Below are 115343 nucleotides of genomic sequence, written 5' to 3'. Positions count from 1 at the left end.
ATATGGGAAAACATGATTCTCTAATGAGCGCCAAGCTTTTCTTAAGGTTTGTTCTTCTAATCCTTGTTCAGTTTTGAATTTAAACCATTTTTGCGCCATAGCATAAAAAGTATTATTGCTAGCTTCTTGTTGTAGTTGCTCTTGTTCTGCCTTATGTTCTTGAGGGTCTATACCTTGTTTAATTAATTCGCGCGCTTCGTCCCGTTGTTTTCGCGCTTGCTGTAGTGAAACTTCGGGATAACTGCCAAAACTTATTAATGCCCCTTTTTTGGTATACGGGCGCGTATACTTAAAACGCCAAATCTTAGAGTTATTCGCTTTGATTAAAAGATACATACCGCCACCATCAAATAAAGAATAATCCTTATCTTTTGGTTTGGCTGCTTTTATTTGTGTGTCGGTTAATGGTAGAGTCTTTCTTGCCATAATGATTTTAGGTATACGGGTTTTAGGTATATTGTGTTCGTATACCTAAGCATATACCTAAAAATTCTGGCTGTAAATGTATCATACTGGTGCTTAATAAATAACAAAATAGGCTTTAAGCCTTATGTTTGTAGGTTTTGATGTGTTTTAAAGGATTTAAAAGAATGTTAATGAATATTGAATTGGTGCCGTGGGCGGGACTTGAACCCGCATGCTCTTAGAGCACTACCCCCTCAAGATAGCGTGTCTACCAATTTCACCACCACGGCGCCGTTTTTTATTCTGGAATATCTGATGTAGGATTAATATTCTGTGGTTGAATAACTGGGTCAGCAGTTGGAATTACTTCTCCATTATTACCGCTAGTACTTTCAGTATTTTGTTGCGTAGTCGCTGGAGCACTATCTCCAATATTTTTAAACTCATCACTTGAAGTTGTGTTTTTTGAGCTGCCGAGATTTGATAAAATAATGCTTAACACAAAAAATAACACACCAAGTATTGTTGTTGTGCGAGTTAGAAAATTGCCACTTCCTGATGAACCAAATAAAGTTGCAGAAGCGCCTGCACCAAAAGATGAGCCCATGTCGGCACCTTTACCGCGCTGAATTAGCACTAAAACGATTATCGCAAGTGCGATAAATAAATAACCTATAATTAAAAGTTCGTACATTTCAACCTGTCAATTTTTATGTTATAGAACAGAATTTATTGATGCGAAATATTAGCGAAAGAGTGAGCAACAAGCAAGTATATTTTATTATTTTCTGTATTTATCATAATCAATTGTACGTTTTTAAGGGAAAAATCAGTATAATGTCGCCATTTTTATTCTTGGCAAATGCAGTTGTATGAAATTTATAGTTAAACTTTTCCCCGAAATTACCATCAAAAGTGAGTCCGTTCGTTTACGTTTTATTAAAATTCTTACTAGTAATATTCGTAATATTTTAAAGAATGCTATTAATGATGTGGCAGTTATTCGTCATTGGGATTTTATTGAGGTTCGCCCTAAAGTTGAAAATAGTGAAAATCAAATATTAGAACTATTAACAAGAATTCCAGGTATCCATCATATTTTAGTGGTTGAAGAACTTACTTTTACTGATTTACATGATATTTATGAAAAAGCGTTTAATCACTATGCGCCTTTAATTGAGAATAAAACATTTTGTGTAAGAGTTAAACGACGAGGTAAGCACGAATTTACTTCAATTGAGGTAGAGCGTTATGTCGGTGGTGGTCTTAATCAACATGTTGCTACTGCTAAAGTCAAATTAACACGTCCAGATATTACGGTTAATCTTGAAATTGATAAAGATAAACTTCTACTAGTTAAAGAACGGCATGCCGGGATAGGTGGTTTTCCAACCGGAACACAAGAAGATGTCATCTCTCTTATTTCTGGTGGATTTGATTCTGGTGTTTCTAGCTATATGCTGATCAGGCGAGGCTGTCGAGTTCATTATTGCTTTTTTAATTTAGGTGGCAAAACCCATGAAATTGGCGTGAAACAGATGGCTCATTATTTGTGGGATAGATTTGGAAGCTCTCATAAGGTTCGTTTTATTGCCATTGACTTTTCAGATGTTGTTGGCGAGATTTTAGAAAAAATTGATGATGGCCAGATGGGGGTTATCTTAAAACGAATGATGATTCGTGCAGCCTCTAAAGTTGCACAGCGTTATAATGTTGAAGCTCTGGTTACAGGCGAAGCGTTAGGTCAAGTATCAAGTCAAACCTTAACTAATTTGCGTTTAATCGATAATGTCAGTGATACATTAATTTTACGCCCACTTATCACCCATGACAAAGAAACGATAATTAATCTAGCTCGTCAGATAGGCACTGAAGATATTGCTAAGACTATGCCTGAATTTTGTGGTGTCATATCGAAAAGTCCAACGGTAAAAGCAGTTAAAGAAAAAATAGAAGCTGAAGAGGAAAACTTTGATTTTGCTATTTTAGATAAGGCTGTTGCCGAAGCTGAAAATATTGATATTCGTGAAATAGCTAAACAAACTAATAATACTATTACTCAGGTTGATACCGTTACAACATTAGAAGATAATCACGTTATCATTGATATTCGGGCGCCAGAAGAGCAAGAGGAGCATCCACTGGAAATCGAAAATGTTGAAGTTAAGCTTATACCATTTTATAAATTGGCAACTCAATTTGGTGATTTAGATCAATCAAAGCAATATTTACTTTATTGTGCTAAAGGAGTAATGAGTAAACTACAAGCGCTTTATTTAATCGAGCAAGGTTTTAACAATGTTAAAGTATTTAAACTGTGAATCTTAACAATTATTTACGATATTTTTCTCATATATCTATATAATATTTCCTAAAATATAAAATCTAGTTATCGTCTATTTAATAGATATAAAAACTAAGGATTTTATTACTTATTGAGGATTATAATGAGCAAATTACTTGTAGTTGATGATGATCTAGAAATTGCTTCGTTGTTATGTGAATTATTAGAATTGGAAGGATTTACCGTTGAAGTTGCAAATAATGGTATTGAAGCGTTAGAAAAGTTTGATGATTCCATCGATCTGGTTTTACTTGATATTATGATGCCAGAAATGAATGGATTAAGTGTTTTGTCTTCATTAAGAAGTAAATTCACCGTTCCTGTTATCTTCTTAACAGCTAAGGATAGCGAACTCGATAAAATCAATGGACTTGAACTTGGCGCTGATGACTATATTCTTAAACCTTTCAATGATAGAGAATTGATTGCTCGAATTAACGCTTTATTGCGTAGAGCTAGATGGGATACTGTTGGTAATGAAAGTAATGAAAAACCATTACAATACACTATTGATAAACTTGTGGTGAATACCAAACAGCAATCTGTTTATTTTGATGACAAATACATCGAATTAACTGGCACAGAATTTCAAGTATTACTTAAATTGCTTGAAAATAAAGGAATGACTATTTCAAGAGATACTCTTAGTGAAACGGTGTTGGGGAAAGAATTTATTCCATTAGCACGTTCAATTGACGTTCATGTCTCTAATTTACGTAAAAAACTTCCACCTCGAAGTGATGGCTTACCATGGATTAAAACATTGCGTTCAAAAGGATATCTATTTGTTGTAGATCAAAATGATAATTTGTTGCAAAATTAGCTTTATTCAATATGGTAAGAATCTATGTGGATTTTTGATCGTCTAACAATTAGAATTTTCACAATATTCTTACTTACTATCGCTTTTTTCCTTGCGCTTGTAATGGTATTGCCCGAACTCGACTCACGTAATTTAACTTATTTGGCGAATAAAGATAAAGAGAGTGGTAAAGTTCTTGCAAGTCAGATAGAAAAAGATCTTGCTAAGATACCGAAAGATAGCTTTCGTTGGTGGATGAGATTTATCGTAGTAATGGATAATTATCAAAAAACTGGTCAAGTCCTATTTATTGTTACACCTAATCAGCAAATTATTACTGCAGATACTAAAAATATTGATTTAGTAAAAAGTTTTAGTGAAAAATCGCATGACGTTGATGATCCAGCGAAAAAAGTTTATGATAATCAAGAAATTATTGGTCCATTCCTTATTCATTATGCTAATGATGAATATCAACTGTTTTTGTTACAACCTGCATCAGATATTCAATCTCAATTTGTTAATTTGATTTTTGATCATCCTTTCTTACTTTTGACATTAACCATGTTAGCTAGTTCACCATTTTTGTTGTGGTTATCTTGGAGTATTGCTAAACCTGCTAGAGGGTTAAGATTAGCTGCAGAACAGGTTGCAAATGGTAATTTACAACAGTGGCCTGAGCTTGAAAAAGTTGGTTCTTATGAATATAAAGCCACAGGTGCAAGTTTTAACCATATGCTCAGAGAATTGAAACGGCTGCAAGATCTACAGCAACGGCTGTTTTCTGATATTTCCCATGAATTACGTACGCCATTGACCCGATTGCAATTGGCAACTTCGTTATTGCGCCGTAAGCAAGGTGAAAGCAATGAGGTTTTGCGGATAAATAATGAAGCTTTAAAGCTTGATTCGATGATAGGTGACTTATTGTCCTTAGCAAGGAATCAACATGATAATAATGAAGTTCGTGAATTTAAACCATTAGATGTATTATTTAAAAATGTATTGGATAATGCGACTTTTGAAGCAAATCAAATAACAAAACAATTTTCTATACAAAATTTTCCTTCTAATCATACAATTTTGTGTTATCCAGAAGCGTTATGTAGTGCGCTTGAAAATGTGATAAGAAATGCATTTCGTTATTCAAATCAAAAGATTGTGGTAAATTTCACTACTCAACAACAAAAAGTTGTTATTACCATTGATGATGATGGTCCAGGTGTTGCAGATAATGAGCTTGAGCAAATTTTTAGACCATTTTATCGTACTAATGAAGCTCGAGATCGAGAGTCGGGTGGTACAGGGTTAGGCTTAGCAATTGTGGCGAATGCTATTACTAGAGATAACGGCACAGTTAAAGCTGAGAAAAGTCAGTTAGGTGGGTTGAAAATTGTGATAGTATTACCACTTCAAAAAAATTAATTTTTAAGAGAAAATATTGTGTTGAATGCGCCTTTAAATATTGTGTTGTTTGAACCTGAAATTCCGGCTAATACGGGTAATATTATTCGTTTATGTGCTAATACTGGTTTTAATTTACATATTATCGAACCAATGGGATTTTTTTGGGACGATAAAAAACTAAGGCGAGCAGGACTTGATTATCAGGAATTTGTCGATGTAAAACGTTATAAAAATCTTGATCATTTTTTAGAGGCAAATCAGCTTGATTTGGTTTCACAAGTTTATGCTTTAACTACAAAAGGCCAGAAACCTCATAGTGAAGTCAATTATAAACAAGCAGATTTTTTAATGTTTGGCCCTGAAACTCGAGGTTTACCAAATCGCATTCTTGATGTGCTACCACAAGATAGAAAAATTAGAATTCCAATGGTTGCCAATAGTCGAAGTATGAATTTATCTAATTCTGTAGCTGTAGTTGTTTATGAATCATGGCGACAACTAAATTATATTGGAGCTAAATAAACTAAAATTCTTAATTTAGATATTGTTAGTTTATTGCTGTTCGCTGGTTTGATTGAGTGCTGGATAGGTAATTGCCGAAAAGCTGAGCCTAATTATTGAAATAAAAACCCCTTTCCTCAAAATAAATATTAACTTTTTTATTTAATAAATAAAAAAGAGGTCATATTGACCTCTTTTTTTTAAATAGCATTTATATCTCGTTGATATTATTTAACACGTGAAACATATTCACCAGAACGAGTATCAACTTTAAGTACTTCACCAATTTGTACAAATAATGGAACACGTACTACAGCACCCGTTGATAGTGTCGCTGGTTTACCACCAGTCCCTGCTGTATCACCTTTTAGACCTGGGTCGGTTTCAATAACCTCTAATTCAACAAAGTTTGGTGGCGTTACCGCAATTGGTTGACCATTCCATAAAGTTAAAATACATTCAGCTTGATCAACTAACCATTTAGCATTGTCACCTACAGCTTTAGCATCAGCAGAAAGTTGCTCAAATGTATCGTTATTCATGAAATGCCAAAATTCACCATCAGTATATAAATAGGTTAAATTCATATCAACAACATCAGCGGCTTCAACAGATTCACCTGATTTGAATGTTTTATCAACAGTCTTACCGGAAAGTAATTTTTTTATTTTTACGCGGTTAATTGCTTGTCCTTTTCCTGGTTTATAAAATTCATTTTCAACAATTACACACGGTTCGCCATCTTGCATTATTTTAAGACCGGCTTTAAACTCATTAGTACTAAAAGATGCCATAAAAGCTCCAACTATCATTCTGAATTACAAAAATGAGCCACATTATACAGCAAAATATTGAACAACCAAATAAAGATGAGTGGATTTTTGAACTTGCTAATGTCGTTACCGATATCAAAAAGCTTTATCGTTGTTTGAATTTAGATCCTGAGGCGATTTCTCTGCCTATGTTGCAAGCGAGAAAGCAATTCCCGCTTAGGGTTCCTATGGCTTTCATCAATCGGATGAAAAAAGGTGATAGTCAAGATCCATTGTTGTTACAAGTTCTTTGTGATGAAAGAGAGTTAATTAATGTAGCGGGTTTTAGTGAAGATCCTTTAGAAGAGCAGAATAATACCATTCCGGGATTACTACATAAATATCATAATCGTGCATTATTAATGACTAAAACTGCATGTGCGATTAATTGTCGGTATTGTTTTAGACGACATTTTCCTTATCACAATAATCAAGGCACTAAAAAAAATCTTGGTGCTGCATTGGAATATATTGCAAGCCATCCAGAACTGGATGAAATTATCCTTTCAGGAGGTGATCCGTTAATGGCAAAAGATCACGAAATGGCTTTTTTAATAACCGAATTAGAGAAAATAGCTCATATCAAGCGGTTACGTATTCATAGCCGTTTAGCTGTGGTGATACCTAATCGTATTACTAGCGAACTGTGTCGGTTATTTGCTAAAACTCGGTTACAAATTGTATTAGTTACTCATATTAATCATCCAAATGAAATTGATGATAATGTTACTAATGCTATCAAGTGTTTAAAGGAACATCGGGTAACGGTTTTGAATCAAAGTGTGTTATTGAAAAAAGTTAATGATGATGCTGATGTATTAGCCTGTTTAAGTAATAAATTATTTTCAATAGGCATTTTACCTTATTACATCCATTTATTGGATAAAGTGCAAGGAGCTGCTCATTTTTTAGTGGATGATGATAATGCTAAGCAAATTATGAGACAACTTGCGAAAAATGTATCAGGTTATCTTGTGCCAAAATTAGCTCGTGAAATCGGTGGTGAAAAAAGTAAGCGAGTCATAGCGATTAATGATTAATAAAGGCGATATATTCATTTAATACAGTCCTTACAATTTATGTATTAAAATCTCATTGACGAAAAATAAAATAGCCTCTATAATTCGGACCTCTTTAATTAATGCTGTGGAGTTTATGCTCTACAACTTGTTGATAAATTAGATTTGGATATAAATCGTCATGAAACGCACATTTCAACCATCAGTATTAAAACGTAATAGAACTCACGGTTTCCGTGCACGTATGGCTACTAAAAACGGTCGTCAAGTTCTTGCTCGTCGTCGCGCTAAAGGCCGTGTTCGTTTAACCGTTGCTAGCTAATTTAAAGTTGAGTGACTAAACTCACTTTTCCTCGGGAGTTACGTTTGTTAACTCCCTTCGATTTTAATCGCGTCTTTCAAGAATCTATTCGAGCAGGTTCGCCTTTTCTTACTTTAGTTACACGGAAAAATGATCTGGCTCATGCTAGATTAGGTTTTGCTATAGCTAAAAAACAGGTTAAACGAGCACACGAGCGTAATCGAATTAAACGATTAGCTAAAGAATATTTTCGTCACCATCAACATCAGTTTCCTAATATCGATTTTATTTTGATGGCTAAACAGCCTGTTATACAATTGAATAATCAACAATTAGTTGAGACATTAGACAAACTATGTCAACAAATCATCAAAAAACAAAGAAACTGAATAAATTAATATTGATATTTAAACAGCATATTTATGCATTTAAATATTTGATTATTAATATTTTTGTTTTTGTCATTAAAATATACCAGCGTATTATTAGTCCTTTATTAGGGCCTAAATGTCGCTTTACTCCATCTTGTTCTCAATATGCTGTAATTGCATTAAGACGCTTTGGATTAATAAAAGGTAGTTGGCTAACTGTCAAACGTGTATTAAAATGTCACCCTTTACATGAAGGAGGTGAAGATTTTGTACCTCCTAAAACTAAAACCGATAGAGAAAAACACTAATGGGATCTCAACGTAATATTTTAGTCATTGCTTTACTTTTCGTCTCTTTCCTGCTTTGGAAAGCATGGGAAGAAGATCATGCACCAAAACCGCCAGTTGCTAATCAATTGACGCAACAAATAGGTGAAGATTCACCAGCGGATTTCGCACAAGGTAAAACAATCACGATAAAATCTGATGTATTGTCATTAACGGTTAATACCTATGGTGGCGATGTACAAGCTGCACAATTGTTAAAATATGAGCAGTCTCTTCATTCTGGTACGCCTTTCCAATTATTAACATCTAAACCTGACTTTATTTATATTGCTGAAAGTGGCTTAACAGGTAAAGATGGTCCAGATAATGCAATTCAAGGAAGTAAACGTCCAGTATATCAAACTGCTCAATCTGAATATGTTTTAGCTGATGGTGTAGATGAGTTGAAAGTTCCATTAACGTATCAAGTTAATGGAGTAACTTATACTAAATATTATATTTTACATCGTGGCAAATATGCTATTGATGTTCAGTATGATATTGATAACCAAAGCCAAAATCCTATAGAAGTATCGATGTATGGTCAGTTAAAACAAACTATTGATTTACCAGATGATGCTGTTACCGAAGGTGGTGGCGGATTAGGATTAAGTGCGTTCCGTGGTACTGCTTATTCCAGTGCTGATACTAATTATAGTAAATATAGCTTTGGTGATATCAAAGATAAGGCTTTATCTGTTGAAACTAATGTTGGTTGGGTTGCTATGTTGCAACACTATTTCGCTTCTGCTTGGATCCCGGTGCAGGATCAAAACAACCTATTTTATTCACGTGCTACGGCTAAAAATTCCCAAGCTACGATTGGTTTTAAAGGTGAAACAGCCGTTATTCAACCAGGTAAAACTCAATCAGTTAGTGCGAAACTATGGTTAGGTCCTGAAATCCAAAGTCAGTTAAAAGAAACCGCTAATCATCTTGATTTAATAGTTGATTATGGTTGGTTATGGTTCTTATCGCAGCCACTGTTCTATTTATTGAAATTTATTCAAAGCTTTATAGGTAATTGGGGCTTTTCAATTATTGTTATCACCTTTATTGTGCGTGGTATTTTATTCCCACTAACACGAGCACAATATCGTTCAATGGCTAAAATGAAGTTATTACAACCTCGTTTACAAGCATTAAAAGAACGTTATGGTGATGATAGACAAAAAATGAGTATGGAAACAATGGCTCTTTATCGACAAGAAAAAGTTAATCCTCTTGGCGGTTGTTTACCATTGTTGATTCAAATGCCGATCTTCTTATCACTGTTTTATATGTTAGGTAATACAGTAGAGTTACGTCATGCTCCATTTGCTCTTTGGATTTATGACTTATCAGCGCAAGACCCATATTATATTTTACCGTTATTAATGGGTGGTACCATGTTCTTAATTCAGAAGATGTCACCAACACCGGTTACCGATCCATTACAGCAAAAATTAATGACATATATGCCATTAATCTTTACGGTGTTCTTCTTATGGTTCCCATCAGGTTTAGTTTTATACTATATTGTAAGTAACTTATTTACGATTGCTCAGCAACGTATAATTTACTGGGAACTTGAGAAAAAAGGTCTTCATGAGAAGAAAAAGAAATAGCTTGATGGAAAGGAGGAGTAATATCCTCCTTTTTAATATTTAATTTTTGGTGTTGATGTTATGGATATACAAAAACAATATAATTTAATCGGTAACGAAAAAGGCTACTGGTTTGTGAGTAAAAATGGTCGTTTATGGTTACCTAATGGCGAAGTTCCCAACGGTAGCGCCAGTGAATTAGGATTTACCAATAAACTCTCTCAACCTATTGGTGAATGGAATGGACAAACTGCGTGGTTAATTTGTCAAGAAATGAGTAGTTCCATGGGCTCGATTAGACCTTTACTTAGTGGAGCTGATCAGTCTTTGTTTAATATGGCTGGTAGAGCGGTACAATTGTCTGAGTTTTATCGGTCTCATAAATATTGTGGCTACTGCGGTCATGAGATGTATATTAGTCAAACAGAATGGTGTTGTCTATGTGATCATTGTCATCAACGTTATTATCCACAAATTTCACCATCCATTATTGTCGCTATTCGGAATAAAAATAAAATTTTATTGGCAAAACATGTAAGGCATAATCAAGATAATTTATATACTGTATTAGCGGGTTTTACTGAAATTGGTGAAACAATGGAAACGACAGTGGCCAGAGAGGTCTATGAAGAGTCAAAAATAAAAATTAAAAATATTCGTTATGTCGGTTCGCAATCTTGGCCATTTCCTAATTCTATGATGATGGCTTATTTAGCAGATTATGATAGTGGTGAGATTACTATCGATAAAAATGAGTTAGTAGAAGCTGATTGGTACCATTATTCTCAATTACCAAAAATACCTGAATATGGCACGATAGCAAGGCGTTTAATTGAGGATACAATTATACTTTGTCGTGAATATGATGAGTTTGGTGAAAACTGATCATATTCACTTTATTTAATAAGTTATAGATACTCAATGGTTCTGGTTAAATTAATTTTACTTGAACCATTCCCCGTTGTTTCACAAACAGCTTTGGTCCAGTCATTATTTTGGTTATATTCAGAATAACTACAAGTTTCAGTAGATTCTAATTCTTGTTCATTTTTATCATTAATGATGACTTCACCTTTAGCAGACAATTTGAAGGTACGAGTAATCGTTTTTTCTAATTGTTTGTCTGCATTATAAATAACATCTTTTTCTCTTACTAAAACGGGTAATTGTTTTTTATCATCCATTTTTACATAAGCGTTGTATAAGACTTGTTCGACCAGATCATTTTCATAAATAATCTTACTGGTAAAATTAATATTATTATCAGCGAAGTTAGATAAAGTGGTTTCAACTAAACGGCCTTGCTCGTCAAATTCATTAATAGCAACAATTTCATCATTACTATTTTTCATACCAATGATATTTTTCGATTCATCGAAAGTAATGTCATAACTGTTTCTGGTATCTTTCATACCATAAATGTATTTAGCTGTATCATAATTTATTTCGCCATATAATCCTTCCAAGTCATAATCTTTAACATAACCTTGATCGTTATAATTAATAGACTTTTTGTCCGAACTTTGAATTGTTTGCTGTTTAATGAGTTTCTTATTAGGTAATAACTCTGGTTCGGTATGAAATAGATAGCTATTGGTTACTTGAGTTGGTAACTGTGATTTATTTTCACTACTAGAATTTATTGTATTGTCTTCATTTTTGTTTGTTGTACTGGTCGTTTTATCAGTTTGCGTATTAGTATTAACTTCGTTATTTTGATTAGTCGATGGAGTTGCATCAGATGATGATTGGCTGTCTTTTTTATCATCACACCCAGTTAATAAAAGGAGACTTAATAAGAAAAGATAGATATAATTTTTCATAATATTGGCTTCTTAATGTTATTGGTTAAAATTTTATTTATATCTAATAGCGATATTAATATTTCGATTCATCAGTTTATTCTAGCTATGGCAATAATATTTATATTATTGAATAGTTACTTGATCATCATATCAGACAAATCTTCACTCTCATCACCTAATTTGTAATTTTTAGTGCCAGAATAAGTAACTTAATATATTTTATCCATAAATTAAGATTTTGTAATTGATTTAGTTTAATATTTATTAAAAAAATTAAAATATTAATGATGTTATTAATTATGGAAAAGCTAGATTGAGCTAATTTGGGGTATTTTTTAATCTAAAGAGATTCGATTTTGCTTTAAAAAGTTGTGCTTGTTTTTCCGTGGTTAATCATATCAATTCACTATAATTAGTAAATTGATATGATATATATAATGCAGCTATTACTGGTTATTAAGCCATTGAGCTACTTGCTTAGCAAAATAAGTTAACACGCCATCGGCACCTGCTCGTTTGAAACAGAGTAGAGATTCCATGATAGTAGACTTTTCATCTAACCAACCGTTTTCGATTGCAGCCATCAACATTGCATATTCTCCTGATACTTGATAGGCAAATGTAGGTACTGCAAAGGTTTCTTTTACTCGGCGAACGATATCTAGATAGGGCATACCAGGTTTAACCATGACCATATCTGCGCCTTCACTTAAATCTTGATAAATTTCTTGTAAGGCTTCATTGCTATTTGCTGGATCAAGTTGATAAGTTTTTTTATTGCCACCTTTGATATTATTGGTTGAACCAACTGCATCACGGAAAGGTCCATAAAAGCTAGATGCATATTTTGCCGAGTAAGCCATAATTTGGCTATTAACAAAATTATGTGATTCTAGCTCTTTACGTATTGCACCAATTCGGCCATCCATCATATCACTTGGTGCAATAATATCTGCTCCAGCATCTGCTTGTATTAATGCTTGTTTTTTTAAAGCTTCGACAGATATATCATTGAGAACATAACCGTTGTCATCAATAATGCCATCTTGGCCGTGTGTCGTATAAGGATCGAGAGCCACATCGGTTAAAATTCCGAGTTCTGGTATTTCTTTTTTTAATGCTCGAATTGCTTTAGGTACTAAACCTCTTTCATTATAAGCTTCTTCGGCTAATAGTGATTTTAGGGAGGGCTCAATAGCAGGAAACAATGAAAGTACCGGTATACCTAATTTAGCAACTTGTTCAGCTTCTTTCACCAATATATCAATACTCATCCGTTTTACATTCGGCATTGATGACACGGGTTGGCTGATATTGTTACCCTCAACGATAAATACTGGATAAATAAGATCATTAACCGTCAAATGGTTTTCAGCTACCAGACGACGACTAAAATCTTGTGCACGGTTTCGACGTAAACGTTTTTGTGGATATTGACCAGTAAAGAAAGACGACATAAAACACCTATATATCTTTAATTAAACTATTTTATTATCTGACTCAAAAAGTAGATTAGCAAATTAATTTATCATATAGTAATTATACGATATTTTACTTTACAACCCATATCAATTAGGGGTAAAATTGCGCACTAATTTTAGTCCTTTGTGATATTAAACAAATTTGAGGTGAGAGGCACATGCCAGTAATTAAAGTACGTGAAAATGAACCTTTCGATGTAGCATTACGTCGTTTTAAACGTTCTTGCGAAAAAGCAGGAGTATTAGCTGAAGTTCGTAATCGTGAATTTTACGAAAAACCAACAACTATTCGTAAACGCGCAAAAGCAGCTGCTGTTAAACGCCATGCTAAGAAATTAGAAAGAGAAAACGCTCGTCGCACTCGTCTATATTAATTTTTATACTGAAAATTTAAATTGTTTTAAAAAAACAATTCATTTATATTCTAGATATAAACAATTTTAACAAGCCGTATTATTATTACGGCTTGTTGTCTTTTCATAATGCCATAATTGGTTGAATTTTATCATGAAAGGTCTTATTCCTCGCGATTTTATTTTAGATTTGCTTGCCCGCACAAGTATTCTTGATGTGATAGGTAAGCGCGTTAAAATGAAAAAAAAGGGAAATAATTATTTCGGTTGTTGTCCTTTTCATGATGAAAAAACTGCTTCTTTTTCATTAAATGAAAAAAAACAAATTTACTACTGCTTTGGATGTGGTGCATCAGGCTCTGCTGTAAATTTTTTAATGCAGTATGAACGATTAACCTTTCCTGAAGCCATTGAAGAAATTGCTAGTATGCAAGGCATTCGTGTTCCTTACACGGAAGATGATAGTAATCAAGCTGACCAATCAAAGCAAATTGAATCACGTAATTTGCGTCGTGATCTCTACTCCTTGATGGCAAAAATCACCGATTTCTACCAACAACAACTAGCATTATCAACTTCAAAAGATGCTCATATGTATCTTGAGCAACGTGGTTTAAATCAAGAAATTATAACTAGGTATAAAATAGGTTATGCTCCTAATGAGTGGCGTTTAACTTCACAAAATGTAGTAAAAACTAAAGCTGAAACGAAATTATATAATCAAGCTGGCATGTTAGTTACCAATGATAGTGGTAATCAATATGATCGTTTCCGTGGTCGTATAATGTTTCCAATTCGCGATAGACAAGGTAATGTCATTGCTTTTGGTGGTAGAACGATTATCAATGATTCAGCTAAATATATTAATTCACCCGAAACACCTATTTTTCATAAAGGTTTCCAATTGTATGGTCTTTATGAAGCGCAAGAGGTTAATCGAAATCCTGAACAGCTGATTGTGGTTGAAGGGTATATGGATGTCGTTTCACTGGCCCAATACGGTATTGATTATGCAGTTGCTGCATTGGGTACATCAACCTCTGAAGAACATATTAAATTATTATTTAGAGCAACTGATTCTGTCATATTTTGTTATGATGGTGATAATGCAGGGCGAAGTGCTGCTTGGCGAGCACTGAACGTATTACTACCTTGTTTGATTGATGGTAAACAAATTACTTTCGCTTTTTTACCACAAGATGAAGATCCTGACAGTTACGTACGTAAAGTCGGTAAAGATGGTTTTGAAGATTATGTAAAAAATGCACCTAATCTCTCCGAATTTTTGTTTGATGAATTATTAAAACAAGTTGATCTAAAAACCGCTGAAGGTAAAGCTAAATTGAGTTCACTGGCCATACCTTTGCTTGAGCAGGTCAAAGCAAAAGCATTTAGACTTAATTTGCTTCAGGAATTAGGTCGTTATTTAGGCCTACTTGATATATCACAAATAGAACAACTGATTGCCACAGATCAAAACAAAGGTGAAAATAAACCTATTGAACCAGTATCTGCACCGCAGATGAAATTAACTACCATGCGAATTTTGATTGGTTTATTACTGCAATATCCTGATATGGCTAAAATGGTTTCAGATATTAATGTTATGCGACAAGTTAATTTAGCTGGCATAGATATATTTATTGAGCTACTTGAATTATGCCAACAATACCCAAATATAACTACAGCACAGATATTAACAGAGTGTATCAGTCGACCATTTTATAAACAGCTAAGTCGTTTAGCTACATGGGAGTACCATTACCAAGATGATGAAATAGAGTCAATTTTTTCTCATACTTTAAAAGAGTTATATGATAATATACTCGCCCAAAGGCAAGATGAACTGATCGCAAAAGAGAGAGTCTCCGGATTAAGTACCGCAGAGAAAAAAGAATTAGCGACATTAATACTTGTTTTATCAAAAAAAGACTAAATATACAGGGTATATGTAGAAAATTATTTTCTATTCTACATATATAATATACATGACCGAATAACTAAATGTGGATACCTTTATGGAGCAAAATTCTCAATCACAGTTAAAACTCCTGATCATCCGAGGAAAGGAGCTAGGATACCTGACCTATGCTGATGTCAATGATCACTTGCCTGAAGAAATCATTGATTCAGATCAGATTGAAGATATTATCCAAATGATCAATGATATGGGCATTCAAGTACTTGAAGAAGCCCCAGATTCAGATGAATTATTACTTTCCGATAATGTTCCGGATGAAGAGGCCGTCGAAGCAGCTACAGCATTAGTTTTATCTAATGTAGAATCAGAAATAGGTAGAACGACAGATCCTGTCCGTATGTATATGCGGGAAATGGGTGCAGTTGAATTACTAACCCGTGAAGGTGAAATTGATATCGCCAAACGTATTGAAGATGGTATTAATCAAGTTCAAACCTCTGTATCTGAATATCCAGAAGCGATTACATATCTTTTAGAACAATACAATTTAGTGGAAAGTGGTGAAGTTCGCTTATCTGATCTTATCACCGGTTTTGTTGATCCTAATGCTGAAGAATCAACCGAAGAGCTTCCAGAAGAGTTGGAAGAGAGTGAAGCTGAAATCGATATTGATGATAGCGATGATGAAAGTGAAGAAGATGGCGATTCTTCAGCTGATGATGATGTTTCAATTGATCCGGAAGTGGCAAGAGCGAAATTTTCTGAACTTAAAGAACAACATGATAAAACCTCAGCTGCAATAAAAAAATATGGTCGAGCCCATAAAAAAGCACAACAAGAAATTGAAAATTTATCTGAAGTTTTTAAACAATTCAGATTAGTTGGTAAACAATTTGATATTCTTGTTAATAACATGAGAAGCATGATGGATCGCGTAAGAGCACATGAACGTGTCATTATGAAGATCTGTGTTGAGCAGTGCAAAATGCCGAAAAAACAATTTATGACGCATTTTAGTGGCAACGAAAATAACATGAGTTGGTATAAAAAAGCCGTTACTGGTAAAGGCGCTTTTGCTGCTAATTTAATGGAATTTGAAGCACCAATTGAGGCTGAAATTAATTGTTTACAACAAATAGAAACGGAAACTAATCTTTCTATTGAGCAAATTAAAGATATTAATAGACGAATGTCTATTGGTGAGGCAAAAGCTCGACGAGCTAAGAAAGAGATGGTAGAAGCCAACTTACGTTTGGTAATTTCAATAGCGAAAAAATATACCAACCGTGGCTTGCAGTTCTTAGATCTTATTCAAGAAGGTAATATTGGCCTGATGAAGGCTGTTGACAAGTTCGAATATCGCCGAGGATATAAATTCTCTACATATGCGACTTGGTGGATTCGACAAGCAATTACACGTTCAATTGCTGACCAAGCAAGAACAATACGTATACCAGTGCATATGATTGAAACAATCAATAAGCTAAATCGAATTTCACGTCAGATGTTACAAGAAATTGGTCGTGAACCAACGCCAGAAGAACTATCTGAACGCATGCAAATGCCTGAAGAAAAAATTCGTAAGGTATTGAAAATTGCTAAAGAGCCTATTTCAATGGAAACACCAGTAGGTGATGATGAAGATTCACATTTAGGTGATTTTATTGAGGATACAGCTCTTGAGCAACCATTAGATGCCGCTACATCTGAAAGTTTGCGTAGTGCAACACGTGATATTTTATCTGGCTTAACACCGCGCGAAGCGAAAGTATTACGCATGCGATTCGGTATTGATATGAATACTGACCACACTCTTGAAGAAGTTGGTAAACAATTTGATGTAACGCGTGAACGTATTCGTCAGATTGAGGCTAAAGCATTACGTAAATTACGTCATCCAAGCCGATCTGATGTACTGCGAAGCTTCCTAGAATAACAGCATAACTTTAGATATATCGCCACTTTTGTGGCGATTTTTTTAACTAATCAAACTAATATCATGAATATACTTCAACGTTTTAAAATTGATTCATTCTTGCTGATTTTGATTTGTGTTGTGATGACGGCAAGTATTTTTCCATGTGAAGGACAAGCTAAGGTTGTTTTTGAGGATCTCACCACTTTTGCTATTGGTCTATTATTTTTTATGCATGGAGCAAAATTGTCATTTGATGCAATAGTTATTGGTATAAAAAATTGGCGATTGCATTTATTGATATTTGTTATTACTTTCGTGGTGTTCCCTATTCTAGGGATGATGATGCAACTACTTGTACCAATTTTTTTATCTGAAGATCTTTATCTAGGTTTTGTTTACCTTTGTGTTCTACCCGCTACGGTCCAGTCTGCAATTGCTTTTACATCAATAGCAAAAGGTAATGTAGCTGCAGCAATTTGTAGCGCATCGGCATCGACATTATTAGGTGTATTTATTACCCCTGTATTAGTCGGCCTATTAATGCATACTCAAGCGGCTGACTCGATGAATATTTTAGATGCTATAGAATCTATTATGCTTAAACTAATGTTACCTTTTGTGGTTGGTCATTTATCTAGACGTTTTATTGGCAAATGGGTGGATAAATATAAAAGTGTTATTTCAAAAACTGATCGTATATCAATATTATTAGTTGTTTATGTTGCTTTTAGTGATGCGGTAGTCAATGGTATTTGGGCAAAAGTTAGTTTGTTATCTCTTTTAGAAATTATTTTTTATTCAATAATTTTGTTAACCATCGTATTATTAATTACTACTTACAGCTCGCGATTATTCGGCTTTAGCAAAGAAGATGAAATCACAATTGTATTTTGTGGTTCTAAAAAAAGCCTCGCAAGTGGTATTCCTATGGCTAGTGTAATCTTCCCTATGTCTATAACTGGAATAATTATTTTGCCGTTAATGATTTTTCATCAAGTTCAATTAATGATCTGTGCTGTATTAGCTTCCCATTATGCGAAACGAAAAATGTAAAAATTGTTTTGCTCATTATGGTATTCTCAAGGATAATAGAGCCGCTATTAACAACAGAAAGATATATTATGTTTCATCTATTTGCTGATTTAGACTTTTCAACCATTATATTACTAGTTTTAGCACTATTTTTTGTTCTTTTTTACGAGGCAATTAATGGCTTTCATGATACCGCGAATGCAGTTGCGACAGTAATATATACTAGAGCATTAAAAGAACAGCTTGCTGTTTTTATGGCTGGCATGTTTAACTTTTTTGGGGTATTACTTGGTGGACTTAGTGTTGCTTATGCAATTGTGCATCTTTTACCAACTGATTTATTATTGAATGTAAGTTCTGCACATGGTCTGGCAATGGTATTTTCGATTTTATTTGCCGCTATTATATGGAACTTAGGTACATGGTATGTAGGTATACCAGCATCAAGCTCACATACTTTAATTGGTGCAATTATTGGTGTAGCATTGGCTAATGCATTTATTATGGATACTTCTATTATTGATGCACTTAATATTCCTAAAATGATCCAAATCTTTTTATCATTAATCATTTCGCCTGTTGTTGGTCTTGTGATAGCTGGATTAATGATTTTTTTACTACGGAAATATTGGACTCGTAAAGGTCAAAGTAAAAAACGTAGTAAAAAAAGAGAGCGTATTTTTATGACGCCAGAACAACGCGAAAAACTCTATGGTAAGAAAAAACCACCATTTTGGATTCGTATAATGTTGATCATTTCTGCTGCTGGGGTAAGTTTTTCTCATGGCGCTAATGATGGACAAAAAGGTATTGGTTTATTAATGCTAGTATTGATGGGAATTGCGCCTGCTGGCTTTATTGTAAATATGGGAGCATCAACCTATGAAATTACTAATACCAGAAATGCCATTCATAATATTGAAGAATATTTTATTACTCATAATGATGAACTTAATACTGTAATAGGAAAACAGTCTGCAGCAGATACTTCTATTCCTGTAAATGATTTAAATCAATATCATTGTGATTACTCTCGTTCGTTTACTACATTAGGGATTGCTAATAATTTGTTTAATAAAATGAATGATTATGGTTCTCTTAACGTAGATCAACGATCTCAGGCTAGACGTATTTTATTATGTTTATCCGATACGGTATCTCATGTTGCTAAACAACCAAATGTCCCTGCAGAAGATAAGCAATACTTAAAATCGTTAAATAATGATTTATTAAAAACTGTAGAGTACGCGCCAGTTTGGATTATTGTCGGCGTAGCTTCAGCCCTTGCTGTAGGTACTATGATAGGTTGGCGACGGGTTGCAGTAACCATTGGTGAAAAAATCGGTAAAAAAGGGATGACTTATGCTCAAGGTGTCTCTGCACAAATTACGACTGCGTTATCAATCGGTATAGCCAGTTATACTGGTATGCCTGTATCAACAACCCAAGTTCTTTCCTCATCTGTCGCTGGCACGATGATTGTTGATGGGGGTGGGGTACAAAGTAAAACAATTAAAAATATTGCTTTAACTTGGATTCTTACTTTGCCAATTTCAATTTTGTTATCTGGGTCACTATTTTGGCTTGCTCAAAAATTAATTTAGTAGTAAAAAGGAAGTATAAATTCTAATTTAATTAGAGCGTCAAAAATAGGAAGGAGTGAATATTATGGCTTATAAACATATTTTAGTCGCAGTGGATTTATCACCAGAAAGTGAAGTTCTTGTTGAAAAAGCAGTCTCTATGGCTAGACCATATAATGCTCAAATATCACTAATTCATGTTGGTATCAACTATTCAGACCTTTATACTGGTTTAGTTGATATTAATATGAATGATATGAAAGATCGTATCACTGAAGATGCCCATATTGCATTGAATAAACTTGCTGATGATGCCGGTTATCCAATTGCACATACTCTTTCTGGCAATGGTGAATTCGGCCAAGTATTAATTGAAGCTATCCATGAATATGGCGCAGATCTGGTTGTTTGTGGTCATCATCAAGATTTCTGGAGTAAATTAATGTCTTCTGCTCGACAATTGATTAATAATACCCATATTGACACGTTGATTGTTCCTTTGAAAGATGAAGAGCCTTCCGAAGAACCAGCTAAATGAAATATTCGATGTCAACCCGCTACGTAGCGGGTTTTTTTATATTTAATGCAGAATAATTTATCATTTATTTCAATATTATAAAGGTAAATTCAGACAATTATCATGAGTAAAGGGGATTGAATATGAATATCGCTTTAGTTACTGGGGCTTCTTCTGGTTTTGGTCAAGCTATTTGTCGAAAGCTTATTGCTGACGGTTATAAAGTAATAGGTGCAGCTAGACGGAGTGATAAATTACAGAAACTTGCTGATCAGTTGGGGGATAATTTTTTACCTTTAACGTTTGATGTCACCAAAAAAGATGCAGTCGAAACTATTTTGTTGCAACTACCAAAAGAATTTCAACCAATTGATATATTAATCAATAATGCTGGATTGGCATTGGGATTAGAACCTGCTTATGAGGCGAATTATAATGATTGGGAAACCATGATTCAAACAAATATTATTGGCTTAATTCACCTAACACATCAAATTTTACCGAGTATGGTTGAACGTAATTATGGTTACATAATAAATCTTGGATCGGTGGCGGGTACTTATGCTTATAAAGGTGGTAATGTTTATGGTGCCTCTAAGGCATTTGTTAAGCAATTTAGTGCTAATTTACGGACAGATTTACTGGGTAAAAGAATCAGAGTAACAAATATTGAACCAGGATTATGTGGTGGAACAGAATTTTCAAATATACGATTCCATGGTAATGATGAACAAGCTGCGACAGTTTATAAAGATGTTGATTATGTTACTCCTGAGGATATTGCTAATACGGTGTCATGGTTAGTAAATACACCTAATCATTTTAATGTGAATTCAATTGAAATTATGCCAGTTGCCCAAGCTTCGGCAGGGTTATCTGTTTGTAAGCAAGTTTAACATTTAACAAAAATTACATTGATATATATCAATGCGTTAAACAAAAAATAATAAAAAAATAGAATTGAAAATCAAAATAGACTTGCACTTATGTTAATGGATTGCTATTCTTTTCGCTTGTGATTTTGATTGAGGTTTTAGCAATGACATTTTCAGACGTAACAAAAACATTTGCGACAAGCTTACCTGGTACCGATTCGTATGTAAAATTACGTAAGGCTATGAGGACTTTAATCCAAGATGATCCAAAAAATGCATCAGTTTATTTTTTGATCTTTGGATTTGCGCGTACTTATGTCATGTTATATGAAGATCAGGAAGTTTCGCCACAATTTGCTGAAGATAATCAAAAACTAATGTTATCGTATCTCAATATACTTGATGAAGCATTAAAAAAACAGGATGCAGAAAGTATCTACCAAGCTTTAAATAAGGTAGTGAATGAATACGAAAACAGCAAAAAAGTTTTTTAATTTTTACAGCCTGACATGAAAATGTCGGGCTGTTTTGTTTAGGGATTTTTTAGGAAAAATAATGAAAACTGTGATGATGATGATTTCAGGTATTATTGGCACCACCGGCACTATTATTAATTATAGGGCGGGTTGATTTTTCCTTAAAAAATATCGAAAAACCCGCCCCAAAAGGCGGGTTTTTTGTTTTATAAAATAAAAAATATTTAAAAACATTAATAACAGAAAAAAAGAATTCAAAATATTGATTTAATAGGTAATTTAAAAAAATTGCATTTTGAATTGTCATTGGCATAAATTAGAAAAATAAGTAAGGTGTGATATGAAAGTTTTAAAATTTGGAGGAACATCTGTTGCCAACGCAGAACGCTTTTTGCGTGTAGCAGAGATTATTGAGAATAATGCTAAACAAGAACAAACTGCAACAGTTTTATCTGCACCAGCTAAAATTACCAATCATTTAGTCGCAATGGTTGAAAAAACTGTAGCACGGCAAGATATACAAACAAATATTTATGATGCAGAAAAAATCTTTGCGGATCTCTTAGCAGGAATATCACAAGTACTGCCTAATTTTGCCTATGAAGAGATGAAAAAATTTGCACTCAATGAGTTAAATAATGTCAAACAATTGTTAGAAGGTATTCGATTATTAGGTCAATGTCCTGATAGTATTAATGCTACTATCATTTGCCGAGGTGAAAAACTTTCAATTGCAATCATGCAAGAGGTGCTAAAAGCAAAAGGTCATGCAGTGACCGTAATTAACCCGGTAGCAATGTTAATTGCCGAAGGTGATTATTTAGAATCAACGGTTGATATTGTTGAATCATCTCATCGCATCAGCGAGATGCGTATTCCGCCAGAAAATATTATTTTGATGCCAGGTTTCACTGCTGGAAATGAAAAAGGTGAATTAGTTGTTCTTGGCCGTAATGGTTCTGATTATTCGGCATCAGTTTTAGCAGCATGTTTACGTGCAAGTAGCTGTGAAATTTGGACCGATGTTGATGGAGTTTATACTTGTGATCCTAGAATTGTACCTGATGCCAAATTACTAAAAACCATGTCTTATCAAGAAGCAATGGAGTTATCTTACTTTGGTGCTAAAGTACTTCATCCAAGAACAATTTTGCCAATTGCCCAATTCCAAATTCCATGCTTAATTAAAAATACCAATAATCCAGATGCTCCTGGGACTTTAATTGGTGCAAATGTTGTGGATAGTTCAACTCCAGTAAAAGGTATAACCAATTTAAATAATATGGCGATGATTAATGTATCAGGGCCAGGATTAAAAGGTATGGTTGGTATGTCTGCTCGAGTATTTTCTGCTATGACTTATGCAGGGATTTCGGTGGTACTGATTACCCAATCATCATCTGAATATAGTATTAGTTTTTGTGTTCCTCAAACTGAACTATATCGTGCTGAAGAAGCATTAAGTGATGAATTTTATTTAGAATTAAAAGATGGCTTACTTGAACCTATCGAAGTGATTGACAAATTGGCAATTATTTCTGTTGTTGGTGATGGTATGCGTACGTTACGTGGTTTATCTGCTAACTTCTTTACTGCATTAGCTCGAGCCAATATTAACATCGTGGCAATTGCACAAGGTTCATCAGAGCGTTCAATTTCGGTTGTGGTTGATAATGATGTTGCTGTAATGGGGGTACGTGTAACGCACCAAATGCTTTTTGGTACAGATAAAATGCTAGATGTGTTTATTATTGGTGTTGGTGGTGTTGGTGGTGCATTGGTTGATCAAATTGGTCGCCAACAAAAATGGCTCAAAAATAAACAGATAGATTTACGGGTTTGTGGTTTATTCAATTCCAAACATTCTATACTTAATCGTGATGGTATTGATTTAGCTAATTGGCGTGATCAAATAAAACAAAGTGATACAGATTATACTTTAAATAGTATTATTGAATTTGCAAAAAACAATCGATTACTTAATCCAATTCTAGTTGACTGTACTTCAAGTAGTGACGTATCAGATAAATATGTTGATTTCCTTGCCAATGGCTTCCATGTGGTCACACCAAATAAGAAAGCTAATACAAGTTCAATGGCTTATTACCTTCGCTTACGGCAAGAAGCAGCCAATAGTAAGCGTAAGTTTCAATATGATACCAATGTTGGTGCTGGTTTACCTGTAATAGAAAATTTACAAAATCTGCTTAATGCAGGTGATGAACTGATCAAGTTTTCCGGCATATTATCTGGCTCGTTATCTTTTATTTTTGGCAAATTAGATGAAGGAATGTCTTTATCAGAAGCGACTAAATTGGCGAAAGAAAAGGGCTTTACCGAACCAGACCCTCGTGATGACTTATCAGGGACAGATGTAGCCAGAAAATTGTTGATTTTAGCTAGAGAAGCTGGATTACAACTAGAATTAGATCAAATTAAAGTTGAATCTGTTCTTCCTGAGGAATATTCTCAAGGTAATATTGATGAGTTTATGTCAAAACTGCCACAACTAGATGCTGAATTTAAAGAAAAATCAGAAAAAGCAGCCAAAGATGGGAAAGTATTACGGTATGTAGGTAGTATTGATGATGGTAAATGTAGCGTCAAAATAGAAGCTGTTGATGCAGATGATCCACTTTATAAAGTTAAAAATGGTGAAAATGCGTTAGCATTTTATACTAGGTATTATCAACCAATTCCATTAGTATTACGTGGTTATGGCGCTGGTAATGATGTAACTGCAGCAGGTGTTTTTGCTGATATTTTACGAACCACATCGGGAAAAATTGGAGGCTAAATGAGTCATAAATCATTAACTGTTTATGCTCCTGCATCAATGGCAAACATTAGTGTTGGTTTTGATATTTTGGGGGCGGCAATCAATCCAATTAGTGGTGCAATGTTAGGTGACTGTATTACTATTGAGTCTGCAACTGAGTTTAACCTTACTTGCAAAGGGCAATTTGTCAAAAAACTGCCAAAAGATCCCAAGTTCAATATTGTTTATCAATGTTGGCAGCGTTTCTGTAAGGCTATGAATAAAACATTACCTGTGAGTATAACTCTTGAAAAAAATATGCCAATTGGTTCTGGTTTAGGCTCAAGCGCTTGCTCAGTAGTTGGTGCTTTTGTTGCATTAAATAAGTTTTTCAATGAACCATTTAATGAGTTTGAGATGCTTTCGATGATGGGAGAGCTAGAAGGGCGTATATCTGGTAGTGTGCATTATGATAATGTGGCACCTTGTTATTTAGGTGGTATGCAACTTATTTTAGATGAAATGGGTGTTATCAGTGAGTCGATTCCTCACTTTGAAAATTGGTATTGGGTAATGGCCTATCCTGGTATTAAAGTTTCTACAGCAGAAGCCAGAGCTATTTTGCCTGCTCAATACCAAAAAGCTGATTGTGTTGCTCATGGTCGCTATGTCGGTGGTTTTTTACATGCTTGCTATACTAAACAACCTAAACTTGCTGCGGCAATGTTAATTGATAATATTGCTGAACCTTATCGTAAACAATTGCTACCTAATTTTGACGAAACACAAAAGAAAGTAAAACAACTTGGCGCATTAGCTTCAGGGATATCAGGATCTGGACCGACGATGTTTGTTGTGGCGGATAATCTTGAAACGGCACAGCAGATAGAGTCATTATTAAAAAGCTCTTATCTACAAAATGAAGATGGTTTTACCCATATTTGTAAAATAGATCCACAAGGTGCAAGAGTGATTTAAGTTAATTGTTATTAAATTGGACAATAAGATTAAATCAAAAAGAAAACAATTAAAGTATAAAATAGTTGGAACAAATTATGAAACTGTATAACTTAAAAGATCATTCTGAACAAGTTAGTTTTGCTCAGGCCGTACAACAAGGATTAGGTAAAGGGCAAGGATTATTTTTCCCAGAGCAATTACCAAAATTTTCAGATGCAGAAATAGAGTCATTGCTAAACATGGATTTTGTTACTAGAAGTGCCAAAATATTATCGGCTTTTATTGGTAATGAAATTAGTGATAACGATATGCATCGATTAGTACAAAATGCCTTCCAATTTCCAGCTCCAGTCAAATCAGTAGAAGATGATATTGGTTCACTTGAACTCTATCATGGTCCAACATTAGCATTTAAAGATTTTGGTGGCCGCTTTATGGCACAAGCATTAGTTCAAGTCGCTGCGGATAAAAAAATCACAATCTTAACGGCAACCTCTGGAGACACAGGTGCAGCTGTTGCGCATGCTTTTTTTCACTTACCGAATATTCGCGTAGTGATTCTATATCCAGAAGGTAAAATTAGCCCTTTACAAGAAAAACTATTTTGTACTTTAGGTGATAATATCCACACCATTGCTATTCAAAGTGATTTTGATGCTTGCCAAGCATTAGTTAAAAAGGCGTTTGATGATGAAGAGTTAAAAAATATTATTGGTTTAAACTCAGCAAACTCCATTAATATAAGTCGGCTTTTAGCTCAAATTTGCTATTATTTTGAAGCTTATGCTCAATTGACAGCGGAACAACGAAAACAATTAGTTATTTCTGTGCCAAGTGGTAACTTTGGTGATTTAACTGCCGGATTGCTGGCTAAAACTATGGGGTTGCCAATTAAACGTTTTATTGCAGCAACTAATGCCAACGATACTGTTCCTCGTTATTTAGAAACCGGTAAATGGGAGCCACATAAAACTGTAGCTACACTATCTAACGCTATGGATGTAAGTCAACCTAATAACTGGCCAAGAATTGAGGAAATTTATCAACGAGAAGGTTGGGTATTAAAATCATTAGGTCATGCAGCTGTTTCTGATGAGGTTTCTGTACAAACTGTTCAAGAATTGGATAAAAAAGGTTATTTATCTGAGCCTCATGGTGCTATTGCTTATCGAGCTTTACGCGATCAATTGCAAGAAGGGGAGTATGGTTTATTTTTAGGAACTGCACATCCAGCCAAGTTTAAAGAAGTGGTAGAAGATATTCTTGGTAGGTCTATTCCATTACCACCAGCATTAGCTGAAAGGGCTGAGATGCCATTGCTTTCTCATTATATGCCTGATGATTTTGCAAAATTACGCGATTTTTTAATCTCATTAACATGGTAAATCAATTTTCCGTCACCGAATAGGTGGCGGAAATTTAACATTCATTTGAGTTTACTTCCATTAGAAATAGTATGCAGAATTTATATTACTTAGCTTAAATCTTGTTTAAAATAATAATTTCGGCTATTGTAATGTAAGTTAAACGTTTTCAGGATATATTTATGCACTGTCCGTTTTGTAATGCTGATGATACAAAGGTTATTGATTCTCGATTAGTTGGTGAAGGTTTTCAAGTTCGTCGTCGTCGACAATGTGTGGAATGCAATGAGCGTTTCACAACCTTTGAAGTGGCTGAATTAATTATGCCTAATGTTATTAAAAGTAATAAGGTTCGAGAACCTTTTAATGAAGAAAAACTTCGTAATGGTATAAAACGAGCTCTTGAAAAACGTCCGGTTAGTTTTGATGCAATTGAAGATGCTATTACACGTATTAAATCAAAACTTAGAGCTACAGGCGAACGTGAAGTGCAAGCAAAATTAATTGGTGATTTTGTAATTGAAGAGCTCAAAAATCTTGATAAAGTTGCTTATATTCGCTTCGCTTCTGTTTATTTCAGTTTTGATGATATTGAACAATTCAGTAATGAAATAGCGAAGTTGCAACAAAAATAATCTTAATTTAAAAGATAGCTATGGATAAAGATCTATATTATATGCAGCAAGCTATTGAGCTTGCTGAACTCGGTCGCTTTACCACTACCCCTAATCCTAATGTTGGTTGTGTTATTGTTAAAAATGATCAGATCATTGGCAAAGGTTATCATCAAAAAGCTGGCCAACCCCATGCCGAAGTTTATGCATTAAGAATGGCTGGTGACCAATCAAAAGGGGCAACGGCTTATGTAACATTAGAACCTTGCAGTCATTTTGGTCGAACTCCACCTTGTGCTGATGCTCTTATTCAAGCTGGCATAACGCGGGTAATTATTGCTATGCAAGATCCTAATCCTAACGTTGCTGGTAATGGCATTAAACGATTAAAAGATGCTGGAATTGAAGTTCAAGTTGGCATTTTAACTGAGCAAGCTGAGGCAATTAATAAAGGTTTTTTAAAACGCATGCGGACCGGCCTGCCATACGTCCAACTTAAAATGGCCGCTTCATTGGATGGTAAAATTGCTATGGCCTCCGGTGAAAGCAAATGGATCACATCAGCATTAGCAAGACAAGATGTACAACAATATAGAGCTCAAGCTAGTTGTATATTGAGCACCAGGAAAACAGTTCAAGCTGATAATGCCAGTTTAACTGTTAGATTTAATGAATTGCCTGATTCAATTAAAGAAATTTATCCTTTCGATGAAGTTCGTCAACCCGTACGAGTGATAATCGATAGTCAAAATCAAATGATTGGTAATGAAAATATTTTCAACAATTCTGGTGAAAATTGGATTGTTCGTAAGCAAAATCTGCCAATATTATCTTCAAATAGCAAACTTATCATTGAATCATCAACTAATCATCAAGTTGATTTATCAGAGTTGTTATCCATATTAGCTAAGCAACAAATGAATTCTGTATGGGTTGAAGCTGGATCTCATTTAGCCGGTGCGCTAATCGAACAAGATCTGGTTGATGAATTAATCATATATTATGCTCCTAAATTGCTAGGTCATAATGCCCAAGATATGTGCGTATTGCCTAACCTACAAAAACTTTCATTCGCGCCTCAATTCCAATTTGAGTCTGTTGACGTTGTCGGTGATGATTTACGAGTGGTATTAAAAAGAAAATAATAACCTATTTTCGCTGAAAATAAGGATTAAAAAATGAATCGTGATATTGGCAATATGTATGAAAAGCAACGGTTTACAACTCTTGATATTGAGCAATTTCTTAACACAAATGAATACCAGGTAATTGATGATTTTTCTTATGCCGAAATAGAAGGTATTGCCAAGGTCTGTGGTTATCAAATTGTATTTTTTTATCTTTCAGACAATATCGCGGTATTATCGATTGATGATGTTGTAGGGAATCCTTTTTTAGTTGATAAAGCCAATCAAATTTTAAGTTACCTTGACTTTGAGTTTAAAATTGGTCACCCATTTGAATTAACAGAACAATTTAATCATAATTACATATTTAAATATTCTATTTATGAAGATGAAATGAATTATTACTATGACTTTCAAGGAATGTTGTTAGTTTTAGGCATCAATTGGCAAGGTGATTTAGTTTCATTTGAATTAGTTAAGGATGAAAGTATTATCAATAATCGTCTAGAGATTTTTGCTACTTAAAGGGATTTTAATTTCTTTAAATCTAAGCACCATTTTGTTAACAGGTATCATTGATATCGAGTTTAATAGTATGTGGCAAAAAGATTTGCATATTCTTTTTATTAATAATTAATTTTCTTCAAATATTATTTACCTTATTTTGTATATTGCTATATTGCTATATTGATTAAATTATCTAATAAAAACATGGAACTAATCACTGAACTATAAAAATGGATTAACTAATTACCATGGTTTTAATTTTGCAACCTATTATTTTATCTGCACTACTTCAAGTTGATTGATATAGAGACTAATTTTATCTAGTAGCCTAAACCATCTGATTCGGCAACATTGGTACCAGTTGCTGATGCTTTTTTCATGGCTAGTTCATAGTTGCTTTGAGTAGGAAACCATTTGCTAAGAAATGCGGCCAGTGATGCATCTCCTGTACAAGCTGAACTTAATTGTTTTATGGATACTGAATTACAGAACCAAATATTCTTGCATTTGAAAAATAAAGTCCTTTTGAGCCCATCGTTAATAATATATTTTGTGCGCCTTTCGAATTTATATATTCTAAGGTTATAATAATTCGTTTAGTTGTTTCAATGGTTAAACCAAAAATCTCTGTCAATTCATCATTATTAGGTTTGATAAGTAGAGGTTTATATGTTAATAAATCTTGTAATATAGGATGACTAATATCTAGAATTATTTCGATATTTTTACTTTGGAAAATTTTTAAAATGGATTGAAAATATTCTGGTTTGATATTTTGCGGTAAACTTTTACTAATAACTAAATAGCTATCATTATTGAGAGACTCAATAATAGTTAGCATTTCGGTTTTTTTGTGGTCGGGAACGAAAGGTCCTTTTCCTACCAATTTGTATTCATCTTTCCCATTGCTAATGAAAACATTAATTTGAGTAATATCATCAATTAAGCAAGGGATAGTTTGTATTTGCATCTTGGCTAATTCATCGAGAATATACTTCCCCGAAAATTCCCCAAAAAAACCTAATGCACGACTCGTTTTATTAAATTTATGCAATACAATTGAAACATTGATTGCTTTACCATTTAGGACTATATTCAGTATATGATGTTCGGTTTACTGAATTAGGTTTTAGGTCGTTGCAATAAATATTCATATCAATTGCAGTATTCAGCGTTAAAGCATATATCATTTAACCCTCTATAATTTACCTGCACATCCACAAGTTGTAATGATCTTTTTAACAATTTCTTTCATTGCCGCTTTAGCAGGTTTCATATAGTGCCGAGGATCATTAGCATCTGGATTTTCAATAAAGTATTGTTTTAGGGCATCAGAAAAAGCAATTTTTAATTCTGTTGCAACATTAACTTTACAAATACCACGTTTTATACATTCACGAACATCTTTATCAGGAACGCCTGAAGCGCCATGTAAAACTAATGGAATATCTACTACTGAACGAATTTCTGATAAACGTTCAAAATCAAGTTTTGGTTCTGATTTATACATTCCATGTGCTGTACCTATCGCAATAGCTAACGAGTCTATGTTTGTTTTCTTAACAAATTCTATAGCTTGTTGTGGATTTGTATATAATGCATCTTTAGCATCGACAACAAGATCATCTTCGACACCACCAAGGCGACCGAGTTCAGCTTCAACACTTACATCATATCGGTGAGCATAATCAACAACCCGTTTTACAAGGGCAATATTTTCATCGAAAGGAAAGTGTGAACCATCAATCATTACCGATCTAACACCGGCATTTATTTTGTTAGTTATATCATTGAATTCTTCATGGTGATCTAAGTGTACAGCTAATGGAACATTATGTTTTCTTGATAATTCATTAGCAATAGCAATGATATTTTCAGTTCCTGCATAACTATATGTTCCTGGCGTACCAGCTAAAATGACCGGAGATTGACATTCAGCCACTGTTTCAACAATTACTTGCATTGTTTCTAAATTATGGATATTGAAGGCGGGAATAGCATACTGCTCTTTTTGGGCTTTTTTTAACATATTATGACTTGAGATAATACTCATTTTACTGCTCCTTAACTATAGTGAACCTCATAATCTTTAGTTTCTTTCAAATTGGAATTATTTTTTGTTAATTATGATTGCAAAATGAAAGTTATACTAGTGTAAATATTGTGAGATGGATCACAAATACTGACTTTTATCTCTGAATAAGAAATGTAATTGAGTATTTTTTTTGTCAAATATTTTCGATTAACCTAGAATAGAGAATAACTCTTCATATATATGAAAATTATATAGTTACAGTTTTAAACGGTTATGGTTTGTTGTAGATCATTTATATGATGAGGTTTATGAGTCTTGTACGAAGTATTTACCATTAACATAGGAAGTGAAAATTGGCTAAAGCATCTTCAGCTCTATTGAAACGTCGATTGGATATCGCAAAAATTGTACGCCAAAATGGTGAAGTAAAAGTTGATGAGTTGTCTGATCAGTTAAAGGTTTCTCATGTTACTATCCGACAAGATTTAACTTACCTTGAACAACAAGGATATTTAAAACGTTCATTTGGTGGCGCTATTTATATTTCTCCTGAGGGGCAAGTTCACAATTCTGTTGCATTAAATTCAAGTCAAACTAAGGGCAATTCTGATATTGATTTAGCAAAAGCGTGTTTAAGTTATATTAATGATGGTGATACTATTTTTTTAGGACATGGTTTTTTAACTCGGAAACTAATTCCTTTTTTACATAAAAAAAAATCATTACGTATCATTATGAATGATATAAGAAATGCACAATTAGTACGTGAATTTTCCGATGCAGAAGTCATTTTAATTGGTGGCGTTTTATGTGAAGGAAATATTATAAAAAGCTGTAATGAATTGATTAGCATTGGCAATAAGTATGCCATTTCTCATTTCATTATCGAATTAGCAGCCATAGATGGAGATAATTCTCTGATTATTGAAAATTGTGAACAAAAAGAAATATATCAACAAATCTTAAAATATTCTCAACATACTATTGGCCTTTTATTAGAAAGATCTTTACTTGCTGATAATCATAGTATTGGTAAATTAAAACATATAGATGTCACAATATTATCTAAAGCAGCGGTGACTGAGTATCATCACCAATTGTTAAATTCTAATTTTAAACAAATTGCGATTAATAAATATTGTATGACTTATCATAATCTATTGGGGACATAACTAATATGGAATTTAAAATTTGTACTGTAGGTGAATTGCTGGTTGAATTTTTGGCAAAGGAAAATAATCAACGCTTTGATCAAACAGGTGAATTTATTGGTCCTTATCCAAGTGGTGCTCCAGCAATATTTGCTGATCAAGTCGCTAAATTAGGTTTTCCTGTCATTTTATTTAGCTGTGTGGGAAAAGATAGCTTTGGAAAAATGTGCATTAATCGGCTTAAAAAAGATGGGGTGATTATTGACGGTATTACTTCACATAGTATGGCTAATACTGGTAGTGCATTTGTTAGTTATCAAGACCATAGTGACAGAGATTTTATTTTTAATATTCCTAATAGTGCATGTGGTTTACTATCATTTAATCATATTGATGAAAAATTGTTAAAAGATTGTAATCATTTGCATGTTATGGGGTCTTCGTTGTACTCTTTTCGAGCTATTGATGCGATGAGAAAAGCCTTGGATCTCATTAAAAATAAAGGTGGAACAATTTCGTTTGATCCTAATTTACGCAAAGAGATGTTTAACATTCAAGAAATGGAACAATCTTTTGGTTATATTATGGAGTATACCGATATTTTCTTACCTAGCGAAAATGAGGTTTGTTATTTTGCTCAGAATGATGAAAGTGAACAACAAACTATGTCAAATTTGCTAAACAATGGTATTAAGCATATTGTTGTAAAAGGTGGTGCTAAAGGAGCCAATTATTATGGTTTAGATGAACAAAAATGCTTAAAAATGATTCATGTAGATGGTTTTAATGTCGATTCTGTTGATCCAACCGGCGCTGGTGATTGTTTTGGTGCGACATTTGTGAGTTTATTATTAGCAGGGTACCCTGTTGAAACCGCACTACAATTTGCTAATGTGAGCGGTGCATTGGCTGTATCAAAACAAGGGCCGATGGAAGGAACGTCTTCACTTACCGAAATCCAACAGTTTTTATCAAAACATACAACTATTTAATTTGGTAACGAAAACTTAATTTTCCTTATTACAAAAAAATCCCAATAACATTGTTATTGGGAAAACATAAGGAATAGGAAAAACAATGAAATAAATGCATTGTAGAAGTTAGTATGCTCTTTTTTTGAAAAAATGTAAGTAAAGAAATTTATATGTTTGTTTAAATAGTTAGTATTTTTTTTGTTAATATATAGTAAAGAAAATTGTTGTCTTATTTTAATTAATTTTGTTATAAGAAAATTTCTAGCAATGAATTTAAGAATAACTTGCCGTGATCTGTTATTTGCCAAGTTTTGTCATCTTCAACTAAATAATTTTTTTCTATAGCAAGAGAAATCGGTTGATCAATAGATTGCATAGGTAAAAATGTTCTTTGCTCAAACTCGATTTTAGGTGTTGGTTCAAATAGTCTGAATCTATTCATAAAAAATTCAAAGGCTAATTCATCTTTAGCTACAGTATAAGAGCGCTCTAAATAACGTCCTTGCATATATCCTTGTGGATGTTTTGTTTTCACCGTACGAATAATGGTACCGTCATTTTGTGTTAGTTTGCCATGAGCACCACAACCAATACCGATATAATCGCCGAATCGCCAATAATTTAGATTATGTTGGCATTGATAATTTGGTTTTGCATAAGCCGATGTTTCATATTGCTGATATCCATGGTTAGTTAGCAATTGGTGTCCTTGTTGATAAATATCCCAGAGCATATCATCATCAGGTAAAACAGGAGGTTTAGAACCAAACAAGGTATTCGGTTCAATTGTTAGTTGATACCAAGATAGATGTGGTGGAGCGATTGCAATTGCCTGTTTAAGATCATGCAATGCATCCTGAATTGTTTGATTTGGCAAGCCATGCATTAAGTCTAAATTAAAGCTTTTTAAATTTAAATCATGGGCTAACTTTCCTGCATCTATCGCTTCTTGTGGATTATGAACTCGTCCTAATTTCTGAAGTTTATCTGATTGAAAGCTTTGTACTCCAATCGATATACGGTTGATACCTGCTTGCTGATATCCTTTGAATCTTTCAACATCAACGGAATTAGGATTTGCTTCAATAGTAATTTCTGCATCATGATTAATTGGTATTATTTTGTTTATATTTGCCAATAAGTTATTAATTAATTCTGCAGAAAACAGGCTTGGGGTTCCACCACCTATGAAAATTGAATGAATGGAACGATCATGAGTAAGCAATACATCTTGTTTTAAATCATTAATTAAATGATCAATATATGCAGAGTAATCCGGCGCACTCTTCATTTTGTGTGAATTAAAATCGCAATATGGACATTTTTGCACACACCATGGCATATGTATATATAAACTCAGTGGAATTTTATACTGAAACATATGCCTTTCCTCAAATTTTTTACAAAGCGTGAGTAACTGATAAGAAATAGCTGGCTATATTACTCCAATTTAGTAAAAAAAGCTTTTATTGTCTGTATTCCGTTTTTATAATTCGAGTAATATGCGTACAATTAGATATAGATTATAGGCAGTATTCGCCAAGCAAATTAAATAGTTAGGAGTAAATATGAGTATTATTAAGCAGATTTTAGATAGTTATGCTACCGGTTCGTCATTGAGTTTATCAGTCCATCAAAATATATTTGGTGAATTACCTGTCCTAGTGATTAAACATCCTACATGTTCAGCAGCAGTATCGTTACAAGGTGCTCATTTACTATTTTGGCAACCTTCAACAGAAACTACACCGGTTATTTGGTTGAGTCAAAAAGCGAATTTTAAAAAAGAAATGGCAATTAGAGGTGGAGTGCCAATTTGTTGGCCATGGTTTGGTAAATTGGGTGATCCAATGCATGGTTTTGCTCGTTTAGTTGAATGGCAATTAGATTCTTGTAAAGAAGACAATAATGGTGTGGATTTAACTTTATCATTAACTAATAACCAACAGACAGAACGTTTTTTCACAAAACCTTTTAAGGCATGGTTAACCATCCATGTGGGACAAACTTGTGAAGTGACATTATCTTGCCAAGGAGATTTTGAAGCAACAAGTGCATTACATACTTATTTTGGTATTAATAATATTGATAATGTTACTGTTAAAGGTTTAGGGGATTCTTATCAAGATCGCTTACCAGTTGAAAATAAACCGGCTATTCTAGGACAACTAACCTTTAATCAAGAAGTCGATCGTGTTTATACTGATGCTGATGAAGCAATCACCGTCTTTGATGGTAAGCGAACCATTAAATTAACTAATGTTAATGCAAGTGATGTCGTTACTTGGAATCCATGGATAGATAAAGCTAAAGCAATGGCTGATTTTGCTGATCAAGAATACCAATCTATGGTATGTGTTGAGACTTGTCGTATTAATAAACCATTAAAATTAGCGGCAACACAAAAATCAGTATATGGGTTTAAGATTGAAGTGATTTAACCATTATCTTTTGATTATTATAAATGCAATCAATATGTGATTTTATCTTTATAGGATTGATTATTTGATTGCGTTTACTAGCATAACACTTTATAATCCCTAGCGCTTTTTAAAGCACTAATTTTATAACCAACTACTGGGTCGCCTGTAATTGGTTTTTATTTTGAATAAATAAGAGAAATCAATATGTTTACATTTAAAGCTGAAGTAAGAAAAGAGCATGGTAAGGGTGCGAGCCGCCGCCTGCGTCACGCTGGTCAGTTCCCAGCTATTGTTTATGGTGGAACAGAACCTGCAGTTTCTATCGTGTTAGATCACAACCAAGTGTTCAATATGCAAGAAAAACCAGAATTTTATTCTGAAGTATTAACTATTGAAATTGATGGTAAAGCAGTTAAAGTTAAAGTACAAGCAGTACAACGTCATCCATTTAAGCCAAAATTAGTTCATATGGATTTTGTACGCGCATAATTACTTATTTGTTGAATTGTTATTCAACACATCTTTAGATAAAAGGTCACCAATTTGGTGGCCTTTTATTTTTTTATTTGAGTCTAAAAAAGACAAATATCTATTATTATGATTGATTCTATTAACTTGATGTATACTGGTAGTCAAACATAATAAAATAAATTGTAGATGACACCATTTTAGGAGAACTTCATGTCTGATATCCCAGCTTGCGATTTAGTTATTTTTGGCGCTAAAGGGGATTTAACGAGGCGTAAACTTTTACCGTCTCTATATCAATTAGAAAAATATGGAAAGTTACCAAAACAGACAAAAATTCTAGGTGTAGGCCGTGCTGATTGGGATCAAAAGGCTTATGCTGAAGTAGCTAAAGATGCGTTGACCTCATTTATGTCCGAGCCTTTAGATGAAACTGTTTGGCAACGACTTAGTCAGCGTCTAAACTTTCATAAATTAGATGTTAATGATATATCAGGCTTTGATTCTTTAAAAAATAAACTTGAAAAATCGCATCCTGCTATTTTTTATTTTGCTATGCATCCGAATGCATTTGGGACTATCTGCCAAGGCTTAGCAGCTGCAGGTTTGAACCAATCTCAAAGTCGAATTGTCATGGAAAAGCCATTAGGTTTTGATTTACAATCATCGAGAGAGATTAATGATTCAGTTGCAAAATTTTTTAGTGAATCACAAGTTTATCGTATTGACCACTATTTAGGTAAAGAGTCAGTTTTAAATTTACTTGCATTACGCTTTGCTAACCCTGTGTTTGCTGCATTTTGGGATAGAAATTCAATCGATCATGTTGAAATAACTGTTGCCGAACAAGTTGGAATTGAGGGCCGCTGGGGGTACTTTGATAAAGCTGGACAAATGCGCGATATGGTGCAGAATCATTTATTGCAAATTCTTACTATGATTGCCATGTCTCCTCCAGCAAATCTTGACGATAATAGTTTGCGTAGAGAAAAGATTGCTGTACTTAATGCATTACGTCCAATTAATAAAGCTAATATTCGTGAAAAAGTAGTTAGAGGACAATATACTGCCGGATTTGTTAACGGTATCAATGTCCCCGGTTATTTAGAAGAAGATGGCGCAAATAAGCAAAGTAATACTGAAACATTTGTTGCTATTCGTGTAGATATAGACAATTGGCGTTGGGCTGGGGTTCCTTTCTATTTAAGGACAGGTAAACGCTTACCGAGTAAATGTTCTGAAGTAGTCGTTTATTTTAAATCTTTGCCTCTTAATTTATTTAGCGAGTCTTATTCAGAATTACCACAAAATAAACTAACCATCCGTTTACAACCAGATGAAGGTATGGACATTGAAATTTTAAATAAAGTACCTGGATTAGATAGTACTCACAATTTACAAACCACTAAACTCGACTTAAGTTTTAGAGAAACATTTCATCAACATAGTGCTGATGCCTATGAGCGTTTACTATTAGAAGTGATGCGTGGCAGACAAGCTTTATTTGTTCACCGTGATGAGGTTGAAGCAGCATGGAAATGGGTTGATTCAATTATTAGTGCTTGGAATGTAGATAATGAATCACCAAAAAACTATCCTGCAGGTACTTGGGGACCTGTCGCTTCAGTGGCTTTGATCACCAAAGATGGTCATTCATGGCATGAATTTGAATAGAGGAATTACGAAAATGTTTACATTAAATAAATACTCAAACAATCAACTATTGATTGAAGATTTAGCCTCCCATATTGTTAAAGAACTAAAAAAGGCTATTGAGAAAAAAGGACATGCTTCTATTGCCGTGTCTGGTGGAAAAACACCTATACCACTATTTAAATTATTAAGCCAACAAGATTTAGATTGGCATAAGGTTTTTATTACATTAGTTGATGATCGATGGGTAGCTGATACTGATGATGCGAGTAATGAGAAGTTAGTATTAACTTATTTACTACAAAATAAGGCTAAATTAGCTAATTTTGTCGGCTTGAAAAATAGTTGTGATAATCCATTCGACGGCGCAGAAATTACCGATAAAATATTAAATAAAATTCCGATGCCATTTGATGTGTTAATTTTGGGAATGGGTGAAGATGGACATACTGCCTCGCTTTTTCCTGGTGCAGCTAATTTAATGGCGGGATTAGATATGAAATCCGGTCGTAAAGTTATCGGTATGACACCATTAACCGCTCCACTTGATCGTATTACCTTAACATTACCTACTATTTTAGATAGTGAAAATATCTATTTACATTTAGTCGGTGAAAGTAAGATGCAAGTGCTTGAGCAAGCAGAACAAGGTGATGATATTAATCAAATGCCTATTCGTGCAGTCTTGCAGCAGAATAGAGTCAATGTTATTGGTTTTTGGACCGCTTCTTAACTAAATCAACCTTGCTAGTTTTGACTGGTAAGGTTCTAATTGACAGTCAGGTACTAAAACCTCTTGTTACCTAAATCATTGGCTCTTTATATCTATAATATATTGATAAATAGAATTTTTTATTAGAAAGCATCAATTTTGTATTAAAAACTATATCCATAATTCCTTTTAATATTTTTTACTACTTTATTTCAGTTGTTAGGATTTACTAACAGTTATATACATTTTTTACATTGGTAGAAATAAATTAATTAAACATCTATTATTTTATTAACTTTTGTGGTAAAAAGTGGGGTAAAGTGGTAAAAAATAGGATTGCAATTAACATATTGATTTTTTTATAATTTAAAAATAATAAAAATTGTTAATTATGGTGCTTTCATGTTTAGTGGTGCAATTTTAGTCAGTTTAGATAGTAAAGGGCGAATAGCAATTCCTACTCGCTATCGTGATTTTTTGTCTGACGGCTTAGTTTGTACCATTGGTTTATATCATCCTTGTTTAACACTTTATTCAATGTCTGAATGGCAAAAAATTGAATTACAACTATCAACATTGTCAACTATTGTTGAAGTAGAAAGAAGAATTAAAAGGCTACTATTAGGTTATGCAACGGAATGTAATTTAGATAATGCTGGACGTATTTTACTACCACCAACTTTACGTACTTATGCAAAACTAGAAAAACATACTATGTTTGTCGGCCAATCCAATAAATTTGAGATTTGGGATGAAGGAATATGGTATCAACAAATTAGTGATGATATTGCTGCGTTACCAACAGATATTGAAAACTTATCAGATAATTTAAAAAATCTAACAATTTAATAAGAGTAAATAACAATGGATTATCAACATAAAACAGTTTTGTTAAATGAAGCTGTAACGGCATTGAATTTAAAAAAAAACGGTATTTATGTTGATGGGACTTTTGGTCGTGGCGGTCATTCTCGTTTGATCCTCGAACAATTAGGGGATAAAGGGAAACTAATTGCAATTGACCGTGATGAGCGAGCTGAACAAGCAGCAGCTAAGATAAATGATCCTAGATTTACTTTTATTCGTGGTGAGTTTTCTAATGTTTATCAATATATTAATGAATTAGGGTTGTTAGGCAGCGTTGATGGTTTTTTGTTAGATTTAGGTGTGTCATCACCTCAATTAGATGATCCAGAAAGAGGATTTTCGTTTATGAGAGATGGACCACTTGATATGCGAATGAATAATCATAAAGGTGTAACTGCAAGTGAGTGGTTACTAAATAGTGATGAAAATGATATTGCATGGGTATTAAAAACTTTTGGTGAAGAAAAATTTGCTAAACGTATCGCACGTGCAATTGTTGAGCAAAATAAGGTGGCACCAATCACTCGAACTTTAGAGTTAGCGAGTTTAATTGAAAAAGCGACTCCGAAGAAAGATAAAAATAAACATCCTGCAACACGATCATTTCAAGCTATTAGGATTTACATAAATAGTGAACTAGAGGAAGTTGAACAAGCATTAAATAGCAGTTTATCGATATTGGCTAATCAAGGCAGACTGGCTGTGATTAGTTTTCATTCCTTAGAAGACAGAATTGTAAAACAATTTATTAATAAACAGAGTAAAGGCCCAGATTTACCTGCAGGGTTACCATTAACAGAACAACAAATTAAACAATATGGTAATGCTAAACTAAAATCACTTGGCAAAATTAAGCCGAGTAATGATGAAATATATGGTAACCCGCGTTCACGTAGCGCAATATTAAGGGTAGCAGAAAGGAAAAATGAATAGTAATCAAAACAATGAAATTTACAATAGAACTGATGTAGAAATACACAATCAAAAAAGACCAAGCAAAAGTTTATTTGGATTAATCCTTAATGATTTGCTTGGCCATCAAAAAATTTCATTATTGTTATTGTTACTTATTATTATTTCTGCTGGTGCTGTATTAATAACTACTCAGCAGGTACGTAAACAATTATTTGAACGTGAACAATTATTGCTTGAACAAGATGTATTAGAAAGTGAATGGCGTAATTTAGTTATTGAAGAAAATGTTCTTGCAGATCCCAAACGGGTTGAAGAAAAAGCTAAAAATCAATTAGGAATGTCTTATGTGACACCACAAAATGAAACCGTTATTGTGATAAAGAGTAAATAATGAAGTTTGCCAATAAAAATAAAAAAGATAACGTAAGACTTAATACGAAATCGAATAAAGGGAATAAATTAAACAGTAAAAAACAAGTTTTTACGCTTAATAGATTCTACCTTGTATATGGCTTTATTATTTTAGCAATTATTGGTTTGTTGGTGAGATTGGCTGTTTTACAAATAATAGAACCCGATAAACTTATTGCTGAAGCCAATAAACGTTCAATTCGTCATCAAGAAATGAGTGCGCCGAGAGCTATGATTACTGATCGTAATGGAAGAGCTTTGGCCGTTAGCGTTCCAATGTATGATGTTTGGGCTGATCCGAAAATAGTTGTGCAAAAAGGTGGTGTTGATGCCAATGATATTCGTTGGCAAGGATTAGCGAAAACGTTAAATATTCCAATATCGACATTAGAACAAAAATTGAGTAATCCATCGATGCGTTTTGTTTATTTATCTAAACAAATTACACCAACCATATCGGATTATTTAAAAAAATTAAAATTACCTGGAATATCGTTTGCTAAGACTTCAAAACGTTATTACCCTGCAGCAGAAAATATTGCCCAATTAATTGGCTTAACTGATATCGATGAGAACGGTACTGAAAAAGGTTCTGAAGGTATCGAAAAAAGTTTTAATAAATGGCTTATTGGAGAATCGGGACAACGTATAGTTAGACGAGATAGAGTTGGTCGTGTTATTGAGGAGCTCGAAAGAACAGAAAGTGAAATTGCCTCTGATTTAACGTTAAGCATTGATGAGCGTTTACAGTCGCTAGTTTATAGCGAGCTTAGCCAAGCAGTAGCATTTAATAAAGCTGATAGTGGTACAGCTGTTTTGATCGATGTTCATTCTGGTGAGATTTTAGCGATGGCAACCAGTCCATCCTATAATCCAAATAATCGAACTTCAATTGATTATAATTTGTTACGAAATCGGGCCATAACAGATGCATTCGAACCGGGTTCAACAGTTAAACCTTTAGTTGTTATGGCTGCATTAGAAAAGAAAATAGCCGACTTGAACACTATCATAGATACTAGACCTTTTTTAGTTAACCGCTATGAAATAAAAGATGTCTCTTATCAAAAAGCACTAAATTTGGCTGGTATTTTGGAAAAATCAAGTAACGTAGGGGTAAGTAAATTAGCACTACAAATGCAATCAGGTGATCTGGTTGAGTTTTATAGTCGTTTTGGCTTAGGTCAACCAACAGAACTTGGTTTAGGTGGTGAAGTTAGTGGTTCTATTGCTGCCGATAGAACAAGAAAATGGGCTGATATAGAGCGTGCAACATTTTCTTTTGGTTATGGTTTAAGCGTAACTCCATTACAATTGGCGAGAGCTTATGCAACTATTGGTAGCTATGGTGTTTATCGACCAGTTTCAATATTGAAAGTGAACGAACCAGTAGAAGGTAAACGGGTTGTAAGCGAAAAAATAGCTAAAACTGTAGTGCAATTGATGGAAGCTGTAGCCGTAACCGGTGGCGGAACTAAAGCCTCAGTTCCTGGATATAGTGTCGGCGTTAAAACGGGTACAGCTAAAAAACTAGCTGGTGGTCGATATGTCAACCAGTATTTAGCTTATACCGCAGGTATTGCACCGGCAACAGGGCCAAAATATTCACTAGTTGTGGTAATTGATAATCCAAAAGCAGGGCAATATTATGGAGGCTCTGTTTCCGCACCTGTTTTTAGTCGAATTATGGGGGGCGTTCTTAGAACAATGAACGTTAAACCAGATCGCCAAGTAGATGGCCAAATGATCGTATATTAGTAGGTAACAAATAATGGCAACAAACACATTTAAAACGTTATATAAATTATTAGGTGGGAGTGATCTGGAAATAGATGATTTCTCACTTAATCATTTGATAATTGATAGTCGAAAAGTAAATAAAGATGATGTTTTTATTGCTATTAAAGGGTATACCGTTAATGGTCGGGATTTTATTCCGCAAGCTATCTCATCTGGGGCTGCTGTAGTTCTAATTGAAACAAATAGAAAATCAAATGATTTGAAAATTGATTATCTTAAACAAAAAAATAAGAAGGTTATTCCACAAATTAGTATATTTCAGCTTTCTCAAAAATTATCAAAAATTGCAAACGATTTTTATTTTTCACCATCTAAAAATTTATCGGTTATTGGTGTAACTGGAACTAATGGTAAAACAACGGTAACTCAGCTTATCGCACAATGTGTAACTTTATTAAATCAAAAAGCTGCGTTATTGGGTACGATAGGTAATGGTATTTATAATCAACTTGAACCTTCAGTAAATACGACTTTATCTGCTATTGAAGTTCAATCAGCTTTAGCCGAATTTGTTACGCAACAAGTTCAAGTTGTCGCCATGGAAATTTCGTCCCATGGTTTAGCGATGAATCGAGTAAAAGCACTAAATTGTGCGGCAACAGTGTTTACTAATTTAAGCCGTGATCATCTTGATTATCATAAAACCATGAATAAATATGCTAAAGCAAAATGGTCATTATTCAACGGTGATGAACACGAAAAGCAAGTTGCTAGTTCAGGTAAATCAATTATTAATTATGATGATGAATACGGACGGCGTTGGATAGATAAATTATCAAGTGTTACGGTTGTGTCATGTCAGCCTAAATCATTGCGCCGTTTAAAAACATTAGATAAAACCTATGTTGGTGTATCAATGATTGAATATCATGATAAAGGGGCCAAAATTCATATGGAATCGAGTTGGGGTAATGCTATTATTCACAGCCGATTATTAGGCGAATTTAATGTATCAAATGTACTGTTAGCAATCGCAACCTTGTTGACTCTTGATTATCCATTTTTTGCTGTTGTTAATATGGCATCATATCTTAAGCCGATCTGTGGTCGTATGGAAGTTATACATGTAAAAAATAGTCCAACAGTCATTATTGATTATGCACATACCCCAGATGCATTACAAAAAGCATTACAAGCAAGTCGTATTCATTGTAAAGGCCAATTATGGGTGATTTTTGGTTGTGGTGGCGATAGAGATACCGGTAAAAGACCTTTAATGGCCGAAGTCGCGGAACAATTTGCTGATAAAATTGTATTAACAAATGATAATCCACGTACTGAAGATGAGACTAAAATTATTCATGATATAGAGCAAGGTTTAAGCAATATTAAAAATATACAAGTTATTACTGATAGAGTTACAGCTATTCGAGAAACGCTTGCTCAGGCTAAACCTGATGATGTTATCTTAATCGCCGGAAAAGGACATGAAGATTACCAAATTATTGGTAAAACCAAGCATCATTATTCAGATCAAGAAACGGTAAAACAGATTTTAGGAGTAGAGAATCTATCATGATTCCTTTAGTTATTAAACAAATTGCAACAATCGTCAATGGTACATCTTATCATCTTCCAGATGAAGAATTGGCTATTAATGAAATTTGTACTGATTCACGAAAAATTACTGATCAATCACTATTTATTGCATTGGTAGGTGAAAAATTTGATGGTCATTTATTTGCTAAACAAGCTATTGACGATGGTGCTATTGCGGTAATTGTAAATCGTAAAATCGATGATGATATTCCTCAAATAGTGGTCAATGATACTTATATAGCATTAGGTCAACTAGCTGAATTTGTAAGAGATCAAAGTTCAGCAAAATTTGTTGCGTTAACTGGTTCATCGGGCAAAACCTCCGTCAAAGAAATGACTGCCAATATTTTACAACAATGTGGTGAGACTCTTTATACTCAAGGTAATTTTAATAATGATATAGGAGTGCCACTAACTTTACTACGATTAAAGAAGCAAGATCAATTTGCGGTTGTTGAGTTAGGTGCTAATCATATAGGTGAAATTGCTTATACTACACGCTTAGTTAAACCAAACAGTGCACTAATTAATAATATAGCTTTGGCGCATATTGAGGGATTTGGTTCTCTTGATGGTGTAGCAACAGCTAAAGGTGAAATTTTTGAAGGATTAGCTGATAACGGAATTGCAATTATTAATTTGGAAAGTTGTTCTGATAAATGGTTAGCTATGCTCAAAAATAAAACTGTCTGGACCTTTTCGATACATAATTCTGCTGCTGATTTTTATGCTAGTAATATTGAAATTATGGATCAGACTACTTTCACATTACATACACCAATTGGTAATAGTGAAATTACCTTACCATTAGTTGGTGAGCATAATATATCAAATGCCATAGCTTCGTCTGCTTTAGCAATATCTGTAGGAGCAACGTTAACACAGGTTAAAAAAGGTTTAGCTGCGTCAAAATCGGTAAAAGGACGATTGTATCCTGTTAGGTTAAATCAAACACAGTTAATTTGGGATGATTCTTATAATGCTAACGTAGGCTCAATGTCTGCTGCTATTCATGTTTTAGCAACACAGCCCGGATATAAAGTATTAGTCGTTGGTGATATGGCTGAATTGGGTAACGATGCAAACATTTATCATCAACAAATCGGCGAGTTAGCTAAACAACAAAATATTGATTGTGTTGTTAGTGTCGGCCAGTTAAGTGAATTAATCAGTCAATTTAGTGGTGTTGGTCATCATTTTATTGATAAACAAAGTGCTGTAGATTATTTATTAAACTTACTACGTCTATATCCAACTTTAACTATGTTAGTCAAAGGATCACGTAGTGCAAAAATGGAAGATCTTATCGTGGAAATTCAAACAAAAATAGGTCGGGATTAAAATTATGTTGGTGTGGATATCAGAATATTTAGTTAAATATTTTACTTTCTTTAATGTTATTTCTTATCTTACGGTAAGGGCTATTTTAGCGCTATTAACTTCATTGACTATTTCGCTAATTATGGGGCAAAAAGTCATTGATTGGTTGCAAAAATTGCAGATTGGTCAAGTTATCCGTAATGATGGTCCGGAATCTCATTTAAGTAAAAAAGGAACACCAACAATGGGGGGGACGCTTATATTGGCCTCCATTTCAATTTCAGTATTTTTATGGGCTGATCTGCGAAATCCTTATGTTTGGGTAACATTATTTGTATTACTTGGTTATGGAATTGTTGGTTTTGCAGATGATTACTTAAAAGTTATACGCAAAAATACTGCGGGCCTAATTGCTCGATGGAAATATTTTTGGCAGTCAGTTATTGCATTAATTGTTGCTTTTGGTCTTTATGCTTATGGAAAAGATAGTTCTGTTACAGTTCTAGTTGTCCCATTCTTTAAAGATGTGATGCCACAATTAGGGTTGTGGTTTATCTTACTGACTTATGTCGTCATAGTTGGCGCTGGTAATGCAGTGAATTTGACTGATGGTCTCGATGGATTGGCAATTATGCCAACAGTTTTTGTTGCTGCTGGTTTTGCACTTGTTTCTTGGGCAACTGGTAATGTTAATTTTGCTGCCTATTTACATATTCCATATATTAAATTTAGTGGTGAATTAATGATTGTTTGTACTGCAATTATTGGTGCTGGCCTTGGTTTTTTATGGTTTAACACTTATCCGGCAATGGTCTTTATGGGCGATGTCGGTTCATTAGCTTTAGGTGGTGTGTTTGGCATTATTTCTGTTTTACTTAGACAAGAGTTCTTATTGTTAGTTATGGGAGGTATTTTTGTTATTGAAACCTTATCTGTAATTTTACAAGTAGGATCCTTTAAATTAAGAGGGAAACGAATTTTTCGAATGGCACCAATTCATCATCACTATGAATTAAAAGGTTGGCCTGAACCAAGAGTTATTGTTCGGTTTTGGATTATTTCACTGATGTTAGTGGTAATTGGGTTATTAACTTTGAAATTACGCTAAAGAATATTAGAGCAGGATTAAATCATGGTTGATTATCAAGGTAAAAAAGTTGTTATTATCGGATTAGGTATTACAGGATTATCCTGCGTTGACTATTTTCTTGCTCAAAATGTTATACCAAAAGTAATTGATACTCGTACCTCTCCTTCTGGATTAGAACAACTAGATGAGCGTGTTAGGTATCATTTAGGTAATTTAAATACTGATTGGTTGTTTGAAGCTGACTTGATTATTGCCAGTCCTGGTATTGCTTTATCTACACCTGAATTACAAAAAGCAGCAGAACTCGGTATTGAGATTATTGGCGATGTTGAACTTTTTTGCCGTGAAGTCAATCAACAAAAAAATAAAAAAGTTATTGCTATTACTGGGGCAAATGGTAAAACGACTGTCACAACTTTGGTTGGTGATATTGTAAAAGCCGCGGATATAAAAGTTGGTGTGGGTGGCAATATTGGTGAACCCGCTTTATCATTATTGCAACAAAACTGTGATGTTTATGTTCTCGAACTATCAAGTTTTCAATTAGAAACAACATCAAGTTTACAAGCTTCTGTGGCAACGATTTTGAATATTTCTGAAGACCATATGGATCGTTATCCACTAGGATTGATGCAATATACTGAAGCGAAACAACGAATTTATCATAATGCAAAATGTTGTGTTATTAACTATGATGATAAATTGACTAAACCGTCTGGTAAACAACACCATTGTGTCTCATTTGGATTAAATAGTGGAGACTATCATTTAGATGAGAATTATGAACATTTAATTGTAAAAAATCAGCCTGTTTTATCAACTAAATCAATGAAACTAATCGGCTGTCATAATTATCTGAATGCATTAGCAGCCTTAGCTATTGCTGATACTTTACAGATCCCACGTGATTCAAGCTTACAAACAATTTCTAATTTTCAAGGTTTACCACATCGTTTTGAATTAGTCTTTGATAGCAATAATGTCAAATGGATTAATGATTCTAAAGCCACTAATGTAGGTAGTACCGAAGCGGCATTGAAAAGTGTTATATGTAATGGAAAACTATTTTTATTGTTAGGTGGCGATGGTAAATCAGCAGACTTTACCCCTTTGATTCCTTATTTAAAAAGTAGGAATATCGAAATTTTCTGTTTTGGCCGAGATCGAGATTTGCTAGCAAATTTAGCTCCTGAAATCACAACTGTTACGCTAACTATGTCCGAAGCCATGCAGTGTATAGCTAAAAAAATAGTCGCAAATGATGTTGTATTACTCTCACCGGCTTGTGCAAGTTTAGACCAATTTAAAAATTATATTGAGCGTGGAAATCTATTTGCACAACTTGCCAAACAGTACGGTTCAAGGAGTGATGAATGACATTATTTTGGATAAAAAAACAAGTGAATCCAAATATTCCATTTGATAACCAATTACTTTGGACTGTAATTGGTTTAATGGTATTTGGTTTAATTATGGTGACATCTTCATCAATGGCGTTTAATGAGAGTGATCCATTCTTCTATACGCAACGAGAGTTGATTCAAATTGGAATGTCGCTCTTTTTAATGTGTATAACGTTATATATTCCGATGCAACGTTGGCAACAATTTGGATCAGTTTTATTAATTCTTTCAATTGTTATGTTGATAGTTGTTTTAGGGATTGGCTCTTCAATTAACGGTGCGTCTCGTTGGATCCCATTAGGTGTTTTTAATTTTCAGCCAGCTGAACTTTCTAAATTATCGTTATTTTTATTTTTAGCTGGTTATTTAGCCCGTAAGTCAGAAGAAGTCCAAAGCGGCTTTTGGGGCTTTTTTAAACCTATGGTTGTTATGGCGGTTTTGTCAATTTTGTTACTCAAACAACCTGATTTAGGTACTGTAATTGTATTATTCATGGTAACAATAGGCATCTTGTTTATTGCTGGTGCTCAATTATGGCAATTTATTGCGATTTTACTAACTGGAGTTGGGGCTGTAGTTTGCCTTATTTTATATGAGTCTTATCGTTTAACACGTTTAATGACTTTTCTTGATCCGTGGCAAGATGCAACTGGTGCTGGTTATCAGCTAGTTGCATCGTTAATGGCAATTGGTAATGGTGGTATTACTGGACAAGGCATTGGTAATTCTATTTTTAAATTACGTTATTTACCTGAATGTCATACCGATTTTATTTTCTCAATTATTTCAGAAGAGTATGGATATATTGGTGTTGCTGCATTATTGTTATTACTCTTCTTTTTAACTTTTAAAGCATTAGCAATCGGTTATCGAGCTTTGAATGAAGGTTCCCAATTTTCAGGCTATTTGGCTTGTGAAATTGGTATTTGGTTTGGATTTCAATCTTTTGTTAATGTCGGTGTCACCTCCGGTATGTTACCGACAAAAGGTTTAACCTTGCCGTTTATTAGTTATGGAGGCTCAAGCCTTATTGTGATGAGTATTGCGGTTGCAATATTACTGAGAATAGATTTTGAGTTTAGACAACAACAAACTCAAGCAAGAATAAGGTCGATAAAATAATGAAAAAATTATTAGTCATGGCAGGTGGAACAGGTGGTCATGTATTTCCAGGTATTGCCGTTGCTCATTATTTAATGAAGCAAGGTTGGCAAGTGAGATGGCTAGGCACTGCTGATCGTATGGAAGCACATTTAGTGCCAGAAAATGGTATTGATATTGATTTTATTCAAATATCAGGCTTACGAGGAAAAGGTAAAATGGCCTTATTAAAGGCGCCTTACAAAATATTAAAAGCGGTTTTGCAAGCAAGAAAGATCTTAAAAAATTATCGTCCTGATGTCGTTTTAGGTATGGGAGGATATGTTTCCGGACCGGGAGGAATTGCGGCTAAATCTCTAGGTATTCCAGTTGTATTACATGAACAAAATGGTATAGCAGGTTTAACTAATAAATCCTTAGCTAAAATTGCGACCAGAGTTTTACAAGCTTTTCCAACAGCATTTCCTAATGCAGAAGTTGTTGGAAATCCTGTTCGTAGTGATTTATTAACAATTGAAGAACCACGCGAAAGATTTAAAGATCGACAAGGCCTAATTAGAGTTTTGATTATGGGCGGAAGTCAAGGAGCTAAGGTCATTAATGACGTTGTACCTCAAGTAATTACAAGATTATCTGATAAGTATGTTGTTTGGCATCAAACAGGAAAAGGTATGTTAGATGAAGTACTTAAATCATATCAGCATTATGATATGACAAATAATCGTGTGACAGAATTTATAACAGATGTAAAAGAAGCTTATGATTGGGCTGATATCGTAATTTGCCGTAGTGGAGCATTAACTGTAAGTGAGATTGAAGTTGTTGGTATTGGAGCTATTTTTGTACCATTTATGCATAAAGATCGCCAACAATTTTGGAATGCGAAATCTTTAGCAGATATTGGTGCGGCAAAGATAATTGAACAACCAGATTTCAATGTTGATTCTCTATTTACGTTACTTGAACATTTGAGTCGCGAAGATTTAGTTGAAATGGCTATTAAAGCAAAAAGTTTATCAATTATAAATTCGACGGAAAGAGTAGCCGAAACGCTTATTTCGGTGGTAAAATAGTGAATTTTATATATAATTTTAAGTAATTGTCTTGTTGATGTGTTTAATATTTAATCTTAATTTGTTTGATAAATGATTGTCCAATAAATTTTTAAATACCAAATACTAAACAAGAAGTAACTAACTAGTTAGGGGTTTAAGTGTGAATACTAAGGAATTAGCTGAATTAAGAGCAATCATTCCAGAAATGAAACGAGTCAAACATATCCATTTTGTTGGTATTGGTGGCGCGGGCATGGGCGGTATTGCTGAAGTTCTTGCTAATGAAGGATATCAAATTAGCGGTTCAGATATTGCTGAAAATCCTGTAACTCAGCATTTAGAAACATTAGGCGCTAAAATTGTCATTGGTCATGCTGCTGAAAACGTCCTGAGTGCTAGTGTTGTGGTTATCTCTTCGGCGATTTCTCAGGATAATATAGAAGTTATTGCAGCTAGAGAGGCTCGGATACCAGTGATTCAAAGAGCTGAAATGTTAGCTGAGTTAATGCGTTTTCGATATGGTATTGCTATCGCTGGTACCCATGGTAAAACAACCACTACAGCAATGGTTACTTCTATATATGCAGAAGCTAAACTTGATCCAACTTTTGTTAATGGTGGATTAGTAAAAGCGGCAGGAACACATGCTAGACTAGGTAGTAGCCGTTATTTTATTGCTGAAGCGGATGAAAGTGATGCTTCATTTCTACATTTACAGCCTATGGTCTCTATAGTTACTAATGTCGAACCTGACCATATGGATACCTATCAAGGAAGTGTAGAAAATCTTAAGCAAACCTTTATCTCTTTTTTACGCAATCTTCCTTTTTATGGTTTAGCCGTAATGTGTTATGACGATCCGATTAATCGCGAGTTATTACCAGTGGTTGGTCGTAAAATTATCACCTATGGATTTAGCGAAGAAGCCGATGTTGTAATTAAAAATTATCGCCAAGAAAGAGGTGTTAGCTATTATACCGTTTGCCGTCCAGATAGAGATGATTTACACATTGAATTGAATGCTCCAGGCAAACATAATGCTTTAAATTCTGCGGCAGCGATTATTGCGGCAACAGAGGATGGTATTGATGATGATTCAATTGTACGCGCGCTGGCTAAATTTGCCGGTACTAGTCGACGTTTTGATCTATTAGGTATTTTTCCTTACGGCAAAGATAAAGATATAATGATGGTTGATGATTATGGACATCACCCTAGTGAAGTTAATGCAACAATTCAAGCGGCTAGAAATGGCTGGCCAGATCGGCGTTTAGTTATGTTATTTCAACCACATAGATATACACGAACTAGGGATCTATTTGATGATTTTGCCCAAGTACTTTCTCAAGTTGATGCATTAGTGATGTTAGATGTTTATTCTGCCGGAGAACAACCTATTGCAGGTGCTGATAGTCGTTCACTTTGTCGTTCAATTCGTAATAGAGGAAAGGTAGATCCAATTTATGTTTCAGATTTAGATCTTGTACCGGAAATTATGAAAGAAATATTACAAGGTGGAGATTTGTTATTAACACAAGGCGCTGGTAGTGTTGGTCGGATTGCCCGTCAATTAGCTGGCAGCCAATTATTTTCAAAAGGGGTTTTATAATAATGGTTGATAAAGTTGCTGTATTGTATGGAGGAACCTCTGCTGAACGTGAAGTATCACTAAAATCAGGACAAGCTGTTCTAGCAGGATTAAAAGCAAATGGTATTGATGCTCATCTTGTTGATACAAAAGAGTATTGTATAACTAATTTAAAACAAGATGGTTTTTCAAAAGCATTTGTTATTTTGCATGGACGAGGTGGTGAAGATGGTATTACCCAAGCTATTTTAACTTATCAAAATATTCCTTATACCGGAAGTGATGTTTTATCCTCAGCATTAACTATGGATAAGTTAAAAACCAAACTAGTGTGGAAATCACTTGGTTTACCTGTTGCTGATTATGTAATGGTTGATAAATCACAATCAATTGATGTTGATAATATAATTAAACAACTTGGCTTACCATTGTTTGTTAAACCTAGCCATGAAGGTTCAAGTGTCGGTATGTCAAGAGTTAATCAAGCAGATGAATTAAAAGCAGCTGTTGATATTGCCTTTAAATATGATAATACTGTAATGATCGAATCATTTTTAGCTGGTCCAGAGTTTACTGTAGCCATTGTTGGTGAAGATGTTTTACCTGCAATTTACATTAAACCGGCTACTAATTTTTATGATTATGATGCAAAGTATTTGTCAGATAAAACCCAATATTTTTGTCCAAGTGGATTAAGTGATGCTAAAGAGCAAGAAATTCGTAAATTGGCATTAGACGCTTATAAAGCCGTAGGATGTAGAGGTTGGGGACGAGTCGATATTATGTTTGATGAAAATGAAAAGCCATATTTGCTTGAGGTAAATACTGCTCCAGGCATGACAGATCATAGCTTGGTTCCAATGGCGGCAAAAGAATATGGCTGGTCATTCAGTGATTTGGTTAACCGTATTTTACAATTAGCAACCATTTAATTGGCTTTATTTTTATGAAAAAAGTCCGACAAGCAGCGCATAAACATCAAAACCAGAGTAGAAGAAAGTTGCTTGTTTTTCGCAATACAGAACAAATGCTAGGCTTTTTGTTCTTACTTGTAATAGTTGTTATTTGTGGATGGGCTGTCAATTGTATTAAAGATTGGATGGAAGATCCTGATCAGATGGTATTATCACAATTGACCTTAAGTGGTGATTATACTTATACGACAGAAGATGATCTTAGACAAGCAATTCTGGGATTAGGTTTACCAAATACTTATATTGGCCAAGATGTTGATGATATTCAGCAAGAAATTATGCGATATCCTTGGGTAAAACAAGCAAGTGTTCGTAAACAGTGGCCCGACAGGTTGATTGTATACATTGAAGAATATAAACCTGCGTTTTACTGGAATGATTTATATTTACTTGATAAAAATGGTAGTACTTTTAGTGTGCCATTGGATCGTTTGAAAGATTTATCATTGCCGAGACTTTATAGTCCTGAAGGTAAAGCCAAGTCAATGTTAGAAACTTATTTTAGATTAGAGGATATCTCTAAAAAATGGGCTAATAATAAATCTACTTTGACAATTCAGGCGGCAATATCGGATGAACGTAATGCATGGCAATTAATGGTAAAGCAATGTAAAGTTGATTTATGTTCTGAAAATGAGGAAATAAAATTGATATTAGGTAGTGAAAAAATAGAACAACGTTATCAACAATTTATCAAATTATTTCCAGAAATTCAGTCAAGAATACCCGATGGTGAAAAAATAACGGCTGCTGATTTACGTTATGAAAATGGTATTTCAGTGCAACGAGAAAAAATCTCTCAATAAGGAATAAACAAAGGCTGAAGTATGAAAGCAACAGAGAAAAAATTGGTTGTTGGACTTGAAGTTGGCACCTCGAAAGTTCTTGCCCTCGTTGGTGAAGTTCTTCCTGATGGTATTGTCAACATTATTGGTGTTGGACATTGTCCATCAAAAGGCGTTGATAAAGGTGGTGTGAACGATCTTGAATCAGTGGTTAAATCAATCCAACGAGCCGTTGATCAAGCTGAATTAATGGCTGATTGCCAAATATCTTCTGTTTATTTAAGTCTGTCAGGTAAACATATCCGTTGTCAGAATGAAATTGGAATGGTGCCGATTGCAGATGAAGAAGTGACAGCAGAAGATGTTGAAAATGTTGTTCATACCGCTAAATCTGTGCGTATTTTAGATGAACACAGAATTTTACATGTTATTGCCCAAGAGTACTCTATTGATTTACAAGAAGGTATTAAAAACCCAATTGGATTATCTGGTGTAAGAATGAAAGCGAAAGTTCATTTGGTCACCTGCCATAATGATATGGCAAGAAATATAGTTAAAGCAGTAGAACGTTGTGGATTAAAAGTTGATCAGCTTATTTTCTCTGGTTTAGCATCGAGTTATGCCGTATTAACTGATGATGAAAAAGAGTTAGGTGTTTGCGTCATAGATATAGGTGGCGGAACAATGGATGTCTCAGTTTATACTGGTGGAGCATTACGTCATTCTGTAGTTATTCCTTATGCTGGTAATGTTGTTACCAGTGATATTGCTTACGCATTTGGTGCACCACCAATGGATGCAGAAAATATTAAAATTCGTTATGGATGTGCTGTTGGTTCACTAGTAGGTAAAGATGAAGTTATTGATGTTCCAAGTGTGGGTGGACGTCCGTCTCGTTCATTACAGCGACAAACATTAGCTGATGTCATTGAGCCTCGTTATTCAGAGCTTTTATCACTAGTCCAAAAAGAGCTATTAGTATTACAAGACGAGCTTAAAAGACAGAATGTTAAATATCAATTGGCAGCAGGGATTGTGTTAACAGGCGGTGCTGCTCAAATTAAAGGTATGGTTGAATGTGCTGAAAAAGTTTTTCAAAATCAAGTGCGTATTGGCCAACCTTTAAATATTTCAGGATTAACTGATTATGTACAAAAACCATATTGTTCAACAACTGTAGGGTTATTGCATTATGGTAAACAAAGTTTATTACATGATGATGCTAAAGACAGCAATAAATCATCATTAAAAGGGATAGCTAAACGTTTGACCGGTTGGTTCAAAAAAGAATTTTAGCTAATATATTTAATAACTTCGTAGACATTGTAGCTGGTTATCTGTACAATGTTCTTAGATCGTAAATTTGGAGATAAGTTATGTTTGAGCCTATGGTTGCGGATGATGAGCCAGCAGCTGTCATTAAAGTTATTGGTGTCGGTGGCGGCGGCGGTAATGCTGTTGAGCATATGATTGCTGAACATATTGAAGGCGTTGAGTTTTTTGCAGCAAATACTGATGCACAAGCATTAAAAAGAATAAAAGTTGGTCAAACTATCCAAATCGGAAATAATGTTACCAAAGGACTTGGTGCTGGCGCTAATCCAGAAGTTGGCAGAAACTCAGCAGAAGAGGATCGTGATGTTATTCGTAGTGCGATTGAAGGTGCCGATATGGTCTTCATTGCAGCCGGTATGGGTGGCGGAACGGGTACTGGTGCTGCACCAGTTGTTGCTGAAATTGCTAAAGAATTAGGTATTTTAACTGTTGCTGTAGTTACAAAACCTTTTGGATTTGAAGGTAAAAAACGCATGGCTTTTGCTGAGCAAGGTATTGCTGAGTTAGCTAAACATGTTGATTCTCTTATTACAATTCCAAATGATAAATTATTAAAAGTTTTAGGTCGTGGCGTTAAATTATTAGATGCATTTGCAGCAGCAAATGGCGTATTAAAAGGCGCAGTGCAAGGTATCGCCGAACTAATTACTAAACCTGGTCACATCAACGTTGACTTTGCTGACGTTAGAACTGTCATGTCAGAGATGGGCTATGCGATGATGGGTTCTGGTCGTGCAACTGGTGATAATCGAGCTGAAGAAGCAGCTGAAATGGCTATTTCAAGTCCTTTACTTGAAGATATTGATTTATCAGGTGCTCGTGGTGTATTAGTTAATGTTACCGCAGGCCTTGACCTTGGTCTTGAAGAGTTCGAAACAGTAGGTAGCACCGTAAGAGCATTTGCTTCTGATAATGCTACTGTTGTTGTGGGTACAACTTTTGACCCAGATATGTCAGATGAGATTAGAGTGACTGTGGTTGCTACAGGTATTGGAATGGATAAACGTCCAGAAGTTAAAATAACTAAACCAGCTGCTCATCACGGCTCATTGTTTGGTCAAACTAGTCATTTGCCTTTACAACAAGAAGAAGCATCAATATCTAAGGTTGTAAACGAACCTGATGTATCTCCTATTGAGGAGCGTAAAATTTTAGATATTCCTGCATTTATTCGTAAGCAGGCTAATTAGTATTGAACTTATTTGATTTATTATTGTCTAATGCAATAGTAACAAATAAAAAAAAGTAGGTGCGAAGTGAAACAAAGAACATTAAAAAAGACAATTCAAGCAACTGGTGTCGGTTTACATACTGGTAAAAAAGTTACTTTGACATTACGTCCTGCACCGGAAAATACAGGTGTTATTTATCGTCGTACAGATTTAAATCCGTATGTTGATTTCCCTGTGGATGCAAAATCAGTGCGAGATACAATGCTTTGTACCTGTTTGGTTAATGAAGATAATGTTCGTATTTCAACTGTCGAACATATTAATTCAGCATTAGCTGGACTTGGTATCGATAATATTATTATTGAAGTAAATGCTCCGGAAATTCCAATTATGGATGGTAGTGCAAGTCCGTTTATCTATTTATTACTAGATGCTGGAATTGCTGAACAAAATGCATTGAAAAAGTTCTTACGAGTAAAAGAAACTGTTCGTGTTGAAAATGGTGATAAATGGGCCGAAGTGCGACCATATAGTGGTTTCCGTTTAGATTTTACTATTGATTTTCGTCATCCGGCTATTGATAGTAGTTCGCAACGTTACCAACTGGACTTTTCTTCTGAATCTTTTATTCGCCAAATTAGTCGTGCAAGAACTTTTGGCTTTATGCGAGATATCGAAGCTTTACAATCTAAAGGCTTATGTTTAGGTGGTAGTTTAGATTGTGCGATTGTTGTTGACGATTATAAAGTTCTTAATGATGACGGTCTCCGTTTCGAAGACGAATTTGTACGTCATAAAATGCTAGATACCATTGGTGACTTATATATGAGTGGCCACAATATGATTGGTGAAGTTGTTTGCTATAAATCAGGTCATGCATTGAATAACCAACTATTGCAAGCTTTATTGGCGAAACAAGATGCATGGGAATATGTCACATTTACTGAAGAGCAAAGTGTTCCTGTTGCTTTAGGTACTAAACAACTTGTTCTAGCATAAATCATTAAACGAGAATAATCGCTTTATTAACGCTTCCGAATTGGAGGCGTTTTTTATTTTTATAATTATGAGATATTAACATGAATAATAGCCATTTCTTTGCTCATTTATCACGTTTGAAATTAATTAATCGCTGGCCTTTAATGCGTAATGTGAGAACAGAAAATGTATCTGAGCATAGCCTACAAGTTGCTTTTGTTGCACATGCATTAGCAATCATTAAGAATAAAAGATTTAATGGCAATGTTAATCCTGAGCGAATCGCATTATTAGCGATGTACCATGATGCATCAGAAGTATTGACGGGTGACTTACCGACACCAACTAAATATTATAATCCGCAAATCACATCTGAATATAAAAAAATTGAAAAAATAGCTCAAAATAAACTCATTAATATGTTGCCTAAAGAGTTGCAAGATGATTTTAGATCATTAATTGATGATGATTATTATAATGAGTCTGAAAAGAATATCGTAAAACAAGCAGATGCTTTGTGTGCATACCTTAAAACCATCGAAGAACTTAGCGCTGGCAATAATGAATTCAAGTTAGCTGAGCAACGTCTGAAAAAAACATTATCTGAACGCAATAGTCCTGAAATGGATTACTTTTTAGATATATTTGTACCAAGTTTTAGTTTATCTTTAGATGAAATCACTATGGATAAATAGCTTTATCTATTTTTTAATAACTAATTTATTAAATAGTAAGATAAAAAATTAAGGTATATCTTATTTATTTTTGATAAATATAACGCTTTACTGGACGACCAATTGGTAAGTAAGTCAAATGACTTTCTATCTCTCCCAGTTCTTCTAAGTAATCAAGATATTTCTTAACTGATATTCTAGATAGTGAAATTAATTCAACAATATCACTCATTGAAAAATCTTGTTGATAATTAGCGATCACCTCTCGTACTGATTGTAATGTTTGTGAATCGATACCTTTAGGTAACCTAGTTGAAGAATTAACGTGTTTGGTAAAAATCCGATCATCTAATTGATCTTGATTTAGTATTTCTGATGATGATAACAATCGAACTCGTTCTTGATAGGAGATTAAGGCTGTGCGAAATCTTTGAAAAGTAAAAGGTTTAACTATGTAATCAATGACTCCTAAACGTAATGCTGTCTGAATGTCGTTGGTATTACATGCTGCTGTTACCATTATGATATCTATTTTGGGATAACTAATGCGAATGTATTTTAATAATTCAAGACCATTTAATTTTGGCATAAATACATCAAGCAGTAACAGGTCAATGTGGTTATCATGAATAAAATGTAGTGCTTGTTCTCCATTACTAACAACAGATGCCAAATTGAAACCAGGTAACATTTGTAAATATTTTTTATTTAATTGAGCCACCATTGGATCATCTTCAACGATTAAAACTTCTACCATTTGCTTATTTATTCCTATATATCTCTTTTAGTGGTAATAGTACCTTAAAACAAGTCCCTTTTTTATTATTAAGATCACATAATTGTATATGCCCATCTAATTCATCAATACTAGCCAATACTAAATAGAGTCCAAAGCCACGGTTATCACCTTTAGTCGAATAGCCTTTTTGAAAAATATATTGAATATCTTTTTCTGAAATACCTTCTCCGTTGTCATTAATTTCTATTTCAAAATTAGAGTTATCTATGACCAAACTTACTTTTATTTGTTTATCATCTAAAAACTGTACAGCATCCAACCCATTATCAATTAAATTACCAAGTATTGTGACTAAACTATGAATAACAGAAGTGTCTGTTATGGGGGCTAAAACACCATCAATATTGAACTCTAACGTAACATTTAATTCCCGTGCTCGACTAAACTTACTATTTAAAAAACCGGCAATAATGGGATCTTTTATATATTGACTAACAAGTTGAGATTCAGCCTGTTGATTGCCAATAATTTGTTCAAGGTAATCCATTAATTCTTGTTTATTATCATTGAAAGCTAAACCATAAATAACATGTAATTTATTATTGAATTCATGTGATTGTGAACGTAAGGCGTCAGCATATCGATTTACCCCTGTTAAATTCTCCGCCAATTTACGAACCTCTGTCATATCTCTAAATGAGGCAATGGCTCCGACTAAAGCATCATTAACAAATAAAGGTGTTCGATTGGTGAGTATTACCACTCCATTGATATTTTGTTCACAATCATATTCAGCATTACCACTCATCATCACTTCATGTAGACGAGTATTAGGAATGAAATTGTTAATAGGTAAGCCAATAATATTTTCTTTATCATCATCTATACGCAAAATTCTAATCGCTTCATCATTAATTTGGGTTATTAAACCGTTGCGATTGATAACGACAATCCCTTCTTTTACTGTTCTAATAATTGCATTTCGTTCTGCAAATAACTGAGCCATTTGAATTGGTTCAAGACCATACAGGATCTTCTTGATATTATGGGATAACAAGTAGGCTAAAATAATGGCGATAGTTAACGAGGCAAATAAGGATAACCAAATCGGTTGGCTTGTTCTCGATGCTAAATGATTAATTTTCTGCAACGTCTGACCAACTAAAACGGCACCTATTTGTTGATGTTTTTCATTCATGATCGGTTTAAATGCTCGAACAGAATCCCCTAACGTACCCTTTGCGATTGAAGTATAAGACTCACCATTTAACGCTCGTTGTTCATCTCCTCCTACTATAGTTTGGCCTATTTTATTTTTATCTGGATGTGAGTATCTAACACCTTGCATATTGAATATAACAATAAAATCGGTTTGAGTGAGTGTCCTAGCTTGCTCTGTGGTTGCCTGAATGGCGGTGATATTTTGTAAAGTAGGATTTTGTATTTCATCAATGATAGTCTGAGAGGTTGAGATAATACTGGCAATATTTTCTACACGTTGTCGAGAATTAATAAGATATTCGTTATTGACTACATGAATAATATAAATGTTTTGTGCAATAACTGAGAGTATAAAAACCAAACAAATTAAGCTTATTAGCTTAACTTTCAATGGTAATTTGTTAAATAGGTATCTCATTATCATTTAATATATAAAAAATAAACGTCTAACTATATTAACTGATTAACAGGCAAAACCTACTAATAAATTTATTAGTAGGTTTTTTAGTTAATCTAATTTATTTTCAAGTTATCATTACAGTTTTGCTGCATTTTTGACGCTCTCAGCAACAACTTTCGCTACATTGGGTTCGAAAGCATTAGGTAATATGCAATCTACTGAAAGTTTTTCTGGTGTAATGATATTAGCTAATCCTTTGGCTGCGGCTAGTTGCATGGCTAATGTAATATTTTTTGCTCTAGCATCTAAGGCTCCTCTAAATATGCCAGGGAACGCTAACACATTATTGATTTGATTTGGGTAATCACTACGCCCAGTTCCAACAATATAAGCACCTGCAGCTTTGGCCTCATCAGGGAATATTTCTGGTGTAGGGTTTGCCATAGCAAAAATAATCGATTTTTCGGCCATTGTTTTAACCCATTCAGGTTTCAGTACTCCCGGCGCAGATACACCAATGAATACATCAGCACCTTTAACTGCATCTTCTAATGTACCTTTTTGTTTAGTTTTATTGGTTCTTTTCGCCATAGCTAAATGATGAGGCGGTAACGAAGTATCATCTTCAGATAATATGCCAATTTTATCAACAATTTTAAGATCGGAGACTCCAGCAGCTAATAACATATCGGCGATTGCTAAACCAGCTGCTCCTCCGCCATTAATCACAACTTTAGCTGATTCTATCGATTTGCCAGCAACTTTTAAGGCATTATATAGTGCTGCTAATACCACAATTGCTGTGCCATGTTGATCATCATGGAAAACAGGTATATCCAATATTTCTTGTAATCTTTTTTCAATTTCAAAACATCTTGGTGCACTAATATCTTCTAGATTTATTCCACCAAATGAAGGAGCCAATGCAGCAATATGTTTAACTAACTCATCTGGATCTTGTGTATTAATTGATAGTGGTATTGCATCAACATTAGCAAATTGTTTGAATAAAATTGCTTTTCCTTCCATTACTGGAATAGCTGCTTCTGGTCCAATATTTCCTAAACCTAATACAGCAGAACCATCTGTAATAACAGCTACTAAATTACGTTTACTCGTATATTCGTAAACTGATTCAGGATTTTTAGCTATTTCAGTACACACTGCGGCAACCCCAGGTGTATAAGCAACACTAAGATCTGCCATTGAGTTAACAGGCACTTTAGAATGAGTTTCAAATTTACCATGCATTTGCTTACTGATTGCTAATGCTTTTTCTTGTACTGTTGTCATAATATTTACCTTTTTAAATATATTAAATATATGTTAGATATTTTGTAAGATTAAATTAACGTAATAATTTGTCTAAAACTTTTTATAACTTAATTAACTCTATTTTATATAAATTTACATATGTAAATAACGCATTAGTGCTGTAGTACATATCACCATCAAAGCTCCTCCTAATCTGGTTGCGACCTGAGCAAAAGGCATTAAGTTCATTCTATTTGCTGTGGAAAGTATGGCGACATCACCAGTCCCGCCCATACCACTTTGGCAAGATGAAATAATAGATGCTTCAACAGGATACATTTTTAAGAAGAAGCTGCAGACAAATCCTGTCATTGAAACAGTAAAAACAATAGCGATAATGGTAATGAAATACGGGATAGTTAATACATTAACTACACTGGCTAAATCGATATAAAGTAGACCTAATCCAGCCATTAAAGGGAAAGTAAAATTGCCCGAAATAAATTTGTACCATTGTTGGCTACCACGTTCTACACTTTCTGGTAATAAACGGAAGTATTTAACTACTGCAGTAGCAATAATCATTAAAACAGGACCAGGGAAATGAATCATTTTTTCTAAAATCATTCCAAAAATGAATAAAGTGGCTAAAATCATTACTGCACCACTCATTGAACGAGCATCAAGTGGCGTTTTATCATCTTTTAATGCTTCAGCTAATCCATCAAACTCAATTTTTACCAATTGACCATGACCACTTAAATGAGGTTTAACTTCACCAATTCTGCTCATAATGGCTGTAAAGGTAATTGCAAAAAAGTTACCAACTACTGTAGCTGGAATTAATGCACTAACGAAACTATCATAATCTTGATTTAGGATATTGCTATAAGCATTAGAAAGTTGTAAAACACCTTCACCAATTCCTCCAGCCATTACTGGTGAAACAGTATAGAAAAAGGCGTGTTCCCAAGTATCACCAAAAGCTACAGCGACAGCTACACCAACTAGTGCTGCTAAACACATTCCTAATAACATCGGGATCATCATGCGAATAAAGCCTTGAACTAAAATGACTCTATGCATACCAAGAATACTACCACATACTAAACTGGCGATATAAAAGAGTAAAAAGTTAGATTCTTTCATTAACATTTTTGTCGCCGATAGGGTATTTTCGTCAAATACACCATAGTAAACTAATAATGAAGGAACGATTAATGACAGAATAGCAGGGGCTCCAAATTTTTTGAAAAATGGAATATTTTGTCCGACAGTTCCCAAAAACCAACCTAAAGGTAATATCACGGCAAAACCACCAATTAATGTTTTTGGTAGCATGTCCAGTTGGGCGGCAATAATAACTATAATGGAACAAACTAAAAATATAGGAAGGGGGAGAGAACCTATATACATCTTATTTTTTTTTATATCTTGAAGTATGCTCATAACTAAACCTCTTTATGTTTTTATAGTACATAAGCAGTATAGTTAGGTAGATATAAATCAGAAGAATAAGAAAGTTATCTAACTAATTTTGTAATTAATGTAAGTATGTTACTAATATAATTATTGATTTATAAAGACATTTATATTTAAACAATTTTTAAAATACTAAAATTAGTAATGACTAATTTATTAGGATGCTCTTATATTCATTAAGCTAATGAAATCAACCAATCCTTAATTTTTGCCCCTTTTAGGTATATCAAAACTTGTTCCTTAATTTTTTATAGATTAATTATTAAGCTATTTGGGCTTTATTTGCTTTGCAGCAAATGAATATCTAATTTAGAATTCATGGAAAAATAATGGGGAAGTGTAGTTGTAGTCCATTTGATGTAATTAAAAGAGAAATATAACTTTCTGCTAGGTCTAGTATTTAATAAATCGCTTTTTATCATTTTACAATTTAATGAATAAATATCTCGAATAAGTCTGCTTTATCATTTATAACTTGACTAATTTCCCAAAAGTAATTTTTCAAAAATTACTTCAATAATCATATCCATTTTTACATTAATAATTTATTGAACTTTTTTGATAATATTTAAAAAATCAACAAAATTTAGTATTAATTTTATATTTCCTAACCCCTTTCCTCAAAAATTTTTTAAGGAAGGAGTGAGGATTAGCGTAATAAGCAAGCTTGAATTTTATCGACTTCTTTATTAAGTGCATCAATAACTAAATCTGGATGTGATCTTTCTAGCGTTTTTACATTTTGAAATCCATCATTAGCGATCGATCCGGTATGTTGTTGAGCTTGTTTGATGTTACTAAATAAATAATGAATATTTTTAGCATTACGAGTAGTTGTTAAGGTATAACTGATAAAGTATTTAGATTGTGATTGATAATCGGTAACCGCATTGGCAACAATATTATTACCCTCAACTAATTTGATGGTATCACCACCATTGATGGTAATGGCTTGTTGCGTAGGCATATTATAGTATGGCCACCATGCAGACCCCAAATAGTTGTCGCTATTTAAAACCACAGGGCTGTTATCAAGTTCTTGGGCAATACAAACTGATAATGAAGAATGAAGAACAGTAATAGGACGAGAAATACTATATTTATTTATTATATCAACACCGTCAGCATTTTGGGCAATTTCTACTCCTTGAGCTTGATAGATTGATTGCATCTTTTGAGAAGCACAGCCAGTTAGTAACATTACTAAAACAGTAAAACCAATTAACTTTCTCATATCTCATCCTAGCTTGATTAACTTGTTTAATTCTAGCTGGTTATACAAGGATTTACTAGTATTTAAAAGATGAAAATATAAATATTTTTTAGTATTAAAAATTAGTCAGTAATTTGTTTTACATAAAATTAAAATAATAATATTGGCGAGAAATTGAGAGAAATTAGTTTTTCTCTCAATTTTATTATTAGTCTTTTTTACCACGAATTTTTCGTGATAATCGTTTAAAACCATGGGTGAATTTTTTTATTGTCATTGCTATAACTGGTACTTTAATTTTAATACCAAAACGTTCACGCAACTCAATAGCATCATTAGCTTTGGTAAGCCAAATAAAACCAGAGTTAGTTAAATCGATCGCTTTGATTGTTCCTTCTGGTGTTAAAATAAAATTTCCACCATGAATGTCATTGGAAACTAAATTATAACTATGTAATTTCTCAATGCAGTTTTTTATTTGTTCACCATAGGTTGCCATTTCTTCCCATTTTAATGATCGGCCTTCAATAAAATTAAAAATCATATAATGGCGTTTAGTCACTTTATCAAATGCGACTAGATAAAGTTCATAAGCTATATCACATTTGTCCAATGATATTTTTGCTAGCTTATGAATTAAATTGAAATAAAAGTCACCAGTGAGTTTGGCTATAATACGGCGTTCTAAACGATGTTCAACACCACCATCAATTTTAAAAATGAATTTAGTTTTCTCATGATTGATCAAATAAGTATATCGCTCAATTCTATCACTTGGATCAAGTAATTCATGATGTCCTTCTTCAGCCAGAAATTGGTCAAAAAGGTCTAAATAATTGATTTCATCATTTTGCACATAGGCAAACTTTATATTGCCGCGTTCAATTTCAATAATTTTTGCAAAGTTATTCAAATTTTGTAGTCCTAAGCGAGATAAAAAATTAAGCTATCTTAAACATTATCCCACTTAAAGTAAATCAATCACTGACAGTTATTAATACATACTTCGAAGTTAAATAAGCAGAATATTAAATAGTTTTAAAGCCTTTCAACTAAACTAATATAAGCAAATTTTAGTAAAGTGAGTAACCTAGTTAGTTTAATAGAAAAAATAGATTTAACTATTTATAAAAATTAACTTAATGATATGATCTGTTTATTATTAACAGCGACTATTTTTTATGCAAACCAAAGCTGCTGTGTGGTTTTTATATATCATAAGAACCGCAAAACAATCTTTATATACTGGTATCACTACTGATGTTACTCGAAGATTACATCAACATCAAATGGGGAAAGGGGCAAAACATCTAAAAGGGCACAAGGATCTTGCTATCGTCTATCAACTAAGTGTTGGCGATAGATCAACTGCGTTGAAAGTAGAATATCGTATTAAACAGTTAACCAAAATTCAAAAAGAAAAGCTAGTTTCTATCTCTCCAAGCCTCAATGAATTATTTATTTTTCTAAATATGAAAACTATTTAATATTATTGGTTGTTTACATAATTGATAATAACTGTAATGGCGGAGCTTTAATTGCTTCAATTTGTTGGTTAAATTGTTTTAATTGTTGTTGCCAAAAATCAATATCGGTTAACCAAGGGAAAGCACGAGGAAACGCTGGATCTTGCCAGCGTTCGATAATCCATGCCAAATGATGGACTATTCGCATCGCCCGTAACGGTTCAATTAATATTAATTGATCATGATTAAATGGGAAAAATTCTTCATAAAGTTCAATAAAACTTGATAATTGAATTCTCTGCTGTTGTTGATCACCATTGAGTAGCATCCAGATATCTTGTATTGCAGGGCCATTTCTAGCATCATCAAAATCAACAATAATAGCTTTATCATGCCATAAAATATTTCCCGGATGACAATCGGCATGTAATCGAATTGGTTGCCAATCGTTATGCCAATATTGTTCAACAGTTTTAATTAAATTGCGGAGGATGATTTTAAGATCTGTTTGGATTTTATTCGGGACGATTGCGTTAGATAACAAAATTTCTTGAGGTTGATAAAGATATTCTTGCAAACCTATGGTTGGACGGTGTTCAAAAGGTTGTTTTGCGCCAATTTGATGAATTCGACCGAGCATAGTTGCGACGGAATCAAATTGCTCTAAATTATCGATTTCATATTGTCGTGCGCCAACGCTTGGAAATAAAGTAAAAAGATAACCTTGATATTCATGCACGGTATTATTATTAATTGTTGTTGGTGCAATGGCTGGAATATCGGCTTGGACTAATTGCTGAGTAAATTGATGTTCTTCAATAATTTGTAATTTATCCCAGCGATGAGGACGATAATATTTAACGACATAACGAGTGCGATTTTCATCAGAAAATTGATATACACGATTTTCATAGCTATTTAAAGCCGTAAGGCCTGAATCAACGTAGATACCTATGACGGCTAAGCTATCAAGAATCAGCTCCGGCGTTAATGTTTGGAAAGAAAATGCACTGTTATTCATAATGTTCCATTATTGTTGGCTAAACCATTCATCTAGTTTTTGCTTTAAAGCTTCTAAACCAACACGTTTTGGCGATGAGAAAGGAGCAACAGTAATATCACCTTGAAAAGGTAAAATGGCTTCTTTGACCATATTAACTTGTTTTTTTTGTGCACCAGAAGCCAGTTTATCGGCTTTAGTTAATAATAACATTACAGGAATATTTACTGATACAGCCCATTCAATCATTTGTTGGTCCAAATCCTTTAATGGGTGTCTAATATCCATTAAGACAACTAAACCTTTTAAACTTTCTCGTTTTTGCAAATACTCACCAAGTGATTTTTGCCACTTGCGTTTAATCGCTTCAGGAACTTGCGCATAACCATAACCAGGTAAATCTACTAAGCGACAGTTTTCTTCAACTTCGAAAAGGTTGATTAGTTGTGTTCGTCCTGGTGTTTTACTGGTTCTTGCTAGGGCTTTTTGATTGGTTAATGTATTGAGTGCACTTGATTTACCCGCATTGGAACGTCCGGCAAATGCAATTTCAACGCCAGTATCAATTGGTAAATGTGTAATGTCAGGGGCACTTAAGATAAAATGCGTTTTAGCATAATTTAATGGTCGAATGTCGGTCATAAACAATATCCTTTAAGTGCATTAACGGCACTTAATCACTTAAAATGCCGTTACTGTATAGAAAAACTTAAGAATTGACAACTTTTTCGACTGCTTTGCCAAATCGGTTCATGCCTTCTTTTATTTCATCTTCCGAGATAATTAAAGATGGCGTAAAACGTAGTACATTTGGCCCTGCATTTAGTATCATTACTTTATACTCGGTAGCAACATTTAAAAAATCTCGTGCCTTACTATGAAATTCAGGTTGTAATTCAGCACCTAAAAGCAAGCCTTTACCTCGATACTCTCGAAATACTTTGAATTTATCATTAATAGTTTCAAGTTGTTCAATAAACATTGCCCGACGTTTTTGAACACCTTCAAGTACTTCTGGGCTATTAATGATATCGAAAGCAGCACAACCAACGGCACAAGCCAGTGGATTTCCACCATAAGTGGTACCATGAACACCAGGATGCATTACCGATGCAATCTCATTTGTAGTTAGCATTGCACTAATAGGAAAGCCACCACCGAGAGCCTTAGCGGAAGTTAAAATATCAGGAATGACATCATATTGTTGATATGTATATAAACTGCCTGTTCGCCCCATACCGCATTGTACTTCATCAAAGACTAATAGGGCGTTATTTTGATCACAAAGTGCTCGTACACCTTTTAAAAACTCTGGTGTGGCAGAAGTTAATCCTCCTTCACCTTGCACTGGTTCTAAAACTACAGCACAAGTATGATCATCCATTACGGCTTTAACAGCATCTAAATCATTAAAAGGAACATGAATGATATCAGCAGGTTTCGGCCCAAAGCCATCGGAGTATTTAGCTTGCCCGCCGACTGATACAGTAAAAAAAGTACGGCCATGAAAAGATTGATAAAATGCGATAATTTTCGTCTTATATGGACTATACTTTTCAGCAGCATAATATCTTGCTAATTTAAAAGCTGCTTCATTTGCTTCGGCACCTGAATTAGCAAAAAACACACGTTCAGCAAAAGTATTTTCAATAATTTTTTGGGCAAGTCGTAGTGCCGGTTCATTGGTAAAAACATTACTAACATGCCATAATTGTTCGCTTTGTTGCTGTAGAGCATTGATCAACTGAGGATGACAATGACCGAGAGCATTGACAGCTATACCTCCAGCAAAATCGATGTATTCTTCACCATTTTGATCCCATACTCGACTACCATTTCCTTTCACAGGTATAAAGTTAGCGGGCGAATAAACGGGTAGAATTACTTTATCAAACAGATCTCGTGTAATTTCGGGCTGCATTATTTAATCCTTATTTTAACCAACAATCCTTTTATATTTTATGTTATTTAAAAAGATAGTAAAGTTAATATTTATTCATAATTATTGAATTTATATTCATTTTAAAGAAAGTTATATATTTTGTTCTTTTCTATAATTATTTTCGGGTATAATCAATGGTTAATTAATAATTGTCGATAAGATAGGAATAAATATGAGTCGCATTGTTTATTGCCATTATTTAAAAAAAGAATCCGAAGGATTAGATTTTCAGCTTTATCCAGGTGAATTGGGTAAACGTATTTATAATGAAATTTCAAAGATTGCATGGCAAGAATGGCTTAAAAAACAAACAATGTTAATTAATGAAAATAAATTTAATATGATGAATTTAGAACATCGTAAAAAAATTGAAACTGAAATGGTTAAGTTTTTGTTTGAAGGTGAAGACGTTGTTGTTGATGGGTATAAACCTGAAAATTGAGAGCTAAAATGAAAAATAATTATAAAATTATTACGTTACTCGTTTCCGTAACTTTATTAACAGCTTGTCCTGGTTCAAAAAACAAAAGTACCGATGAAGATTATTATATAAAGGATACCAATGCATTTAATATTTTAATCAGTCAGTATGCAAATAATATAGAACAAATTTGGGGGCCTAAAGAAATTCTTATTGCCGGACCAAAAGATTATGTTCAGTATGAAGATAATTTGCAAACACGCGTCCACATCAATTTTGTTTCAGGCGTAATAACAATTGAGACTTTATCTGATACCCCACTTGCCCATTTAAAAGATGCTATTGTTTCGACGTTACTTATGCCAGAACCGGTTGATATCATCCGCCGTGATAAAATAAGTCAGAACTTATCAGAAGAACCATTTTTATATAATCAGGTTCTTGACCAAGAAAGACAACCCATTCGTTGGAGTGGCAGGGCGAACAGTTTTGCTGATTATTTACTTGCCAATAATCTAAAAGCTCGTTCATCTGGTTCTCATAAAATTACCTATGTTGAAATCAAGTTAGTTCCAAATCATATTAATGAACGTGCAAGAAAATTCTTACCACTTGTTACTGAAGCATCAAATCGTTATTTTATTGATGAACGATTAATTTTAGCCATTATGGAAGTAGAATCTGCATTTAACCCTTATGCAGTCAGTCGTACTGATGCGTTAGGATTAATGCAAGTTCAACAACATACCGCTGGTCGAGATATATTTAAATCCCGAGGCAAATCAGGCGAACCCAGTCGCCAATTTTTACTGGATCCACGTAATAATGTTGATATGGGAACCGCTTATTTATCACTGTTAAAAAATAAATATTTAGCCGGTATAAATAATCCAATTTCATTAAGATATGCAATGATAACTTCCTATAATGGTGGTGCTGGTAGTGTATTACGTACTTTTTCTAATGATAGGAATGAAGCCATTAATATTATTAACTCAATGACACCCCAACAAGTTTATCGAAAATTAGTGACCTCACATGTTTCCCAAGAATCACGTAATTATTTGGTGAAAGTGAGTAAGATCTTAGATAACAAATAATTGATGATTATTAGCCACTTTTTTAAATCTGAATAAAAGATATGAAGAGTGGCTATTTTATATACATTTCACAATGTTAATAACTAATGATTTTTTAAGTTTTAAAGATTTTTAATAAAAAAAACGTGATCTACTTCAATTTTTGAGTATACTATGCGTCTCATAAAACCCTAGTTTTTTTGAGGATGTCAACTTGAGTAATGATAAGCTTGTGGACTCATTTTCTCCTGCACAAATGACCCAAATTGCCGAAGAAATTGGCAATTATAAAGTAAATAAACACCCTAGTAGTACTATCTTATCTGCCATCATCGCTGGTGTATTCATATCAATAGCTTTTGTCTTTTATATCACTGTTACGACTGGGACAGCAACAGTTGCTTTTGGTTTGGCTAAATTAGTTGGTGGTATCTGTTTCTCGTTAGGATTAATGTTAGTTGTCTGTTGTGGCTCTGATCTTTTCACTTCAACAGTATTAACTATATTACCTAAAATGACCCATAAAATTAGTTGGACAAAAATGATTCGTAATTGGATTTTTGTCTATATTGGTAACTTTATTGGTGCTATACTGTTTGTAACAATTATTTGGTTTTCTGGACAATATATGGTAGCCAATGGTTTGTGGGGATTGAATGTATTACAAACTGCAGATCATAAATTACACCATACCTTTATTGAAGCCGTATGCTTAGGTTTACTCGCTAATTTAATGGTTTGTTTAGCGGCTTGGATGAGTTATGCGGGTCGTAGTTTACTTGATAAAATGTTAATTATGGTATTACCTGTAGCTATGTTTGTCGCCAGTGGTTTTGAGCATAGCATTGCAAACATGTTTATGATTCCGATGGGCATTGTTATTAAAAACTTTGCATCACCTGAGTTTTGGACGGCGGTAGGCGTATCTGCTGATACGTTTAATTCATTAACAATTGAGCATTTTGTCTTAAATAATTTAATCCCGGTAACAATTGGGAATATATTGGGTGGTTTAGCTGTAGCGCTACCTTATTGGGCTTTATATCTTCGTAAGCCACATTGATTTTATAATATTTACCCTTATATAAGAGTAGATAGGTATTTATGTAAACCTGAGGTTAATAATTATGAGTAATTTAAACGAAGTACAAGCAAAAGCTTGGAAAGGATTTAAAGAAGGTGATTGGCAAAATAATGTCAATGTTCGTGATTTCATTCAAACAAATTACACACCTTATGAGGGTGATGAATCTTTCTTAGCTGGCGCTACCGATGCTACCACTAAATTGTGGGATAAAGTTATGGAAGGCATCAAATTTGAAAACTCCACTCATACACCAGTTGATTTTGATACCAGTGTAATTTCAACTATTACTGCCCATGATGCAGGTTATATTGAAAAAGATTTAGAGAAAATTGTTGGTTTGCAAACTGAAAAACCACTAAAACGTGCGATTATCCCGTTTGGTGGTATCAAAATGATCGAAAACTCTTGTAAAGCTTACGACAGAACTTTAGATCCATTAGTCAAAAAAATCTTCACTGAATATCGTAAAACTCACAACCAAGGTGTGTTTGATATTTATACTCCAGATATTCTTCGTTGTCGTAAATCAGGCGTTATTACCGGTCTTCCTGATGCTTATGGTCGTGGTCGTATCATTGGTGACTACCGTCGTGTAGCTCTTTACGGTATCGATTACTTAATGCAAGATAAATTTGCGCAATTCACTTCATTACAAGCTGACTTTGAAAATGGCGTTGATTTACCAATGACTATGCAACGTCGTGAAGAAATTGCTGAACAACATCGCGCACTAGGTCAAATTAAAGAAATGGCAGCGAAATACGGTTTTGATATTTCAGCACCAGCAACTACAGCACAAGAAGCTGTTCAATGGACTTATTTTGGTTATTTAGCGGCGGTTAAATCTCAAAATGGTGCGGCGATGTCTCTTGGTCGTACTTCAACATTCTTCGATATTTACTTCCAACGTGATCTTGCAGCTGGCTTAATTACGGAAGAAGAAGCACAAGAAATTGTCGACCATTTCGTTATGAAATTACGTATGGTTCGTTTCTTACGTACTCCTGAATATGATGAATTATTCTCTGGTGACCCAATCTGGGCAACTGAATCTATCGCGGGTATGGGTATTGATGGTCGTACATTAGTGACTAAAACATCATTCCGTTTCTTAAACACTTTATATACCATGGGGCCTTCTCCAGAGCCAAATATGACAATTCTTTGGTCTGAACAGTTACCTTCTGGATTTAAAGAATTTGCTTCAAAAGTATCTATCGATACATCTTCATTACAATATGAAAATGATGATTTGATGCGCCCTGATTTTAACAACGATGACTATGCTATCGCATGTTGTGTAAGCCCAATGATTGTTGGTAAACAAATGCAATTCTTTGGTGCTCGTGCTAACCTTGCAAAAACTCTTCTTTATGCAATCAATGGTGGTGTGGACGAGAAATTAAAAATGCAAGTTGGGCCTAAAGAAGATCCAATTACAGACGAATATTTAGATTTTGATAAAGTATTCGCTCGTTTAGATCATTTTATGAATTGGTTAGCTAAACAATATGTAACTGCGCTAAATGCTATTCACTATATGCATGATAAATATAGTTATGAAGCTTCATTAATGGCGTTACATGACCGTGATATTATTCGTACTATGGCATGTGGTATTGCAGGCCTTTCTGTTGCAGCTGACTCTTTATCTGCAATTAAATATGCGAAAGTAAAAACTATTCGTGATGAAGATGGTCTTGCAGTTGACTTTGAAATTGAAGGTGAATATCCACAATTCGGTAACAATGATCCACGTGTTGATGACATTGCTGTTGATTTAGTTGAACGTTTCATGAAGAAAATTCAAAAACTTAAAACTTATCGTAATGCAATTCCTACACAGTCTGTATTAACCATTACTTCAAACGTTGTATATGGTAAGAAAACAGGTAACACTCCAGACGGACGTCGTGCAGGTGCTCCATTTGGACCAGGCGCTAACCCAATGCACGGACGTGACCAAAAAGGTGCGGTAGCTTCATTAACTTCTGTTGCTAAATTACCGTTTGCTTATGCGAAAGATGGTATTTCATATACTTTCTCAATCGTTCCTAATGCATTAGGTAAAGATGATGATGCACGTAAACGTAATCTTGCCGGCTTAATGGATGGTTATTTCCATCACGAAGCAACTGTGGAAGGTGGTCAACATTTAAATGTTAACGTATTAAATCGTGAAACATTATTAGATGCGATGGAACATCCTGAAAAATATCCACAATTAACTATTCGTGTGTCTGGATATGCAGTACGTTTTAACTCATTAACTAAAGAACAACAAAAAGACGTTATTACACGTACTTTCACTCAATCAATGTAATTTAGTTAATAATAAGCTTAAATTAAATAGCGTCCTTTAAGGGCGCTATTTTTTTGTAATTGAAATTTTCTGCTTAAAAAGTTATTGAATTAATATCGTTTCTCACTTATTGGTGTAATTGGTGAAAGCATTAGCATAACTGAGTTAAAATAAGAAATAAGAGCAATGTAAGCAATTATCAGAGAATTGTTATGGAAAAAAATATTATTATGACAACAGAACAACCGATTAAAGGTCGTATTCACTCTTTTGAGTCTTTTGGTACAGTTGATGGGCCAGGTATTCGCTTCATTGTTTTCTTTCAAGGATGTTTAATGCGCTGCTTATATTGTCACAATCGTGACACATGGGATTTAAAAGCAGGACGTGAAATTACTGTTGCTGAGCTGATGAAAGAGATCATCACTTATAAAAATTTTATTATGCCTAATGGTGGTGGCGTAACAGCATCTGGTGGTGAAGCAACCTTACAATCAGAATTTATCACTGAGTGGTTTAAAGCTTGTCATGCTGAGGGTATTCATACCTGTTTAGATACTAATGGTTATGCAAGACAACTTGATCATACCGTTGAAGAGTTAATGGAAGTAACTGATCTTGTGATGCTTGATTTAAAACAAGTGAATGATGATATACACCAAAAATTGGTAGGTGTTCCAAATAAACGGGTTTTAGAATTTGCTAAATATCTTCAAAAAATAAATAAACGAACTTGGATCCGCTATGTTGTTGTACCAGGATGGACGGATGATGATAATTCAGCCCATTTACTTGGTCAATTTATTCAAGGAATGGATAATATTGAAAGAGTTGAATTACTCCCATACCATAAGCTCGGTGCATATAAATGGGATACACTGGGTGATAAATATATGTTAGAAGGTGTAGAAGCTCCACCACGAGAAACATTGGATCGAATTCAAGCAATTATTGAAAGTTATGGTCAGTATGTGACATTTAGTAAATAAAGTTAATTAACTAGTAAAAAGGCATCTATTATGGAGCCTTTTTATGTACTATTTTAATCTTTTTCGTTTTACTGTTCGTAGTATATAAATAGTTCCCTCCAGAGCTAGCACACAAACTGATAACCAAATAAGCCCATATGGTAAAATATGCTCTGTGGATATTGATTCATGTAAAAATAATACAGAAACAACAGTAAGTAATACGGGCTCTACATATCCTAGTAATCCAAATAGTCCAAGCGGTAACAGCCGTCTAGCGACAAAATACATAGCAAAGGCGATGGCAGTAATAATACCGAGCATTGGAATAAAAATATGAAAATGAGATAAATCACTTATAATCTTATTACATGGATAATGTAAAAGAAAATAAATCAGACAGCCTATAAATATAAAAAAGAAGTCCGAAAAGGTTCCTGCAATACCTTCTATCTGTAATTTGCGTCGTGTCATAAAGTAAATAGGATAACCCAAGGCGATGATGGCAGTTTCCCAAGAGAAAGCGCCAGTAATATAGATTTCTGATATAACACCTATGCTAGCGAGTAATACCGCAATTTTTTGAAAAATACTTAGCCTTTCTTTATAGAAAATTTGCCCAAAGACCACCATACTTAATGGTAATAAAAAATAGCCAAGTGAAGCCGATAATCCATGTCCATTAATTGGTGCCCAAATAAAAATAAGCATTTGAATAGTTAGTAGAAAAGAAGAAAATAATAACCCAACTAAAAGATAAGGCTTATCTTTAATTCGAATAAAAAGGGCGGATATAGATGACCATTGCTTTTCAATCAGAATTAATACAATAATAGCCGGAAAAGATGTTAACAATCGCCAGCAAAAAATATCTACTACAGATAAAGGTTGCAATAATACTGGATAGTAATACAGCAAGCCAAAAAGACATGATGCTAGGATTGATAATGCAACACCTTTTATCATCTTATTTACCTTAATTAATAAAAAAATAGCGCTAATGAATAGCGCTACAATGAATATTTGAAATTATAAAACTAACCAATAACTTCAAGGCCATTCATATATGGTACTAATACTGATGGTACTTTAATTGTTCCGTCTGCTTGTTGATAATTTTCCATTATAGCAACCAGTGTACGTCCAACGGCTAAACCTGAACCATTTAGGGTATGTACTAAATAGGTTTTATTATCAGCTTTATTGCGGTAACGAGCTTGCATACGACGTGCTTGGAAATCCCACATATTTGAGCATGAAGATATTTCACGATAAGTATTTTGTGCTGGTACCCAAACTTCTAGATCATAGGTTTTGCAAGAACCAAAGCCCATATCCCCAGTACAAAGTATAATTTTACGATATGGCAATTCTAATAATTGTAAAACTTTTTCAGCATGTGCAGTTAATTCTTCTAATGCTTGCATTGATTCTTCTGGTTTAACAATTTGCACTAATTCAACTTTATCAAATTGATGCATACGAATTAAGCCACGGGTGTCTTTACCATATGAACCAGCTTCAGAACGGAAACAAGGGGTATGAGCTGTCATTTTTAATGGTAATACGCTTTCATCAAGAATTTCATCACGCACTAAATTAGTAACTGGCACTTCTGCAGTTGGGATTAGTGCATAATTACTACTTTCAGACTCTTCATCAAGCGGTTTGGTATGGAATAGATCTCCCGCGAATTTAGGTAATTGACCTGTTCCAAAAAGCGTAGCTTGATTCACTAGATATGGTACATAAATTTCAGCATAGCCATGTTGTTCAGTATGTAGGTCTAGCATAAATTGCGTAATTGCACGATGTAAACGGGCTATTTGTGATTTCATTACCACAAAACGAGCGCCAGTTAGTTTTACACCAGCAGCAAAATCAAGACCACCAAAACGTTCACCTAATGCAACATGATCTTGAATAGGAAAATCGAAGGTTCTTGGCGTGCCAAAACGAGAAATTTCAACATTATCATTCTCATCTTTACCATCTGGCACAGCATCATTAGGAATATTGGGGATGTTGGCAGAAATGTCTTTAATTTGGTTGAGGAGCTTATCAAGTTCTGTTTTTGCACTGTTAAGCTTTTCACCTAATTTGTTTACTTCTTCGCGCACAGTTGAAATATCTTCACCGCGTGCTTTTGCTTCACCAATTGCTTTCGAGCGAGCATTACGCTGCGCTTGTAAGTTTTCTGTTTCAACCTGTAGTGTTTTACGTTTTTCTTCAAGTTGTCGAATAGTCTCAACATCTAATTTAAATCCACGGCGAGCTAATTTGCTAGCAACGAGATCTAATTCATTTCGAAGTAAATTTGGGTCCAACATAAAAAGAGTCCATTATTGTTTATAAATGTTATTTAATTTCTTATTTTAGTACAGCTAACAAAACATATAAATAAAAAAGTATGATTAATAACACATATGAAATTCGTGAGTTAAGTATACTAGAATTGTTTCGGGATTCAACCGGAGTGGCTGGTCCGAACAATGCTAAATGATATTTATAAATTTATTTTTTGGATAAGAAAATAATTACTCGTTATATGTCAAAATTCTATACATATAAAATTTATTATTTTTGTGTTTGTTACTGCTGCGTATCTTACTTGATATTTTAAGGTGACTATTATTATTAAAAGCAAATACAAATACAAGTTATTAACAGTTATTTTTTAGAAAATATGTAATATTAAAAACGTTGTTCTATAGGTAATCTTTTATTCTATTTTTCAACAGTATTAAATCAAATTCCAAATAATTTATTTACTACAGGAACTATATTTTTCTAATTTATCTCTTATTAAAATTTTAAGCTGTATCGTTTGGATTATTATTCTGAATAATTTTTTCCTCAAAATCCTATATAAAAGTCAAAATAATCAATGAAAAAAGCCAAAATGCTTTTTTAGATTCTTTTCTCATCAACTATCCTTTATAAGTTTTTTGAGAAATTTAGTGAGATATTTGATAATTGGTGATAGTTCGCCTTGAATGGATCTTATATTGATCTGCAAAAATGACAAGATTATACTTAACTGCTATTTATTTTAACTTTTCAAAAATTTTACAGGGTAGAAGGTAAATGGAACAAGAACAGAACAAGGCAACAAGTGGTTTTGCTATAGCAGGAATGATTTGTGGGATTGTATCATTAATTCCTATGGGGCTTTTTAGTATTGCTGTGGCTATTGTTGCTATAGTGTTAAGTGCTATTGCTAAGAGTGATATAAGAAATAATAATAAAAATGGTGCAGGTTTTGCTACAGCCGGGATGGTTTGCGGAATTATTGCTATTGTACTATGGGTTTTATTGATAGTTGTGATTAGTACGGCAATATTATCATTTGCCTAATTATATAACTAAAAGATAAAATCATTATTAATTAAAGCTGACAAAGTCGGCTTTTTTTAATCTAAAAGTAAAATATAATAAATTTGTTACTTTTCTCTCTTTGCAAATTTACATTCGTATTTATGTTGTAATCTTTTTAATAATAAAACTATTTCTTTTTAATCCATAAAACGTTTTATCTAGAGTTTTTTGCATGTTTAAAGAGTGCCTTTTGAGCTTTTTTATTTATCTCGCCCTATTCGAATTTTATAGCAATGATTAGGGGCGGATAAGATTAAGAATATAGCTATAGATTAAATGCTTTGTAAAAGGCTCTAAATGAGCATTATTAGCCGTTTTTGTGTTAGTTAAGGGATCAGGATAGGGTAGTTAATCAAGTGTATTATATTTAGTGTTTTATTGGATATATATTTAAAGCATGATTCTTTAATACTTGTCATTTTAATTCATAAACTGAGGTGATGAGTATAACAAAATAATTTTCATATTTTAGTATTCTATTTTTATCAAAATATACAAAGAGAAATATCTAATGAAAATTAAGTCATTGCTATCAGTTAAGCTGATAGTTGATATAAATCATTATTTTTTTGATTATAAGAAATCGAAATGCTTTTGGATGCTTAATGGCGCACCCGAAGGGATTCGAACCCCTGACCGCTCGGTTCGAAGCCGAGTGCTCTATCCAGCTGAGCTACGGATGCGTGTAAGTTCGTAAAAAAATGGTGCATCCGAAGGGATTCGAACCCCTGACCGCCCGGTTCGTAGCCGGGTACTCTATCCAGCTGAGCTACGGATGCGTATTGAATATTTTAAAATGGTGCATCCGAAGGGATTCGAACCCCTGACCGCCCGGTTCGTAGCCGGGTACTCTATCCAGCTGAGCTACGGATGCATATTTTAATTTTTAAATGGCGGTGAGAGAGGGATTCGAACCCTCGATGCAGCTTTTGACCGCATACTCCCTTAGCAGGGGAGCGCCTTCAGCCTCTCGGCCATCTCACCAAAACATTATGACTTTGCTTCAACAACAAAATCATAATGTGTGGCGCACATATTACGTTCTAGAAAAAATAAGTCAAACATTTTTTTAAGAACTCGTGCTAGTTGTTTATTTCGTGCCCAATATTACTCTTTGGGCTGAACTGATTCATCACTTTTATCTTGCGATTGATGAATTCTGTTGTATATTTCTTCTCTATGAATAGAAACTTCTTTAGGTGCATTAATACCGACTCTGACCTGATTACCCTTCACGCCTAAAACGGTAATAACAACATCGTCACCAATTATAAGTGTTTCACCTACTCTCCGAGTTAAAATTAACATTAGATCTCCTAATATCAGTTAAGTATATATCCAAACAATTTTAAGATATAGCTTCGTCAGCCCCCCATCAATAAGATAGAAAGACGGAATTTTACAGAAATACACTAATGTTTAATTAACAAACAAACACTGGAGCACATCTGGCTAACTTGCTTGTAATTTATTACTGATTTCTTTTTTTACAGAAGATAACGCTTCTGGTAACGCTGAAAGATCCATTCCACCTGCTTGAGCGAAATCAGGCCGCCCACCACCTTTACCACCTACTTTTAATGCTAATTGAGATACTAATTCGCCAGCTTTAACAATGCTTAATAAATCATTAGTTACACCAGCAGCTAAATTGATTTTGTCTCCATTAACAGCCGCTAAAATAATTACGCCGGTTTTTAATTGATTTTTCAAATCATCAATCATTGTGCGTAACATTTTTGCTTCGACATTATCAAGTTTAGCAATTAGCAAGTTTTTATTATTTATTTTTTCGCATTGATCAAGCAATTGCCCACTTTGTTGGCTAGCTTGTTGGGCCTTTAGTTGCTCCATTGCTTTTTCTAATGCTTTATTTTGATCGAGCAATTGCTCTATTCGTGATAACACCGCTGATTTATCACTTTTAACCAATTGTCCAATTTGGTTTAATAAATTGGATTCATGATGTATGTATTCCATCGCATTTTGTCCAGAAGTGGCTTCAATACGACGTACCCCTGAGGCAATACTTGATTCAGAAGTAATTTTAAATAGGCCTATATCTCCAGTTCTATCAACATGTGTGCCACCACAAAGTTCGATAGAGAAATCGCCCATGGTTAATACTCTAACAATATCTTCGTACTTCTCACCAAATAATGCCATAGCACCTTTATTTTTAGCCTGATCAATTGGCATCAGTTCTATGTCAACTGGTAAGTTACGACGTATTTGTTGATTAACTAGATTTTCAATTTCAACAATTTGTTCTTGCGTAATAGGTTGATTATGCGAGAAATCAAATCGAAGGTAACTGTCATTAACTAGTGATCCCTTTTGATGTACATGATTTCCTAAAATACGTTGTAGAGCAGCTTGCAATAAATGTGTCGCCGAATGGTTACGACGAATACGTTCTCGTATTTCTACATCTATTGCAGCGGTTACGATATCACCAACTTTTAATGTACCTTTGGTGACTTTACCAATGTGACCAATACTTTTACCATATTTTTGGCTATCAGTCACACCGAATACTAGATTAGCTGAGCTTAATACACCTTTATCACCAACTTGACCACCTGATTCACCATAAAATGGTGTTTTGTCTAAGATGACAATTGCTGTATCGCCGGCATTGATAGCATCAACTTTATTCCCATCTTGGAAAATTGCAATGACTTTTCCTGATGATTCGGTTAGTTTATAACCTAAAAATTCAGTTTTATCATCAAGTTTAATCATATTACTATAATCAACAGTAAATGAACTTGATTCTCTAGCTCGTTTTCGTTGTTCTTCCATGCATTGATTAAAACTATCTTCATCAATAGTGATGTTTTTTTCACGACACACATCAGCAGTAAGATCTAATGGGAAACCGTAAGTATCATATAGTTTAAATGCAACATCTCCCGGTAGTATTGCATTAGTAATCTTACCTAGCTCTTGATCAAGTAAAAATAAGCCCCGTTCTAATGTTTTTAAGAACTGTTCTTCTTCTATTTTTAGGGTTTCTTCAACTAATTTTTGGTTATTTGCTAATTCATTAGCGGCGCTTCCCATTACATCAATTAATGGTTTAACTAACTTATAGAAGAAAATATCTTTAGCACCTAGCATATGTCCATGACGTACTGCTCGGCGTATAATTCGACGTAATACGTAACCTCGGCCTTCGTTTGAAGGTAACACTCCATCGGAAACTAAAAAAGCACAAGAACGTATATGATCAGCAATAACTCGTAATGATTTACTTTCTAAATCGTTGGTTTGGATGATTTGTGCAGCATCTTTTATTAATTTTTTAAACAGATCAATATCGTAGTTTGAGTTGACATGCTGTAACACTGCCGCTATGCGTTCAAGTCCCATGCCTGTATCAACGGAAGGTTTAGGTAACTGTTCCATTGTACCATCAGCATGACGATTGAATTGCATGAATACGATGTTCCAAATTTCAATAAAACGGTCACCATCTTCTTCCGCACTTCCTGGAGGTCCCCCCCAAATATGATCACCATGATCATAAAAAATTTCAGTACAAGGTCCACAAGGTCCAGTATCGCCCATTTGCCAAAAGTTATCAGACGCATATGGCGCACCTTTATTATCACCTATACGAATAATACGCTCTTTCGGAATACCAATTTCATTTTCCCAGATTGCATAAGCTTCGTCGTCGGTTTCATACACGGTTACTGTTAAGCGATCTTTTGGCAGGTTAAACCATTTTTCACTAGTTAATAATTCCCATGCAAAATGAATCGCGTCATGTTTGAAATAATCGCCAAAACTAAAGTTTCCTAGCATTTCAAAAAAAGTATGATGCCGAGCTGTATAACCTACATTGTCAAGGTCATTATGTTTGCCTCCAGCACGCACACAACGTTGTGATGTTGTTGCTCTGGTATAAGATCGTTTATCGATACCAAGAAAAACATCTTTAAATTGATTCATTCCCGCATTGGTGAATAAAAGTGTTGGATCATTATGTGGAACAAGGGAACTACTCGCAACAATTTCGTGTCCTTTGCTATGGAAAAAGTCAAGAAAATTTTGACGAATTTCTGCAGTGCTTTTCATTTATGCTTCCATATTAAACGATAAATTTTTAGACATAGTAATATACCCGTTACAACTTAAGTTGAAAAGTAAATATTCTTAATACAGCGATTGATCTAATTACTATTAGTAAGGAATAAAATTAAAAGATCTTGAGAGCTTTTTACGCAATGGGCATTCATAATGCTTAGTATTGTAGGGACTATAATGGTTTAAGTCAATAAACTATACGCAGTTTTTATATCATTTTGTGTAAAACCTCTGGAGGTTAAAAACTGTACTACCTTTTGTTTTTGTTGATTATTTTTAGAATCGATAACTTTAAACTTTTTCAACAATTGTTGATAAGCTATCTCAGACCAATTAATATCAACTATGCTTAAAAGCTTTTTATTGATATCTGATGATAAACCTCGTTGCTTTAATTCTAAACTAATTTTATATTTTCCATACCCTTTATTAGCACGCATAAATATATATTTTTCAATATATTGCTCATCATCCATCCAATGTTTCTGGGTACAATGTTTAATGACATGCTCTATTTGTGTCTTTAGTTGAGTTAATTGTTCTGGGTAATCATCTTCTGCACATTTTATTTTTTTACTAAAAAATAAAGTTAATTTTCTGGTAAGTTCATATGAAGAGTGATCACGCTGTGCAAGTAATTGCACAGCTTTGGCTAAAATTAATTTATTAAGATTGTGTGACATTATTCGAAATTTTCATCTTCTATTGTAGATTCTTCGTCCTCTGCAGAGAAAACAGCAGGGCTATTTAATAATAAATCACGTAATTTTGTTTCAAGCTCGGTAGCAATTTCAGGATGTTCTTGTAAAAACTTAATTGAATTAGCTTTACCTTGTCCAACTTTCTCGCCATTATAGCTATACCATGCGCCGGCTTTATCAACTAATTTATGTTTAACACCCAAATCAATCAATTCACCTTCTTTTGAGATACCACATCCATAAAGAATTTGGAATTCAGCTTGTCTAAATGGCGCAGCAACTTTGTTTTTAACCACTTTTACCCGAGTATCACTACCGATAACATCTTCTCCTTCTTTTACTGCACCAGTACGGCGGATATCTAAACGCACTGAAGCATAGAATTTTAATGCGTTACCGCCAGTAGTTGTTTCAGGATTACCAAACATAACACCAATTTTCATACGAATTTGGTTGATGAAAACGACAAGGCAATTCGCATTTTTGATGTTAGCGGTTAACTTACGTAATGCTTGAGACATTAAACGTGCTTGTAATCCCATATGAGAATCACCCATTTCGCCTTCAATTTCCGCTTTTGGTGTTAATGCTGCGACAGAGTCGACAATAATTACATCTACAGCGCCAGAACGAACCAATGCATCACAAATCTCAAGAGCTTGTTCACCAGTGTCTGGTTGTGAAACTAATAAATCGTCAACTTGTACCCCTAATTTTGCAGCATAGATTGGATCTAAAGCATGCTCAGCATCGATAAATGCACAGGTTTTACCTTCTTTCTGTGCTTGTGCAATAACAGATAATGTTAATGTTGTTTTACCTGATGATTCAGGTCCAAAGATCTCAACAATTCTGCCCATTGGTAAGCCACCAATACCCAATGCTATATCTAATCCTAAAGAACCAGTTGAAACGGCGTCCACATCTAAAGTTTGTGTGTCGCCTAAACGCATTATTGAACCTTTACCAAATTGTTTTTCGATTTGACTTAATGCTGCTGAAAGTGCTCGTTGTTTGTTTTCATTCATATAATTAAATTCCAATAAGTAAGGATATGAGATACATTATACTGTATTGTTATACAGTATCAAGTTTTTTTTATAAACAGTATTAAATTGATTAATTATGTGAAATTATTCACAAATTTTCTTAATATTTATTACTAAATCCCGTTATGCAATTAATTAAACATTATCTTGAGAGTTATTTAGAATAACGATCTTCAAATCGCCATTTGAAAAATGATAATAATCAAATTATGCTAATTTAATTAGGTAATACTTTCATAAAAAAGAAGCATTTGATATGATTGGCATCTAGAAGCTTTTTGGCCATTATTAATTTATTAAATTAATTACCACAGAACATAATCGTTTAACAAATATTGGCAGTTTTTTATATATAAACATTATGCTAATCAAAAACATCTTTACTAATTAATACACAATCAAATAAAGGAAAATGATGACTGTTGATAATCAAAATTATGTATTGTGTTCCCATTGTGATTTGGTTATCGGATTAACAGATGTTGCAATTGGACATAAAGCTACTTGTCCTCGCTGTACTACGACATTGTTTAAAAATCAGAACAATATGAAATTTCGTGCGGCAATGTATGCATTTTGTTCATTAATTATGCTTATCGTCGCTTGTGGGTTTGTGTTTATTGATATTAATTTAGTCGGTAATGTTAATGGTGTAAGTGTTTTAGATATACCCAAAATACTTTTTTTTGATAGATATAGCTATATTTCCGCATTATTTGTTTTATTTGTGCTTGTTTTTCCATTACTCAATTTATCTATTATTGTATTACTTTGCTCCAAAATAAAACTGACTAAATATCGAAAAAGAGATCTTTTGATTGTTTATGAAAAATTTCAGCATTGGTGTATGCCTGAGATTTTTTTGACAGGAATTTTAGTTAGTTTTGTTAAATTAATGAGTTATGGCAGCCTTGGTGTTACAGGGACCTTTTGGGCATTTTGTTTATTTGTTTTCTTTTATATCAAAGCAGTAGTTATTTTTACACCCGGTAAAATATGGAATGAAATCCATCGTAATAATTTTACTTTAAAACCATTAGAAGTAGGTAAAACGGGAATTTATCAAAATATAAAATTGTGCAGCTGTTGCCATGCAATTATTCCTGCTGAGTATGCTAAATGTCCAAGATGTAAACAAAAAAGTCAACTTAGAGGAAGAGATAAAGTACAGTGGACGATTGCACTTTTAGTTACTTCACTGATTATTTATATACCAGCTAATTTATTTGGCATCATGATTACTGAAGTTTTTGGTGCACCATCGAGTTCGACGATTATGGATGGAGTTATCTATATGTGGCAAGCAGGGGATGTGCCGGTAGCATTAATCATTTTCGCTGCTAGTGTAGTTATCCCTATTTTAAAAATTATTTCTCTTAGCTGGCTTTGTTATTTTGCTTTGGCAGTTAAGAATAAGAAAAAACGTAATTGTCTAAAAATGAAGAAATTATATAATGCTGTTGAATTTATTGGTAAATGGTCAATGATCGATATCTTTGTGGTTTCGGTAGTGTGTTCTTTAGTGAGAAATCAACAAATGATGGGCGTATATCCTGATATAGGGGTAAGTTTTTTTGCTACTGTCGTTATCATTACAATGATTGCATCCCAAAAATTTGATCCACGTTTGCTTTGGGATCGAGTACCAACTAGAAAATAAAATAATAGGAATAATATGGCAAGCTCAAATAAATCAGCAAAAATAATTAAAATTAGAGCAATTTCAGCAATATGGATTATTCCCATAGTTACCGCAGTTGTTGGTTTATGGATTATCTATGCCCATTTTGCTGATCGAGGCACATCTTTTACCTTATTGGCCAAAGATGCAAGTGGTATTGTAGCTGGTAAAACAGTCATAAAAAATCGCAGCGTTGATGTTGGTATTGTTGATGAAGTGACATTATCTGATGATTACAAACAAGTCGTAATCAAAGGTCGAATCTATAACGACATGAATCCGCTTTTGAAAAATGATTCAATATTTTGGGTGGTTAAACCTGAAATTGGTCGTGATGGAGTGACAGGGCTAGGAACTATTTTATCAGGCGTCTATATTGAGCTTGTTTCAGGGAATGATACTCATAGCTTTAAAAATAATCCATTTATTCTATCTGATGCACCGCCCTTATCAGATCCAAGCATAAAGGGAATTCGTTTAAATTTAGATAGCGATCAAAGTGGTGTTGTGCCACGCGGTGCTAAAGTGATGTTTCGCGGCTATCATGTTGGTAATGTTGAAACGTCACAGTTTGATGTTGAAGCACGTAAAATGAAGTATCAAATTTTTATTACGACACCTTATGATGCATTAGTCACCGAAAACGTACGATTTTGGAAAGAGGGAGGAATCAATTTAACGTTATCTTCTCGTGGTGCCAGTTTAGATGTGCCCTCTTTAGATGTCCTAATGTCAGGCGGTATTAGTTTTGATTTACCTGATGGGGCAAAATTAGGACAACCGGCTAAGCAACACGATGTATATAAATTATATGAAGATAGAAAGTCGATTCAAGATTCTCAATATACCGAGTATAAAGAATTTATTATTATGCTTAATGAGTCAATCTCAGGTTTAACCGAAGGGGCGCCAGTAGAGTATCACGGTATAAGACTAGGTACTGTGAGCGAAGTACCGTTCTATACATCGGAAATGTTAAAAGATATATCAATTCTCAATCAAAAAGTACCGGTATTGATTAGAATCGAGCCAGATCGTTTATCTGAATTAGTAGAGGATAAGATTGATATTGTTGCTTTGATTAAGGATGAACAAAAAAATGGCCTAAGAGCATCATTAAAAACTTCAAATATATTTACCGGTGCGCTCTATATTGATTTAGATTTTTATCCAGAGTTAAAAGACAAATATGATACTAAATTAGCTAAACAATATGGGTACGATACGATTGAAACTACATCAACTGGATTTGCACAAATACAAGCAAAAATCCTGCAATTATTAGATAATTTTAATAGTTTACCTGTTAACAATACTATGGAGCAATTTAATAAATCCTTAGAATCGAGTCAACGCTTAATGAATACCATAAATCAAATTATGGCAAGTAAAGAGATGCAAAATATGCCTAAAGATTTACAAAGAGCTATGCGTTCATTAAATGAAGCGATGAAAGGAATACAACCGGGTTCACAACTTAATACACAAATGAATGAAAGTTTACAGAAAATTCAGCAAATGATGGATGAATTAACTCCTTTACTTCATACGCTAAATAATAAAAGTAACGCATTGATTTTCTCTTCACCAAACAAAAAAGATCAAGAACCAAAAGCCAGAGGAAATAAATAATGTTCAAATCGATTCGATGTTTTAAAATTACACTATTGATAGCATTATTAGCGGTAATGGTGGGTTGTTCATCAAATACCGAAAGAAAAAATTATTTTCAATTAACGAGTAATTTAGTTAATGTTGATTCAGTGACGACTCACTCGACCAATAAGTTTATTTGGATTGAGTCTATTGAAGTAGCCAGTTTTTTAAATAAATCAGGCATTGTTTTACAAACACAAGATATAAAATATGTTACAGCAACTAATAATTTATGGGCCTCAACATTGTCTCAACAATTTGCAGATCGATTATCGCAGGATCTAACTCAACTTTTACCTAATTATTTAGTCTCAACCAAATCTATTACTACACCTACCTTAACAATTAAGCTTTTTATTGATGGTTTCCATGGTAGTTATAAGGGGGATGCAGTGATAAAAGGGCGCTGGGTAGTGACAGATAATAAAGGACAAATTAGGACTAAAGTTATTGAACGCAGTGTTCCGTTGGCAAAAAATGGCTATAGCGCACTGGTAAAAGCCTTATCGCAAGGCTGGCAAGATGAAGAGTTAGAATTTGCGAATTCAATCAAATATTAGTTATTGTTTAACATTCCGCCGATATAATGGCGGAATGTCATAGATAGTTAATTTCAAATTATTATAACTGTTTTTTCAATTCACTAAATACCTGCTCTTCAATTTCAACCCAACCTCGAACACTATTAATAAATGCTATTTTATCGGCCTGTAAAATATCTTTTTTGTTTATCGTTTTCTCAATTAATTTATGCTGATCTAAATAATGTTGTCGCATAGTGCCAGCTAATAGTCCTGATGTAATGGCAGGCGTTATCCACTTATCATTAATTAATAGGGCGATATTACCATTAACAAACTCGGTAATTTCATCATTTTGATTATAATTGATATATTCTTGACCAACTGTCAATTGAGGAAAATGTTGTCGATTGGTTGTTTTATGATAGAGAAAAACATTATGTTTATCGACACTTTTAGGCGCAAAAGCTATATTATCAATCACCATTGAGGTAGTGAGCAAATCTATGCTTATTTCCGATTGTCCTGATTTTGATTGCAGAAGTCTAACTTTATATTTTCCTAATGGATATTTTTTGGCTAGCTTCGTTAATGTCTGTTTGATTGTTTGAATATCACATGTAAAATCAAAATATTGTGTTGAGTTGTCCAATCTGTCTAAATGTGCATTAAGTAGCAAAAACTCTCCATTTTCTAGCAATAAGGTTTCAATGATATATTCAGGCATAGACAACGTTCTATGCAAAATAGCTGTTTTCGCTAGGACTTCGTTATATTCATCATTGGCACTTGAATCCCAGGTAATACCTCCACCAACACCATAATTCAATTGTTGATTATTAATGGTTAAGGTACGTATTGGAATATTAAATACTGCCTTTTTCATAAAAGGGTCAATATAACCAATTGAACCACAATACACGCCACGAGCTGAATTTTCAATATTACTAATAATTTGCATGGTACTTGCTTTAGGAGCCCCAGTGATTGAGCCACATGGAAACAATGCTTGCAATAGTTGATACAGGTTAATATTATCTTTCACTATTCCTTGAATAGTCGAGGTTAGTTGCCATACCGTTGGGTATTTTTCTGCGGTAAATAAGTGTGGGACGGTGACCGATCCTGGTTTTGAAACTCTGCTCAAATCATTACGCAATAAATCGACAATCATCATATTTTCAGCAAGATTTTTTTCTGATTGCAACAACTCTACTTGTTGTTTATCTTGTTGTATTGTCAATCCTCGGGCGGTAGTACCTTTCATTGGTTTCGTTGTAATAGTCTTATCCTCTAATTTAAAAAATAGTTCAGGAGATATAGACAAAATATGATAATTTTCAAATTCTATGTAGGCACAATAATTGGCAAGATTATTTTTTTGTAGAAAATGATAATAGTCTAAAGGATCACCATTAAATGGTGAACTGAATTGAATGGTATAATTGGTTTGGTAAGTATTACCTAATTCAATTTGCGAGCGAATATAATCAATTTTTTGCTGATATTCGTTAATATCAGTATCACAAGATAAGTTCAAAGATAGCGGTGAAAAGTGATCTGAATTTGGAATCGTCTCACTCGTATACTTATCAAAAATACCAAATAATAGTAATGGTAAATCAAGATTTGAGCTTTTTATAACTTTGGTTTTATTGTTTTCACTAAACCCCATAGCACTTTCATAAGCAAGATAACCACAAGCGTAATAACCTTTATTTGTGAAGCTTTCGATTTCATCAATGCGTAGTTTAATAGCTCTATAATCGTTTGATTTTATAATTTTGATTGGATCACAAAAATATTTACGTTCACCTTCAAAATCGATATAAATTTTCATATTAATTACCATTAACAAAGTTACTAATTATTTTTAAACCAGATTCTGTCTTAATTGCCTCTGGGTGAAATTGTACCGATTCAATTGGCAGTGTTTTATGTCGTAATCCCATAATCAATCCTTGTCTATTTTTAGCGGTAACTATTAAAGGTGACTCATTTAATGGCAAATTAGGGTGGGCAATTAGAGAATGATACCTAACCACGGAGAGTGGATTTTTAATCCCGACAAATAAGCCTTGCTCATCATGTGTAATTTCATCAATTTTACCATGCATTGGTACTGGGGCTTTAACAATGCTATAACCAAAATATTGGGCAATCGCTTGATGACCTAAACAAATGCCAAGTATTGGGCAGTGATTAGCAAAGCAATTGATCGCCGATAACGATATTCCGGCATTATCGGGTGTTCCCGGCCCCGGAGAAATGACCATTTTGGAAAACGATAATCGCTTTAATTCATCAATAGATTTTTCATCATTTTTGATGACCATAACTTCGGCTCCTGCACGGCAAAGGTAATCATAGATATTAAAAGTAAAAGAATCGTAATTATCAATTAGAAGAATCAAAATAGTACCCAATGCTTAATAATTATAAATAAAGGAGGTTTTAACGAGTGACTGGTGATTTTATTATAAAAAGCGATGCTATATAAAGTAATTAATTACTTATTAAAAAAACTATCTACGACTATACTAGACATTTAAAAAACCCTGCTCCTCAAAAATTTGAGGAGCGGGGTTTTTTATTACTTATTTCTCATAAAGTTAATATTTATGTGATCAATATCACACAATTTTTCTAATCTACTTGTATGGTAGTATAATTAGAATTAAAGTTTGCTCATTAATCATTTTTCAGAGGTATCAAATGAAAATCGTAAAAGCAGAGGTTTTTGTGTGTAGTCCAGGAAGGAACTTTGTCACATTAAAAATCACTACAGATTCAGGCATATATGGAGTTGGTGATGCGACACTCAACGGACGAGAATTATCTGTCGCATCATATCTCAAAGATCATCTTTGTCCACAGTTAATCGGCCGAGATGCTAGTCAAATTGAAGATATATTTCAATATTTCTATAAAGGTGCTTATTGGCGTCGAGGGCCAGTGACCATGTCAGCGATATCAGCAATTGATATGGCGTTATGGGATATCAAAGGTAAAGTAGCCAATATGCCACTTTATCAGTTATTAGGTGGAGCTTCACGTACTGGTGTCATGGTCTATTGCCATACCACTGGTAAAGATATTGAAGAAGCGTTGGATGATTATGCCAAACATAAGGAAATGGGGTTTAAAGCCATTCGTGTTCAGTGTGGAATACCAGGAATGAAGACCACATACGGCCAAAGTAAAGGTAAAAATTTAGCTTATGAGCCGGCTACTCGAGGTAATTATCCTGAAGAGCAATTTTGGGCAACCGATAAATATCTTGATTTCACACCAAAATTATTTGAAGCAGTAAGAAATAAATTTGGTTTTAATGAACATCTGTTGCATGACATGCATCATCGTTTAACCCCAATAGAAGCAGCACGATTTGGCAAAAGTATTGAAGACTACCGACTATTTTGGATGGAAGATCCGACACCTGCAGAAAATCAAGAGTGCTTCCGTTTAATTCGTCAACATACCGTAACACCAATTGCTGTCGGTGAAGTATTCAATAGCATTTGGGATTGTAAACAATTAATTGAAGAACAACTGATTGATTATATTCGAACCACGATAACTCATGCTGGTGGTATTACACATATGCGCCGGATTGCTGATTTTGCGGCTCTTTATCAAGTTAGAACTGGTTCGCATGGTCCATCTGATTTATCACCAATTTGTCATGCAGCGGCGCTGCACTTTGATATGTGGGTACCTAACTTTGGTGTACAAGAATTTATGGGTTATTCCGAACAGATGTTAGAAGTTTTCTCGCCTAATTGGACCTTTAATGATGGTTATATGCATCCAAGTGACAAACCCGGATTAGGAATCGATTTTGATGAAAAACTTGCAGCAAAATATCCATACAATCCTGCTTATTTGCCAATTGCTCGTCTAGAAGATGGCACATTGTGGAATTGGTAATTAAAAAATGAAGGAAATTAATATGTCAACTTTAGAAACAATGGAAGAAAAACGGAATATTATAAGGCGTGTAGCTGTTGCATCATCTATTGGAACTGCTGCAGAATATTATGATTTTTTTGCATATGGAACGGCAGCAGTACTCTTTTTTGGTCAACTGTTCTTTCCTAGTAATGATCCTTTTATTAGCACTCTTGCAGCATTTGCTACTTATGCAGTAGGTTTTTTTGCTAGACCTATTGGCGGTATTGTTTTTGGTCATATGGGCGATAAAGTAGGAAGAAAAAAAGCGTTAGTCATTACTATTTTAATTGTTGGATTAGGAACATTCGTTATTGGTTTATTACCAACTTATGCATCAATTGGTTGGTGGGCTCCTGTAATTCTAATTTTAATTAGGGTTCTGCAAGGATTTGGTGTTGGTGGCGAACAAGCAGGTGCGGTGTTGATGACAGCGGAATATTCTCCGCCTGAAAAGCGCGGATTTTTCTCTAGTTGGGTGCAAATAGGTGCACCACTTGGTTTTTTGTTACCTTCAGCGCTTTTTGCTTTATTAACATCATTACTTTCAGAAGAACAAATGCTTGATTTTGGTTGGAGAATACCATTTTTATTAAGTTTACTTTTAGTTATATTGGGATTATTTATCCGATTACGTATTGACGAATCACCAGTTTTTGAAAAAATTAGACAAACTAAAGCTGTTGAATCTTCAATGCCGTTGAAAGATGTTATGAAAAATTATCCGGGGATTGTTGCTAAAGGGGTTGGCGCAAAACTAATTGAAGCATGTTCATTTGCCATGTTTACAGTGATTGTTTTAGCCTATGTAAATGTAAATCAATTTAATAAAAGTTATGTATTAGATGCAATAATTGTTGCTGTAGTCATCGAGATTTTTACTATCCCGTTAATGGGTGCTTTATCGGATAAATGGGGAAGAAAGAGAGTCTATATACTTGGCGCTCTTCTGCAAGTAATTTTTATAGTTCCATTTTTCTTAATGGTCAATACACAAAATTATATGTTAATTCAGTTAGCAATGATAATTGTCTTACCTATAGGACATGCTATGTGTTATGCACCACAAGCATCATTCTTCCCAGAATTATTTCCGACAGCAATTCGTTGTAGTGGTATAGCGTTGATATGGCAGGTTGGTTCATTAATTGGAAGTGGTATTTTAGGGCTTTGTGCAGTTAAGATTTTACAAATGTGTAGTGGACATTATTCTGGATTAGCCTTGTATGTTGGTACATTAGGTATTTTATCTGTTATCGGTATTGCGTTATTGCCTGAAACAGCACCTAATAAAATTAAAAAAGAATATCAGCAATGGGTAGGAAAATAAAACTACAAAATAAATGATTATTGTTTAATTAATTATTAATTAGAGACTTTTATGAGATTATCAAATCAAACTTTATCACAACTACCTAAGGGGGTAGTTGTTCCAACTTATGATAGAAGCAAAATTAAAACCAAAATTGTTCATCTCGGTTTTGGCGCTTTTCATCGTGCTCATCAAGCTGTTTATACGGATATACTAGCTACACAGCATGATAGCGATTGGGGATACTGTGAAGTTAACTTGATTGGTGGTGAAGCTCAAATTCAAGATTTAAAACAACAAGATTGCTTATTTAGTGTTTGTGAAATGTCTTATGATAATTGGAATACCCGCGTTGTTGGTATTGCAAAAGAAGCATTACATGCAGATATTGATGGAATACAAAAAGTCTTAGCGGTGATGACTCGTCCTGAAATTGCGATTGTATCGATAACCGTAACTGAGAAAGGCTATTGCTATCTACCTTCGACAGCATCCATAGATACTAATAATCCATTAATTAGTCATGATATTTCTTATCCTTATGCACCCAAATCTGTTCCGGGCGTCATTGTTGAGGCATTACGTTTACGTAAAGAACAAGGATTAAAACCATTTACGGTGATGTCTTGTGATAATATGCCTGAAAATGGGCATGTTACACGTAATGTTGTTTTAGCATTGGCTAAACAGCGAGATCCTGATTTAGCCCAATGGATCAATGATAATGTTACATTTCCATCTACAATGGTTGACCGAATCGTACCAGCTGCAACGCCAGAAACTATGGTAAAAATAAACAAACAACTAGGTGGTATTGATGACCCTGCTGGTATTGCTGGTGAACCATTTAGGCAATGGGTTATTGAAGATAATTTTGTGGCAGGGCGCCCCCAATGGCAAAAAGCAGGTGCAGAATTAGTTAATGATGTATTGCCATATGAAGAAATGAAGTTACGCATGTTAAATGGTAGCCATTCTTTTTTTGCATATTTAGGCTATCTAGCCGGTTATTTACATATAGATGAATGTATGCAGGATAATAATTATGTTACAGCTGCTAGACATTTAATGCTAAATGAACAAGCAACAACGTTGCGAGTTAAAGATGTTGATCTTTCTGCTTATGCTGATTCATTACTTGATCGTTATCGAAATACCGGTTTAAAACATCGTACATGGCAAATTGCAATGGATGGAACATTGAAGCTACCTCAACGAATGCTTGATTCAATTCGTTATCATGTAGCTAATAATACTGCATTTGATTGTCTTGCTTTAGGTGTTGCTGCTTGGATGCGCTACGTTAGTGGGGTTGATGATGCGGGTAAATCTATTGAGGTAAGTGATCCTTCAATTATGCAAATAAACGAGCTTGTCGCAAATAGTGCCGATGATGAAAATAGAGTAAAAGCTTTATTGTCTTTAACTCATGTGTTTGGTAGTGACTTACCGCATAATCAACTTTTTGTCGATAAGGTAACAAATGCTTACCTAGCATTGCGAGATTTAGGTGCTAAACAGACAGTTAAAAATTTAACTGAACTTTTTAGTACTATAAATGCAACTAACAATAATTGATAATAACTAAGGTGTAATAGCTTATTTTAGTCATTACACCTTCTATAATCATATTTCTAGTTATTTAAAATATATAGTATTTTTTAAAAAAACTTTTCTTATATTTAAAAATCACCTACTATTTATTGTAATTTAATTTTATTACATAAAAATGGTATATGTTTAAACTTATTGAATTAAATATTTCTGAGCCGGTTAATCAGCAAGTTTATCGTGCATTAAGAAGAGCGATTATTACTTGTCAGGTGTTACCGGGAGTTTTACTTTCTGAAAAAGAGATTTCAAGTCAATTCAATGTATCACGTCAGCCAGTTCGTGAAGCATTTATCAAGTTAGCCGAAGCCGGGTTAGTTAAAATTTTGCCACAGCGAGGCACATTTGTAACAAAAATCTCCATTAAAAAAGTGGTTGATGGGCAATTTATCCGTGAAGCCGTTGAGTGTGCAATTATTAAACGAGTAGCACAAGAAATTACCGAATCCGATCTGGTATTATTGGATAAAAATCTTGCCGAACAAATAGATGCCAATAAGCGAAAAGATATTCGTTCTTTTTTGGAAAAAGATGACGAATTTCACCAAATTATAATGAATGTTATCGATTGTCCAATGGCTTGGGAAACGGTCGAAAATATCAAAGCAATGATGGACAGAGTTCGATATCTCACCTTAGAAGATATTTCTCCACCAGAAGACTTAGTAAAGCAACACAAAAAAATCGTTATGGCACTAAAAAAACATGATCCGGAAATGGCGGCATTGGCGCTGCATGAACATTTATCTACTATTCTACAAACCATAAATATAGTGTCACAACAACGTAATGATTGGTTTGTTGATTAGCTTAGGTAAATAATAAGATTAAGTTAAGAAAAAATATTTATAATGAGATTAATCATTATAAATAATAACTGAAACTTTCTATTATGATACGACAAGTTAAAATTCGAGTGTGTGGTCGTGTACAGGGTGTTGGTTTTCGCTTCTTTACTTATCAACAAGCGACCAAACTAGGTTTAGTTGGTTATGTTAAAAATTTAGATAATGGTGATGTAGAAATACTAATACAAGGGGATAGCATATCAATTGCTAAATTAATACAATGGTTTGAACAGGGTGGGCCAGCTTCAGCCCGTATAACAGCGATAAATGTTACAGAATTGATTCCTGAAAAACAATTAAATGCTTTTAATATCAAATATTAATTTTATACCTAATAAGGTATTTTATAATAATAGCCTATTGTTAAACAAAGTTAACATTGAAAGGTTTATTATTTATAAACCATTATTTAATTAATTGTTTAACGTTTACGCAAATATCCGAAAACACGATAACCTTCTATTTTCCATAATCCATCTTTATAAATTAACGGAAAAGTCACCCGACTGCTTGCGTTAGGGCCTGGATTTTGCTGAACAATTTCGATCTCATTGTCGCTAACTTTACTGATAATAGCAACATGGCCATATTGAGACCAGCCTAAAACAATAATATCTTCTACTTTAGGTTTGGTGGTTGATCCATTATGGAACTGAAGTAGATTACGTCTGGTATTCATTTTGCCATCAGGAATAGAATCATCGAAAAAATCTTTTGCATGGCCATAACTATCCGGCATTTTGTGATTGAAACGTTCATAATAGTAACGTTTAATAAATTCAACACATTGATATTTAAGACCTAAATTATAACCATCTTTAGTTACATTGCGACTACTGACATGATTTATATTGCCATTATAGTAAACTTTAACTCCATTGAATTCGTCGACAATTGTGCCAATTTTACTCTCATTAACATTTAAATCAGCATAAGCATAATGATAAAAACTAGCTGCTTCCAGCATTAATAAAAAAGTTAATAAATAGAGACTGTTTTTTAATCTAAATAACATATTGATTTCCTAATGATATTTTTAATCATTATTAAATGATTATAGCTAATTTTCAGACTTAAAAATTAAGCATAATAGATCTATATTACTAAAAATTTTATATATTAATAGATATATTATAGTAAATAATTAATCAATCAATGAAGAACGTAATATTTTATTTAAATTCAAATAGATGACAATTATTATTAATCTATTATCAAATACATTAAAATATATTTATTGGTATATTTTGAGGTATTTATGGTATTAATATTAATGTATCTGAATTATTATCAGAATGTCATTTAACTTCTTGCAATGTCAGATATTAATTTAATAAAAAATAAAGTAAAATAAATTAATATTTAGATGATTTGTCATAATGGTGTGCCTACGTTATTGATTAATCTTATTCAGGTAATTAACGTAAACTATGAATAAAAAAAATTTAATCTGTCTATTACTTCTTATTTTGATAGTTGGTGTTTATTATAGTTATCAAAAAAATGATGATGTGTTGAGCACGCCATCAAATGCAAATCAGCCTGAAACGCCAATTTATCAAAGTGATGATATGGTTACTAATGTTTATGATTTGTCCGGTAATATGGTATATAAAATTGAATCAGGCAAAGTAAAACATTTTGATAATAATGAAAATACTGATTTTGATTTACCTAATGTTACACTTTATGATCAGGAGCATGCTGCTACATGGCATATTCAAGCAAAACGGGCGACTTTGACAAAAGATAAACTAATTTATCTGTATCAAGATGTGACATTAACTAATTTAACACCTGATTCTCAGTTACAGCAAGTACTAACCGATGATGCAGTAGTTGATTTAACAACGCAAATTGTAACGTCTAAAGATCCGGTAAAAATTAGAGGAGTTGGTTTTTTCTCAACAGGTTTGGGATTAATTGGTAATTTGCGCGAAAAAACGGCTAATATACTTGAAAATATAAAAACTTTTTATAATAGTGAGGCTCAATAAAAAATGAGATCAAAAAAACAAACATTTTTTCCATTATTTTTTATGCTATGCGCATCATTTGCTTGTTTTGCTGATGACCCTAATGTTGTTACGCCATCTGCCTCACAAAATCAAAAAATGTTTGCCGATAATAAACCCATCACAGTTGATGCAGATAATCAGCAAATAGATATTGAAAAAAATATTATTACTTTTAATGGTAATGTCCAGATTATCCAAGAAGGTTTGACAATATGGGCAGATAAAGTGGTGATTACAGATATGCAAGATACAAGTAAACAAAAAATAACTGCATATGGTAAACCGGTAAAATATAAACAAATTCTTCCACAAAATAATAAAATTGTGACCGGTCATTCACAACAGGTTATCTATAATGTTAAAGAAAATAATATAGTATTACAAGGTAATGCAGTGTTATTTCAACAAGATAACCATATAAGTAGCTCAATTATTACTTATGATGTGAAAAAACAGCAAATAGTTGCACAACCAGGTAAAAAAGGCCGAGTGAAAAGTACTATCATTCCAAGTCAAGTAAAAGAGATGAATAAATAAATGGCAATTTTAAAAGCGGAAAATCTTGCTAAAGTTTATAAAAAACGACGAGTTGTTGAAGATGTTAGTTTAACCGTAAACTCTGGTGAAATAGTTGGTTTACTTGGCCCTAACGGTGCTGGTAAAACTACCACTTTTTATATGGTGGTTGGTATTGTGACTTTAAATGCCGGAAAAATTTACCTTGATGATCATGATATCAGTATTTTGCCATTACATGAGAGAGCGCAAAAAGGAATAGGGTATTTGCCTCAAGAGGCATCAATATTTAGGAAACTTTCTGTTATTGATAATATTATGGCTATTTTAGAAACTCGCAATGATATTGATAAAAATGAAAAGATTAATCGAGCAGAAGAGTTACTCGAAGAATTTCATATTACCCATATCCGAGACAATATTGGCCAATCATTATCCGGAGGAGAACGGCGACGAGTTGAGATAGCTAGGGCATTGGCGGCAAATCCTAAATTCATTTTACTCGATGAACCATTTGCGGGTGTAGATCCCATTTCGGTAATTGATATTAAAAATATTATTAAACACCTACGTGATCGTGGTTTAGGCGTACTGATTACCGATCATAATGTTCGTGAAACACTTGATGTTTGTGAACGAGCCTATATAGTGAATAAGGGACATTTAATTGCTGAAGGTACACCAGATAGTATATTAAATAATGACTATGTTAAACGTGTTTATTTAGGACATGAATTTAGATTATAGATTATGATGAAACAAGGCTTACAACTGAAGGTTTCGCAACAGTTGTCAATGACGCCACAATTACAATTAGCTATTCGATTGTTGCAATTGTCGACTTTAGAATTACGTCAAGAAATTCAAACTGTACTCGAAAACAATCCATTATTAGAGATTGCTGAACAGTATGATGAAATTAATGTTGAACAAGATGAACTAAACGAAAATATTGATACTCGTGAAGCATTAGATAGCCAAGAAATCCCCGAGGATATTCCATTAGATGCCTCATTAGATGATATTTACACAGCTGGTACTCCCTCAGGAACTCACTCAGATTATCGTAATGATGAGTTACCAATCTATCAAGGTGAAACACATGAAACATTGCATGATTACTTAAAATGGCAATTAGATTTAACACCATTTAGTGACATTGATCGTGCAATTGCTGTTTCGATTATTGAAGCTATTGATGACAGAGGTTATCTAACCGTTTCAACTGAAGAAATTCTAGAAGAACAAGGCAATAGTCAAATTGAACTTGATGAGGTTGAGGCAGTTTTAAAGCGAATTTGGCATTTTGATCCAATCGGTGTTGGAGCGAGATCTTTACAAGAATGTCTATCTATTCAAACTCAGCATTTAACTCCGCCAGTATTAGTTAAACAGATTATTGATAACTATTTAGATTTATTAGCAAATCATGATTATCGAACATTGAAAAAACGCTTAAATGCTACGGACGAACAGTTAAAAGAAGCCATTAATTTTATCCAGCATTTACAACCTTATCCTGGTGATTCGGTCAATACCTTACCTCCGGATTATGTTATTCCTGATCTTGTGGTAAAAAAGATGGATGGGAAATGGATAGCTGAATTAAACAGCGATACCGTTCCGACACTGCGCATTAATCAACAATATGCGGCAATGGAAAAAATTAGTAATGAAAATGATAGCCAATACATTCGCGCGCATTTGCAAGATGCAAATTGGTTTATTAAAAGTGTCGAAAATCGTAATGAGACACTATTAAAAGTGAGTCAATTTATTGTTGAGCACCAACAAGAATTTTTTGAAAATGGTGCTGAATATATGAAACCAATGATTTTGTCAGATGTTGCTATGGCGATTGATATGCATGAATCAACAATTTCACGCGTTACAACGCAAAAATATTTACAATGCCCTAATGGTATATTTGAGTTGAAATTCTTTTTCTCTAGCCATGTTAATACTGAATCTGGTGGTGAAGCATCATCGACAGCAATTCGGGCTTTAATTAAAAAATATATTTCTGAAGAAGATGCTAAAAAACCTTTAAGTGATAGTAAACTAGTTTCAATTTTAGAAAATCAAGGGATTATTATTGCCCGTCGAACGGTTGCTAAATATCGTGAATCTTTATCGATACCACCGTCAAATCAACGAAAACAGCTTTGATAATAATTGGCTGTTTTCGATTATTTTACTATTAATTTTTAAATCACTTTTTGTGTTTCGATAGTCATCATATCAGAGGTAAAAGATCCATCTGATTGTAATTCGAAGTAAGATTTTGTATCTTGAGATGCACTTATTTGATAAGTTCTTATCGCATCCACTAAATTATTCGGTGTACGCATACGTTTTATCCAACTATCAAAAGTCAAGGGTAAACGATGGCGTTGAATCTTATCAATAGTAAATCCAGCTTCGCTTAAAAATGTCAGCCATTCGCCAGGCGTATAGTCGCGTACGTGGGATGTATCACGTAGTGCTTCAACTGTTTGTAACCAAATATCTAAAATAGGTTGACCAGGAGAAACGACATCCATAATAATTAATTTACCATTTGGTTTGGTGATCCGATGTAATTCACGCAAACTTTTACCCACATCCTGCCAATGATGGGCAGAATAACGGCTGACGACAAGATCAAAATAGTTATCGTCAAATGGTTGATGTTCAGCATAACCTTGTACGGTGGTAATATTTTTTAAGTTACGTTCATTCGCAGTTTGTTCAACCACCGCTAACATTTGCTCTGATAGATCGTAAGCTGTTACGTGTTTAACCTGTTTTGCTGCAATAAAACTGACATGGCCTGCTCCACATCCCATATCTAAAAATTCAGCATTAGGATAATTAGTTAAAAAACTGGCTAGATATTCAAGATCAGCACCTTGAGCATGAACTTTACTGGTTAAGTAGGCGTTAGCTTGCTGGCCGAACTGTTGATTTACTTTATCGTGATGGGTTGTCATTAATTATTCCTATACAAGGCGCTTGCGCGCCTAAATAAATTAATTTAAGAATGTAGGAATTTTATGCTCAAAAGAGCTGATAGCATCTTCATGTTGCAGGGTTAAGCCAATATTGTCTAAACCATTTAATAAACAGTGGCGTTTGAAGGCATCAATTTTAAATGAATATTGTTTGTCACCAGCGATCACGACTTCGTTAACTAAATCAATAGTGAACTCAATTCCTTCATTTGCTTCAACAAGTTTAAATAACTCATCAACTTCTTCTTCAGACAAGTTAACTAATAATAGTTGATTATTGAATGAGTTATTATAAAAAATATCAGCAAAGCTAGAGCCAATAATAGTTTTAAATCCATAGTCAGTTAATGCCCACGGAGCATGTTCTCGAGATGAGCCACAACCAAAGTTTTCACGAGCTAATAAAATACTCGCGCCTACATATCGTGGTTTATTTAGTACAAATTCAGGATTAGGTTGTTTACCGGCATCATCTAAAAATCGCCATTCATGAAACGCATGTTGTCCAAATCCAGTACGAGTAACTTTTTGTAAAAATTGTTTAGGAATAATTGCATCGGTATCAACGTTCGCTGCATCTAAAGGAACGACTAATCCTGTATGTGTTGTAAATTTTGCCATGACAGCCTCCTTAAAATGGTTTGCGAATATCAGTAAAATGACCAGTAATGGCTGCTGCGGCTGCCATTGCAGGGCTGACGAGATGTGTTCTTGCATCACGACCTTGTCGACCTTCAAAATTACGATTACTGGTAGATGCACAGCGATCACCTGGAGCTAATTTATCATCATTCATCGCTAAACACATTGAACATCCTGGTAAACGCCACTCAAATCCAGCATCGATAAAAATTTTATCTAATCCTTCCGCTTCAGCTTGTTCTCTTACTGGACCTGAACCTGGTACGACAAGGGCCTGAACACCATCGGCAACTTTACGACCTTTAGCAACTTCAGCTGCGGCGCGAAGATCTTCAATACGGGAATTAGTACATGATCCAATAAATACTTTATTGATCTTGATATCTGACATTTTGGTACCGGCTGTTAATCCCATATAAGCCAAAGCTCTTTCAGCAGAATGTTTTTCAATTGGATCGGAAAAATCTTGAGGATTTGGTACTTGAGAATCAATAGCAGTTACTTGGCCTGGGTTAGTACCCCAAGTTACTTGTGGCGCAATATCTTTACCTTCCAAAGTAACAATGGTATCAAAGTGTGCACCTTCATCGGTTTTTAAAGTTTTCCAATAGGCGACAGCTTGCTCAAAGTCATCGCCTTTAGGAGAGAATTGTCGTCCTTTTAAATATTCAAAAGTGGTTTCATCTGGTGCAACTAATCCAGCTTTAGCCCCCATTTCAATTGCCATATTACATAATGTCATTCGGCCTTCCATTGATAAAGAAGTTATTGCTTCTCCACAAAACTCAACTACATGACCAGTACCACCTGCACTGGTTGTTTTACCAATGATCGCTAAGATAATATCTTTTGCGGTAATACCATCAGCTACTTTACCTTTGACTTCAATTTTCATTGTTTTAGCTCGACCTTGTTTCAACGTTTGAGTGGCTAAAACATGTTCAACTTCCGATGTCCCAATACCAAAAGCTAATGCGCCAAAAGCACCATGTGTTGCTGTATGAGAATCACCACAAACAATGGTCATACCAGGTAATGTCATCCCTTGTTCTGGACCAACAACATGAACAATACCGCGTAATGGACTTTGTAACCCATATAAAGATACACCAAATTCTTCTGCATTCTTGGCTAATTCAGTTAATTGGATTCGCGCCATTTCACTACAAGCACTTAAATCATTGCTTTTCGTTGAAGTATTGTGATCCATAGTAGCAAATGTTTTGTGTGGTTGACGAACTTTACGATTCATTGCTCGTAAGCCATCGAATGCTTGTGGAGAAGTAACTTCATGGACTAAATGGCGATCAATATACAAAATAGGCGTTTCATTAGGTGCTTCATAGACAACATGTGCATCGTATAATTTTTGATACAATGTTTTTGGTTTTGTAGACATTGCTTATATTCCTTTAATATTCTTGCAAAAGGGTTAATAAGATATATTAACCCTTACTTTAAAAATTAAATTAAACGACAAATGGTATCGCCCATTTCATCGGTAGAAACATAACTACCACCACGAGCAAGATCAATAGTACGAGTACCTTGTTCTAAAGCTTTATTAACTGCATTTTCAATGGCTTTAGCAATATCATCACGTTTTAAACTATAACGGACTAATAGTGCTAATGATAAAATTTGTGCAGCAGGATTAGCAATATTTTTACCTGCAATATCTGGTGCACTACCACCAGCGGGTTCATATAAACCAAAGCCATCTTCATTTAAACTAGCAGAAGGTAACATTCCCATTGAGCCAGTAATCATGGCGCATTCATCTGATAAGATATCACCAAATAAGTTAGAACAAAGTAATACATCAAATTGTGCAGGATCTTTCACTAATTGCATAGTGGCATTATCAATATACATATGCTCTAATGTGACATCAGGGTATTGTTTAGCTACTTCACTTACAACTTCACGCCACAAAATGGAAGTTTGTAGAACATTTGCTTTATCTACAGACGTTACTTTTTTACGACGGATTTTGGCTGCTTCAAATCCCATACGGGCAATTCGTTCAATTTCAAAGCGGTGATAAACTTCAGTATCAAAAGCACGCTCTTGTGGACCTGTTCCTTCACGACCTTTTGGCAAACCGAAATAGATACCACCAGTTAACTCGCGCATACATAAAATATCAAAGCCACGCTTAGCAATATCTTCACGTAACGGACATAATTCTTCTAAACCTTGATATAAACTAGCAGGGCGCATATTGGCAAATAATTTAAAATGTTTGCGTAATGGCAGTAGAGCACCGCGTTCAGGTTGTTGGTCTGGTGGTAAATTTGTCCATTTTGGACCGCCAACTGAACCAAATAAGATAGCATCGGCTTTTTCACATCCTTCTAGTGTTTCTTTTGGTAGCGGGCAACCATGAATATCAATTGCAGCACCACCTACATCATATTCACTAGTTGTAATGGCTAGGTTATATTTTTGTCGAATAACATCTAACACTTTATAGGCTTGTTTCATCACTTCTGGGCCTATACCGTCACCAGGTAATACTGCAATATGGTAATTTTGTGACATATCTATTCCTTAACAATCTAATTATATTTTAAGTATTTCGTTATTAAGTAACGAAACAATGTTTACTTTTTAGTCTTGCTGCAATTTCTGTTTTTGTTCTGCAACCTGATTTGCTCTATAAACATTATTTAACACATTAATTAATGCTAATGCTGATGAATGAACAATGTCGGTAGCAAGCCCAACTCCATGGAATTTACGTCCTTTATATTCGGCAACGATATCGACTTGACCCAAGGCATTTTCACCCTGTCCTTTAGATGCTAATTGGTATTTCACAATTGAAATAGGTTCGCCAGTAATACGATTTATCGCTTGATAAACAGCATCAACAGGGCCATTACCTGTTGCTGCATCTGAATATTTTTGATCGCCGATGATCAAACTAACTGAAGCTGTTGAAACGACAGTAGAGCCAGATTGTACATTAAAATAATCCAATACATAATGCTCTTCATCATCTTTTAGTTGATTAATAAAAATCAATGCTTCTAAATCATAATCGAAAACTTGGCCTTTTTTATCGGCAAGTTCTAAAAAGGCTTGGTAAACTTGATCTAAATTATAATCATTATCTTGATAACCTAATTCAGCTAAGCGATGTTTTACCGCTGCTCGGCCTGAGCGTGAGGTTAAATTTAGTTGAATTTGATTTAAGCCGATTGATTCAGGGGTCATTATTTCATAGGTTTCACGATTTTTTAGCACTCCATCTTGATGAATTCCTGATGAGTGAGCAAAAGCATTACTACCAATTACCGCCTTATTAGAGGGTATTGGTGTGTTAGTAATTTGGCTGACGATTTGACTGGTACGATAGATCTCTTGATGATTAATATTTGTGTGAACGTTTAAGATATTTTGGCGGACTTTAATCGCCATAATAACCTCTTCTAAAGCCGTATTACCAGCTCGTTCACCTAAACCATTCATCGCCCCTTCAATCTGCCTGGCACCTTCTTGAATCGCGCTAATCGAGTTAGCCACCGACATGCCCAAGTCATCATGGCAATGAACAGAGATAATCGCTTTATCAATGTTCGGGACACGTTCAAATAAGGTATGAATAATGCCACCAAATTGATAAGGGACAGTATAACCGACAGTATCCGGTATATTGATCGTGGTTGCCCCTGCTTGAATTGCTGCTTCAACAATCCTACATAAGTTATCAATTGGGGTACGGCCTGCATCTTCACAAGAAAACTCCACATCATCTGTATAATTACGTGCACGTTTAACACAGTGCACTGCCTGTTCAACGACATCATCAAATGTCATTTTTAATTTGTCTTTAACATGTAACGTTGATGTTGCCATAAAAGTATGAATACGAAATTGATCGGCTACTTTTAAAGCTTCAGCTGCTACATCAATGTCTTTATCAATACAACGAGATAATGCACAAACACGACTATTTTTAATGGTTTTAGCAATAGTTTGTACTGATTCAAAATCACCTGGAGATGAGATTGGAAAACCGACTTCCATTACATCTACTTGCATTCTTTCTAATGCTAAAGCTATTTGTAGTTTTTCTTTAACACTCAAACTTGCTTGTAACGCCTGTTCACCATCACGTAATGTTGTGTCAAAAATAATAATTTGATCGCTCATTGTTATTTCCTTTATATTTTAGCGCTATCCCGGTATTTCAAGTTAAGAAAACAAAAAACCCGCACTTTAGCGCGGGTTCTTGTAAATTTGTTGAGTCAATTATTAAATCACTTTTACTCCACACACAAGCTATCCGCGCACACTAATGCGAGGAGGAGGCTGAGTAGGAGGTTAGTACATTTAATCATTAACTTCTCAATTATTGTGTTATGTATAAATATTGATACTATTTCTATCAAAAAAAAAACTTAATGTCAATAATAAATATTGATTAAATCAAATATTAATCAGATACACAAATTACTCTTAAGCCTTCGGTTTCTTTTGGCATCTTTTTAATACTACCATCATTGAGATCAAGTGCGTAAAAATGTGTATAGTAGGGGTCGTAATCACGTGGTTCCCCCTTGCATTCGTCATCGTCATCGTCATCGTCATCCCAGCCATCATCATCCCAATCATCATCGTCGTCATCGTCACCAGTAATACGTAATTTTGGTTTAACTTTATGACTTTTTCTAATTAAATTGTTGTAATCATCATCGTAAACTCTACTCGATGTCCAGACCATATTTGACATCACATTACCTAAATCATCACTAGGGTAAACTTCATTAATTGTATTACCCCATTCACCTAAGAGAGTTTCGGTTGTACGGATATAATTATTTCTATTATTTTCTTCGTCAATTTCGGTGTGATAAAGAGCATTGGTTGCCTCATATCTTTCTGTAGGATACATAGCGATTCCCCCTTTACACTGACAATATTGATTAGCATATTTCAAGCCTTTGACAGTGTCAGTAGAGATAAAAAACCAATACTCTAATTCAAAACTATAAATAACCCTATTACCTACTTTTAATGAAAACCCCAGATCCCATAATTCATCAAGAATGGCATCGTCAGGTTTTTCACTAAAAGTTGGACCACTAAACTCAACCCTAAGTATATTGTTTTTACCGCTTAATTTTAATCCAACAGCCTGACTTTCTCGACTTTTTGTATAACTCACATCCTGCCATTTTGCACCTGATAACACAACATTAAAATATAATTTATCTGCAGCGGTAGTTGGAAAATTTGCCCAAGGGCGTTCTAAGTGTTTTTCGGCCGGCTTAAACCCTTTAGTTGGCGACCAAACTGTGGTTTGGTCTTTATAACGTGGCCATTCATTGAAATAATCATCATATTCTTGCTGTGTATAGGAATAGGGAGGATAACCTTTTTCTAATGAAGGTTGTAACCAACAAACATGGGGTAAGCCACCACTTAATGATCTAACATAGTAAGTTTTGCTAGCACTAGGATAGTTTTTATTATTAGGTAAACCATAAGTGGTTGAAAGTTCTGAATCTGAGGTAGTTAAAGTTACAGCATAAAAGCCAACGCAATCATCTAATTTATCACTTAATTTAACAGCCTTATTGTCACTATCTTTAATCTCAATTTTGAACGTCCCTGTTGCTTTAAATCCATCATCACCATCATTATCTTCAAAATATTGTTTGTCAGTTAAAATTGTTTCGAGCTCTTCTTGTTCCTTTTTATAATCAGATACCAACGTGATAATTTTATCAAATGTGTCAATAGAACTAGGCAAGTCGATTAATTCATCAGGGGAAGAGTTAAAATCAGGGCGATAATAGATTAAATTTGGATCTTCAACTGGTCCTTGTTCATTAGTGGACGGTGCTATTTGCGTTTGGTTATCGTCTTTTTTTACTGCTATCCAGAGTAAATCAATTATATCGGAAGGAGATCTATCTTGATTTATTGTAATATAGGGTGAATTACCATTTATATTAGAAGCGGTTACTTCATTTAATGCGAGAACAGGGATGCTATAGAATAGACATAGTATAATAACAAGTATGTATAATTTTATTGCTACAGCTTTACTCGTAAAAATAACGTATTTTCTATCCATGATAACGTCTTCTAATTAGCGCATTTTCCATTGCATTGCTTTTAAACGAATATGCTTATTAAGCACTTATATTATAATAATATTAATTTTTGTTAATGTAAATGATTTCATCGTTTATTTTGTTTAAATTATATTCTTAAAAAAACTAAAATGGTTTGTATCTTTTAGCAACGATGAATTGTTTAAGTAAAAAATATTTCTATATAATAATATTCAATTATGATAACTAAGTTGCTACTAATTAAATTTGATTGGTGCTATATTTCTATAAGCATTTAGATCGTAATTTTGACTAAGATATCTGATTAATCAAATTTAAAATTCATACTAACTATTATTTACTCACAATTAATAAGATGGGGTCAAAAGATGAACATTGTCGAAATTTCTCAAAAACGTTATACCACCAAACATTATGATAAAAGTAAAAAAATTCCCAAAGAAAAAATAGAACAATTACTTACAGTTTTAAGAAACAGTCCATCTTCAGTTAATTCACAACCTTGGCATTTTTATATTATTGATAATGATGCAGCTAAAAATAAAATTTTACCAGCTATAGCTGAATTTAATCAGCCACGAGTAACCGATTCATCTCATACTATTTTATTTTGTATTAAATCACCTTTAGAAGATGCCCATTTAGTTAATTTGCTTAACCAAGAAGAGAAAGATGGCAGATTACCATCATCCGAACTAAAACAAACTCAGGATGAGTCAAGACGTTTCTTTGTCACTAAAAATAGTAAGACAATTGAGTCACAACAGAGTTGGGAAGGTAAACAAACTTATTTAGCATTAGGACAATTACTTTTTGCCGCTGCTGCTATTGGTGTTGATTCTACCGCAGTGGAAGGCTTTGATTGTGAAAAAGTGGATGAAATTTTAAACTTAAAACAAAAGGGGCTAAAAAGCCTAGTTATTGCAACATTAGGTTATCGTTCTGAAAATGATGGTAATGCCCATCGTCCAAAATCACGTTTACCAGAAGAACAAATCTTCACTTTTTTATAACAAATTACCGCTATAACTTATCCCACCAGATGAACAGTGGGGTAAGTTTACGAGTGTTATTTTAAATAAAAATTATTATATTGCATTAGTTTATCTTCAAGAACTTGTCGTTGTTGGGATGTAAAATCCTCGTTATAAAATAGATAACCACTATTACAATTTATAATAAACAGATAACCTTTTTTTATTTTTCTTATTTTGTGTAATTGATCATACTTTATAACTGTGGTGCTTAATTGGGTTTTACTTGTCATTGTAAATCTATCTTCATAAAAAATGACCTTTGAATAAATAAAAATTTTATTACTTGTCTTACACCAATTTTCAGCTGAACATTTTAAACCAGGTTTGATACTGAAGTAGATTGCAATTGAATATATAATTGTAATACAAACGAAAAATAATGCATGGCTAGAATCTTTTATTAAAAAATAGCATGGTAAAAACATTACAAGTATATAAATAGGGGCCATTATAGATTTTTTAAATAGTAAATAATAAAAACAATAATAGATTCTATTAATATCCATTTCATAGGTGTCTATCTTTGCTATTTGTGTTTCTAAATTTTTTCCTAAATAATCACATAAAAAATCATGAATAATTTCTAGTTCATTTGATTTGAAAGACTGTTGACTAACAAAATAAAAATCTTGATTATTGATAAAAAATAAATAGCCGTCTTTAGTTTTATTAATGCAATATAAATCTTGATAGTAGAAAGTGTTGATTTCATTTTTATCTTTATTAAAAATGACTAATTTTTCATTATTAAACGACATAGTAAAGTATCGCATATTATCTGGTGTTGAATCATTCAATTTTTGTGCAAACTCATGGTCTAATACGCCATATTTTGCATAATAAGCATCTAACCAATACTGGGTATTAACATAATATTCAATAATTACAGTTTGTTTTTCCATTTTATTCCTTACGAATTTTTATAAATTATTTAGTATGCTTATACAGATTATCCAGTAAACAATCATATATTAATTGAATATTGAATTATATGTTAGTTGATAGTTTTTCTACATTTATAACATAATTCATAAATAACCCTAGACCATACAGCTAGAATCATTACAATATAGGCCATCAATCACATAGCATTACTTTTTGCTAGTTTTAATTAATTAAACGGATAATGTTTTATGGCGCAATATGTCTATACCATGAACCGCGTGGGGAAGATTGTTCCTCCTAAACGCTATATTTTAAAAGATATTTCTTTAAGTTTTTTTCCGGGAGCTAAAATTGGTGTTCTCGGTTTAAATGGAGCCGGTAAGTCTACATTACTACGAATTATGGCTGGAGTAGATACCGAGATTGAAGGTGAAGCTCGTCCTCAACCAGGCATTAAAATCGGTTATTTACCTCAAGAACCTAAGCTTGACCCTAAACAAACTGTACGTGAAGCAATTGAACAGGCTGTTGGTGATGCTAAAAACGCATTGGCCCGCTTAGATGAAGTCTATGCCGCTTATGCCGATCCTGATGCCGATTTTGATAAATTAGCGAAAGAACAAGCCGAGCTTGAAGCAATAATTCAATCGCAAGATGCCCACAATCTTGATAACCAATTAGAGCGTGCAGCTGATGCCTTACGCCTACCAGATTGGGATGCTAAGATTGAGAACTTATCCGGTGGTGAACGACGTCGTGTTGCAATTTGTCAATTATTACTTGAGAAACCTGACATGTTATTAATTGATGAACCAACCAACCATTTGGATGCAGAATCTGTTGCTTGGTTAGAACGCTTTTTACATGATTATGAAGGAACCGTAGTTGCAGTTACCCATGACCGTTATTTCTTAGACAATGTTGCTGGTTGGATTTTAGAGTTAGACCGTGGTGAAGGTATTCCATGGGAAGGTAACTACTCATCTTGGCTTGAACAAAAAGATCAGCGATTAGCTCAAGAAGCGGCAACCGAATCGGCTCGTCGTAAATCAATTGAAAAAGAATTGGAGTGGGTACGCCAAAATCCAAAAGGTCGTCAAGCAAAAAGTAAAGCTCGTTTGGCACGTTTTGAAGAATTAAATAGCAATGATTACCAAAAACGTAATGAAACTAATGAACTCTTTATCCCACCTGGGCAACGTTTAGGTGACAAAGTCATTGAGGTGGCTAATTTAACTAAATCATATGGCGATCGCGTATTAATTGATAATCTTTCTTTTAGCATACCGAAAGGAGCCATTGTGGGTATTATTGGGCCTAATGGTGCTGGTAAATCGACGCTATTTAGAATGTTATCAGGTAAAGAGCAACCGGACTCCGGTACGATCACTTTAGGTGACACAGTACAACTAGCCTCTGTTGATCAGTTCCGTGACAGCATGGATGATAAAAAAACCGTTTGGGATGAAATTTCCAATGGCCAAGATATTATGCGTATTGGTAATTTTGAGATCCCAAGTCGTGCCTATGTTGGACGCTTTAATTTCAAAGGCGTTGATCAGCAAAAACGTGTTGGTGAGCTGTCTGGTGGTGAACGCGGGCGTGTACATTTAGCTAAATTATTACAAGTTGGTGGTAATGTACTATTACTTGATGAACCGACTAATGATCTTGATGTCGAAACCTTGCGTGCGCTTGAAAATGCGTTATTAGAGTTTCCGGGCTGTGCATTAGTCATCTCGCATGACCGCTGGTTCCTTGACCGTATTGCTACTCATATTTTAGATTATCAAGACGAAGGGCATGTTGAGTTCTTCGAAGGTAACTTTACTGAATATGAAGAGTGGAAAAAACGTACCTTAGGGGCAGAGGCGCTTGAACCTAAACGAGCTAAATATAAACGAATTAGCAAGTAGCTTTTAAGTTCCATTTTATCTACCGCCGATATTATCGGCGGATTGTCTTATCATAGCCATATAATCAACTTTTAAAGCAATGATTTTGATGTTTTAACTAACTTAGCGAAGGTATCGGTTAATAATCTAGGAATGGCTGTAATACCACGAGCTTTTGCATCATCACAAACGGCAATCGCTAAATCTGGTTTAGAACTTTTGTGGATCGCTTTTTGAATAATTTTTGGTACCGACATATCAATATGAGCAACGGTATTATAAGCAGCTAATTTATATACGTGACTAAACCCATGTTTAAATAGAAAATTTTCAATGTCACGGGCTGGTAATACGGTGATATAGTCATTTAAATTTTCGCCGGTTGCACATTGTGATTGTACCGTCTCAGCATATTTTTTCCCTGCCATATCACCATCAGTAATGACATACCAGCGGATCCCCATTTTGTTGGCATAGTGAATTAATGGTTTTAAACCACATTGTGCAAATTCTAACAATTGGATCCCCTCTGAACTTAGATGATAGCCACTTTGTTCGGCAAGCTCTCTGAGTAACCATACTTCAGTCTCACCTTCAACCAGCAACCAACAACGGGCAAATAGCGCAGTAGGGCGTCGATAAAGAACATGGAACAAAATACGTCGGCTATCGCCAACACTTAATGAATGAGGCGCAATGTACTTACTCACAATTTGATCGGGTTGGCGGATCAATCGGTTAATACTCTCTAATGGAAACAGAGAAACTAAATCACTTGAGTTAGAGGTAATGATTTTTTGGGTAGGTAAATTTTTTAACAGTCGGAAGCCAACCGATAAAATAATTGGATGTAACTGACTTTCTGGTTCTTCTAAAACTAAAATTGGCACTGAACTATGAGAGAGAGGATTATCCCCTTTAGCATTAACAATCGAACCAAATATACCTAAAAGTGCGGTACGAAGATAATCATTATCTAAATCATCTAATACATTATTGATTCGTTCGAGCGAATTCCAATCTTCAGTTTTTGGATTACTTTTTTGTACTAATTGTTTATAGTTAAATCGTTTTTGAGAATCAACAAAATAGTATTCTAATAACGAACGAGCAGCTTGTAAGCCACGATTAAGCTCATCTTGACTTAATTGTGCCGAGTGTGCTTTTAATTGATCAGATAGTTGTTCAATAAAGTATTGTGATAAAGGTTCATTTGTGACAGGTAAATCCTTAGCATTCACTGAATTTTTAAGCGGCATGACTGGATTTAAGTTAATCAGAATAGCGATTAATAATTTTGGATTATCTAGATTTAACCTTTCGCCATGTTCATTCAACAAATTATGTTCAGTGATAATAGTATCACCATTTTTTTGGGCATTAATCTGGTACGTAATTCGATATAGATTATCTGCTGGTGAGCGATAACTAACTGCTGTCAAAGGCTGATAAGCTTGTTCAGTTAATTGAGTTGCATAAGATTCACAATAAACAACATTTATTGAGATGTGATTACCATCATCCTTATCATAATAGAAATCTGAATTAACAAATTGATAAAATTTATTATCTAGGGTTAGCAATTTTAATGCACTGATTAAACTCGACTTACCCCATTGGTTTTCACCAATAAGTACACTAGATTTAGCATTAAGCTTTAATGAAAGTTGCTTAATCCCCCTAAACCCTTTGATATCAATTTGTTCAATAAACATGTCATTTCCTTATGATTAAAGATGATACTTTTCAGTTCTTCTCGCGATGCGCTCAGCTCTTCGCTTAGCACTATCAATTAATTTATGTTCATCGCGCAAAATGGTTTTAATTGGTTTATTAAAATAGTTTCTTAAAAAACGCCAAATATCACGTTGGTTAAGTCCAATATTGGTTGATGAAAAATAGAGCCCAATTAAATCTTTATCACGCCAACGGATTGGAACTTTTTTACGTGTTTGTGCACGATGAAGATCAATCACAGAAAGTTTTATTTGCTGATTATTTTCAAACAAAGGTAAATCCAATAAAAAATGACATAAATAACAATCACGATGATTTACGCCAGCACCATGCATTTTAGCGGTCATATTTGCTAAATAAATAGTTAATGAACGTTTTAAATGATAGCTAGGTGGGTTGGTTAGCCATGGTTTTGTGAAATCTTCTAAACTAATAGTCGGATTAAGGTCTTTGGTAATAATAAATGAATGCCGAGTAAGTGGATTTAATCCTTTCCGTCCAAAAGCTCGCCCATCCATGGTGTTGACACCAACTTGTTCTAAACGATGAATTGCATCCCACTCTTGTTTAGCATCTAAAACCGGTAAACGTAGCGAAATAAGGTTTTTTACAATCTCTTTTACCGTTGTACCACGATGAATTTTAATGAAATATGATTGATCTTCTAATTGAAAATTAAGGGTTTTACGTTGTTTGACTGCGCGGTAAACTTTACCTGAAATTAATTCCACTTCATTAAATGGATCTTTACCTTGCCATAATTGTTGAAAGGGTGATTTAAGTTTAATCTCATTCATAATGACATCCTAAAATAATGTCTGCTGCTCGTTGGGCTAAATGATATAAATCTTCATTATTACTATAAGTAATGGCATTGTTATGCCAATTAAGCCATTGCTCTTTATCTCTAATTGATTGTTCTAGCGCTTGATCTAAAATGTTTTGCTTATAAGGTTCTGATAATACAATACCAGCATTAGCTTGGCTAATGTGATAAGCATATCCGGAAATACCTGATACGATCACAGGAACCCCTGCCGCTAACGCTTCAATCAAAACCATACCGGCCGCTTCTTGCCTTGCAGGATGTAGTAATAAATCAGCTGAAAATAAGAAATCAGGGATATCATTGCGACCAGAGAAGAATCTCACCTGTTTAGCAATACCTAATTCATCTGCTAACTTTTGATATGCCTCTGGTTTATCTTGCCCAACCACCAAATAAGTAACTTTTTGTTTTAGTTCATTAGGTAAGGTTGCGATCGCTTTCAAAGAGCGATCAACGCCTTTACGTTTAAAATCAGAGCCAATTTGCACAATCACAAAATCATCTTGGCCAATTTGATTAGATTGTCGAAATTGTTCACGTTTGTTAGGGGCATCAATGTTATATTTACGATCTAAAGCAATGCCGGGTGGTAATAAAAAGAATCGTTCATCTTGAGTATGATAGTGGTTTTTAAAATCTTGAATCTGTTGTTTGGTTAACACCATAATCTTAGTTTGTGAACTAGGGGAAAATACCGCCTGCTCAAAAGCTAAATAATGTTTGCAACGTTTCGACAGTTTATAAAAAAAGCCTTTGTGTGCGGCTTTTTCAGCAAAACATGTATCGCCAGCAAAATAGACATCCAATCCAGGCATTTTGTTAAAGCCTACCACACAATCTACAGGATTGCTTTGTAAGTGAGCCTTTACCCAGTGGTAATAAGCTTGATTACGGCTATGGTTAGATAATCCTTTTTTAGGAACGATGATGATATCAAAACCAGCTGGTTTAGCGCCTTGCCAATCCAATACATAAATACGGATTTGATGACCTTGAGCTTGGCAAGCAGTAGCAATTTGCAAAAAATCGCGTTGCAAACCGCCAAAAGGGAAAAATTTATAAATACAAAAAGCTAGTTGCATGCAGATTATCTCAAATGATAAAACATCATTATATACTTGTTGTTAACAAAGGTACAAAAATACTCAGATGTTAATAATTATTTCAAACATACCTCTATGCGGCAATATAAAATAAACCTATTGCTTGAACAGCAACGAAACGAAAAAACACCTGATTAAACAGCCTATTGAGACGAATACATCGCTATATTTTAATTTATTATTTTTGATTAGAAACAAAGCCAATTTAAGTGGCAATCAAATCTAGAAATAGCTTTGATTAGCATCTTTGCTATCTAATAGTAATCGATAAAAATTAAAGCTTTTATTTTGAACGGATGTTATTAGTAGTAGGTAGGTTAAAGTTAGCCATAATAGTAAAAGTAAATTGACTATAGTATTTTGCTGATTTTATTTTCAAAACGTATTCTGATGAATTTATAAGTTCAATATTTAACGAGTAAATATGTCGGCTAAAAAATTTGAGGAAAGGGGTTTTTGAAGTGGAAATTTATATAATTTAGTTAACAAATGTAATTGTTATCGCAATTATAAGGACTAAAAATAGGCTTTCCTCAAAATTTTTGTCATGTTGATGGTATTTTATTGTTTGAAAGAGTAAATATCACCAATAGCACTACCTTGTGCACCAAACTGTCGTAAATTATGATCA

104 protein-coding genes, 5 tRNA genes and 1 pseudogene (2 of these 110 only partly in view) are annotated in these 115343 nt (G+C 33.9%); 68 read left to right on the top strand and 42 right to left on the bottom strand.

Going from position 1 to position 115343, the window contains the following annotated elements; genetic code table 11:
• From AC5LWZ_RS11070 to secG, 3 genes are all read right to left on the bottom strand, one after another.
• Positions 1–426, bottom strand: the start of a protein-coding gene (locus AC5LWZ_RS11070; protein ID WP_493463698.1) for an integrase domain-containing protein. 825 nt of this gene lie to the left of the window's left edge; only the first 426 of its 1251 coding nucleotides appear in the window; its start codon is at positions 424–426; its stop codon lies off the left edge, out of view.
• Between the two features lie 183 nt (positions 427–609).
• Positions 610–695, bottom strand: a tRNA-Leu gene (locus tag AC5LWZ_RS11065).
• Positions 696–703: 8 nt separating this feature from the next.
• Positions 704–1099: a preprotein translocase subunit SecG gene (gene secG, locus AC5LWZ_RS11060; protein ID WP_065651629.1), complete on the bottom strand. Its 396-nt coding sequence runs from the start codon at positions 1097–1099 to the stop codon at positions 704–706.
• Positions 1100–1277: 178 nt separating this feature from the next.
• Here secG and thiI point away from each other — a divergent pair, with 178 nt between their 5' ends.
• The 4 genes from thiI (at position 1278) to trmL (ending at position 5480) form a co-directional block, all read left to right on the top strand.
• The gene (thiI, locus tag AC5LWZ_RS11055; protein ID WP_493463697.1) at positions 1278–2726 is read left to right on the top strand and encodes a tRNA uracil 4-sulfurtransferase ThiI; all 1449 of its coding nucleotides are present in this window, start codon (positions 1278–1280) and stop codon (positions 2724–2726) included.
• Between the two features lie 126 nt (positions 2727–2852).
• The gene (locus AC5LWZ_RS11050; RefSeq protein WP_493463696.1) at positions 2853–3572 is read left to right on the top strand and encodes a response regulator; all 720 of its coding nucleotides are present in this window, start codon (positions 2853–2855) and stop codon (positions 3570–3572) included.
• Positions 3573–3602: 30 nt separating this feature from the next.
• Positions 3603–4976: an envelope stress sensor histidine kinase CpxA gene (gene cpxA, locus AC5LWZ_RS11045; protein ID WP_493464205.1), complete on the top strand. Its 1374-nt coding sequence runs from the start codon at positions 3603–3605 to the stop codon at positions 4974–4976.
• Positions 4977–4997: 21 nt separating this feature from the next.
• Positions 4998–5480, top strand: coding sequence for a tRNA (uridine(34)/cytosine(34)/5-carboxymethylaminomethyluridine(34)-2'-O)-methyltransferase TrmL (gene trmL / locus AC5LWZ_RS11040; protein WP_366939981.1), 483 nt, complete (start codon positions 4998–5000; stop codon positions 5478–5480).
• 206 nt (positions 5481–5686) lie between these two features.
• On the opposite strand, the gene efp is transcribed toward trmL, so the two are convergent.
• Positions 5687–6253: an elongation factor P gene (gene efp / locus AC5LWZ_RS11035; protein WP_034901106.1), complete on the bottom strand. Its 567-nt coding sequence runs from the start codon at positions 6251–6253 to the stop codon at positions 5687–5689.
• 32 nt (positions 6254–6285) lie between these two features.
• On the opposite strand from efp, the gene epmB reads away from it, so the two are divergent.
• The 6 genes from epmB to nudC all read left to right on the top strand — a co-directional run bounded on the left by epmB (position 6286) and on the right by nudC (position 10759).
• Positions 6286–7311 (top strand): EF-P beta-lysylation protein EpmB, encoded by a 1026-nt coding sequence (gene epmB / locus AC5LWZ_RS11030; protein WP_493463695.1) that lies wholly within the window; start codon positions 6286–6288, stop codon positions 7309–7311.
• Positions 7312–7471: 160 nt separating this feature from the next.
• Positions 7472–7612, top strand: coding sequence for a 50S ribosomal protein L34 (gene rpmH / locus AC5LWZ_RS11025; protein WP_025314679.1), 141 nt, complete (start codon positions 7472–7474; stop codon positions 7610–7612).
• A gap of 11 nt (positions 7613–7623) precedes the next feature.
• Complete coding sequence (gene rnpA, locus AC5LWZ_RS11020) at positions 7624–7980, top strand: ribonuclease P protein component (RefSeq protein WP_110447160.1); 357 nt, start codon at positions 7624–7626, stop codon at positions 7978–7980.
• Positions 7981–8027: 47 nt separating this feature from the next.
• The gene (yidD, locus tag AC5LWZ_RS11015) at positions 8028–8270 is read left to right on the top strand and encodes a membrane protein insertion efficiency factor YidD (RefSeq protein WP_232350107.1); all 243 of its coding nucleotides are present in this window, start codon (positions 8028–8030) and stop codon (positions 8268–8270) included.
• On the top strand, positions 8270–9895 hold the full coding sequence (gene yidC / locus AC5LWZ_RS11010) for a membrane protein insertase YidC (protein WP_110447162.1): 1626 nt from the start codon (positions 8270–8272) through the stop codon (positions 9893–9895). The genes yidD and yidC overlap by 1 nt, the downstream gene beginning before the upstream one ends.
• A 60-nt stretch (positions 9896–9955) precedes the next feature.
• Positions 9956–10759, top strand: coding sequence for an NAD(+) diphosphatase (gene nudC, locus AC5LWZ_RS11005; RefSeq protein WP_493463694.1), 804 nt, complete (start codon positions 9956–9958; stop codon positions 10757–10759).
• A 23-nt stretch (positions 10760–10782) separates the two neighbouring features.
• On the opposite strand, the gene AC5LWZ_RS11000 is transcribed toward nudC, so the two are convergent.
• Both AC5LWZ_RS11000 and hemB read right to left on the bottom strand, forming a co-directional pair.
• On the bottom strand, positions 10783–11697 hold the full coding sequence (locus AC5LWZ_RS11000) for a hypothetical protein (RefSeq protein WP_294892472.1): 915 nt from the start codon (positions 11695–11697) through the stop codon (positions 10783–10785).
• Between the two features lie 428 nt (positions 11698–12125).
• A complete protein-coding gene (hemB, locus tag AC5LWZ_RS10995) occupies positions 12126–13136 on the bottom strand; it encodes a porphobilinogen synthase (protein WP_493463693.1) in 1011 nt (336 codons plus the stop codon).
• A 182-nt stretch (positions 13137–13318) separates the two neighbouring features.
• On the opposite strand from hemB, the gene rpsU reads away from it, so the two are divergent.
• The 14 genes from rpsU to AC5LWZ_RS10925 all read left to right on the top strand — a co-directional run bounded on the left by rpsU (position 13319) and on the right by AC5LWZ_RS10925 (position 29183).
• Positions 13319–13534, top strand: coding sequence for a 30S ribosomal protein S21 (rpsU, locus tag AC5LWZ_RS10990; protein WP_034882800.1), 216 nt, complete (start codon positions 13319–13321; stop codon positions 13532–13534).
• 133 nt (positions 13535–13667) lie between these two features.
• Positions 13668–15449: a DNA primase gene (gene dnaG, locus AC5LWZ_RS10985; protein ID WP_198220954.1), complete on the top strand. Its 1782-nt coding sequence runs from the start codon at positions 13668–13670 to the stop codon at positions 15447–15449.
• A gap of 82 nt (positions 15450–15531) precedes the next feature.
• Positions 15532–17370, top strand: coding sequence for an RNA polymerase sigma factor RpoD (gene rpoD, locus AC5LWZ_RS10980; RefSeq protein ID WP_110447167.1), 1839 nt, complete (start codon positions 15532–15534; stop codon positions 17368–17370).
• 63 nt (positions 17371–17433) lie between these two features.
• Entirely contained in the window at positions 17434–18405 is a 972-nt protein-coding gene (locus AC5LWZ_RS10975) for a bile acid:sodium symporter family protein (RefSeq protein WP_493457133.1), read from the top strand.
• 68 nt (positions 18406–18473) lie between these two features.
• Entirely contained in the window at positions 18474–19988 is a 1515-nt protein-coding gene (gene pitA / locus AC5LWZ_RS10970) for an inorganic phosphate transporter PitA (RefSeq protein ID WP_493457132.1), read from the top strand.
• 64 nt (positions 19989–20052) lie between these two features.
• Entirely contained in the window at positions 20053–20505 is a 453-nt protein-coding gene (uspA, locus tag AC5LWZ_RS10965) for a universal stress protein UspA (protein ID WP_034901127.1), read from the top strand.
• 122 nt (positions 20506–20627) lie between these two features.
• Complete coding sequence (locus AC5LWZ_RS10960; protein ID WP_110447170.1) at positions 20628–21380, top strand: SDR family oxidoreductase; 753 nt, start codon at positions 20628–20630, stop codon at positions 21378–21380.
• Between the two features lie 143 nt (positions 21381–21523).
• Complete coding sequence (locus AC5LWZ_RS10955; RefSeq protein ID WP_034901131.1) at positions 21524–21853, top strand: hypothetical protein; 330 nt, start codon at positions 21524–21526, stop codon at positions 21851–21853.
• Positions 21854–22175: 322 nt separating this feature from the next.
• Positions 22176–24632 (top strand): bifunctional aspartate kinase/homoserine dehydrogenase I, encoded by a 2457-nt coding sequence (gene thrA / locus AC5LWZ_RS10950; RefSeq protein ID WP_493463692.1) that lies wholly within the window; start codon positions 22176–22178, stop codon positions 24630–24632.
• On the top strand, positions 24633–25571 hold the full coding sequence (gene thrB, locus AC5LWZ_RS10945; RefSeq protein ID WP_086363837.1) for a homoserine kinase: 939 nt from the start codon (positions 24633–24635) through the stop codon (positions 25569–25571).
• 77 nt (positions 25572–25648) lie between these two features.
• Complete coding sequence (gene thrC, locus AC5LWZ_RS10940) at positions 25649–26938, top strand: threonine synthase (protein WP_198200877.1); 1290 nt, start codon at positions 25649–25651, stop codon at positions 26936–26938.
• A gap of 161 nt (positions 26939–27099) precedes the next feature.
• The gene (gene nrdR / locus AC5LWZ_RS10935; protein WP_086363835.1) at positions 27100–27552 is read left to right on the top strand and encodes a transcriptional regulator NrdR; all 453 of its coding nucleotides are present in this window, start codon (positions 27100–27102) and stop codon (positions 27550–27552) included.
• 20 nt (positions 27553–27572) lie between these two features.
• Positions 27573–28676 carry a bifunctional diaminohydroxyphosphoribosylaminopyrimidine deaminase/5-amino-6-(5-phosphoribosylamino)uracil reductase RibD gene (gene ribD, locus AC5LWZ_RS10930; protein ID WP_110447174.1) on the top strand — a complete coding sequence of 368 codons (1104 nt, stop codon included), beginning with the start codon at positions 27573–27575 and terminating at the stop codon, positions 28674–28676.
• Between the two features lie 33 nt (positions 28677–28709).
• A complete protein-coding gene (locus AC5LWZ_RS10925; RefSeq protein WP_110447175.1) occupies positions 28710–29183 on the top strand; it encodes a hypothetical protein in 474 nt (157 codons plus the stop codon).
• 252 nt (positions 29184–29435) lie between these two features.
• On the opposite strand, the pseudogene AC5LWZ_RS10920 reads toward AC5LWZ_RS10925, so the two are convergent.
• A pseudogene (locus tag AC5LWZ_RS10920) lies at positions 29436–30355 on the bottom strand (1-phosphofructokinase family hexose kinase).
• Between the two features lie 8 nt (positions 30356–30363).
• Positions 30364–31218 (bottom strand): tagatose bisphosphate family class II aldolase, encoded by an 855-nt coding sequence (locus AC5LWZ_RS10915; protein ID WP_110447176.1) that lies wholly within the window; start codon positions 31216–31218, stop codon positions 30364–30366.
• A gap of 335 nt (positions 31219–31553) precedes the next feature.
• Between AC5LWZ_RS10915 and AC5LWZ_RS10910 the strand changes: the two genes are divergently transcribed.
• Both AC5LWZ_RS10910 and AC5LWZ_RS10905 read left to right on the top strand, forming a co-directional pair.
• Entirely contained in the window at positions 31554–32372 is an 819-nt protein-coding gene (locus AC5LWZ_RS10910) for a DeoR/GlpR family DNA-binding transcription regulator (protein ID WP_198200874.1), read from the top strand.
• 5 nt (positions 32373–32377) lie between these two features.
• Positions 32378–33343 (top strand): sugar kinase, encoded by a 966-nt coding sequence (locus tag AC5LWZ_RS10905; RefSeq protein WP_198200873.1) that lies wholly within the window; start codon positions 32378–32380, stop codon positions 33341–33343.
• Positions 33344–33572: 229 nt separating this feature from the next.
• On the opposite strand, the gene hemW is transcribed toward AC5LWZ_RS10905, so the two are convergent.
• A complete protein-coding gene (hemW, locus tag AC5LWZ_RS10900; protein WP_198200872.1) occupies positions 33573–34706 on the bottom strand; it encodes a radical SAM family heme chaperone HemW in 1134 nt (377 codons plus the stop codon).
• A 187-nt stretch (positions 34707–34893) separates the two neighbouring features.
• Between hemW and AC5LWZ_RS10895 the strand changes: the two genes are divergently transcribed.
• From AC5LWZ_RS10895 to yfbR, 21 genes are all read left to right on the top strand, one after another.
• Positions 34894–35766 carry a D-hexose-6-phosphate mutarotase gene (locus tag AC5LWZ_RS10895; protein WP_493463691.1) on the top strand — a complete coding sequence of 291 codons (873 nt, stop codon included), beginning with the start codon at positions 34894–34896 and terminating at the stop codon, positions 35764–35766.
• 186 nt (positions 35767–35952) lie between these two features.
• Entirely contained in the window at positions 35953–36237 is a 285-nt protein-coding gene (gene rplY, locus AC5LWZ_RS10890) for a 50S ribosomal protein L25 (RefSeq protein WP_034901157.1), read from the top strand.
• 192 nt (positions 36238–36429) lie between these two features.
• Complete coding sequence (gene zwf / locus AC5LWZ_RS10885) at positions 36430–37890, top strand: glucose-6-phosphate dehydrogenase (RefSeq protein WP_493463690.1); 1461 nt, start codon at positions 36430–36432, stop codon at positions 37888–37890.
• 13 nt (positions 37891–37903) lie between these two features.
• Positions 37904–38602, top strand: coding sequence for a 6-phosphogluconolactonase (gene pgl, locus AC5LWZ_RS10880; protein WP_198200859.1), 699 nt, complete (start codon positions 37904–37906; stop codon positions 38600–38602).
• Positions 38603–38983: 381 nt separating this feature from the next.
• Positions 38984–39430, top strand: a complete 447-nt coding sequence (mraZ, locus tag AC5LWZ_RS10875) for a division/cell wall cluster transcriptional repressor MraZ (protein ID WP_110447183.1) — start codon at positions 38984–38986, stop codon at positions 39428–39430.
• A 15-nt stretch (positions 39431–39445) separates the two neighbouring features.
• Positions 39446–40381: a 16S rRNA (cytosine(1402)-N(4))-methyltransferase RsmH gene (gene rsmH / locus AC5LWZ_RS10870; protein ID WP_110447184.1), complete on the top strand. Its 936-nt coding sequence runs from the start codon at positions 39446–39448 to the stop codon at positions 40379–40381.
• Positions 40374–40754: a cell division protein FtsL gene (gene ftsL / locus AC5LWZ_RS10865; protein ID WP_110447185.1), complete on the top strand. Its 381-nt coding sequence runs from the start codon at positions 40374–40376 to the stop codon at positions 40752–40754. The genes rsmH and ftsL overlap by 8 nt, the downstream gene beginning before the upstream one ends.
• Positions 40754–42532 carry a peptidoglycan glycosyltransferase FtsI gene (gene ftsI / locus AC5LWZ_RS10860; protein WP_198220933.1) on the top strand — a complete coding sequence of 593 codons (1779 nt, stop codon included), beginning with the start codon at positions 40754–40756 and terminating at the stop codon, positions 42530–42532. The genes ftsL and ftsI overlap by 1 nt, the downstream gene beginning before the upstream one ends.
• 13 nt (positions 42533–42545) lie before the next feature.
• On the top strand, positions 42546–44093 hold the full coding sequence (gene murE, locus AC5LWZ_RS10855; protein WP_493463689.1) for a UDP-N-acetylmuramoyl-L-alanyl-D-glutamate--2,6-diaminopimelate ligase: 1548 nt from the start codon (positions 42546–42548) through the stop codon (positions 44091–44093).
• Positions 44090–45454 carry a UDP-N-acetylmuramoyl-tripeptide--D-alanyl-D-alanine ligase gene (murF, locus tag AC5LWZ_RS10850; protein ID WP_294910197.1) on the top strand — a complete coding sequence of 455 codons (1365 nt, stop codon included), beginning with the start codon at positions 44090–44092 and terminating at the stop codon, positions 45452–45454. The genes murE and murF overlap by 4 nt, the downstream gene beginning before the upstream one ends.
• 4 nt (positions 45455–45458) lie before the next feature.
• Positions 45459–46541: a phospho-N-acetylmuramoyl-pentapeptide-transferase gene (gene mraY / locus AC5LWZ_RS10845; protein WP_065578128.1), complete on the top strand. Its 1083-nt coding sequence runs from the start codon at positions 45459–45461 to the stop codon at positions 46539–46541.
• 24 nt (positions 46542–46565) lie between these two features.
• Positions 46566–47900 carry a UDP-N-acetylmuramoyl-L-alanine--D-glutamate ligase gene (murD, locus tag AC5LWZ_RS10840; RefSeq protein ID WP_493463688.1) on the top strand — a complete coding sequence of 445 codons (1335 nt, stop codon included), beginning with the start codon at positions 46566–46568 and terminating at the stop codon, positions 47898–47900.
• Positions 47897–49048, top strand: coding sequence for a cell division protein FtsW (gene ftsW / locus AC5LWZ_RS10835; RefSeq protein WP_198200847.1), 1152 nt, complete (start codon positions 47897–47899; stop codon positions 49046–49048). The genes murD and ftsW overlap by 4 nt, the downstream gene beginning before the upstream one ends.
• A complete protein-coding gene (gene murG / locus AC5LWZ_RS10830; RefSeq protein ID WP_198200845.1) occupies positions 49048–50100 on the top strand; it encodes an undecaprenyldiphospho-muramoylpentapeptide beta-N-acetylglucosaminyltransferase in 1053 nt (350 codons plus the stop codon). Before ftsW ends, murG begins: the two co-directional genes overlap by 1 nt.
• Positions 50101–50242: 142 nt before the next feature.
• Positions 50243–51691: a UDP-N-acetylmuramate--L-alanine ligase gene (gene murC / locus AC5LWZ_RS10825; RefSeq protein ID WP_493463687.1), complete on the top strand. Its 1449-nt coding sequence runs from the start codon at positions 50243–50245 to the stop codon at positions 51689–51691.
• Positions 51692–51693: 2 nt separating this feature from the next.
• Positions 51694–52602 carry a D-alanine--D-alanine ligase gene (locus AC5LWZ_RS10820; protein WP_493463686.1) on the top strand — a complete coding sequence of 303 codons (909 nt, stop codon included), beginning with the start codon at positions 51694–51696 and terminating at the stop codon, positions 52600–52602.
• 14 nt (positions 52603–52616) lie between these two features.
• Entirely contained in the window at positions 52617–53450 is an 834-nt protein-coding gene (locus AC5LWZ_RS10815) for a cell division protein FtsQ/DivIB (RefSeq protein ID WP_110447193.1), read from the top strand.
• A gap of 21 nt (positions 53451–53471) precedes the next feature.
• The gene (gene ftsA / locus AC5LWZ_RS10810; protein ID WP_110447194.1) at positions 53472–54725 is read left to right on the top strand and encodes a cell division protein FtsA; all 1254 of its coding nucleotides are present in this window, start codon (positions 53472–53474) and stop codon (positions 54723–54725) included.
• A gap of 80 nt (positions 54726–54805) precedes the next feature.
• A complete protein-coding gene (gene ftsZ, locus AC5LWZ_RS10805; RefSeq protein ID WP_110447195.1) occupies positions 54806–55954 on the top strand; it encodes a cell division protein FtsZ in 1149 nt (382 codons plus the stop codon).
• Positions 55955–56020: 66 nt separating this feature from the next.
• Complete coding sequence (gene lpxC / locus AC5LWZ_RS10800) at positions 56021–56935, top strand: UDP-3-O-acyl-N-acetylglucosamine deacetylase (protein WP_110448021.1); 915 nt, start codon at positions 56021–56023, stop codon at positions 56933–56935.
• 80 nt (positions 56936–57015) lie between these two features.
• Positions 57016–57609: a 5'-deoxynucleotidase gene (gene yfbR / locus AC5LWZ_RS10795; protein WP_110447196.1), complete on the top strand. Its 594-nt coding sequence runs from the start codon at positions 57016–57018 to the stop codon at positions 57607–57609.
• A 64-nt stretch (positions 57610–57673) separates the two neighbouring features.
• Here the strand turns inward: yfbR and AC5LWZ_RS10790 are convergent, their stop codons facing one another.
• From AC5LWZ_RS10790 to AC5LWZ_RS10765, 6 genes are all read right to left on the bottom strand, one after another.
• Entirely contained in the window at positions 57674–58345 is a 672-nt protein-coding gene (locus AC5LWZ_RS10790; RefSeq protein WP_493463685.1) for a response regulator, read from the bottom strand.
• Positions 58346–58349: 4 nt separating this feature from the next.
• Complete coding sequence (gene dcuS / locus AC5LWZ_RS10785) at positions 58350–59909, bottom strand: DcuS/MalK family sensor histidine kinase (RefSeq protein WP_493463684.1); 1560 nt, start codon at positions 59907–59909, stop codon at positions 58350–58352.
• A gap of 174 nt (positions 59910–60083) precedes the next feature.
• Positions 60084–61241, bottom strand: coding sequence for an NAD(P)-dependent malic enzyme (locus AC5LWZ_RS10780; RefSeq protein ID WP_110447199.1), 1158 nt, complete (start codon positions 61239–61241; stop codon positions 60084–60086).
• A 114-nt stretch (positions 61242–61355) separates the two neighbouring features.
• The gene (locus tag AC5LWZ_RS10775) at positions 61356–62651 is read right to left on the bottom strand and encodes a 2-hydroxycarboxylate transporter family protein (RefSeq protein WP_493463683.1); all 1296 of its coding nucleotides are present in this window, start codon (positions 62649–62651) and stop codon (positions 61356–61358) included.
• Between the two features lie 682 nt (positions 62652–63333).
• On the bottom strand, positions 63334–63918 hold the full coding sequence (locus tag AC5LWZ_RS10770; protein WP_493457118.1) for a hypothetical protein: 585 nt from the start codon (positions 63916–63918) through the stop codon (positions 63334–63336).
• A 187-nt stretch (positions 63919–64105) separates the two neighbouring features.
• Positions 64106–64810, bottom strand: a complete 705-nt coding sequence (locus AC5LWZ_RS10765; RefSeq protein WP_110447202.1) for a lipopolysaccharide core heptose(II) kinase RfaY — start codon at positions 64808–64810, stop codon at positions 64106–64108.
• 268 nt (positions 64811–65078) lie between these two features.
• Here AC5LWZ_RS10765 and AC5LWZ_RS10760 point away from each other — a divergent pair, with 268 nt between their 5' ends.
• Positions 65079–65384: a GIY-YIG nuclease family protein gene (locus AC5LWZ_RS10760; protein WP_493463682.1), complete on the top strand. Its 306-nt coding sequence runs from the start codon at positions 65079–65081 to the stop codon at positions 65382–65384.
• Between the two features lie 13 nt (positions 65385–65397).
• Here the strand turns inward: AC5LWZ_RS10760 and AC5LWZ_RS10755 are convergent, their stop codons facing one another.
• The 3 genes from AC5LWZ_RS10755 to argD all read right to left on the bottom strand — a co-directional run bounded on the left by AC5LWZ_RS10755 (position 65398) and on the right by argD (position 68284).
• Complete coding sequence (locus AC5LWZ_RS10755; protein WP_110447204.1) at positions 65398–66384, bottom strand: serine/threonine protein kinase; 987 nt, start codon at positions 66382–66384, stop codon at positions 65398–65400.
• A 9-nt stretch (positions 66385–66393) separates the two neighbouring features.
• Positions 66394–66996 carry a ribosome biogenesis GTP-binding protein YihA/YsxC gene (yihA, locus tag AC5LWZ_RS10750; protein WP_086358306.1) on the bottom strand — a complete coding sequence of 201 codons (603 nt, stop codon included), beginning with the start codon at positions 66994–66996 and terminating at the stop codon, positions 66394–66396.
• 76 nt (positions 66997–67072) lie between these two features.
• A complete protein-coding gene (gene argD / locus AC5LWZ_RS10745) occupies positions 67073–68284 on the bottom strand; it encodes a bifunctional acetylornithine/succinyldiaminopimelate transaminase (protein WP_110447205.1) in 1212 nt (403 codons plus the stop codon).
• Positions 68285–68477: 193 nt separating this feature from the next.
• Between argD and AC5LWZ_RS10740 the strand changes: the two genes are divergently transcribed.
• From AC5LWZ_RS10740 to pflA, 5 genes are all read left to right on the top strand, one after another.
• Positions 68478–68747 carry an oxidative damage protection protein gene (locus AC5LWZ_RS10740; protein WP_110447206.1) on the top strand — a complete coding sequence of 90 codons (270 nt, stop codon included), beginning with the start codon at positions 68478–68480 and terminating at the stop codon, positions 68745–68747.
• Positions 68748–68755: 8 nt separating this feature from the next.
• The gene (mltC, locus tag AC5LWZ_RS10735) at positions 68756–69826 is read left to right on the top strand and encodes a membrane-bound lytic murein transglycosylase MltC (RefSeq protein ID WP_110447207.1); all 1071 of its coding nucleotides are present in this window, start codon (positions 68756–68758) and stop codon (positions 69824–69826) included.
• 235 nt (positions 69827–70061) lie between these two features.
• A complete protein-coding gene (focA, locus tag AC5LWZ_RS10730) occupies positions 70062–70868 on the top strand; it encodes a formate transporter FocA (protein ID WP_493464204.1) in 807 nt (268 codons plus the stop codon).
• A gap of 64 nt (positions 70869–70932) precedes the next feature.
• Positions 70933–73215 carry a formate C-acetyltransferase gene (gene pflB, locus AC5LWZ_RS10725; protein WP_493463681.1) on the top strand — a complete coding sequence of 761 codons (2283 nt, stop codon included), beginning with the start codon at positions 70933–70935 and terminating at the stop codon, positions 73213–73215.
• 191 nt (positions 73216–73406) lie between these two features.
• Positions 73407–74183: a pyruvate formate lyase 1-activating protein gene (gene pflA, locus AC5LWZ_RS10720; protein WP_220000025.1), complete on the top strand. Its 777-nt coding sequence runs from the start codon at positions 73407–73409 to the stop codon at positions 74181–74183.
• Positions 74184–74231: 48 nt separating this feature from the next.
• On the opposite strand, the gene rarD is transcribed toward pflA, so the two are convergent.
• Both rarD and serS read right to left on the bottom strand, forming a co-directional pair.
• A complete protein-coding gene (rarD, locus tag AC5LWZ_RS10715) occupies positions 74232–75128 on the bottom strand; it encodes an EamA family transporter RarD (RefSeq protein ID WP_493457114.1) in 897 nt (298 codons plus the stop codon).
• A gap of 71 nt (positions 75129–75199) precedes the next feature.
• A complete protein-coding gene (gene serS, locus AC5LWZ_RS10710) occupies positions 75200–76492 on the bottom strand; it encodes a serine--tRNA ligase (RefSeq protein WP_110447209.1) in 1293 nt (430 codons plus the stop codon).
• A 757-nt stretch (positions 76493–77249) separates the two neighbouring features.
• On the opposite strand from serS, the gene AC5LWZ_RS10705 reads away from it, so the two are divergent.
• On the top strand, positions 77250–77519 hold the full coding sequence (locus AC5LWZ_RS10705; protein ID WP_493463680.1) for a DUF4190 domain-containing protein: 270 nt from the start codon (positions 77250–77252) through the stop codon (positions 77517–77519).
• Between the two features lie 627 nt (positions 77520–78146).
• Here AC5LWZ_RS10705 and AC5LWZ_RS10700 read toward each other — a convergent pair.
• The 8 genes from AC5LWZ_RS10700 to recA all read right to left on the bottom strand — a co-directional run bounded on the left by AC5LWZ_RS10700 (position 78147) and on the right by recA (position 83364).
• Positions 78147–78223, bottom strand: a tRNA-Arg gene (locus AC5LWZ_RS10700).
• A 19-nt stretch (positions 78224–78242) separates the two neighbouring features.
• Positions 78243–78319, bottom strand: a tRNA-Arg gene (locus tag AC5LWZ_RS10695).
• Positions 78320–78337: 18 nt separating this feature from the next.
• Positions 78338–78414 (bottom strand) — tRNA-Arg (locus tag AC5LWZ_RS10690).
• Between the two features lie 17 nt (positions 78415–78431).
• Positions 78432–78524: transfer RNA gene (locus tag AC5LWZ_RS10685), tRNA-Ser, on the bottom strand.
• 123 nt (positions 78525–78647) lie between these two features.
• Positions 78648–78848, bottom strand: coding sequence for a carbon storage regulator CsrA (gene csrA, locus AC5LWZ_RS10680; protein WP_110447211.1), 201 nt, complete (start codon positions 78846–78848; stop codon positions 78648–78650).
• 144 nt (positions 78849–78992) lie between these two features.
• Positions 78993–81626 (bottom strand): alanine--tRNA ligase, encoded by a 2634-nt coding sequence (alaS, locus tag AC5LWZ_RS10675; protein ID WP_493463679.1) that lies wholly within the window; start codon positions 81624–81626, stop codon positions 78993–78995.
• A gap of 191 nt (positions 81627–81817) precedes the next feature.
• Positions 81818–82279 carry a regulatory protein RecX gene (locus AC5LWZ_RS10670; RefSeq protein ID WP_493463678.1) on the bottom strand — a complete coding sequence of 154 codons (462 nt, stop codon included), beginning with the start codon at positions 82277–82279 and terminating at the stop codon, positions 81818–81820.
• Positions 82280–82317: 38 nt separating this feature from the next.
• The gene (gene recA / locus AC5LWZ_RS10665) at positions 82318–83364 is read right to left on the bottom strand and encodes a recombinase RecA (protein ID WP_110447214.1); all 1047 of its coding nucleotides are present in this window, start codon (positions 83362–83364) and stop codon (positions 82318–82320) included.
• A gap of 433 nt (positions 83365–83797) precedes the next feature.
• Here recA and AC5LWZ_RS10660 point away from each other — a divergent pair, with 433 nt between their 5' ends.
• From AC5LWZ_RS10660 to AC5LWZ_RS10650, 3 genes are read left to right on the top strand one after another with little or no spacing between them, the layout of a single operon-like run.
• The gene (locus tag AC5LWZ_RS10660; protein ID WP_110447215.1) at positions 83798–85045 is read left to right on the top strand and encodes a PqiA/YebS family transporter subunit; all 1248 of its coding nucleotides are present in this window, start codon (positions 83798–83800) and stop codon (positions 85043–85045) included.
• 15 nt (positions 85046–85060) lie between these two features.
• Positions 85061–86698, top strand: coding sequence for an intermembrane transport protein PqiB (gene pqiB / locus AC5LWZ_RS10655; protein ID WP_493463677.1), 1638 nt, complete (start codon positions 85061–85063; stop codon positions 86696–86698).
• A complete protein-coding gene (locus tag AC5LWZ_RS10650) occupies positions 86698–87282 on the top strand; it encodes a PqiC family protein (RefSeq protein WP_198220896.1) in 585 nt (194 codons plus the stop codon). The genes pqiB and AC5LWZ_RS10650 overlap by 1 nt, the downstream gene beginning before the upstream one ends.
• Before the next feature lie 61 nt (positions 87283–87343).
• Here AC5LWZ_RS10650 and pabB read toward each other — a convergent pair whose 3' ends face one another.
• Both pabB and AC5LWZ_RS10640 read right to left on the bottom strand, forming a co-directional pair.
• Entirely contained in the window at positions 87344–89083 is a 1740-nt protein-coding gene (gene pabB / locus AC5LWZ_RS10645) for an aminodeoxychorismate synthase component I (protein ID WP_493463676.1), read from the bottom strand.
• A gap of 1 nt (position 89084) precedes the next feature.
• On the bottom strand, positions 89085–89657 hold the full coding sequence (locus tag AC5LWZ_RS10640; RefSeq protein ID WP_110447219.1) for an anthranilate synthase component II: 573 nt from the start codon (positions 89655–89657) through the stop codon (positions 89085–89087).
• Between the two features lie 301 nt (positions 89658–89958).
• On the opposite strand from AC5LWZ_RS10640, the gene manD reads away from it, so the two are divergent.
• From manD to yccX, 5 genes are all read left to right on the top strand, one after another.
• Positions 89959–91173 (top strand): D-mannonate dehydratase ManD, encoded by a 1215-nt coding sequence (manD, locus tag AC5LWZ_RS10635; protein WP_493463675.1) that lies wholly within the window; start codon positions 89959–89961, stop codon positions 91171–91173.
• A gap of 22 nt (positions 91174–91195) precedes the next feature.
• Entirely contained in the window at positions 91196–92524 is a 1329-nt protein-coding gene (locus tag AC5LWZ_RS10630) for an MFS transporter (protein ID WP_493463674.1), read from the top strand.
• Positions 92525–92575: 51 nt separating this feature from the next.
• Positions 92576–94084, top strand: coding sequence for a mannitol dehydrogenase family protein (locus tag AC5LWZ_RS10625; protein ID WP_493463673.1), 1509 nt, complete (start codon positions 92576–92578; stop codon positions 94082–94084).
• A gap of 158 nt (positions 94085–94242) precedes the next feature.
• Positions 94243–94926, top strand: coding sequence for a GntR family transcriptional regulator (locus AC5LWZ_RS10620; RefSeq protein ID WP_493463672.1), 684 nt, complete (start codon positions 94243–94245; stop codon positions 94924–94926).
• Positions 94927–95009: 83 nt separating this feature from the next.
• On the top strand, positions 95010–95288 hold the full coding sequence (gene yccX, locus AC5LWZ_RS10615; protein WP_294883868.1) for an acylphosphatase: 279 nt from the start codon (positions 95010–95012) through the stop codon (positions 95286–95288).
• 98 nt (positions 95289–95386) lie between these two features.
• Here the strand turns inward: yccX and AC5LWZ_RS10610 are convergent, their stop codons facing one another.
• Complete coding sequence (locus tag AC5LWZ_RS10610; RefSeq protein WP_493463671.1) at positions 95387–95980, bottom strand: CHAP domain-containing protein; 594 nt, start codon at positions 95978–95980, stop codon at positions 95387–95389.
• Between the two features lie 415 nt (positions 95981–96395).
• Here AC5LWZ_RS10610 and lptC point away from each other — a divergent pair, with 415 nt between their 5' ends.
• Genes lptC through AC5LWZ_RS10590 form a run of 4 tightly spaced genes read left to right on the top strand, consistent with a single transcriptional unit; the run spans position 96396 to position 99668 of the window.
• The gene (lptC, locus tag AC5LWZ_RS10605; RefSeq protein ID WP_493463670.1) at positions 96396–96962 is read left to right on the top strand and encodes an LPS export ABC transporter periplasmic protein LptC; all 567 of its coding nucleotides are present in this window, start codon (positions 96396–96398) and stop codon (positions 96960–96962) included.
• Between the two features lie 3 nt (positions 96963–96965).
• Entirely contained in the window at positions 96966–97520 is a 555-nt protein-coding gene (gene lptA / locus AC5LWZ_RS10600) for a lipopolysaccharide transport periplasmic protein LptA (RefSeq protein WP_493463669.1), read from the top strand.
• Positions 97521–98246, top strand: coding sequence for an LPS export ABC transporter ATP-binding protein (gene lptB / locus AC5LWZ_RS10595; protein WP_110447227.1), 726 nt, complete (start codon positions 97521–97523; stop codon positions 98244–98246). It abuts the gene before it with no gap.
• Positions 98247–98252: 6 nt separating this feature from the next.
• Entirely contained in the window at positions 98253–99668 is a 1416-nt protein-coding gene (locus AC5LWZ_RS10590) for an RNA polymerase factor sigma-54 (protein WP_493464203.1), read from the top strand.
• 38 nt (positions 99669–99706) lie between these two features.
• Here AC5LWZ_RS10590 and AC5LWZ_RS10585 read toward each other — a convergent pair whose 3' ends face one another.
• The 6 genes from AC5LWZ_RS10585 to AC5LWZ_RS10560 all read right to left on the bottom strand — a co-directional run bounded on the left by AC5LWZ_RS10585 (position 99707) and on the right by AC5LWZ_RS10560 (position 107225).
• Positions 99707–100471 (bottom strand): class I SAM-dependent methyltransferase, encoded by a 765-nt coding sequence (locus tag AC5LWZ_RS10585; protein WP_493463668.1) that lies wholly within the window; start codon positions 100469–100471, stop codon positions 99707–99709.
• 39 nt (positions 100472–100510) lie between these two features.
• Entirely contained in the window at positions 100511–101113 is a 603-nt protein-coding gene (leuD, locus tag AC5LWZ_RS10580; protein ID WP_493463667.1) for a 3-isopropylmalate dehydratase small subunit, read from the bottom strand.
• Positions 101114–101123: 10 nt separating this feature from the next.
• Positions 101124–102533, bottom strand: a complete 1410-nt coding sequence (leuC, locus tag AC5LWZ_RS10575; RefSeq protein ID WP_086363823.1) for a 3-isopropylmalate dehydratase large subunit — start codon at positions 102531–102533, stop codon at positions 101124–101126.
• A 65-nt stretch (positions 102534–102598) separates the two neighbouring features.
• Positions 102599–103678, bottom strand: coding sequence for a 3-isopropylmalate dehydrogenase (leuB, locus tag AC5LWZ_RS10570; protein ID WP_086363822.1), 1080 nt, complete (start codon positions 103676–103678; stop codon positions 102599–102601).
• Between the two features lie 69 nt (positions 103679–103747).
• On the bottom strand, positions 103748–105295 hold the full coding sequence (gene leuA, locus AC5LWZ_RS10565; RefSeq protein WP_198200776.1) for a 2-isopropylmalate synthase: 1548 nt from the start codon (positions 105293–105295) through the stop codon (positions 103748–103750).
• Positions 105296–105578: 283 nt separating this feature from the next.
• On the bottom strand, positions 105579–107225 hold the full coding sequence (locus AC5LWZ_RS10560) for a hypothetical protein (RefSeq protein WP_110447231.1): 1647 nt from the start codon (positions 107223–107225) through the stop codon (positions 105579–105581).
• 369 nt (positions 107226–107594) lie between these two features.
• Here AC5LWZ_RS10560 and nfsB point away from each other — a divergent pair, with 369 nt between their 5' ends.
• The gene (nfsB, locus tag AC5LWZ_RS10555; protein WP_493457101.1) at positions 107595–108239 is read left to right on the top strand and encodes an oxygen-insensitive NAD(P)H nitroreductase; all 645 of its coding nucleotides are present in this window, start codon (positions 107595–107597) and stop codon (positions 108237–108239) included.
• Between the two features lie 56 nt (positions 108240–108295).
• On the opposite strand, the gene AC5LWZ_RS10550 is transcribed toward nfsB, so the two are convergent.
• Complete coding sequence (locus tag AC5LWZ_RS10550) at positions 108296–109165, bottom strand: hypothetical protein (RefSeq protein WP_493463666.1); 870 nt, start codon at positions 109163–109165, stop codon at positions 108296–108298.
• 231 nt (positions 109166–109396) lie between these two features.
• Here AC5LWZ_RS10550 and ettA point away from each other — a divergent pair, with 231 nt between their 5' ends.
• Complete coding sequence (gene ettA, locus AC5LWZ_RS10545) at positions 109397–111064, top strand: energy-dependent translational throttle protein EttA (protein ID WP_086320926.1); 1668 nt, start codon at positions 109397–109399, stop codon at positions 111062–111064.
• Positions 111065–111135: 71 nt separating this feature from the next.
• Here ettA and AC5LWZ_RS10540 read toward each other — a convergent pair whose 3' ends face one another.
• The 4 genes from AC5LWZ_RS10540 to mnmL all read right to left on the bottom strand — a co-directional run.
• On the bottom strand, positions 111136–112758 hold the full coding sequence (locus AC5LWZ_RS10540; RefSeq protein WP_493463665.1) for a DUF2813 domain-containing protein: 1623 nt from the start codon (positions 112756–112758) through the stop codon (positions 111136–111138).
• 15 nt (positions 112759–112773) lie between these two features.
• The gene (gene rfaP / locus AC5LWZ_RS10535) at positions 112774–113577 is read right to left on the bottom strand and encodes a lipopolysaccharide core heptose(I) kinase RfaP (protein WP_493463664.1); all 804 of its coding nucleotides are present in this window, start codon (positions 113575–113577) and stop codon (positions 112774–112776) included.
• Entirely contained in the window at positions 113570–114691 is a 1122-nt protein-coding gene (locus AC5LWZ_RS10530) for a glycosyltransferase family 4 protein (protein WP_493463663.1), read from the bottom strand. Before AC5LWZ_RS10530 ends, rfaP begins: the two co-directional genes overlap by 8 nt.
• A 582-nt stretch (positions 114692–115273) precedes the next feature.
• On the bottom strand, positions 115274–115343 hold the final stretch of the coding sequence (mnmL, locus tag AC5LWZ_RS10525) for a tRNA modification radical SAM protein MnmL/YtqA (RefSeq protein ID WP_086353886.1). 857 nt of this gene lie beyond the right edge of the window; the window shows 70 of its 927 coding nt (coding positions 858–927); the start codon falls outside the window, past its right edge — the gene reads right to left on this strand; it ends in the stop codon at positions 115274–115276.

This window comes from Gilliamella sp. LMG 34362 (assembly GCF_984569125.1).
Note: the sequence above shows the minus strand (reverse complement) of the source record. Positions and strands in the feature narration are given on the sequence as shown.

Coding starts and splice junctions, on each gene's coding strand:
- AC5LWZ_RS10705 (WP_493463680.1), top strand. CDS start 77,250: ATGGAACAAGAACAGAACAAGGCAACAAGTGGTTTTGCTATAGCAGGA.
- lptA (WP_493463669.1), top strand. CDS start 96,966: ATGAGATCAAAAAAACAAACATTTTTTCCATTATTTTTTATGCTATGC.
- dnaG (WP_198220954.1), top strand. CDS start 13,668: ATGAAAGGTCTTATTCCTCGCGATTTTATTTTAGATTTGCTTGCCCGC.
- thrA (WP_493463692.1), top strand. CDS start 22,176: ATGAAAGTTTTAAAATTTGGAGGAACATCTGTTGCCAACGCAGAACGC.
- ribD (WP_110447174.1), top strand. CDS start 27,573: ATGGATAAAGATCTATATTATATGCAGCAAGCTATTGAGCTTGCTGAA.
- nrdR (WP_086363835.1), top strand. CDS start 27,100: ATGCACTGTCCGTTTTGTAATGCTGATGATACAAAGGTTATTGATTCT.
- serS (WP_110447209.1), bottom strand. CDS start 76,492: ATGTTGGACCCAAATTTACTTCGAAATGAATTAGATCTCGTTGCTAGC.
- yidC (WP_110447162.1), top strand. CDS start 8,270: ATGGGATCTCAACGTAATATTTTAGTCATTGCTTTACTTTTCGTCTCT.
- leuA (WP_198200776.1), bottom strand. CDS start 105,295: ATGAGCGATCAAATTATTATTTTTGACACAACATTACGTGATGGTGAA.
- csrA (WP_110447211.1), bottom strand. CDS start 78,848: ATGTTAATTTTAACTCGGAGAGTAGGTGAAACACTTATAATTGGTGAC.
- lptC (WP_493463670.1), top strand. CDS start 96,396: ATGAATAAAAAAAATTTAATCTGTCTATTACTTCTTATTTTGATAGTT.
- rpsU (WP_034882800.1), top strand. CDS start 13,319: ATGCCAGTAATTAAAGTACGTGAAAATGAACCTTTCGATGTAGCATTA.
- AC5LWZ_RS10770 (WP_493457118.1), bottom strand. CDS start 63,918: ATGAGAAAGTTAATTGGTTTTACTGTTTTAGTAATGTTACTAACTGGC.
- mltC (WP_110447207.1), top strand. CDS start 68,756: ATGAAAAATAATTATAAAATTATTACGTTACTCGTTTCCGTAACTTTA.
- rplY (WP_034901157.1), top strand. CDS start 35,953: ATGTTTACATTTAAAGCTGAAGTAAGAAAAGAGCATGGTAAGGGTGCG.
- AC5LWZ_RS10760 (WP_493463682.1), top strand. CDS start 65,079: ATGCAAACCAAAGCTGCTGTGTGGTTTTTATATATCATAAGAACCGCA.
- AC5LWZ_RS10780 (WP_110447199.1), bottom strand. CDS start 61,241: ATGACAACAGTACAAGAAAAAGCATTAGCAATCAGTAAGCAAATGCAT.
- leuB (WP_086363822.1), bottom strand. CDS start 103,678: ATGTCACAAAATTACCATATTGCAGTATTACCTGGTGACGGTATAGGC.
- ftsZ (WP_110447195.1), top strand. CDS start 54,806: ATGTTTGAGCCTATGGTTGCGGATGATGAGCCAGCAGCTGTCATTAAA.
- rfaP (WP_493463664.1), bottom strand. CDS start 113,577: ATGAATGAGATTAAACTTAAATCACCCTTTCAACAATTATGGCAAGGT.
- pflB (WP_493463681.1), top strand. CDS start 70,933: ATGAGTAATTTAAACGAAGTACAAGCAAAAGCTTGGAAAGGATTTAAA.
- alaS (WP_493463679.1), bottom strand. CDS start 81,626: ATGAAAAGCACTGCAGAAATTCGTCAAAATTTTCTTGACTTTTTCCAT.
- argD (WP_110447205.1), bottom strand. CDS start 68,284: ATGCAGCCCGAAATTACACGAGATCTGTTTGATAAAGTAATTCTACCC.
- thrB (WP_086363837.1), top strand. CDS start 24,633: ATGAGTCATAAATCATTAACTGTTTATGCTCCTGCATCAATGGCAAAC.
- AC5LWZ_RS10925 (WP_110447175.1), top strand. CDS start 28,710: ATGAATCGTGATATTGGCAATATGTATGAAAAGCAACGGTTTACAACT.
- AC5LWZ_RS10960 (WP_110447170.1), top strand. CDS start 20,628: ATGAATATCGCTTTAGTTACTGGGGCTTCTTCTGGTTTTGGTCAAGCT.
- AC5LWZ_RS10560 (WP_110447231.1), bottom strand. CDS start 107,225: ATGGATAGAAAATACGTTATTTTTACGAGTAAAGCTGTAGCAATAAAA.
- secG (WP_065651629.1), bottom strand. CDS start 1,099: ATGTACGAACTTTTAATTATAGGTTATTTATTTATCGCACTTGCGATA.
- ftsA (WP_110447194.1), top strand. CDS start 53,472: ATGAAAGCAACAGAGAAAAAATTGGTTGTTGGACTTGAAGTTGGCACC.
- mraY (WP_065578128.1), top strand. CDS start 45,459: ATGTTGGTGTGGATATCAGAATATTTAGTTAAATATTTTACTTTCTTT.
- murF (WP_294910197.1), top strand. CDS start 44,090: ATGATTCCTTTAGTTATTAAACAAATTGCAACAATCGTCAATGGTACA.
- efp (WP_034901106.1), bottom strand. CDS start 6,253: ATGGCATCTTTTAGTACTAATGAGTTTAAAGCCGGTCTTAAAATAATG.
- hemB (WP_493463693.1), bottom strand. CDS start 13,136: ATGTCGTCTTTCTTTACTGGTCAATATCCACAAAAACGTTTACGTCGA.
- AC5LWZ_RS10740 (WP_110447206.1), top strand. CDS start 68,478: ATGAGTCGCATTGTTTATTGCCATTATTTAAAAAAAGAATCCGAAGGA.
- leuD (WP_493463667.1), bottom strand. CDS start 101,113: ATGGCAAAATTTACAACACATACAGGATTAGTCGTTCCTTTAGATGCA.
- ettA (WP_086320926.1), top strand. CDS start 109,397: ATGGCGCAATATGTCTATACCATGAACCGCGTGGGGAAGATTGTTCCT.
- murD (WP_493463688.1), top strand. CDS start 46,566: ATGGTTGATTATCAAGGTAAAAAAGTTGTTATTATCGGATTAGGTATT.
- murE (WP_493463689.1), top strand. CDS start 42,546: ATGGCAACAAACACATTTAAAACGTTATATAAATTATTAGGTGGGAGT.
- AC5LWZ_RS10820 (WP_493463686.1), top strand. CDS start 51,694: ATGGTTGATAAAGTTGCTGTATTGTATGGAGGAACCTCTGCTGAACGT.
- AC5LWZ_RS10790 (WP_493463685.1), bottom strand. CDS start 58,345: ATGGTAGAAGTTTTAATCGTTGAAGATGATCCAATGGTGGCTCAATTA.
- AC5LWZ_RS10755 (WP_110447204.1), bottom strand. CDS start 66,384: ATGAATAACAGTGCATTTTCTTTCCAAACATTAACGCCGGAGCTGATT.
- ftsL (WP_110447185.1), top strand. CDS start 40,374: ATGAATAGTAATCAAAACAATGAAATTTACAATAGAACTGATGTAGAA.
- AC5LWZ_RS10590 (WP_493464203.1), top strand. CDS start 98,253: ATGAAACAAGGCTTACAACTGAAGGTTTCGCAACAGTTGTCAATGACG.
- focA (WP_493464204.1), top strand. CDS start 70,062: ATGACCCAAATTGCCGAAGAAATTGGCAATTATAAAGTAAATAAACAC.
- AC5LWZ_RS10585 (WP_493463668.1), bottom strand. CDS start 100,471: ATGACAACCCATCACGATAAAGTAAATCAACAGTTCGGCCAGCAAGCT.
- rsmH (WP_110447184.1), top strand. CDS start 39,446: ATGGATTATCAACATAAAACAGTTTTGTTAAATGAAGCTGTAACGGCA.
- AC5LWZ_RS10540 (WP_493463665.1), bottom strand. CDS start 112,758: ATGTTTATTGAACAAATTGATATCAAAGGGTTTAGGGGGATTAAGCAA.
- uspA (WP_034901127.1), top strand. CDS start 20,053: ATGGCTTATAAACATATTTTAGTCGCAGTGGATTTATCACCAGAAAGT.
- murG (WP_198200845.1), top strand. CDS start 49,048: ATGAAAAAATTATTAGTCATGGCAGGTGGAACAGGTGGTCATGTATTT.
- thiI (WP_493463697.1), top strand. CDS start 1,278: ATGAAATTTATAGTTAAACTTTTCCCCGAAATTACCATCAAAAGTGAG.
- rarD (WP_493457114.1), bottom strand. CDS start 75,128: ATGATAAAAGGTGTTGCATTATCAATCCTAGCATCATGTCTTTTTGGC.
- nfsB (WP_493457101.1), top strand. CDS start 107,595: ATGAACATTGTCGAAATTTCTCAAAAACGTTATACCACCAAACATTAT.
- AC5LWZ_RS10625 (WP_493463673.1), top strand. CDS start 92,576: ATGAGATTATCAAATCAAACTTTATCACAACTACCTAAGGGGGTAGTT.
- AC5LWZ_RS10620 (WP_493463672.1), top strand. CDS start 94,243: ATGTTTAAACTTATTGAATTAAATATTTCTGAGCCGGTTAATCAGCAA.
- AC5LWZ_RS10630 (WP_493463674.1), top strand. CDS start 91,196: ATGTCAACTTTAGAAACAATGGAAGAAAAACGGAATATTATAAGGCGT.
- nudC (WP_493463694.1), top strand. CDS start 9,956: ATGGATATACAAAAACAATATAATTTAATCGGTAACGAAAAAGGCTAC.
- AC5LWZ_RS10895 (WP_493463691.1), top strand. CDS start 34,894: ATGAGTATTATTAAGCAGATTTTAGATAGTTATGCTACCGGTTCGTCA.
- manD (WP_493463675.1), top strand. CDS start 89,959: ATGAAAATCGTAAAAGCAGAGGTTTTTGTGTGTAGTCCAGGAAGGAAC.
- yccX (WP_294883868.1), top strand. CDS start 95,010: ATGATACGACAAGTTAAAATTCGAGTGTGTGGTCGTGTACAGGGTGTT.
- AC5LWZ_RS11050 (WP_493463696.1), top strand. CDS start 2,853: ATGAGCAAATTACTTGTAGTTGATGATGATCTAGAAATTGCTTCGTTG.
- AC5LWZ_RS10975 (WP_493457133.1), top strand. CDS start 17,434: ATGAATATACTTCAACGTTTTAAAATTGATTCATTCTTGCTGATTTTG.
- pgl (WP_198200859.1), top strand. CDS start 37,904: ATGTTTACATTAAATAAATACTCAAACAATCAACTATTGATTGAAGAT.
- lptB (WP_110447227.1), top strand. CDS start 97,521: ATGGCAATTTTAAAAGCGGAAAATCTTGCTAAAGTTTATAAAAAACGA.
- ftsW (WP_198200847.1), top strand. CDS start 47,897: ATGACATTATTTTGGATAAAAAAACAAGTGAATCCAAATATTCCATTT.
- AC5LWZ_RS10610 (WP_493463671.1), bottom strand. CDS start 95,980: ATGTTATTTAGATTAAAAAACAGTCTCTATTTATTAACTTTTTTATTA.
- AC5LWZ_RS10815 (WP_110447193.1), top strand. CDS start 52,617: ATGAAAAAAGTCCGACAAGCAGCGCATAAACATCAAAACCAGAGTAGA.
- pqiB (WP_493463677.1), top strand. CDS start 85,061: ATGGCAAGCTCAAATAAATCAGCAAAAATAATTAAAATTAGAGCAATT.
- yfbR (WP_110447196.1), top strand. CDS start 57,016: ATGAATAATAGCCATTTCTTTGCTCATTTATCACGTTTGAAATTAATT.
- recA (WP_110447214.1), bottom strand. CDS start 83,364: ATGAATGAAAACAAACAACGAGCACTTTCAGCAGCATTAAGTCAAATC.
- zwf (WP_493463690.1), top strand. CDS start 36,430: ATGTCTGATATCCCAGCTTGCGATTTAGTTATTTTTGGCGCTAAAGGG.
- leuC (WP_086363823.1), bottom strand. CDS start 102,533: ATGTCTACAAAACCAAAAACATTGTATCAAAAATTATACGATGCACAT.
- AC5LWZ_RS10530 (WP_493463663.1), bottom strand. CDS start 114,691: ATGCAACTAGCTTTTTGTATTTATAAATTTTTCCCTTTTGGCGGTTTG.
- hemW (WP_198200872.1), bottom strand. CDS start 34,706: ATGTTTCAGTATAAAATTCCACTGAGTTTATATATACATATGCCATGG.
- mraZ (WP_110447183.1), top strand. CDS start 38,984: ATGTTTAGTGGTGCAATTTTAGTCAGTTTAGATAGTAAAGGGCGAATA.
- AC5LWZ_RS10550 (WP_493463666.1), bottom strand. CDS start 109,165: ATGGAAAAACAAACTGTAATTATTGAATATTATGTTAATACCCAGTAT.
- AC5LWZ_RS10660 (WP_110447215.1), top strand. CDS start 83,798: ATGATGACTGTTGATAATCAAAATTATGTATTGTGTTCCCATTGTGAT.
- thrC (WP_198200877.1), top strand. CDS start 25,649: ATGAAACTGTATAACTTAAAAGATCATTCTGAACAAGTTAGTTTTGCT.
- ftsI (WP_198220933.1), top strand. CDS start 40,754: ATGAAGTTTGCCAATAAAAATAAAAAAGATAACGTAAGACTTAATACG.
- pitA (WP_493457132.1), top strand. CDS start 18,474: ATGTTTCATCTATTTGCTGATTTAGACTTTTCAACCATTATATTACTA.
- epmB (WP_493463695.1), top strand. CDS start 6,286: ATGAGCCACATTATACAGCAAAATATTGAACAACCAAATAAAGATGAG.
- pflA (WP_220000025.1), top strand. CDS start 73,407: ATGGAAAAAAATATTATTATGACAACAGAACAACCGATTAAAGGTCGT.
- AC5LWZ_RS10905 (WP_198200873.1), top strand. CDS start 32,378: ATGGAATTTAAAATTTGTACTGTAGGTGAATTGCTGGTTGAATTTTTG.
- pabB (WP_493463676.1), bottom strand. CDS start 89,083: ATGAAAATTTATATCGATTTTGAAGGTGAACGTAAATATTTTTGTGAT.
- rpoD (WP_110447167.1), top strand. CDS start 15,532: ATGGAGCAAAATTCTCAATCACAGTTAAAACTCCTGATCATCCGAGGA.
- AC5LWZ_RS11000 (WP_294892472.1), bottom strand. CDS start 11,697: ATGAAAAATTATATCTATCTTTTCTTATTAAGTCTCCTTTTATTAACT.
- AC5LWZ_RS10650 (WP_198220896.1), top strand. CDS start 86,698: ATGTTCAAATCGATTCGATGTTTTAAAATTACACTATTGATAGCATTA.
- AC5LWZ_RS10775 (WP_493463683.1), bottom strand. CDS start 62,651: ATGAGCATACTTCAAGATATAAAAAAAAATAAGATGTATATAGGTTCT.
- AC5LWZ_RS10955 (WP_034901131.1), top strand. CDS start 21,524: ATGACATTTTCAGACGTAACAAAAACATTTGCGACAAGCTTACCTGGT.
- rpmH (WP_025314679.1), top strand. CDS start 7,472: ATGAAACGCACATTTCAACCATCAGTATTAAAACGTAATAGAACTCAC.
- AC5LWZ_RS10915 (WP_110447176.1), bottom strand. CDS start 31,218: ATGAGTATTATCTCAAGTCATAATATGTTAAAAAAAGCCCAAAAAGAG.